Origin of the sequence: Variovorax sp. EL159 (assembly GCF_900100965.1) — a bacterium.
GTDB lineage: Bacteria > Pseudomonadota > Gammaproteobacteria > Burkholderiales > Burkholderiaceae_C > Variovorax.
Genome location: NZ_FMUJ01000012.1, coordinates 1 through 97,723, shown reverse-complemented (window position 1 = coordinate 97,723; position 97,723 = coordinate 1). Strand labels below are relative to the sequence as shown.

Annotated in this window: 100 protein-coding genes and 1 tRNA gene; 47 read left to right on the top strand and 54 right to left on the bottom strand. The window is 67.1% G+C overall.

The window, feature by feature from the left end:
- A partial coding sequence (locus BLQ28_RS32170) for a ShlB/FhaC/HecB family hemolysin secretion/activation protein (RefSeq protein ID WP_143012612.1) occupies window positions 1–677 on the top strand: 677 nt, incomplete at its 5' end.
- 192 nt (window positions 678–869) lie between these two features.
- Here the strand turns inward: BLQ28_RS32170 and BLQ28_RS32165 are convergent.
- The 3 genes from BLQ28_RS32165 to BLQ28_RS32155 form a co-directional block, all read right to left on the bottom strand.
- Complete coding sequence (locus BLQ28_RS32165) at window positions 870–1,865, bottom strand: helix-turn-helix domain-containing protein (protein WP_256327538.1); 996 nt, start codon at window positions 1,863–1,865, stop codon at window positions 870–872.
- A gap of 71 nt (window positions 1,866–1,936) precedes the next feature.
- Window positions 1,937–3,496: a gluconokinase gene (gene gntK, locus BLQ28_RS32160; RefSeq protein WP_093247399.1), complete on the bottom strand. Its 1,560-nt coding sequence runs from the start codon at window positions 3,494–3,496 to the stop codon at window positions 1,937–1,939.
- Between the two features lie 46 nt (window positions 3,497–3,542).
- Window positions 3,543–4,895 (bottom strand): GntP family permease, encoded by a 1,353-nt coding sequence (locus BLQ28_RS32155; protein WP_093247398.1) that lies wholly within the window; start codon window positions 4,893–4,895, stop codon window positions 3,543–3,545.
- 196 nt (window positions 4,896–5,091) lie between these two features.
- On the opposite strand from BLQ28_RS32155, the gene BLQ28_RS32150 reads away from it, so the two are divergent.
- The 3 genes from BLQ28_RS32150 to BLQ28_RS32140 all read left to right on the top strand — a co-directional run bounded on the left by BLQ28_RS32150 (window position 5,092) and on the right by BLQ28_RS32140 (window position 8,061).
- On the top strand, window positions 5,092–6,123 hold the full coding sequence (locus BLQ28_RS32150; protein ID WP_093247397.1) for an HTH-type transcriptional regulator GntR: 1,032 nt from the start codon (window positions 5,092–5,094) through the stop codon (window positions 6,121–6,123).
- A gap of 178 nt (window positions 6,124–6,301) precedes the next feature.
- Window positions 6,302–7,156 carry an intradiol ring-cleavage dioxygenase gene (locus BLQ28_RS32145; protein ID WP_093247396.1) on the top strand — a complete coding sequence of 285 codons (855 nt, stop codon included), beginning with the start codon at window positions 6,302–6,304 and terminating at the stop codon, window positions 7,154–7,156.
- A gap of 146 nt (window positions 7,157–7,302) precedes the next feature.
- Window positions 7,303–8,061, top strand: a complete 759-nt coding sequence (locus BLQ28_RS32140) for a sulfite exporter TauE/SafE family protein (RefSeq protein WP_093247395.1) — start codon at window positions 7,303–7,305, stop codon at window positions 8,059–8,061.
- A gap of 24 nt (window positions 8,062–8,085) precedes the next feature.
- On the opposite strand, the gene BLQ28_RS32135 is transcribed toward BLQ28_RS32140, so the two are convergent.
- The 5 genes from BLQ28_RS32135 to BLQ28_RS32115 form a co-directional block, all read right to left on the bottom strand.
- Window positions 8,086–8,445, bottom strand: coding sequence for a DUF1428 domain-containing protein (locus BLQ28_RS32135; RefSeq protein WP_093247394.1), 360 nt, complete (start codon window positions 8,443–8,445; stop codon window positions 8,086–8,088).
- 67 nt (window positions 8,446–8,512) lie between these two features.
- Window positions 8,513–9,985, bottom strand: a complete 1,473-nt coding sequence (locus BLQ28_RS32130; protein WP_093247393.1) for a DHA2 family efflux MFS transporter permease subunit — start codon at window positions 9,983–9,985, stop codon at window positions 8,513–8,515.
- A gap of 44 nt (window positions 9,986–10,029) precedes the next feature.
- Window positions 10,030–10,449: a VOC family protein gene (locus tag BLQ28_RS32125; protein WP_093247392.1), complete on the bottom strand. Its 420-nt coding sequence runs from the start codon at window positions 10,447–10,449 to the stop codon at window positions 10,030–10,032.
- 71 nt (window positions 10,450–10,520) lie between these two features.
- Window positions 10,521–11,048 (bottom strand): SRPBCC family protein, encoded by a 528-nt coding sequence (locus BLQ28_RS32120; protein WP_093247391.1) that lies wholly within the window; start codon window positions 11,046–11,048, stop codon window positions 10,521–10,523.
- Window positions 11,049–11,100: 52 nt separating this feature from the next.
- Window positions 11,101–11,538: a VOC family protein gene (locus BLQ28_RS32115; protein ID WP_093247390.1), complete on the bottom strand. Its 438-nt coding sequence runs from the start codon at window positions 11,536–11,538 to the stop codon at window positions 11,101–11,103.
- Window positions 11,539–11,668: 130 nt separating this feature from the next.
- Here BLQ28_RS32115 and BLQ28_RS32110 point away from each other — a divergent pair, with 130 nt between their 5' ends.
- A complete protein-coding gene (locus tag BLQ28_RS32110; protein ID WP_093247389.1) occupies window positions 11,669–12,322 on the top strand; it encodes a TetR/AcrR family transcriptional regulator in 654 nt (217 codons plus the stop codon).
- Between the two features lie 9 nt (window positions 12,323–12,331).
- Here the strand turns inward: BLQ28_RS32110 and BLQ28_RS32105 are convergent, their stop codons facing one another.
- From BLQ28_RS32105 to BLQ28_RS32060, 10 genes are read right to left on the bottom strand one after another with little or no spacing between them, the layout of a single operon-like run.
- Complete coding sequence (locus tag BLQ28_RS32105; RefSeq protein ID WP_093247388.1) at window positions 12,332–12,823, bottom strand: MarR family winged helix-turn-helix transcriptional regulator; 492 nt, start codon at window positions 12,821–12,823, stop codon at window positions 12,332–12,334.
- 36 nt (window positions 12,824–12,859) lie between these two features.
- Window positions 12,860–14,641: an acyl-CoA dehydrogenase family protein gene (locus tag BLQ28_RS32100; RefSeq protein ID WP_093247387.1), complete on the bottom strand. Its 1,782-nt coding sequence runs from the start codon at window positions 14,639–14,641 to the stop codon at window positions 12,860–12,862.
- A gap of 9 nt (window positions 14,642–14,650) precedes the next feature.
- Entirely contained in the window at window positions 14,651–16,393 is a 1,743-nt protein-coding gene (locus BLQ28_RS32095; RefSeq protein WP_093247386.1) for a tannase/feruloyl esterase family alpha/beta hydrolase, read from the bottom strand.
- A 41-nt stretch (window positions 16,394–16,434) separates the two neighbouring features.
- Window positions 16,435–17,178 (bottom strand): ABC transporter ATP-binding protein, encoded by a 744-nt coding sequence (locus BLQ28_RS32090; RefSeq protein ID WP_093247385.1) that lies wholly within the window; start codon window positions 17,176–17,178, stop codon window positions 16,435–16,437.
- A 1-nt stretch (window position 17,179) separates the two neighbouring features.
- Window positions 17,180–18,991 (bottom strand): branched-chain amino acid ABC transporter ATP-binding protein/permease, encoded by a 1,812-nt coding sequence (locus tag BLQ28_RS32085; RefSeq protein ID WP_093247384.1) that lies wholly within the window; start codon window positions 18,989–18,991, stop codon window positions 17,180–17,182.
- 1 nt (window position 18,992) lies between these two features.
- Entirely contained in the window at window positions 18,993–20,033 is a 1,041-nt protein-coding gene (locus tag BLQ28_RS32080) for a branched-chain amino acid ABC transporter permease (RefSeq protein ID WP_093247383.1), read from the bottom strand.
- Window positions 20,034–20,079: 46 nt separating this feature from the next.
- Window positions 20,080–21,216, bottom strand: coding sequence for an ABC transporter substrate-binding protein (locus BLQ28_RS32075; protein ID WP_093247382.1), 1,137 nt, complete (start codon window positions 21,214–21,216; stop codon window positions 20,080–20,082).
- A gap of 57 nt (window positions 21,217–21,273) precedes the next feature.
- Window positions 21,274–22,038, bottom strand: a complete 765-nt coding sequence (locus BLQ28_RS32070) for an SDR family NAD(P)-dependent oxidoreductase (protein ID WP_093247381.1) — start codon at window positions 22,036–22,038, stop codon at window positions 21,274–21,276.
- Between the two features lie 21 nt (window positions 22,039–22,059).
- Window positions 22,060–23,913 (bottom strand): feruloyl-CoA synthase, encoded by a 1,854-nt coding sequence (locus BLQ28_RS32065; protein ID WP_093247380.1) that lies wholly within the window; start codon window positions 23,911–23,913, stop codon window positions 22,060–22,062.
- Window positions 23,910–24,683: a crotonase/enoyl-CoA hydratase family protein gene (locus BLQ28_RS32060; RefSeq protein WP_093247379.1), complete on the bottom strand. Its 774-nt coding sequence runs from the start codon at window positions 24,681–24,683 to the stop codon at window positions 23,910–23,912. Before BLQ28_RS32060 ends, BLQ28_RS32065 begins: the two co-directional genes overlap by 4 nt.
- A 104-nt stretch (window positions 24,684–24,787) precedes the next feature.
- Here BLQ28_RS32060 and BLQ28_RS32055 point away from each other — a divergent pair, with 104 nt between their 5' ends.
- Window positions 24,788–25,669 carry an amidohydrolase family protein gene (locus tag BLQ28_RS32055; protein WP_093247378.1) on the top strand — a complete coding sequence of 294 codons (882 nt, stop codon included), beginning with the start codon at window positions 24,788–24,790 and terminating at the stop codon, window positions 25,667–25,669.
- A gap of 96 nt (window positions 25,670–25,765) precedes the next feature.
- On the opposite strand, the gene BLQ28_RS32050 is transcribed toward BLQ28_RS32055, so the two are convergent.
- Window positions 25,766–27,253, bottom strand: coding sequence for a DUF4832 domain-containing protein (locus BLQ28_RS32050; protein WP_093247377.1), 1,488 nt, complete (start codon window positions 27,251–27,253; stop codon window positions 25,766–25,768).
- A gap of 551 nt (window positions 27,254–27,804) precedes the next feature.
- Between BLQ28_RS32050 and BLQ28_RS32040 the strand changes: the two genes are divergently transcribed.
- Window positions 27,805–28,494, top strand: coding sequence for a response regulator transcription factor (locus BLQ28_RS32040; protein WP_093247375.1), 690 nt, complete (start codon window positions 27,805–27,807; stop codon window positions 28,492–28,494).
- Window positions 28,495–28,496: 2 nt separating this feature from the next.
- On the top strand, window positions 28,497–29,693 hold the full coding sequence (locus tag BLQ28_RS32035; protein WP_093247374.1) for an ATP-binding protein: 1,197 nt from the start codon (window positions 28,497–28,499) through the stop codon (window positions 29,691–29,693).
- Between the two features lie 54 nt (window positions 29,694–29,747).
- Here the strand turns inward: BLQ28_RS32035 and kefC are convergent, their stop codons facing one another.
- Window positions 29,748–31,613 carry a glutathione-regulated potassium-efflux system protein KefC gene (kefC, locus tag BLQ28_RS32030; protein ID WP_093247373.1) on the bottom strand — a complete coding sequence of 622 codons (1,866 nt, stop codon included), beginning with the start codon at window positions 31,611–31,613 and terminating at the stop codon, window positions 29,748–29,750.
- 2 nt (window positions 31,614–31,615) lie between these two features.
- Window positions 31,616–32,365, bottom strand: a complete 750-nt coding sequence (locus BLQ28_RS32025) for a glutathione-regulated potassium-efflux system oxidoreductase KefF (RefSeq protein WP_093247372.1) — start codon at window positions 32,363–32,365, stop codon at window positions 31,616–31,618.
- A gap of 161 nt (window positions 32,366–32,526) precedes the next feature.
- On the opposite strand from BLQ28_RS32025, the gene BLQ28_RS32020 reads away from it, so the two are divergent.
- Complete coding sequence (locus BLQ28_RS32020) at window positions 32,527–33,147, top strand: ParA family protein (RefSeq protein WP_093247371.1); 621 nt, start codon at window positions 32,527–32,529, stop codon at window positions 33,145–33,147.
- A gap of 163 nt (window positions 33,148–33,310) precedes the next feature.
- Entirely contained in the window at window positions 33,311–33,781 is a 471-nt protein-coding gene (locus BLQ28_RS32015; protein WP_093247370.1) for a MaoC family dehydratase, read from the top strand.
- 27 nt (window positions 33,782–33,808) lie between these two features.
- Here BLQ28_RS32015 and BLQ28_RS32010 read toward each other — a convergent pair whose 3' ends face one another.
- The 3 genes from BLQ28_RS32010 to BLQ28_RS32000 all read right to left on the bottom strand — a co-directional run bounded on the left by BLQ28_RS32010 (window position 33,809) and on the right by BLQ28_RS32000 (window position 35,472).
- The gene (locus BLQ28_RS32010) at window positions 33,809–34,186 is read right to left on the bottom strand and encodes a DUF4148 domain-containing protein (protein ID WP_256327537.1); all 378 of its coding nucleotides are present in this window, start codon (window positions 34,184–34,186) and stop codon (window positions 33,809–33,811) included.
- Between the two features lie 66 nt (window positions 34,187–34,252).
- Entirely contained in the window at window positions 34,253–34,714 is a 462-nt protein-coding gene (gene trmL, locus BLQ28_RS32005) for a tRNA (uridine(34)/cytosine(34)/5-carboxymethylaminomethyluridine(34)-2'-O)-methyltransferase TrmL (protein WP_093247369.1), read from the bottom strand.
- 41 nt (window positions 34,715–34,755) lie between these two features.
- Window positions 34,756–35,472 carry a ComF family protein gene (locus tag BLQ28_RS32000; protein WP_093247368.1) on the bottom strand — a complete coding sequence of 239 codons (717 nt, stop codon included), beginning with the start codon at window positions 35,470–35,472 and terminating at the stop codon, window positions 34,756–34,758.
- A 23-nt stretch (window positions 35,473–35,495) separates the two neighbouring features.
- On the opposite strand from BLQ28_RS32000, the gene BLQ28_RS31995 reads away from it, so the two are divergent.
- From BLQ28_RS31995 to BLQ28_RS31965, 8 genes are all read left to right on the top strand, one after another.
- Complete coding sequence (locus tag BLQ28_RS31995) at window positions 35,496–36,410, top strand: class I SAM-dependent methyltransferase (protein ID WP_093247367.1); 915 nt, start codon at window positions 35,496–35,498, stop codon at window positions 36,408–36,410.
- Window positions 36,411–36,647: 237 nt separating this feature from the next.
- The gene (locus BLQ28_RS31990; RefSeq protein WP_093247401.1) at window positions 36,648–37,124 is read left to right on the top strand and encodes a DUF2244 domain-containing protein; all 477 of its coding nucleotides are present in this window, start codon (window positions 36,648–36,650) and stop codon (window positions 37,122–37,124) included.
- A gap of 61 nt (window positions 37,125–37,185) precedes the next feature.
- Window positions 37,186–38,364 (top strand): cytochrome c oxidase subunit II, encoded by a 1,179-nt coding sequence (gene coxB, locus BLQ28_RS31985; protein ID WP_093247366.1) that lies wholly within the window; start codon window positions 37,186–37,188, stop codon window positions 38,362–38,364.
- A 43-nt stretch (window positions 38,365–38,407) separates the two neighbouring features.
- Window positions 38,408–40,048, top strand: a complete 1,641-nt coding sequence (gene ctaD, locus BLQ28_RS31980; protein WP_093247365.1) for a cytochrome c oxidase subunit I — start codon at window positions 38,408–38,410, stop codon at window positions 40,046–40,048.
- Between the two features lie 43 nt (window positions 40,049–40,091).
- Window positions 40,092–40,208 (top strand): cytochrome oxidase small assembly protein, encoded by a 117-nt coding sequence (locus BLQ28_RS33175; protein ID WP_218121973.1) that lies wholly within the window; start codon window positions 40,092–40,094, stop codon window positions 40,206–40,208.
- A gap of 28 nt (window positions 40,209–40,236) precedes the next feature.
- Window positions 40,237–40,863: a cytochrome c oxidase assembly protein gene (locus BLQ28_RS31975; RefSeq protein ID WP_093247364.1), complete on the top strand. Its 627-nt coding sequence runs from the start codon at window positions 40,237–40,239 to the stop codon at window positions 40,861–40,863.
- Window positions 40,860–41,072: a DUF2970 domain-containing protein gene (locus BLQ28_RS31970; protein WP_093247363.1), complete on the top strand. Its 213-nt coding sequence runs from the start codon at window positions 40,860–40,862 to the stop codon at window positions 41,070–41,072. The genes BLQ28_RS31975 and BLQ28_RS31970 overlap by 4 nt, the downstream gene beginning before the upstream one ends.
- Window positions 41,073–41,138: 66 nt before the next feature.
- Window positions 41,139–42,020: a cytochrome c oxidase subunit 3 gene (locus BLQ28_RS31965; RefSeq protein ID WP_093247362.1), complete on the top strand. Its 882-nt coding sequence runs from the start codon at window positions 41,139–41,141 to the stop codon at window positions 42,018–42,020.
- A gap of 77 nt (window positions 42,021–42,097) precedes the next feature.
- Here the strand turns inward: BLQ28_RS31965 and BLQ28_RS31960 are convergent, their stop codons facing one another.
- Window positions 42,098–42,328 carry a twin transmembrane helix small protein gene (locus BLQ28_RS31960; protein WP_093247361.1) on the bottom strand — a complete coding sequence of 77 codons (231 nt, stop codon included), beginning with the start codon at window positions 42,326–42,328 and terminating at the stop codon, window positions 42,098–42,100.
- Between the two features lie 27 nt (window positions 42,329–42,355).
- On the opposite strand from BLQ28_RS31960, the gene BLQ28_RS31955 reads away from it, so the two are divergent.
- From BLQ28_RS31955 to BLQ28_RS31930, 6 genes are read left to right on the top strand one after another with little or no spacing between them, the layout of a single operon-like run.
- Entirely contained in the window at window positions 42,356–43,198 is an 843-nt protein-coding gene (locus BLQ28_RS31955; protein ID WP_093247360.1) for an SURF1 family protein, read from the top strand.
- Entirely contained in the window at window positions 43,185–43,865 is a 681-nt protein-coding gene (locus tag BLQ28_RS31950) for a hypothetical protein (protein WP_093247359.1), read from the top strand. The genes BLQ28_RS31955 and BLQ28_RS31950 overlap by 14 nt, the downstream gene beginning before the upstream one ends.
- A 41-nt stretch (window positions 43,866–43,906) precedes the next feature.
- Window positions 43,907–45,142 carry a COX15/CtaA family protein gene (locus BLQ28_RS31945; protein WP_093247358.1) on the top strand — a complete coding sequence of 412 codons (1,236 nt, stop codon included), beginning with the start codon at window positions 43,907–43,909 and terminating at the stop codon, window positions 45,140–45,142.
- The gene (cyoE, locus tag BLQ28_RS31940; RefSeq protein ID WP_093247357.1) at window positions 45,139–46,044 is read left to right on the top strand and encodes a heme o synthase; all 906 of its coding nucleotides are present in this window, start codon (window positions 45,139–45,141) and stop codon (window positions 46,042–46,044) included. Before BLQ28_RS31945 ends, cyoE begins: the two co-directional genes overlap by 4 nt.
- A gap of 16 nt (window positions 46,045–46,060) precedes the next feature.
- Window positions 46,061–46,666, top strand: a complete 606-nt coding sequence (locus BLQ28_RS31935) for an SCO family protein (RefSeq protein ID WP_093247356.1) — start codon at window positions 46,061–46,063, stop codon at window positions 46,664–46,666.
- Window positions 46,667–46,680: 14 nt separating this feature from the next.
- Window positions 46,681–47,517, top strand: coding sequence for a DNA alkylation repair protein (locus BLQ28_RS31930; protein WP_093247355.1), 837 nt, complete (start codon window positions 46,681–46,683; stop codon window positions 47,515–47,517).
- Between the two features lie 52 nt (window positions 47,518–47,569).
- On the opposite strand, the gene rpoH is transcribed toward BLQ28_RS31930, so the two are convergent.
- Entirely contained in the window at window positions 47,570–48,511 is a 942-nt protein-coding gene (gene rpoH, locus BLQ28_RS31925) for an RNA polymerase sigma factor RpoH (RefSeq protein ID WP_093247354.1), read from the bottom strand.
- 316 nt (window positions 48,512–48,827) lie between these two features.
- Window positions 48,828–49,292, bottom strand: a complete 465-nt coding sequence (locus BLQ28_RS31920) for an Mpo1 family 2-hydroxy fatty acid dioxygenase (protein ID WP_093247353.1) — start codon at window positions 49,290–49,292, stop codon at window positions 48,828–48,830.
- Window positions 49,293–49,467: 175 nt separating this feature from the next.
- On the opposite strand from BLQ28_RS31920, the gene BLQ28_RS31915 reads away from it, so the two are divergent.
- From BLQ28_RS31915 to BLQ28_RS31905, 3 genes are all read left to right on the top strand, one after another.
- A complete protein-coding gene (locus tag BLQ28_RS31915; RefSeq protein ID WP_093247352.1) occupies window positions 49,468–50,175 on the top strand; it encodes a response regulator transcription factor in 708 nt (235 codons plus the stop codon).
- Window positions 50,172–51,965 carry a hybrid sensor histidine kinase/response regulator gene (locus BLQ28_RS31910; RefSeq protein WP_256327536.1) on the top strand — a complete coding sequence of 598 codons (1,794 nt, stop codon included), beginning with the start codon at window positions 50,172–50,174 and terminating at the stop codon, window positions 51,963–51,965. Before BLQ28_RS31915 ends, BLQ28_RS31910 begins: the two co-directional genes overlap by 4 nt.
- Window positions 51,966–52,124: 159 nt before the next feature.
- Entirely contained in the window at window positions 52,125–53,120 is a 996-nt protein-coding gene (locus tag BLQ28_RS31905; RefSeq protein WP_093247350.1) for a hypothetical protein, read from the top strand.
- 105 nt (window positions 53,121–53,225) lie between these two features.
- On the opposite strand, the gene ftsY is transcribed toward BLQ28_RS31905, so the two are convergent.
- Entirely contained in the window at window positions 53,226–54,530 is a 1,305-nt protein-coding gene (gene ftsY / locus BLQ28_RS31900) for a signal recognition particle-docking protein FtsY (RefSeq protein WP_176801288.1), read from the bottom strand.
- A gap of 29 nt (window positions 54,531–54,559) precedes the next feature.
- Between ftsY and BLQ28_RS31895 the strand changes: the two genes are divergently transcribed.
- Together BLQ28_RS31895 and BLQ28_RS31890 are read left to right on the top strand one after the other, a co-directional pair.
- Window positions 54,560–56,008: a M16 family metallopeptidase gene (locus BLQ28_RS31895; RefSeq protein WP_093247348.1), complete on the top strand. Its 1,449-nt coding sequence runs from the start codon at window positions 54,560–54,562 to the stop codon at window positions 56,006–56,008.
- A gap of 14 nt (window positions 56,009–56,022) precedes the next feature.
- Window positions 56,023–57,369 carry a M16 family metallopeptidase gene (locus BLQ28_RS31890; RefSeq protein ID WP_093247347.1) on the top strand — a complete coding sequence of 449 codons (1,347 nt, stop codon included), beginning with the start codon at window positions 56,023–56,025 and terminating at the stop codon, window positions 57,367–57,369.
- A 24-nt stretch (window positions 57,370–57,393) separates the two neighbouring features.
- On the opposite strand, the gene BLQ28_RS31885 is transcribed toward BLQ28_RS31890, so the two are convergent.
- Window positions 57,394–58,302 (bottom strand): LysR family transcriptional regulator ArgP, encoded by a 909-nt coding sequence (locus tag BLQ28_RS31885; RefSeq protein ID WP_093247346.1) that lies wholly within the window; start codon window positions 58,300–58,302, stop codon window positions 57,394–57,396.
- Between the two features lie 74 nt (window positions 58,303–58,376).
- Here BLQ28_RS31885 and BLQ28_RS31880 point away from each other — a divergent pair, with 74 nt between their 5' ends.
- From BLQ28_RS31880 to pxpA, 6 genes are all read left to right on the top strand, one after another.
- Window positions 58,377–59,012 carry a LysE/ArgO family amino acid transporter gene (locus BLQ28_RS31880; RefSeq protein ID WP_093247345.1) on the top strand — a complete coding sequence of 212 codons (636 nt, stop codon included), beginning with the start codon at window positions 58,377–58,379 and terminating at the stop codon, window positions 59,010–59,012.
- Between the two features lie 32 nt (window positions 59,013–59,044).
- A complete protein-coding gene (locus tag BLQ28_RS31875) occupies window positions 59,045–59,695 on the top strand; it encodes an RsmD family RNA methyltransferase (protein ID WP_093247344.1) in 651 nt (216 codons plus the stop codon).
- A gap of 43 nt (window positions 59,696–59,738) precedes the next feature.
- The gene (coaD, locus tag BLQ28_RS31870; protein WP_081269908.1) at window positions 59,739–60,242 is read left to right on the top strand and encodes a pantetheine-phosphate adenylyltransferase; all 504 of its coding nucleotides are present in this window, start codon (window positions 59,739–59,741) and stop codon (window positions 60,240–60,242) included.
- 6 nt (window positions 60,243–60,248) lie between these two features.
- Window positions 60,249–60,911 (top strand): 5-oxoprolinase subunit PxpB, encoded by a 663-nt coding sequence (gene pxpB, locus BLQ28_RS31865; RefSeq protein ID WP_093247343.1) that lies wholly within the window; start codon window positions 60,249–60,251, stop codon window positions 60,909–60,911.
- Entirely contained in the window at window positions 60,908–61,906 is a 999-nt protein-coding gene (locus tag BLQ28_RS31860; protein WP_093247342.1) for a 5-oxoprolinase subunit C family protein, read from the top strand. The genes pxpB and BLQ28_RS31860 overlap by 4 nt, the downstream gene beginning before the upstream one ends.
- 68 nt (window positions 61,907–61,974) lie before the next feature.
- A complete protein-coding gene (gene pxpA, locus BLQ28_RS31855) occupies window positions 61,975–62,709 on the top strand; it encodes a 5-oxoprolinase subunit PxpA (protein ID WP_093247341.1) in 735 nt (244 codons plus the stop codon).
- Between the two features lie 34 nt (window positions 62,710–62,743).
- On the opposite strand, the gene BLQ28_RS31850 is transcribed toward pxpA, so the two are convergent.
- Window positions 62,744–63,682 carry a LysR family transcriptional regulator gene (locus BLQ28_RS31850; protein ID WP_093247340.1) on the bottom strand — a complete coding sequence of 313 codons (939 nt, stop codon included), beginning with the start codon at window positions 63,680–63,682 and terminating at the stop codon, window positions 62,744–62,746.
- A 241-nt stretch (window positions 63,683–63,923) separates the two neighbouring features.
- Between BLQ28_RS31850 and BLQ28_RS31845 the strand changes: the two genes are divergently transcribed.
- The 3 genes from BLQ28_RS31845 to pcp all read left to right on the top strand — a co-directional run bounded on the left by BLQ28_RS31845 (window position 63,924) and on the right by pcp (window position 66,661).
- Window positions 63,924–65,636 (top strand): hypothetical protein, encoded by a 1,713-nt coding sequence (locus BLQ28_RS31845; protein WP_256327535.1) that lies wholly within the window; start codon window positions 63,924–63,926, stop codon window positions 65,634–65,636.
- Between the two features lie 19 nt (window positions 65,637–65,655).
- Complete coding sequence (locus tag BLQ28_RS31840) at window positions 65,656–65,910, top strand: hypothetical protein (RefSeq protein WP_256327534.1); 255 nt, start codon at window positions 65,656–65,658, stop codon at window positions 65,908–65,910.
- 67 nt (window positions 65,911–65,977) lie between these two features.
- Window positions 65,978–66,661: a pyroglutamyl-peptidase I gene (gene pcp / locus BLQ28_RS31835; protein WP_093247337.1), complete on the top strand. Its 684-nt coding sequence runs from the start codon at window positions 65,978–65,980 to the stop codon at window positions 66,659–66,661.
- Between the two features lie 9 nt (window positions 66,662–66,670).
- Here pcp and BLQ28_RS31830 read toward each other — a convergent pair whose 3' ends face one another.
- Window positions 66,671–67,387 (bottom strand): alpha/beta fold hydrolase, encoded by a 717-nt coding sequence (locus BLQ28_RS31830; protein ID WP_093247336.1) that lies wholly within the window; start codon window positions 67,385–67,387, stop codon window positions 66,671–66,673.
- 145 nt (window positions 67,388–67,532) lie between these two features.
- Here BLQ28_RS31830 and BLQ28_RS31825 point away from each other — a divergent pair, with 145 nt between their 5' ends.
- Both BLQ28_RS31825 and BLQ28_RS31820 read left to right on the top strand, forming a co-directional pair.
- Window positions 67,533–68,177 (top strand): Yip1 family protein, encoded by a 645-nt coding sequence (locus BLQ28_RS31825; protein ID WP_093247335.1) that lies wholly within the window; start codon window positions 67,533–67,535, stop codon window positions 68,175–68,177.
- A gap of 31 nt (window positions 68,178–68,208) precedes the next feature.
- Window positions 68,209–68,904, top strand: coding sequence for a histidine phosphatase family protein (locus tag BLQ28_RS31820; protein WP_093247334.1), 696 nt, complete (start codon window positions 68,209–68,211; stop codon window positions 68,902–68,904).
- Between the two features lie 13 nt (window positions 68,905–68,917).
- Here the strand turns inward: BLQ28_RS31820 and BLQ28_RS31815 are convergent, their stop codons facing one another.
- Window positions 68,918–70,291 carry a tetratricopeptide repeat protein gene (locus BLQ28_RS31815; RefSeq protein WP_093247333.1) on the bottom strand — a complete coding sequence of 458 codons (1,374 nt, stop codon included), beginning with the start codon at window positions 70,289–70,291 and terminating at the stop codon, window positions 68,918–68,920.
- Between the two features lie 30 nt (window positions 70,292–70,321).
- Window positions 70,322–70,720, bottom strand: coding sequence for a tautomerase family protein (locus BLQ28_RS31810; RefSeq protein WP_093247332.1), 399 nt, complete (start codon window positions 70,718–70,720; stop codon window positions 70,322–70,324).
- A 122-nt stretch (window positions 70,721–70,842) separates the two neighbouring features.
- Here BLQ28_RS31810 and BLQ28_RS31805 point away from each other — a divergent pair, with 122 nt between their 5' ends.
- Window positions 70,843–71,703 carry a LysR family transcriptional regulator gene (locus BLQ28_RS31805; RefSeq protein WP_093247331.1) on the top strand — a complete coding sequence of 287 codons (861 nt, stop codon included), beginning with the start codon at window positions 70,843–70,845 and terminating at the stop codon, window positions 71,701–71,703.
- A 27-nt stretch (window positions 71,704–71,730) separates the two neighbouring features.
- On the opposite strand, the gene BLQ28_RS31800 is transcribed toward BLQ28_RS31805, so the two are convergent.
- The 9 genes from BLQ28_RS31800 to BLQ28_RS31760 form a co-directional block, all read right to left on the bottom strand.
- A complete protein-coding gene (locus tag BLQ28_RS31800) occupies window positions 71,731–73,155 on the bottom strand; it encodes an amidase (RefSeq protein WP_093247330.1) in 1,425 nt (474 codons plus the stop codon).
- Window positions 73,152–74,639, bottom strand: coding sequence for an ABC transporter substrate-binding protein (locus BLQ28_RS31795; RefSeq protein ID WP_093247329.1), 1,488 nt, complete (start codon window positions 74,637–74,639; stop codon window positions 73,152–73,154). Before BLQ28_RS31795 ends, BLQ28_RS31800 begins: the two co-directional genes overlap by 4 nt.
- A 230-nt stretch (window positions 74,640–74,869) precedes the next feature.
- Window positions 74,870–76,360 carry an ABC transporter substrate-binding protein gene (locus BLQ28_RS31790; RefSeq protein WP_093247328.1) on the bottom strand — a complete coding sequence of 497 codons (1,491 nt, stop codon included), beginning with the start codon at window positions 76,358–76,360 and terminating at the stop codon, window positions 74,870–74,872.
- A 136-nt stretch (window positions 76,361–76,496) separates the two neighbouring features.
- Window positions 76,497–77,330: an ATP-binding cassette domain-containing protein gene (locus BLQ28_RS31785; RefSeq protein ID WP_093247327.1), complete on the bottom strand. Its 834-nt coding sequence runs from the start codon at window positions 77,328–77,330 to the stop codon at window positions 76,497–76,499.
- Window positions 77,327–78,319 (bottom strand): ABC transporter ATP-binding protein, encoded by a 993-nt coding sequence (locus BLQ28_RS31780; protein ID WP_093247326.1) that lies wholly within the window; start codon window positions 78,317–78,319, stop codon window positions 77,327–77,329. The genes BLQ28_RS31785 and BLQ28_RS31780 overlap by 4 nt, the downstream gene beginning before the upstream one ends.
- A 5-nt stretch (window positions 78,320–78,324) precedes the next feature.
- Entirely contained in the window at window positions 78,325–79,200 is an 876-nt protein-coding gene (locus tag BLQ28_RS31775) for an ABC transporter permease (protein WP_093247324.1), read from the bottom strand.
- Window positions 79,197–80,039, bottom strand: coding sequence for an ABC transporter ATP-binding protein (locus BLQ28_RS31770; RefSeq protein WP_093247325.1), 843 nt, complete (start codon window positions 80,037–80,039; stop codon window positions 79,197–79,199). The genes BLQ28_RS31775 and BLQ28_RS31770 overlap by 4 nt, the downstream gene beginning before the upstream one ends.
- A 5-nt stretch (window positions 80,040–80,044) precedes the next feature.
- Window positions 80,045–80,920, bottom strand: coding sequence for an ABC transporter permease (locus BLQ28_RS31765; protein ID WP_093247324.1), 876 nt, complete (start codon window positions 80,918–80,920; stop codon window positions 80,045–80,047).
- Complete coding sequence (locus BLQ28_RS31760; protein WP_093247323.1) at window positions 80,917–81,867, bottom strand: ABC transporter permease; 951 nt, start codon at window positions 81,865–81,867, stop codon at window positions 80,917–80,919. Before BLQ28_RS31760 ends, BLQ28_RS31765 begins: the two co-directional genes overlap by 4 nt.
- A 144-nt stretch (window positions 81,868–82,011) precedes the next feature.
- Here BLQ28_RS31760 and BLQ28_RS31755 point away from each other — a divergent pair, with 144 nt between their 5' ends.
- Window positions 82,012–82,287 (top strand): YfhL family 4Fe-4S dicluster ferredoxin, encoded by a 276-nt coding sequence (locus tag BLQ28_RS31755; protein ID WP_093247322.1) that lies wholly within the window; start codon window positions 82,012–82,014, stop codon window positions 82,285–82,287.
- On the opposite strand, the gene BLQ28_RS31750 is transcribed toward BLQ28_RS31755, so the two are convergent.
- The 8 genes from BLQ28_RS31750 to BLQ28_RS31715 all read right to left on the bottom strand — a co-directional run bounded on the left by BLQ28_RS31750 (window position 82,273) and on the right by BLQ28_RS31715 (window position 88,805).
- A complete protein-coding gene (locus BLQ28_RS31750; protein WP_256327533.1) occupies window positions 82,273–82,620 on the bottom strand; it encodes a hypothetical protein in 348 nt (115 codons plus the stop codon). The genes BLQ28_RS31755 and BLQ28_RS31750 overlap by 15 nt on opposite strands.
- A 180-nt stretch (window positions 82,621–82,800) precedes the next feature.
- Window positions 82,801–83,433 carry an aminoacyl-tRNA hydrolase gene (pth, locus tag BLQ28_RS31745; protein ID WP_093247320.1) on the bottom strand — a complete coding sequence of 211 codons (633 nt, stop codon included), beginning with the start codon at window positions 83,431–83,433 and terminating at the stop codon, window positions 82,801–82,803.
- Between the two features lie 84 nt (window positions 83,434–83,517).
- Window positions 83,518–84,204, bottom strand: a complete 687-nt coding sequence (locus BLQ28_RS31740) for a 50S ribosomal protein L25/general stress protein Ctc (protein ID WP_093247319.1) — start codon at window positions 84,202–84,204, stop codon at window positions 83,518–83,520.
- 96 nt (window positions 84,205–84,300) lie between these two features.
- A complete protein-coding gene (locus BLQ28_RS31735) occupies window positions 84,301–85,275 on the bottom strand; it encodes a ribose-phosphate pyrophosphokinase (RefSeq protein ID WP_093247318.1) in 975 nt (324 codons plus the stop codon).
- A 140-nt stretch (window positions 85,276–85,415) separates the two neighbouring features.
- Window positions 85,416–85,492 (bottom strand) — tRNA-Gln (locus BLQ28_RS31730).
- A 69-nt stretch (window positions 85,493–85,561) separates the two neighbouring features.
- A complete protein-coding gene (ispE, locus tag BLQ28_RS31725; RefSeq protein ID WP_093247317.1) occupies window positions 85,562–86,443 on the bottom strand; it encodes a 4-(cytidine 5'-diphospho)-2-C-methyl-D-erythritol kinase in 882 nt (293 codons plus the stop codon).
- Window positions 86,440–86,958 (bottom strand): lipoprotein insertase outer membrane protein LolB, encoded by a 519-nt coding sequence (locus BLQ28_RS31720; RefSeq protein WP_093247316.1) that lies wholly within the window; start codon window positions 86,956–86,958, stop codon window positions 86,440–86,442. The genes ispE and BLQ28_RS31720 overlap by 4 nt, the downstream gene beginning before the upstream one ends.
- Entirely contained in the window at window positions 86,955–88,805 is a 1,851-nt protein-coding gene (locus BLQ28_RS31715; RefSeq protein WP_093247315.1) for a tetratricopeptide repeat protein, read from the bottom strand. Before BLQ28_RS31715 ends, BLQ28_RS31720 begins: the two co-directional genes overlap by 4 nt.
- A gap of 81 nt (window positions 88,806–88,886) precedes the next feature.
- Here BLQ28_RS31715 and mutM point away from each other — a divergent pair, with 81 nt between their 5' ends.
- The 3 genes from mutM to mutY all read left to right on the top strand — a co-directional run bounded on the left by mutM (window position 88,887) and on the right by mutY (window position 92,827).
- Complete coding sequence (gene mutM, locus BLQ28_RS31710) at window positions 88,887–89,699, top strand: bifunctional DNA-formamidopyrimidine glycosylase/DNA-(apurinic or apyrimidinic site) lyase (protein WP_093247314.1); 813 nt, start codon at window positions 88,887–88,889, stop codon at window positions 89,697–89,699.
- 88 nt (window positions 89,700–89,787) lie between these two features.
- Window positions 89,788–91,755 carry a dynamin family protein gene (locus BLQ28_RS31705; protein WP_093247313.1) on the top strand — a complete coding sequence of 656 codons (1,968 nt, stop codon included), beginning with the start codon at window positions 89,788–89,790 and terminating at the stop codon, window positions 91,753–91,755.
- Window positions 91,756–91,792: 37 nt separating this feature from the next.
- On the top strand, window positions 91,793–92,827 hold the full coding sequence (gene mutY, locus BLQ28_RS31700; protein WP_093247400.1) for an A/G-specific adenine glycosylase: 1,035 nt from the start codon (window positions 91,793–91,795) through the stop codon (window positions 92,825–92,827).
- A 4-nt stretch (window positions 92,828–92,831) separates the two neighbouring features.
- Here the strand turns inward: mutY and rapZ are convergent, their stop codons facing one another.
- The 4 genes from rapZ to BLQ28_RS31680 are packed head-to-tail and all read right to left on the bottom strand — an operon-like array spanning window position 92,832 to window position 96,579.
- Window positions 92,832–93,707, bottom strand: a complete 876-nt coding sequence (gene rapZ / locus BLQ28_RS31695) for an RNase adapter RapZ (RefSeq protein WP_093247312.1) — start codon at window positions 93,705–93,707, stop codon at window positions 92,832–92,834.
- Window positions 93,704–95,386 carry a DNA repair protein RecN gene (gene recN / locus BLQ28_RS31690; RefSeq protein ID WP_093247311.1) on the bottom strand — a complete coding sequence of 561 codons (1,683 nt, stop codon included), beginning with the start codon at window positions 95,384–95,386 and terminating at the stop codon, window positions 93,704–93,706. The genes rapZ and recN overlap by 4 nt, the downstream gene beginning before the upstream one ends.
- A gap of 1 nt (window position 95,387) precedes the next feature.
- Window positions 95,388–96,302 (bottom strand): NAD kinase, encoded by a 915-nt coding sequence (locus tag BLQ28_RS31685; RefSeq protein ID WP_093247310.1) that lies wholly within the window; start codon window positions 96,300–96,302, stop codon window positions 95,388–95,390.
- A gap of 10 nt (window positions 96,303–96,312) precedes the next feature.
- Window positions 96,313–96,579 (bottom strand): hypothetical protein, encoded by a 267-nt coding sequence (locus BLQ28_RS31680; RefSeq protein WP_093247309.1) that lies wholly within the window; start codon window positions 96,577–96,579, stop codon window positions 96,313–96,315.
- A gap of 563 nt (window positions 96,580–97,142) precedes the next feature.
- On the opposite strand from BLQ28_RS31680, the gene BLQ28_RS31675 reads away from it, so the two are divergent.
- Entirely contained in the window at window positions 97,143–97,445 is a 303-nt protein-coding gene (locus tag BLQ28_RS31675; protein WP_093246977.1) for a hypothetical protein, read from the top strand.
- Between the two features lie 11 nt (window positions 97,446–97,456).
- Window positions 97,457–97,660: a hypothetical protein gene (locus BLQ28_RS31670; protein WP_093247308.1), complete on the top strand. Its 204-nt coding sequence runs from the start codon at window positions 97,457–97,459 to the stop codon at window positions 97,658–97,660.
- Window positions 97,661–97,723 lie beyond the last annotated feature (63 nt).

The following is a 97,723-nucleotide window of genomic DNA, read 5'->3' as shown; positions in this document are numbered from 1 at the left end:
GGCGTCGCGAGTCACGCAACTTCGTGGATGACACCGAGGTCGAGGTGCAACACCGCGTGGTCGGAGGCCTGGAGTTCAGCCTGAACCACAAGGAGTTCATCGGCGATGCAACGCTCGAGGGCACGCTGGCCTACAAGCGCGGCACGGGAGGCTTCGGTGCAAAGACGGGGCCTGAAGAACTGGCCTACCGTAACGGGAACAGTCCGTTTCTGGAGGGCACCTCGCGCCTGAAGCTCTACACCGCCGACATCAGCCTGAATGCGCCGTTCAAGCTCGGCGAGCAGAAGCTGCGCTACTCCGGTCTGATCCGGGCGCAGTGGAATCGCACGCCGCTGACGCCGCAAGACCGCTTTGCCATCGGCGGGCGCTACACGGTGCGTGGCTTCGATGGCGAGACGAGCCTGTTGGGTGAGCGTGGCTGGCTGCTGCGCAATGACATCGGCTGGGCGATGGGCCAGAGCGGCGCGGAGCTTTATGTAGGCATGGACTATGGCCGCGTGGGCGGTCGCTCCACCGTCAATCTTCTGGGGCGAAGCCTGGCGGGTGCTGTCATCGGTGTGCGGGGGCAGTGGACCAAGCTGAGCTACGACTTCTTCGTCGGCGCGCCTATCAGCAAGCCCGAGGGCTATCGCACGGCGAAGGTCACGCTGGGCTTCAATCTCAACGCGAGCTTCTGAAATCCTTCTCAGACTCCTTCCTGGCAGCAATAACGGCGCAGGGAGAATTCAAGAGGAGCGCACAGCACAGCGAGCCCGCGCAAGAAGGACGGCGCCTCGTCCGTCCTTCCACCCCGCATCAAGCTGCCCAGCCAGCGTGCGGCGTTCGGCGAGCGCATCGGCCACGCATACGTTCGTGCGGTTCGCGCTCTCTCACCCAACACCCCGCAAGCACCCCGCCCGAAACTCCCCCGGCGTCATCCCCTTGATCCTTCGGAAATGTCGGTTGAAATTCGAGATGTTGTTGAACCCCACCTCGTAGCAGATGCTGCTCACCTGCTGCCGCGTCGACGCCAGCAGGCGGCAGGCCTTTGCCACGCGCAGGCCGATCACGAAATCGGTGAAGGTCTGGCCGGTGGTGCGGCGAAAGCAGCGTGAAAAGGCGTTCTCGCGCATGCCGATGATCGCGCCGACTTCGGCGAGCGAGAGTTCGTCAGCGTAGTTGTCGCGGATGTGGTCGATGGCCTTGTGGATGCGCAGCGCACGACCGCTTTCGTCGAAGGTTTCATCGGCAAGGACGGCACCAGCGAGCAGGTGATAGTCGGTCCATTGCGCAAGCTCGTTCAGCAGCGCGGTGAATTCGGCGAAGCGCGCGAGTCCGTTCAGCGTCTCGATGCGTCGCAGCCGCGCGCGCGTGTCCATGCCGAGCCCGACGAACTGCACACCTTGCCGTGCGCGGGCCAGCAGCGGCCCGACATCGCCAAGTTCCGGAAAGAGCGCCATGCCGCGGCGCAGCGGTTCGTCGCTGAAGCGCAGCACGAGGCCATCCGGGGTGCCGATGGGCGGCACGCGGTGCTCGAAGGCAAGGCTGCGGGGCAACCGGGGGCCTAGAAGAACGACGGTGCCGGGCGCGAAGCTGTACGTTTCTTCGTCCGCGCCGCTGCCCAGTCTCAGGCGCGCGGGCATGGCGCCGATCAGATGCAGCTCATGGTCGTGCAGGCAACTTGCGGGATCGTGCCTGCGGGCCGAGAACACGGCGGCCGCTTCGCAGTGGACTGTGGCGCTGGAATCGAGCGCGTCGGCCTGGACGGTCGCCGCAGGCATGGGTCCGCCGCGCCGTGCGGTCGGGTCGATGCCGTGCGGACCGCGCGGCGTGCGCAGCGCAGCCTTCGCATGCAAGCGGGAGATGGGCATGGAGGCCAGCGGCATCGTGTTCAGCAAGACCAGTTCTCCAGCGGGCATCAACTTCAATCAGTCGAAGGAAGGGGAAGGGGAGGGCATCAGCTTTGGCGGGGCGGTTGCGGCACCGCTGTCTGCTGCTGGAACGCGGCGAGCAGCCGGTATTCCTCGCCGAGCTTGCGCGGCAGCGAGAGGTACACCGGCAGCAGTTGCCGGTACAGCGCGGCGTTCTTTGCGTTGGGCGTGTGGCGGTGCGTGGCGCCGACCATGCGCGCGACCACGTCGAGCGAATCGACGTGGCCCAGCGCATAGAGCCCGAGCACGGCGGCGCCGAGGCAGGAGCTCTCGAAGCTCTCGGGCACGACCACTTCGCGGTCGAACACGTCGGCCATCATCTGGCGCCACATGCCCGAGCGCGCGAAGCCGCCGGTGGCCTTGATGTGGGCGCTGCGGCCGGCAATCGACTCGACCGCCGGCAGGATGCTGTACAGGTTGAAGATCACGCCCTCGAGCACCGCGCGGATCATGTGCTCCTTGCGGTGGTGGATGCCCAGCCCGAAGAAGGAGCCGCGCAGGTCGGCGTTCCAGTAGGGGGCGCGTTCGCCGGTGAGGAAGGGGTGGAACACCAGCCCCTCGGAGCCGGCCGACACGCGCTCGGCGATGCGCGTGAGCACCTCGTAGGTGTCGATGCCCAGGCGCTTGGCGGTCTCGGCTTCGGCCGAGGCGAACTCGTCGCGCACCCAGCGCAGGATGATGCCGCCGTTGTTCACCGGCCCGCCGACGACCCAGCGGCGCTCGGCGAGCGCGTAGCAGAAGGTGCGGCCTTCGGGGTCGGTCATCGGGTGGTCGACCACGGTGCGCATCGCGCCGCTGGTGCCGATGGTCACGGCCACTTCGCCAGGGGCCACCGCGTTCACGCCGAGGTTGGAGAGCACGCCGTCGTTGGCGCCGATCACGAAGGGCGTGTCCGTTGCAAGGCCCAGCTGTGCCGCGACGTCGCTCGGCAGGCCTTCGATGTGCCAGGTGGTCGGCACCGGGCGCGGCAGTTGCTCGGCGCGCACGCCGGCGAGCGCGAGCGCGCCTTCGTCCCAGTCGAGCCGCTCGATGTTGAAGAGCCCCGTGGCCGAGGCGATCGAATGGTCGACCTGCCATTGGCCGAAGAGGCGGAAGAACACGTACTCCTTGATGCCGACGAAGCGCGCCGCGCTTGCGAAGAGTTCGGCGCGCTCGTGGCGCAGCCACACCAACTTGGCCAGCGGCGACATCGGATGGATCGGCGTGCCGGTGCGGCGGTAGATCGCATCGCCGTCCCATTCGTCGCGAATGCGCTTGGCCCACGCCGACGCGCGGTGGTCGGCCCAGGTGATGCTGCGCGTGAGCGGCTTGCCCGCGGCGTCGATCAGGATCAGGCTGTGCATCGCCGCGCTGAACGACACGGCGAGCACGTCGGCGGGTGCCGCCTTGCTTTGCTTCACGCAGCCGGCGATGGTGGTGAGCACCGCCTGGAAGATCAGTTCCGGGTCTTGCTCGGCGGCGCCGGCTTCGGGCTGCAGCAGCGGGTATTCGACGGTGTCGTGCGCCAGCACGCGCCCGGCCGGCGTGAAAGCCACCGCCTTGGTGCTGGTGGTTCCGATATCGACCCCGATGACGATGCGGCCCATGGCTTCGGTCTCCTTCGCTTATGCGATCTTGTTCATGCGGTCACCTTCAGACGACCATGCTCAGCAGCATGATGAGCACGATGGCCACGACCGAGATCAGCGTTTCCATCACCGTCCAGGTCTTGAAGGTCTCGGCCACCGTCATGTTGAAGTATTGCTTGACCAGCCAGAAGCCCGCGTCATTGACGTGAGACAGGATCAGCGACCCCGCACCCGTGGCCAGCACCAGCAGCTCGCGGTTCACGCCCGGCACCATGGTGGCGAGCGGCGCGACGATGCCCGCGCCGGTGATGGTGGCGACCGTGGCCGAACCCGTGGCGATGCGGATCACCCCCGCCACCAGCCACGCCAGCAGGATCGGCGAGACCTGCGCATGCAGCGCCATCTGCCCGATCGCGTTGCCCACCCCGCTGGCCACCAGCATCTGCTTGAAGCCGCCGCCCGCGCCGATGATCAGCACGATGGCCGCGGTGGGCGCCAGGCTGTCGTCGACGAACTTCATGATCTGCTTGTTGCTGAAGCCACGCGCGATGCCGAAGGTGTAGAGCGACAGCAGCAGCGCCGCCAGCAGCGCGGTGATCGGATGGCCGATGAAGTCCATCCATTGGCGCACGATGTTCTTGTCGTCCAGCGCCACGTCGGCGAAGGTCTTCAGCAGCATCAGCGCCACCGGCAGCAGCACCGTGACGAGCGTGATGCCGAAGCCCGGCAGCTCGCGCGCCTCGGGTTCGCGCGCCAACTGTTCCAGCAGCTCGGGCGAGGCCTCGCCCGGCACGTACTTCGAGATGAACTTGCCGAAGATCGGACCCGCGATCATCGCGGTGGGCAGGCCGACGATGAGGCCGTAGAAGATGGTCTTGCCGATGTCGGCACCGAACACGCCGATGGCCAAGAGCGGCCCCGGGTGTGGTGGCACCAGGCCGTGCACCACCGACAGGCCGGCCAGCAGCGGGATGCCGATGCGGATCAGCGACACGCCGGTGCGCCGCGCCACGATGAACACCAGCGGAATGAGCAGCACGAAGCCGATCTCGAAGAAGAGCGGAATGCCGACCAGGAAGGCCGCGAACATCATGGCCCAGTGCACGCGCTCCTTGCCGAAGGCGTCGATCAGCGTGCGCGCGATGCGGTCGGCGCCGCCCGACTCGGCCATCATCTTGCCGAGCATGGTGCCCAGGCCCAGTACGATGCCCACGAAGCCCAGCACGCCGCCGAAGCCGTCCTGGAAGGACTTCATCACCAGCTCCACCGGCATGCCCGAGGTCAGGCCCAGGAAGCCCGCGGCCAGCGTCAGCGCGATGAAGGGGTGCACGCGCCAGCGCGTGATCAGAAGGATCAGCCCGAGGATCGCCACCAGGGCGTCGACGAGCAGAAAAACCTCTTTGCTCATTCCGAACATGTGTGTCTCCTGAATCCAGGCGCTGCGAAGGCGGCTGGTGATTGATGAATGGGATAGCGCTATCCCGCACAATCCAAAAAAACCAGCTCTTTGGCGCGCTCGGGTTTTTCCGAATCGGCCAGAGGGCTGGACAGCGCTATCCTAGGACAGCGCTGTCCAATCCAATCTTGGTACTAACCCTTAGATCTCATAGCCCATGGCCGACGCCCCCGAGCGCCCTCGCTCCCGTTCCTCCAGCCACGTTACGCTCGATGACGTGGCCCGCGTGTCAGGCGTCAGCCCGATCACGGTGTCGCGCGCCCTGCGCGGCGCGCGCAATGTGTCGCCCGAGCTGCAGGCCCGCGTGCAGGCGGCGGTCGACCAGCTCGGCTACGTGCCCAACGTGGCGGCGCGCGCGCTGGCTTCGGCCCGCAGCTCGCACGTGGCGGTGCTGATCCCGTCGCTGACCAACCAGCTCTTCGTGGAGCTGCTCGAAGCGGTGCAGGACGCGCTGGCGCCGCACGGCTTCCAGTCGCTCATCGGCGTGACCCACTACGACCCGGCGCAAGAAGAAGCGCTGCTGCGCAGCTACCTCTCGCAGCGGCCGGCGGGCGTGCTGCTCACCGGCTTCGACCGCAGCGCCGCGGCCTTGCGGATGCTCGAGCGCAGCGACGCGCCCTGCGTGTACCTGATGGAAACCTCGACCGCGCCCGGCATCCACAGCGTGGGGTTCTCGCAGCAGGACGCGGGCCGTGCCATCGTGCAGCACCTGCTGCAGCGCGGCCGCCGGCGCATTGCCTATGCCGCGGGCCAGCTCGATCCGCGCGTGATGCTGCGGCTGGAGGGCTATCGCGAGGCGCTGCGCGCGGCCGGCTGCCACGATCCGGCGCTCGAGCTGCTCGTGCCGGGGCCGACCTCCATCGCGCTGGGCGGCCGGCAGTTCGAAGACCTGCTCGCGCGCCATCCCGACGTGGACGCCATCTTCTATTGCAACGACGACCTTGCTCAGGGCGGGTTGCTCGCCGCGCTGCGCACCGGCGTGCCGGTGCCGGAGCGCGTGGCGATCGCCGGCTTCAACGACCTCGGCGGCAGCGACCAGATGCTGCCGCCGCTGACCACGGTGCGCACGCCGCGCCAGGCGATCGGCGAGCGCGCGGCCACCATGCTGCTGGCGCTGATGCGCGCGGAGGCGGTGGCCGAGCGCACGGTGGACCTGGGCTTCGAGTTGATGGTGCGGCAGAGCAGTTGAGTCGGCGGGGGCGACCTCGCGGCACGACAAGCCGTTCGTGCCCTAGCCCCTCTTTGCAGACGCGCTCATCCGCGACCGTTCCGCTGGCCGGAAAAATCATTTGCGCCCCTGGTGCTTTCAGCACAGCGAGGTGCGGCCTACAGTGCGCCGTATTGACGAGACAACCGGAGACACCACGATGCGCAACCTCAACCAGGACAACATCACGCAGGCCGTGCTCGCACGCCTTGCCGACACGCCCGATCCGCGCCTGCACGAGATCCTGACCAGCCTGGTGCAGCACCTGCACGCCTTCGCGCGCGAGGTGAAGCTCACCGAGGCCGAATGGTTCCAGGGCATCCAGTTCCTGACGGCCACCGGCCAGAAGTGCGACGACAAGCGCCAGGAGTTCATCCTGCTGTCGGACGTGCTGGGCCTGTCGATGCTCACCATCGCGATGAACAACGACAAGCCGGCCGGTTGTACCGAGGCCACCGTGTTCGGCCCGTTCTATTTCGAGGGCGCACCCGAATACGAAAACGGCGCCGACGTGGCCAACGGTGCCAGCGGAGCCCCCTGCGACGTGCATGCGACGGTGCGCGGCCTCGGTGGCGAGCCCGTGCCCGGCGCGGTGGTCGACGTGTGGCAGGCCGACGAGGGCGGCCACTACGACGTGCAGCACGAGGGGCTGGACCACGCCGAGAACCGCGGCCGCCTGCACACCGATGCCGACGGTTCGCTGCACTTTCGCAGCGTGCTGGCCGAGGCCTACCCGATCCCGGTCGACGGGCCGGTGGGCGACCTGCTGCGCGCGACCGAACGCCATCCGTGGCGGCCCGCGCACCTGCATTTCAAGATCGAGGCGCCGGGCTACGAGCGGCTCATCACCCATGTGTTTCGCGAGGGCGACCAGTGGCTCGATTCCGACGCGGTGTTCGCGGTGCGCCAGTCGCTGGTGGCGCCGTGGAAGCTGCAGGACAACGGCCGCTGGCGGCTCGATTTCGACTTCGTGCTCAACCCCGAGGCAACCGGGCACGCTGCCGGTTTGCGCTGATCAACCGGTGCGCTGAAAACGCGCGCACCGCCGGGCGTGGGCGCTGGCCCGAACGACGGCCCATCTCGCCAGCAAGATCGCGCCTGTCCTGCTACGCTCGCCAAGCCTGCCGCCACGGCGGGCTTTTTTCTGCGCTCTTCACTCCCATGGTCTTTCCCCTCATCACCGATCCGCATTTCTATGCGGTCGCCATTCCCGCCGTGCTGCTGCTCGGCATCAGCAAGAGCGGCTTCGGCGCCGGCTTCGGTTCACTCGCGGTGCCGATGATGGCGCTCGCGGTCACCGTGCCGCAGGCCGCCGCGATCCTCATGCCGCTGTTGCTGCTGATGGACCTGCTGGGCCTGGCCGCATTCCGGCGCGACTTCGACAGCACGCTGCTGAAGTTCCTGATCCCGTTCGGGCTGCTGGGCACGGTGATCGGCACGCTGCTGTTTCGCATGCTCTCGCCGCACACGGTGGCGGGCATCGTCGGTGTGTTCACGCTGCTGTTTCTTGCGCAGCGCCTGCTGTTTCCGCCCAAGCCCGATGACCCGCTGCCTTCGCGCGGCGTGGGCGCGGTGCTGACGACGGTGTCGGGCTTCACCAGCTTCATTGCCCATGCGGGTGGGCCGCCGATCAATGCCTACGTGATTCCGCTGCGGCTCACGCCGGTGGTGTTCACCGCGACGATGGCCTACTTTTTCTTCGTGGTGAATCTCAGCAAGTGGATTCCCTATGCGTGGCTCGGCTTGCTCGACTTTCGCACGCTGGCCACCTCGCTGGTGCTGATGCCGATCGCGCCCTTCGGCGTGTGGGTCGGCATTCGCATCGCACGCCGCATCGACGCGACGTGGTTCTATCGCTTCGTGTACCTGGGCATGCTGCTCACGGGCCTCAAGCTCGTGTACGACGGGTTCGTCGCCTGAGCTTGAGGCCGGTGTTGCGCAAGCTCAGAGTTCGACGATGGACTTGAAGCCGCCGAAGATCATGCGCTTGGCATCGAAAGGCATGGTCTTCGGGTCCATCGAGGCGATGCGCGGGTCGGCCATGACCTTGGCGTTCACCGTGTCGCGGTGCTTGCGCGACTTGTAGGTGATCCACGAGAAGGCCACCGTTTCGTCGGCCTTCTGCTTCACGCTCTGCGGAAACGACGTGAGCTTGCCGGGCTTCACGTCGTCGGCAATGCACTCCACGTATTCGAGTGCGCCGTACTCCATCCAGACCTTGCCGGCCTTGCGTGCCAGCTTGCGATAGGCCTCGACGTTTTTGGTGGGAATGGCAACGATGAATCCGTCCACATAACGAGCCATGGATGTTCTCCTGAACAAGGAATAGAAGCGTTGAAGAAAAAAGACGGGCGCTTGCATGGCGTCGTGTTCAAGACGACGCCGTTCCGCCTGCCGTGCCTGGGGTTGCCGTTTCTTCGTTGTTCTGCATTTGCGCCGGCGAAGCGGTGCGAAGCAGCAAGACCCCGATCAGACCCGCCGCCGCCGCGAACACGGCGCCGACAAGAAACGCAAGGTTGTAGCCACCGGTGAGCGCCAGCGGCATCTGCGCGCCGGCCGCATCCATCGCGCTGGTGCGTGCCGCCGCGGCGCTGGCCAGCACGGCCAGGCCCAGTGCGCCGCCCATCATGAAGGCGGTGTTGACCACGCCCGAGGCCAGGCCCGAATCGGCCGGGCTGACCTCGCTCATGGCCGCCAGCAGCACCGGGTTGAAGGCCATGCCGGCGCCCAGGCCGAGCAGCATCATGCCGGGCAGCACGTCGACCACGAAGTTGCCGTTGACCGGTGCGCGCGCAAACAGCGCCAGGCCGATGGCCGCGAGCCACAGCCCGGCCGCGAGCGGCTTGCGGATGCCGAAGCGCATCACCAGCCTGGCCGACAGGCCCAGCGAGAACACCGCCATGATCACGTTGGCCGGCAGGAAGGCCAGCCCGATCTGCATCGGCGTGTAGTTCAGCACCAGCTGCATGTACAGCGCCGAAATGAAGAACCACGCGAACATCGCCGCCGCCCACAGCACGCCCACCACGTTCGCCACCGACACGCTGCGCAGGCGGAACAGGCCCAGCGGCATCAGCGGATGCTGCACGCGCGCCTCGATGGTGATGAACACGGCCAGCAGCACCACGGCCGCGCCGAGCAGGCCCACCGTTTGCGTGGAACCCCAGCCGGCCTCGTTGCCATTGACCACGCCATACACAGCGAGCATGAGCGACAGCGTGACGGTGACCGCGCCGGCCACGTCGAGCTTTTCGCCGTGCGCCTGGCCGCGCGCATTGGGCAGCAGCGCCACGCACAGTGCGTACACGGCAATGCCGATGGGCAGGTTCACCAGAAAGATCCAGTGCCAGCTCAGCGAGCTGGTGAGCAGGCCGCCGAGCAGCACGCCGATGCTGCCGCCGCCCGCGCAGACGAAGCCGTAGACGCCCATGGCCTTGGCGCGCTCGGCCGGTTCGGTGAAGAGATTCATGATCAGCGAGAGCGACACGGCGGAGACCACCGCGCCGCCCAGCCCCTGCACCGCGCGCGCCGCGACCAGCAGCACCTGCGAGTTGGCGATGCCGCAGGTCAGCGAGGCGAGCGTGAAGAGAACGAGGCCGATCAGGAAGAGCTTGCGGTGGCCATAAAGGTCACCGAGCCGGCCGCCCAGCAGCAGGAAGCCGCCGAAGGTCAGCATGTAGGCGTTCACCACCCAGACCAGCGAGGTTTCGGTGAAGCCCAGGTCGGTGCGGATCGAAGGCAGTGCGACGTTCACGATGGTGGTGTCGAGCACGATCATCAGGACGCCAAGGCACAGAACCATCAATGCGAGCCAGCGCTTGCGGCTGTCGAGTGTGTCGGTCATGGGAGGTGATCTCCAGGAAACGCGGAAAAAAAGGAAGGGAAGGGTCAGAGCATCGGCTTGCCGCCGTTGATCAGCCAGGGCGTGCCGAAGCGGTCGGTGACCATGCCGAAGGCCTCGACCCAGAAGGTCTTGGCAAAGGGCATGGTGACGTGGCCGCCGTCGGCGAAGGCGTTGAACACGCGCTGTGCGTCGGCAACGGACTCGATGGTCAGCGCAACGCCGAAGCCCTTCATGCCTTCATAGGGCATGCCGGGCATGCTGTCGGAGGCCATCAGCATGCCGTCGCCGTAGGTCAGCGCCGCATGCATGATGCGATTCGCCGCGCCGGGCGGGAACTGCTCGGCACCGGGCGCTTCGCCCATGGTCATCATCATCTGCATCTTGCCGCCGAGTGTTTTCTCGTAGAAGCGCATGGCCTCTGCAGCGTTGCCGTCGAACGTGAGGTAAGCGTGAATGGGAGACATGGTGAGGTTTCCTTCGGGGTGTGGTGAGGTGAGTCGGTGTGGGTGAATGGATGCGCGTCGAATGGGCCGGTTTACTTTTCTGTCGCTGTCTTGAGGTTGGCAAGGCCGGCCTCGAAATCCTTGCCGATCATCTGGTCCATGTTGAAGAAGATGCCCATCAGCTTGGCGACGTAGGGGCTCTTGCCCTGCATCGACCAGGTGACCATGGTGGCATCGCCTTGCGGCTGCAGCGTGAACTCCGCCAGGTTGTGGCCTTCCATGGGGCTCGTGAAGTCGAGGTTGATCGCGATCTTCGAAGAAGGCGAAGACTCGGCGATTTCCATGCGGCCCGCGCCCGCCTTGCCTTTGCTGTCCCAGGCATAGGTGGCGCCCTTGCCGCTGGCGCTGCCGCCGAAGGTGCGCTTCATCTCGGGGTCGAGCTTTTCGTAGGGCGACCATGTGCCCCAGCGGTGAAAGTCGTCGATGAGCGGAAAGATCTTCTCGGCCGGTGCCTGGATGCGCGCGGTGCGTTCCACCCGGAAGGTGTCGGGGCGGGTGGCCGCGAAGATCAGCAGCGCGGCGATGGCGGCGACGACGACAAGGGCAATGGTCTTGAGCATGGGGTGTTCCTGAGTCCCGGTGTGAGTAGTGGTGGAGAAGAAGAAATGCCGGTCAGCCCGGCTGCTTGACGACCAGCAGCCAGCCCACACCGAAGCGGTCGGTGAGCATGCCGAAGCTGGAAGTGAAGAAGGTCGGGATCAGCGGCTGCATCACTTGGCCGCCGTCGGCCAGCGCGTCGAACCACTTGTGCGCGTCGGCATCGCTGTTGGCGGTGAGCGCCAGCATGACGCCCTTGAATTCGGCCTGGCCCGAGCAGCGGCCGTCGGAGGCCATCAGTTCGGTTTCGCCGATGCGCACGACCGAGTGCATCACCTTGTCGCCGGCAGGCATGGCGCCGCCGCAGCTGGCATCGGCGTTGTCCGAAGGCGCGGGTGCCGGCGCTTCGCTGTAGCGCAGCAGCTGGAGAACTTCGGCGCCGAGCGCCTTCTTGTAGAAGCCGAGGGCTTCGTCGCAACGGCCCTCGAACGAGAGGTAAGACTGGACTTTCATGACAGTTCCTTTGGCGAAAAGGTGTGTGGGTGGGCCTCCGGTGTCTCAGGCCGCAAACGATTGGATTAGTTTGTGTACACCGTCCACAAAGAATAGCAGAGATAATGGACAGTGTCCACATGGAGAAGCAATGAAGCTCAACAACGTCCCCGCCGGCCTGCCCGCCGCCCGCAGCACCTATCGCCATGGCGATCTGCGCCGCGCGCTGCTGGACGCGGGCATCGAGCTGGCCCGCGATGGCGGCCCCGATGCGGTGGTGTTGCGCGAGGCCACGCGGCGCGTGGGCGTGGTGCCGAATGCGGCCTACCGCCACTTCGGCAGCCGGCAGGAGTTGCTGCTGGCGGTGCGCGAAGCGGCCCTGTCGGCGGCGGCCAGCGCGATGGAGAAAGAACTGGCCGTGCTGCCCTGCGACCAGCCGCCCGCCGACTTCGCGCGGGCGCAGGTGCGTGCCATCGGCACCGCCTATCTGCGGTTCGCGCAGGCCGAGCCCGGCCTGTTCCGCACTGCGTTCGTGATTTCCGACGAGGGCAACGGCGAGCTGGGTCCGGCAAGGGCCGGTGCCAGCGGGCTCGATTCCTTCCAGTTGCTCAGCGCGGCCATCGACCGGCTGGTGGAGGCGGGCGTGCTCGATCCGGCACGTCGCCCCGACGCCGAATACTTCGCGTGGTCGGCCGTGCACGGCCTGGCATTGCTCGTCATCGACGGGCCCTTGCGCGGCACCGATGCCGCCGCCGTCCATTCGCTCGGGCAGCGCCTGATCGACATGGTCGAGCGCGGCCTCTGAGCGGGCGGGCTACAGGTAGATCTTCTGCAGCAGCTTGATGAGCGCTTCGCGCTCGCGTGCCGTGAGCTTGGCGCTGGCGTCGGCCTCGAGCTGCACCACAGCCTGCTCGGCCTCGCGCACCAGCGTCTCGCCGGCCGCCGTCAGGTGCAGTCCCACGGCGCGGCCGTCATGCGGATGCGGCCTGCGCTCGATCAGGCCCCGGCTGTCCAGCGTGGCCACCAGGCTCACGAGGTTCGGCGGCAATATGTCGAGCGTGTTGCACAGCTGCCGCGACGTCGCGCCCGGGTTGTGCGCCAGCAGTGACAGCACCGAAAAATCGATCTGCTTGAGCCCGTAGGGCGCCATGCGCTCCGCAAAAAGATCGCTGACGACCAGCCATGCACGGCGGGCGTTGTAGCCGACCAGGGTTTCGAGCATGCGCGCGTCGAGCCGGTCGGACTTGCCTTGCGGCGCCGCGGTCAGCTCGCCTTTCGCGGGGACGGGTTTCGGTGAAGGGCGCATGGCAAGAGCGTAACCGCCCGCGCGGCTGCCGTATGCCTACTGCGCGACATCCGTGGCCTTCGTTGCCGTTGTCCCCGCCGAGTGCGCGAGCGCCACCGTCTCGCAGGCCCGCTTGACGATGCCGAGCCGCATCTCGAATTCGGGCAGCACCCAGCGCCGGAAGGCGGCAGCCGCCCGGACGCGCGCGATGCGGCCCGGGTCGCTTGAGGCGACCGTCTCATCCGCCGCCTCGATGCGCGCCCACGCCCAGGCCATCATCGTGAGCGCCACCACGCGCAGGTAGTCGTCGGCCACCTCGTGCGGCAGCACGGGGTTGGCATGCGCGGCCATCGCGACGGTGGTGCCCAGGTAGCGCAACTGCGCCAGCCGTCGCTGCACGTCGGCGTCGGCCTCGCGCGACGCATCCAGCGTGTCGCGCAACTCGAGCAGCACCGCCGACATGGCGGCGCCGCCATCGGGCAGCACCTTGCGCACCAGCAGGTCGATGGCCTGGATCTCGTTGGTGCCCTCGTAGATCATCGTCACGCGCGCATCGCGCACCACCTGCTCGATGCCCCATTCGCGCACGTAGCCGTGGCCGCCGAGCACCTGCAGGCATTCGCTCGCGCCCTGAAAGGCCTGCTGCGTGCAGGCCGCCTTCAGCACTGGCGTGACCAGCGAGCACCACCGCTGCGCGCGCTCGCGGGCCTTGGGGTCGGCATCGTGCGCGGCAACGTCGAGCATCAGCGCACTGCGGTAGGCGAGGATGCGCGCGCCGTCGATCCAGGCGCGCTGCGTGTCGAGGATGCGGCGGATCGCCGGATGCTCGGCGATCAGGTCGGCAGGCTCGCTGCCCCGGCTCGCGGGCACGGGGCCGGGCGCGCGCATCTGGCGGCGCTCGGCCGCATAGGCATCGGCCTTCTGCCAGGCGGCATCGAGCAGCCCGATGCCCTGCAGCGCCACATGCAGGCGCGCCGAATTCATCATCACGAACATCGCGGCCAGGCCCCGGCCCGGTTCGCCGACCAGCCAGCCGGTGGCTTCGTCGAAGCGCATCGTGCAGGTCGGGCTGCCGTGCAGGCCCATCTTTTCTTCGATGCGTTCGCAGTGCACCGCATTGCGTGTGCCGTCGGGCAGCAGCTTGGGCACGAGCGCCAGCGACAGGCCCTTGGGCCCGGCCGGCGCATCCGGCAACCGGCACAGCACGAGGTGCACGATGTTCGGCGTCAGGTCGTGCTCGCCGCCCGAAATGAAGATCTTGCCGCCGCTCACGTGCAGGCTGCCGTCGGCCTGCGGCACGGCGCGCGTGCGCACCTGCCCCAGGTCGCTGCCCGCGTGCGCTTCCGTCAGGCACATCGTGGCCAGCCATTCGCCGGTCGCGATCTTCTGCAGATAGCGCTGCTTCAGTTCCTCGCTGCCGTGGTGCTTGAGGCAGGCGTACGCACCATGCAGCAGGCCCGGCGCCATCGTGAGGCCATGGTTGGCCGCAGCGAGCCATTCGTAGAGCACCGCTTCGAGCACGGCGGGCAGGCCCTGTCCGCCGTCTTCGGTGGCCGCCGAAAGCGCCGGCCAGCCGCCATCGACAAAGGCCTGGTAGGCCGCGCGAAAGCCCGGTGGCGAAACCACTTCGCCATCGGCGAAGCGGCAGCCGGTTTCATCGCCCTCGCGGTTGATCGGCGCCACCACCTCGCCGACGAAGCGCGCGGCCTCTTCGAGCACCTGAGACTGCAGGGCTTCGTCGACCTCGGCAAAGGGCGCGAGCGCACCGAGGCGCGCTGGCGCATCGAGCACGGCGTTCAGCAGAAAGCGGACGTCTTCGGGGCGGGGCTTGTAGTCCATCGGGGCTTTTCAAAAAATCCAGGGTGCGGGGCTCTGGCAGGCGAAGCTGCTGGCGCGTTCGGTGTCGCCGCCGGTGTAGATGGCGACCTGTGGATACGGGCACAACGGCCGCGTGCGTTGCGGTGACCAGTTGGCCGGCACCTCGGCATTGGGCACCGGTGAGCCCGCGCCGCGTGCGGACGCGGTGATGGACGCGGGCGCCTTGCCCTGCTCGACCCAGTCGACCAGCGCGCTCAGCATGTCGAACTGGTCGGTGGCCGGGCCGCCCGCGCAGTGGTTCATGCCCGGCACCGGAAAGTAGCGCGCGAACGAAGAGGCATCGCCGCCATTCGCCGCTTGCAGGCGCCCGTACCAGGCGGCCGTGTCGTCCGAAGAGAACACCGGGTCGCTGGTGCCGTGGTACACGATCATCCGGCCGCCACGGTCGCGCAGCGCGCTGAGGTTCGCGGCATCGGGCGGCGTCATGAAAGACAGCGCCGATTCGCGGAACACGCCATCGGTCGCCGCGATGCGCGGCGCGTCGCGGTCCATGTCGAAGCCCAGCGCGAAGGGCAGGCCCTGCGGCCGGTCGGCCAGCGGCGGCGTGCTGAAGATGAAAGCCACCGCGCCGGCATCGCGCGTCGGCGGGCTCGCGAACTTCCATTCGCGCCAGTTGCTGCCGCTGATGCCTGCATCGAACGGAAAGCTGCTGTAGATCGGCTGGCCCGCGCTGTTGCGTGCGCCCTTGAATACGTTGGCCAGCGCATTCTTCTGTGGTGCGCTGAGGCATTGGCCGTTGCGCGTACCGGCAGCGCATGTCGGCACGGCGGTCTGGATGTCGAAGCGCGCCCTGCAGGCGTTGACGTCCGACACGATGCCGTCGGCCAGGCCGTCGAGCGCATCGCACTTCTCCAGCACCTTGTCGGCCACGAGCTTCAGCTCGGCCGGGGTGAAGGCGCTCTGCAGGTCGGGCTGGCCGGCGGACGTCTTCGCGCTCGCGACGGCCGCGTACTGCTGCGCGCCATAGAGCTGCGCCACCGCCGCCTTCGGCAGATTGAAGCCGGGGTCGCCCGCGAGGATGCCGTCGTACTGGCCCGCCGAGCGCACCGCCGCCACCATCGCATGCCGGCCGCCGTTGGAGCAGCCACCGAAGTACGAGCGGTCGGGTTCGCGGCCGTAGGCCTTGGCGATCAGGTTCTTCGCCATCGGCGTGAGCTGGGCCACCGCGTTGTAGCCGTAGTCGAGACGCGCCTGCGGGTCGAGCCCGAAGCGCGGACCCATCGAACCCGCGTGGCCCGCGTCGGCGCTGATGACGGCAAAGCCCATCTGCAATGCGCTGCTGCGCGGCCCCCCGCCTCCGATGCCGCCCAGTGCGGGCAACACCACGCCGTCGAGCCCGCCGTTGGCCTGGTAGAAGAAGCGGCCGTTCCATGCGATGGGCAGGCGCATCTCGAAGCCGATGGCGTAGCGCTGGTTGTCGACGGGGCTCGTGCGTTCGTTCATGCGGCCCTGCACGAGGCAATGCGCGGGCGCGGCCATCGCGATGCCGCCGACCGTGACGGTGCCGGCAGGCACCTCGGTGACGGAGGTGTAGACGGTGCCCGGTAACGCGGCACGTGCGGCAAGATTGGTGCAGCTTTGCAGCGTGCCAGGGCGCGCGGCGGCAAGGGGCGCGTGCGGCGCGGGCGCGCGACTGGCGCACGCTGCAAGCAATGCGGCAACGCCGAGCGCGGTCGCGCACAGGCCGAGGTGAAGGTGGCGCTGTCGGGTCATGTCGTCTCGTCTCCTTGCCGCGGCTGCTGCGGCTTCTTTCTTCAGGCCGCCTTGCGTGTCGCACCCAGGTAGGTGTCGATCACGCGCGAATCGACGGCCAGCTTCTTCGCTTCGCCTTCGAGGCTCACGCTGCCCATCTCGAGCACATAGCCGTGGTCCGCCACTTCGAGCGCGGCGCGCGCGTTCTGCTCCACCAGCAGGATGGTCACGCCGGTGGCGCGCAGTGCATCGACGGTGCGGAAGATCTCCTGCACCACCAGCGGCGCAAGGCCAAGGCTGGGCTCGTCGAGCATCAGCAGCGTGGGGCGCGACATCAGCGCGCGGCCCACCGCGAGCATCTGCCGCTCGCCGCCCGACAGCGTGCCGGCCAGTTGCGCGCGGCGTTCCTTCAAACGCGGGAACAGCGTGTAGACCTCGTCGATGCGGTCGCGCCATTGCTTGTTGCGAAGCCGAACCTGGCGGAACGCGCCGAGCACGAGGTTGTCTTCGACCGGCATGGTGGCGAACAGCTCGCGCTTCTCGGGCACCAGCGCAATGCCGAGCATCACGCGTTCTTCGAGCGTCATCGCCGAGGTGGGCTGGCCCTTGAACTCGATGACGCCCTTGGCGGGCAGCACACCCATCAGCGCATTGAGCAGCGTGGACTTGCCCGCGCCGTTCGGGCCGATCACGGTGACGACGCTGCCCTGGTCGGCCTTCAGGTCGATGCCATGCAGCACTTCGGCGCGGCCGTAGCCGGCATGCAGGTCGCGGATGCGGAGCAATGGCGTGTTGTTGTTCGTCATGTCAATGCTCCGTGCCCAGGTACGCGGCGCGCACCTTGTCGCTGTTCTGCACCTCGGCGGGCGTGCCCTCCATCAGGTGCGTGCCGAATTCCATCACCACGATGTGGTCGCAGATGTCCATCACCAACCCCATGTCGTGCTCGACCAGCAGGATGCTCATGCCCTCGCCGCGCAGTTGCCGCAGCACCTGACCCAGCGCTTCCTTCTCCTTGTGGCGCAGGCCGGCCGCGGGCTCGTCGAGCAGCAGCAGGGCCGGGTCGGCGCACAGCGCACGTGCAATTTCCAGCAGGCGCTGCTGGCCCATCGCGAGGTTGCCCGCCAGCTCGTGCAGGTAATCGCCCATGCCCACGCGCTGCAACTGGCGCTCGGCTTCGCGGAACAGCGCGCGCTCTTCGGTGCGGTCGATGCGCAGCATCGCGGCGATGGCGCCCTTGTGGCCGCGCAGGTGCGCGCCCAGCGCCACGTTCTCCAGCACCGTCATGTCGGCCACCATCTTCACGTGCTGGAAGGTGCGCGACACGCCGCGCTGCGCGATCTGCCGTGCGCCCAGTCCACCGATGGCCTCGCCCCGAAAGCGCACCGCGCCGCCCGACAGGCCGAGCACACCGGTCACGAGGTTGAAGGTGGTCGACTTGCCCGCGCCGTTCGGACCGATCAGGCCGACGATCTGGCCGGCGCGTGTCTGGAAGCTGATGTCGTTCACCGCCACCAGCCCGCCGAAGGTCTTGCGGATGGCCTGCACGTCGAGCACCACCTCGCCGGCGGCCGGCTTGGCGCGCGCGGGCAGGTCCTTCGCACCTTGCCAATCGACGCTGCGGCGCGGACGCGGCAGGCGGCGATCGATGAAGGCCCACAGGCCCTCGGGCAGGTACTTGAGCACCAGCACGATCATGATGCCGAACACGATCAGCTCGTAGCTGCCGCTGGTGCCGATGAGCTTGGGCAGCAGCACCTGCAACTGGTCTTCGAGCAGCTTGACCACGCCCGCGCCAGCAATCGCACCCCACACGTGGGCCGCGCCGCCGAGCACCGCCATGAACAGGTACTCGATGCCCATCTTCAGCCCGAAGGGCGAGGGGTTCACCGTGCGCTGGAAGTGCGCGAAAAGCCAGCCCGAGACCGAAGCCAGCAGGGCGGCCAGCACGAAGATGCCGACCTTGAAGCGCAACGTGTTCACACCCATGGCCTCGGCCATCTGCGAGCCGCCCGCCAGCGAGCGGATGGCGCGGCCGCTGCGCGAGTCGAGCAGGCGTATCACCGCAAAGGCCGCAAGAATCGCAAAGGCCCAGACCACGCCGTAGAACAGGCGTTGCTGGCCGAACTCGAAGCCGAACAGCGACAGACCCTTCACGCCCAGGATGCCGTCGTACTTGCCCAGCGCATCGAGGTTGCCCATCAGGTAGTACAGCGACAGCGCCCACGCGATGGTGGCCAGCGGCAGGTAGTGGCCCGACATGCGCAGCGTGATCGCGCCGATGATCGCGGCGCTGATGCCGGTGAGCCCGAGCCCGATGAACAGCGTGACCCACGGCGACAGGCCGGTGTTCACCGTCAGGTAGGCCGTGGTGTAGGCACCGATGCCCACGAAGGCCGCCTGCCCGAAGGAGGTGAGGCCGCCCACGCCGGTGAGCAGCACGAGGCCCAGCACCGGCAGCGTGTAGATGCCGATGTAGTTGAGCTGGATGATCCAGAAGTCGGGCAGCGGAAGAAACGGCAGCGCGACCAGCAGCAGGATCAGTGCAAGCGGGCCCCAGGTGCGCAGCGCGCTCTTGTCGGGGGCGGGAGCGACGGCGGGGTCGAGAAGGGCTTCCATCTCAGTGCTCCTCGTCCGAATGGCCGCTGCGCAGCGAGCGCCACAGCAGCACCGGCAGGATGATGGTGAACACGATCACTTCCTTGAATGAACTGGCCCAGAACGAGCCGAAGGCTTCGATCACACCCACGGCCAGTGCGCCCAGCAGCGCGCCCGGGTAGCTGGCGAGCCCGCCGATCACGCCGGCCACGAAGCCCTTCAGGCCGATGAGAAAACCCGAGTCGTAGAAGATCGTGGTCGTCGGCCCGATCAGCAGGCCCGACAGCGCACCGATGAGCGCGGTCATTGCAAACGTGAGCTGCCCGGCCGCCTGCGTCGAGATGCCCATGAGCCGCGCACCCAGCCGGTTCACGGCCGTGGCACGCAGCGCCTTGCCGTACAGGCTGCGCTCGAAGAACAGCCACAGCAGCACGATCAGCGCCGCCGAGATCGCGAAGATGATCAGCGCCTGCCCGCTCACGTTGAGCGGCCCCAGCGCCATGCGTTCGTCCCAGAACGGCGGGTTGCGAAAGCCTTCAGCACCAAAGAACAGCAGGCCGAGCCCCGTCATCGCGAAGTGCACGCCGACCGAGACGATCAACAACACCAGCGAACTGGCCCCGGCCAGTGATTGATAAGCCACCCGGTACACCAGCGGCCCGAAGGCCGTGACGATGAACACCGTCAGCAGCGCCTGCACGCCCAACGGCAGATTGCGCGGCCCGGCCCAGGCCGACACTGCGCAGATCACGGCGGGCGCCGCGAAGGTGCGCAGCGCTGCCATCAACCCCGCCGCCGCGCTGCCGCGATGGCGCCAGACCGTGACCAGGTCCATCAGCGCGGCAACGCTGGCCAATATCAGCAGCAGCCACACCGTGCCCGGCGTCTTGCCGGTCTGGAAGATCGCCAGCGTCAGCGCGCCGTACGCCACGAATTCGCCCTGCGGAATGAAGATGACGCGGGTCACCGTGAAGACGAGCACGATGCCCATGCCCAGCAGGGCATAGATCGCGCCATTGGTGAGTCCGTCCAGCGTGAGGATGCTGGCGATTGAAAGATCCATGGCGTGGGTTCGCGGCGCGGGGGCTTGTGGTGGTGGGGCGTGGGGATTACTGCTCGACCTTGAAGGCGCCGTTGACGACCTTGAGCATCACGCCCGTCTCGGTCGTGTAGCCCCAGTGGTCTTGCGCGGTCCAGTTCAGCACGCCGTGCGCGAGCACCGTGCGGCCCATGCCTTCGAGCGCGTCGCGCAGCGCGGCGCGGAACTCGGGCGTGCCCGGCTTTGCCTTCTTGAGCGCGACCGGCACGGCCTTCTCGAGCACCGTGAGCGCATCGGCCGCGTGGCCGGCGAACTGATTGCGCGAGCCGGGGCCGTAGGCCTTTTCATAGCCCTGCACGAAGGCCACGGCCGCCGCCTTCGACGGATGGCTGTCGGGCAGTTGCTCGGCCACGGTGGCGGGGCCCGACACGACGAAGGTGCCCTCGGCGTCCTTGCCGGCGGTGCGCATCAGGTCTTGCGTGGCGGCGGCATGCGTCTGGTAGACCTTGCCTTTGTAGCCGCGCTCCATCACGGCCTTTTGCGGCATGCCCGCGCCGCTGCCCGAGGCCACGATCAGGATCGCGTCGGGGTTGGCCGACGTGAGCTTGAGCACCTGGCCGGTCACGCTGGTGTCGGCGCGTGCAAAGCGTTCGGTGGCCACGATCTTGATGCCGTTCTTGGCGGCCTCGGCGGTCAGTGCCTTGAGCCACAGTTCGCCATACGCATCGGTGTAGCCGAGGAAGCCGACCGTCTTCACGTTCTGCTTCTTCATGTGCGCGACCACCGCGTAGGCCATCACGTCGTTCGACTGCGGCAGACGGAAGAACCACTTGTCCTTGCCCGGCGGCAGGCCGGCCGGTGCGGTCGACAACTGCGGCGTGCCCGACTCGGCGGTCACGTCGGCCATCGGGATGGCGACCGGCGTGGCGCTGGAGCCGACGATCACGTCGACCTTGTCTTCGGTGACCAGGCGCTGCGCGTCCTTCACGCCGGTGGTCGGGTCGGTGGCATCGTCGAGCACGACGACCTTCAGTGTTTCACCCGCGATGGTCTTGGGCCAGATCGCGATGCCGTTCTTCACCGGAATGCCCAGCCCCGAGGCCGGGCCGGTGAGCGGCTGCACCACGCCCACGGTGATGTCGGCGTGGGCCATGCCCATGGCCATGAGCGCCAGCACGGCGGCGAGGGTGGTCTTCTTGAAGGTCATCGGTGTCTCCTGATGTGTAGGTAGTGAAGCGAAGCGGACGGGCGGACTGACGAAAGCTCAGCGCGGCGCCATGCGCAGGGCGCCGTCGAGGCGGATCACCTCGCCGTTGAGGTGGCCGTTGGTGACGATGTGGCAGGCCAGCTCGGCGAATTCCGAAGGCTTGCCCAGGCGCGGCGGGAAGGGAATCGATGCGGCCAGCGAGTGCTGCACCGCCTCGGGCAGCTCCAGCAGCAGCGGCGTGGCGAACAGGCCCGGCGCCACGGTGCACACGCGGATGGCGTGCTGCGCGAGGTCGCGCGCCATCGGCAGCGTCATGCCGACGAGGCCGCCCTTCGAGGCGCTGTAGGCCTGCTGGCCGACCTGCCCGTCAAAGGCCGCGACCGAGGCGGTGAAGAGCATCACACCCTTCTCGCCGTTGTCGAGCGCTTCGAGCTTCGCGCAGCGGGCCGCGAACAAGCGCGCCATGTTGTAGCCGCCGATCAGGTTGATGTTGACCACGCGCACGAAGTCTTCGAGCGGTGCCGGGTTGCCGTCCTTGCCGACGATGCGCTTGGCGCTGCCGATGCCGGCCACGTTCATCAGGATGCGCGCGGGGCCGTGCGCGGCGGCGGCCTTGTCGAGCGCGGCGTTCACGCTGTCGGTGTCGGTGATGTCGCAGACGCATGCAACGCCGCCGATCTCCGCCGCCACCTTCTCCGCCAATGCGGCATTGCGGTCGAGCACCGCAACCTTGGCGCCCAGGCGCGCGAGTTCGCGTGCGGTGGCTTCGCCGAGGCCCGATGCGCCGCCGGTGACGAGTGCGGCTTGTCCTTCGATCTTCATTCTTGTGTCTCCTGGATGGGGTTAGCGGGGCGTGAGGGTGAAGGGCAGGGTGCCGGCGTGCATCGCATCGGCCAGTGCCGCGCGGTGCTTGAGCACGGCGCGCTGGTTGATGGAGCCCTTGTCGGTCACCTCGCCCTTGTCGATCGAAGGCGGCTCGGCCATCAGGTGCAGCCGCACGATGCGGTTGGCGCTGCCGGTGCCGGCGGCAGCCAGCGCGTTGGCCACCTGCTGGAAGTGCGCTTGCACGGGTGCGCTTTCGAGCACCTGCTGCATCGTTGCGGTGGCATCGAGCCCGGCGAGCTGCCGCACCTTCTGCGTGGGGAAGATCAGCGCGCCGACTTCCTTCAGGTTGATGCCGGTCAGCACCGCGTCTTGCACATAGGGCGCGCCGGCCGCGATGATCTTCGCGCGCAACGGGCCCACGCTCACGAAGGTGCCGGTCGCAAGCTTGAAGTCTTCGGCGATGCGGCCGTCGAAACGCAGGCCGCGATGGATGTTGCCCTCGTCGATCCACTTCACCGCATCGCCGGTCGAGAAGAAGCCTTCGTCGTCGAAGGCCTCGGCCGTGGCTTCGGTCGCGCGCCAGTAGCCGGGCGTGATGTTGGGGCCGCGGTAGCGCACCTCGGTCTTGCCGTCGACCTCGATCAGCTTGAGCTCGATGCCGGGCGCGGGCAGGCCCACGTCGCCCGACTTCACCTCGGGGCCGGTCACATACAGCGCGAAGGGGCCCGACTCGGTCATGCCCAGGCCCGTGCCCATGACGATGCGCTCGCCGACTTCGGCCTCCTGCGTCTTGTGCAGGCTGTCCCACACCGGCTGCGACAGCGCGGCGCCCGAGTAGAAGAACATCTTCACGCGCGACAGCAGGTTGCGGCGCAGCACCGCATCGGTTTCCATCGCCTGCGCGATGGCCTCGAAGCCGGTGGGCACGTTGAAGTAGATGGTGGGCGCGATCTCGCGCAGGTTGCGCAGCGTCTCGGCCATGCCGGCGGGCGTGGGCTTGCCGTCGTCGATGTAGAGCGTGCCGCCGTTGTCCAGCACGATGCCCACGTTGTGGTTGCCGCCGAAGGTGTGGTTCCAGGGCAGCCAGTCGACCAGCACCGGCGGTTCGTCGCCCAGCGCGGGAATCGACTGGCGCAGCTGCTGCTGGTTGGCGCACCACATGCGGTGCGTGTTGATCACCGCCTTGGGCATCTTGGTCGAGCCCGAGGTGAAGAGAAACTTGGTGATGGTGTCGGGCCCGGTCGCGCGCATCGCGGCGTCGATGGCGGGCGTGGCCGGCGTGGCGGCGAAGGCGTTGAACGCGGTGGTGGCGCGGCCTTCGAGCGTGCCTTCGGCCAGCACGACCTCGGTGCCGGCTGGCACGGTCGCCTGGATGGCACGGCCGTAGCGCGCGGCGTCGGCCGCGAACACGAGGCCAGGCGTCAGCGTGTCGAAGACGTGGCGCAGTTTCTCGAAGTCCTGGCTCACGAGCGAGTAGGGCGGCGACACCGGGCAATAGGGCACGCCGGCGTAGAGGCAGCCCAGGGCGAGCAATGCGTGCTCGATGCCGTTCTCGCTGAGGATCGCGACCGGTCGTTCCGCGTTCAGGCCGCGCTCGAGCAACGCCTGTCCGATACCGCGCGCCTCCTGCAGCGCCTGCGCATAGCTCACGCGCAGCCAGTCGCCGGTGCTGCCGTCGGCCAGCCGTTCGCGGCGGGCGATGAAGGTGCGCTCGGGCGTGGCTTCGGCCCAGTGCTGGAGCCGGTCGGTCATGCGCTCGCGGTAGGCCCCGAGTTGCGTCTCGGCTTGCAGGTACTGCGTGCCCGGCGCGCCGTCGCGCAGGATCGCGCGGGTGACGCCGAAGGCCAGCGGGCGGTATCGGATGGCGGTCATTCCTTGCTCACCTTGGCGCCCCGGCCTTCGAGGAAGTCGCGCACGCGCGCCTTGGCTTCGGGTGCGGCCTGCACGATGCCGGAGATCAGCGCCTCGGTGAAGAAGCCGTGGTCGGCCGACTGTTCGGCGATGCGCGGCAGCGCGTGCATGAGCGCGTAGTTGGTCAGCGGTGCGTTGGTGGCCACGCGCTTCGCGAGTTCGAAGGCCTTGTCGAAGGCCGTGCCTTCGTCGACGAGGTACTGCGCGAAGTTGGCGCGCTCGCCGTCTTCGGCGTTGTAGACGCGGCCGGTCATCATCATGTCGGTCATGCGGGCCACGCCGATCAGCTTGGGGATGCGCACCGAGCCGCCGCCACCCACGAAGATGCCGCGCGAGCCTTCGGGCAGTGCGTAGAAGGTGCTTCGGTCGGCCACGCGGATGTGGCAGGCGCTGGCCAGTTCGAGCCCGCCGCCGACCACCGCGCCGTGCAGCGCCGCGATCACCGGCACCGGGCCGTGCTGGATCAGGTCGAGCGCCGCATGCCACATGCGCGAGTGCTGCAGGCCCTGGCCGGCGTCGCGCTCTTTCAGTTCGCTCAGGTCGAGGCCGGCGCAGAAGTGCGGGCCTTCGCCGTCGATCACGGCGGCGCGCACGGTGGACGGCAATTGCTCGAAGGTGTCGCGCAGCGCGAGGATGAGGCCGTCCGACAGCGCGTTGCGCTTGGCGCCGCGCGTCAGGCGAACGATGGCGACTTCGTCGCGGATGTCGAGGTGCAGGTCTGGATGGGTCATGGTGATGTTCGGGGTTGCGTTGGATTATGGTTATGAGAAATAATCAATTCAAGGCGCTTGAGCCTCCAGAATCCTAGGGACTTACCCGTACCGGAGACAACGACATGGACCACCAGAACCTGATCGCCATCGACATCCACACCCACGCCGAAGTGAGCTGCTGGAACCCGTTCGACAACTACGGCGAGGAATACGACCGCGCCGCCGACAAGTACTTCGGGTCGAGCGGCCGCCCGACCATCGCCGAGAGCGTGGCGTACTACCGCGAGAGAAAGATCGGCCTGGTGATGTTCATGGTCGATGCCGAATCGAACATGGGCCGCCGCCGCATCCCGAACGAAGAGATCGCCGAGGCCGCGCAGCAGAACAGCGACATGATGATTGCCTTCGCCAGCATCGATCCGCACAAGGGAAAGATGGGCGCGCGCGAGGCGCGGCGGCTCATTGAGTCGCACGGCGTGAAGGGCTTCAAGTTCCACCCGACGGTGCAGGCCTTCCACCCCTACGACAAGATGGCCTGGCCGCTCTACGAGGTGATTGCCGAGTACAAGCTGCCGGCCATCTTCCACACCGGCCACAGCGGCATCGGCTCGGGCATGCGCTGCGGCGGCGGCCTGCGGCTCGAATACAGCAACCCGATGCACCTGGACGACGTGGCCATCGACTTCCCCGACATGCAGATCGTCATGGCCCACCCCAGCTTTCCGTGGCAGGACGAGGCACTGAGCGTGGCCACGCACAAGCCCAACGTGTGGATCGACCTGTCGGGCTGGAGCCCCAAGTACTTTCCGAAGCAGCTGGTGCAGTACGCCAACACGCTGCTGAAAGACCGCGTGCTGTTCGGCAGCGACTACCCGCTGATCACGCCCGACCGCTGGATGAAGGACTTCGAGGCGGCGGGCTTCAAGCCCGAGGTGATGCCCGGCATCCTGAAGGGCAACGCGGTGCGGCTGCTGAAGCTCGACGCGGCGGCTTCAGGAGACTGACGGCTTCTTGTTGGCGGGCGAATGGCGCCGGGAGGTGACGGCCAAGCCGTAAAACCTGCGGACCAGCCTCAACCTGGCCAGCGGCCTTGTCGCGAGTCACTTCACCTCGACGATGGAGCCAAGGGCAAAAGCGCCCAGTTGTGCATCCCAACGCTGGCCGGCTGCCGTGTTGTCCGCATTGGCCCAGCGGATTGCGAAGCGGGCATCGGCGGCCAGACGCGCGTCGGCATCGGGCAGTGCGAGCCACAGCTGATAGCTGCCGGTAGGAAGATCGGCCGGCAGCGTGGCAGTGAGTGTCGCGGCTTGATCGTCGGCGCCGGGCATCCACGTGCGCGGATCGGCGCCGGTCGCGTCCAGGCGGCGGACGTCGCTGGTCACGGCATGCTTGAGCACCAACTGCACTCCGCGCGGATTGAAGATACGCGCCCAGCCCCCGTTGCGCAGTGAAAGCTGGACGCTCAGCGTCTGGCCACGCACGACAGCGCTGGCATGGGAGGCTTTCGACAGCACCAGCCGGTAACCCATCCTGCGGCGCACCTCGGCCATGCAGCCGTTTTCCTTCCACTTGTCATGGAAGTCGGTACGGTTGTACTCGTCGTTGAGGTAGGTCAGTTTGTACCTTGCGCCCTCGCCAAGAATGTCGGCGCATTGGGTGCGAAGCACGGCGTTCTTCTCGTCAACCGGGTCGCAAGTCTCGCCGCCGAAGGGCGCGAAGTTTCCCAGAAGCTCAACGTACTTGCGTTGATTCCCCGCGATCGTGGCGTCGTCGTCGTAGGTGCCGACATCGGTCTTGCTCGCGAGGAAGCAGTCGTTGTGCACGCCGATGCGCTGCGTGCCGGTGTGCGCGGCACTCCATGTCGGCAACTGCGGCGTGCCTTCCATGACGTACGAGGGATAGCGAAGCTGGATGAAACGGCTCGTCGGCAGCGCGGCGAGCAAGGCATCGCGGATCTTGTTGCGAGGGGCCGCTTCGGTCAGGTTGTTGGATGAGGTATGCCACTCGCCCCAGGCGCCGATGAAGCCGGCCTGCATGAACGCGATGACGTCGGCGTTGCGCTGCAGTATTGGTTTGAGCTGCTCGATGTGGGCAAGCACGCGAGCCAGCGGCGCGTCCTGTGCGTTGCGGTAGTCGACTTCCGTTTTCGGATAGTTGTAGACGACGCGCACGACCAGTTTCATCCCGGCGGCGCGTGAGCGGCCCAGGGCGGCTTCCACCTGCGCGAGCAGTGTCGGGGGCAGCTCTGCATCGCGGTAGGCCGACAGGTTCAGCTTGGAGAACAGCAGGCGGTACCCGTTCTTGTAGGCATCGTCCGCGTCGTCGCGGGTGACCGTGTCCAGGTCGGTCCAGCTCCAGCGGTAGAAGCCGCGCTCGGGATTGGGGAGATCGGCGTCGGTTGCGGTGAATGTGACGGCGGTCTGTGGTGCGTCATTCATGGAAGGCGCGGAGATGGGACGTGGTGGCGGGAGTGCGCCCGAATCCGAACCGCCGCCACCGCCGCAGGCGGTGAGGATCACCATCGAGAGGACGGTTGCGAGGCGGCGCATGCCAGGGAATGGACGGCGAAGAAAGTGTTGCTTCTGCATGGTTGTGACTCGGTTGTAGGTTGATCCGCGCGCATGAAGTCCCGGTGCGCGTGATTCAGGGGCCGAACCAATAAAAGAGCCATATGGCAAGGACCCCGAGGGTCGTGAGTAGAAGGATGGTGTGGGGCCTGCAGCGCAGCCGCGCAGCGCCAGGAAAAGGCAGCAAGAAGAAGCGCTCAACGTGCGACAGGGAGCGGGGCGCAACAGCGAAGGGCTGGAGGGCTGTGGGATCTGAAGCGGTGTTTGCTGGCGGGAACAACATTCGAAGATGCCCGGGTCCGGTTGGACTCCTGGGAAAGATGGTCAGAGACCTGATGCTCGCGCGCTCATGTTCAGAAGCTCTGCAACTTTCATCAAGATTGAGTCAAGCGGCATGTGCTGCCGTGTGTCTTGCCTTGCTCGCGGAAAATTCTGGCGCGTTAAGATTCCGCGGGTGCGACGGATATGGCTTGCGCGCCGCGCGAGAGCAGTGGCACACGCGGGGCTTTGGCGATGTTCTGGCGGCGCGAGCGCCGGGGAGTCGATGTGTCGGTTCCGCACATGACAGTTCTATGACCGACGAACGCATCCTGATTGTCGAAGACGATCCTCAGATCGCCGATGTGCTCTCCGCCTATCTGCGGCACGAGGGCTACCAGACGGCGCATTGCCTCGATGGAGAAGAGGCGTTGCGTGTGTTCAGGCAATGGCAACCAGCCTTGGTGCTCCTGGACTACATGTTGCCGCGGCTGAGCGGCAGCGACGTGCTTGCCGCCATCCGGCGCGCGGGCGATGTCCCAGTCATCATGGTCACGGCTGTCAATGAGGAAGCCGAAAAGCTTGGCGCGCTTCGCTATGGAGCGGACGACTACGTGGTCAAGCCCTTCAATCCGAAGGAAGTCGTTGCGCGCGTGCGGGTTGTCCTGCGACGTACCCGGACGCCTCCCGTCGCGCCGCCGGCTCGGCTGTCCTGGGGTGCGCTCGAACTCGATCTCGACGCCGTGACCGTGCAAGCTGCGGGCGATGCGGCCCCGCTCGATCTGACGATCACCGAGTTCAAGCTTCTGTCGGTCATGATGCAAAACCCACGCAAGGCCTTCAGCCGGTTCGAACTGCTGCAGGCATCGCTGCCCGAGAGCGATGCGCTCGAGCGTGTTGTCGATACGCATGTGAATAACCTGCGCCGCAAGCTGGAGGAGCGGGGTGTCACCGGCATTCCCCTGGCGGTTCGAGGTGTCGGCTATCGCCTGAGCAGCGCCTAGCCATGCCGTCGAGAAGATCGCTGTGGGCGTGGCTCACTTTGCGCATGGTCGCCCTGGCCGTCGCCGCGACGGCCGCCGTGCAGGTCGGGATGTGGATTCGCTACGAAATCTGGTCGGACAGAATCAACTCCCAGTTGCCTCCGGAGATCGCGGCAGAGTTGGGGCGGCTTGAAGATGCGCCGAAAGAGAATACGAAGCGACTCCACGAGATCTACACACAGTATTCCGATCTCTTCGTTTCCCCCACCGATACCGAGGATCTGCTCGTCCAGGCGCTGTTGAGCCTGGCCATCATCCCGTTCGTGGTGGTGTTTGCTCTCATCCTGGCGCGCCGCATCGCGCAGCCGCTCTCCCATGTGGTCGTGGCCGCCGAGTCGGTGTCGGTCGGGCAGTTTTCGACCCGTGCACCCGTTCCAAAGACCGCTCCCGCCGAGCTTCAACGTCTTGCCACCCATTTCAACAAGATGGCTCAGCAGCTGGAGTCGTACGACAGGGAGCTGCACGATTCAAGCGCTGCCATCGCGCATGAGCTTCGGACACCCTTGACCGCGGCGATGGGGCGGTTGCAGGGCATCATGGACCAGGTATTTCCATTGGAAGAGGCGCAGATCGCCACGGTGCTGGACCAGCTCGTGCAGATCCAGCACATCATCGGCGACCTGCAGGTCCTGTCGCTCGCGCAGGGCGACAGGCTTCAGCTGGAGATCACCGAGTTCGCCGTGCGCGAGTTCGTCGATGAACGGATCTCGTGGGCCGGCCCCGCCCTGCGCAAGTGCGGCTTGCAGGCCGTCAATCACGTCGATTCAGTGCAGACGCTGCGCGGGGACAGGAGCCGGCTCGGTCAGGTCCTGTCGGCGCTCATCGACAACGTGGTGCGCCATGCAAGCGACGGAGGCATCGTGGAGGTCGACTTCGAGGCGGGAGACCTGAGCGTCGAACTGATCGTGAGGGACCGAGGCGCGAGCATCCTGCCCGATGACAAAGACCTCTCGCGTTTCTTCGAGCGCTTCTGGCGCGGCGAGAAATCCCGCTCGCGGCACGCAGGCGGAACGGGTCTTGGCTTGTCGGTCGTCCATGCGATCTGCAAGGCGCATGGCGGGCACGCGACTGCCGCGGCACGTGCCGGTGGCGGCACGGAGATCCGGGTCCGCCTGCCGCGTGCAGGGATGGCGGCCAGCACTGGCAAGCAGACGATCTAGAGGTCTTGTCCACGAACTTCCAGCTCGCGGCGCCATGAAGGCGGCGCAGGCGCTTCAGGGGGCCTGCTCGGCCCGCGCTTCTTCTTGCTCTTCCTCCAGCCGGTCCCAGTCGCGACCCGACCGTCGCTGCCGCTCTTCGCGCTCGCGTGCCATCTGTTCCTCGAACTGCTGGCGGCCCGCCTTGTTGGCCGCGATCAGTTTTGCGCGGTCCTTGTAGTGCGGATAGATCTCGTCGCTGAGCTTGATGTTCCGGCGGCGAAAACGCATGCTCGACTCGCGCGCCTCGTGCGCGGGCCAGCCCAGCGCTTCGAGCGTGGAGCGCGCGCTGCGCAGCGACGATTCGAACACCTCGCGCTCGACATCCGTCACGCCGCGGTCGCGCAACTGGAACAGGTGGGTCACGTTGCGGGCACGCGCGATGATGCGGGCCTTCGGAAAGTTCTCCTTCACGAGGTCGACGATTTCCAGCGACTGCTCGATGTCGTCCACTGCCACCACGATGGCCTTGGCCGAGCCGGCACCGGCGGTGCGCAGCAGGTCGAGCCGCGTCGCGTCGCCGTAGAACACGCGAAAGCCGAACTGGCGCAAGCCTTCGACGGTGTCGGCGTCGTGGTCGAGCACGGTCACGCGCAGGCCTTGCGACATCAGCATGCGCCCGACGATCTGGCCGTAGCGGCCGAAGCCGCAGATCAGCACCTTGGCGTCTTGCTGCTCCGAGATCTCTTCGAGCTGCGGACCCTGGTTGCGGCTGTAGCGCGGCAGCACGAACTTGTCGAGCAGCACCAGCAGCAGCGGCGACAGCAGCATCGACAGCGCGACCGCGCCGATCAGCAGCGAGGTGACTTCGGGCGGCAGCACGTCGGGCCCGGCGGCCTGGAACACCACGAACGCGAATTCGCCGCCCTGCGCCAGCAGCAGCGTGAACACCGGCCGCTCCTGGTAGGCCAGGCCCATCGCCTTGGCGAGCGCATAGATCACGACCAGCTTGATGACCATGAAGCCGACCACCAGCGCGGCCATCAGCCAGGGGCTCGCGATCAGCACGCCGAAGTTGATCGACATGCCCACGGCGATGAAGAACAGGCCGAGCAGCAGCCCCTTGAAGGGCTCGATGTCGGTTTCGAGTTCGCGCCGGTATTCGCTTTCCGCCAGCAGCACGCCGGCAAGGAAGGCGCCGAGCGCCATCGACAGGCCCACCAGCTGCATCAACGCCGCGATGGCCACCACCAGCAGCAGCGCCGCGGCGGTGAAGATCTCGGGCGTGTCGCTGCGCGCGATCCAGCGCAGGATCGGCCGCAGCAGCAGGCGGCCGCCGAGGATGATGCCGGCGATCACGCCGACGATCTTCAGCGCCTCGAATGCGCGGTCGAGCCCGCTGATCGACTGCTCGGCGGCCGTGGCGCCAGCCAGCAGCGGCAGCAGCGCAAGAATGGGAATGGCCGCCACGTCCTGGAACAGCAGGATCGAAAAGCCGGCCTGCCCGCTGGGCGTCTTGAGCAGGTTGCGTTCGCCGAACACCTGCAGCGCGATGGCGGTGGACGACAGCGCCAGGCCGAGCGAGGCCACCAGCGCCACGCGCCATTCGGCGCCCAGTGCCCAGCCGATGGCAAAGAGCACGACGGCGCAACTGAGCACCTGCGCGGCGCCCCAGCCGAAGATGGGCCGGCGCAGGTTCCACAGGCGCTTGGGTTCGAGTTCGAGGCCGACGAGGAACAGCATCAGCACCACGCCGAACTCGGCGAAATGCAGCACGTCTTCGACGCTGGACACCAGGCCCAGCCCCCAGGGCCCGATGGCGATGCCGGCCACGAGGTAGCCGATGATCGAGCCCAGGCCCAGGGCCTTGGAAAGCGGCACCACCAGCACGGCGGCGCTCAGGTAGATCAGGCTGTTGATCAGCCAGGCGGGTGCGTGTTCCATGCTCAGGCCGCGCCTTCCTTGGGGTTCTTCGCCTCGTTGGCGGCGATGACCGAGGCCAGGCCCTGGCTCATCGCGGAATGGAAGGCGCCGGCCACCACCTTGCCGATGTCGTCGGTGTCGGCGGGGCGGTCGGCTTCGGGCACGGGGCAGGCGATGCAGGTTTCGAGCTCGTCCAGTTCGGGCCACGCGGGGTAGCTGCCGAGCCGCTGCGCGAACACCTCGACATGCGCCTGCACGTCGGCTTCGCTGGCGCTGCGCGCGCCGTAGAAGACCAGCGGTGGCAGGAAGCGCATGCCGCACAGCGCGGCGGTCTGTTCGTAGGGCGGCAGGAAGGCGTCGAAGAAGTAGCGGTGATAGCTCTGCGGGTGATAGCTGGGCTCGGGGCTGCCGGTGGTGGCGACCAGCCAGAAGTCCTTGCCCTGCAAGGCGGTGCCGCCGGGGCCGTAGGCCCAGCCGTAGGCGAGCACGTCGTCGAGCCAGAGCTTCTGCAACGCCGGCATCGAATACCACTGGATCGGGTGCAGCAGCACGACCAGGCTGGCCCGGGCGAGCCGGGCCTGCTCGGCCTCGATGTCGATGGCGAAGTCGGGGTAGCTGCCATAGAGGTCGTTGACATCGACCCCCGGCACGCCGCGTGCGGCAGCCAGCATTCGCCGGTTGACGCGTGAATCGCGCCAGTGCGGGTGGGCCGCCAGCACGTAGATGCCGCCGGCGTCGCCGGCGGGGTTTCCCATGGATATTGTTGTCGTCATGCCGCGAACATAACGTAGTCTGGAGGCGGTCGCAGCCCCTTTGCACAACACCGTGCCGCCGTCTTTGCGGGGTTGCCGACTCGGGAGGAGAAAGCGGCGAAAAGTGCGCAAAACCCGGGGCGGCTAACATGCCGGCAGTCCCAGCTCTGGAGGAGATCCCCATGCCGGTGGTTCTGGTCGCCAACCCCAAGGGTGGCGTTGGCAAGTCGACGATCGCGACGAACATCGCGGGTTACTTTGCAAGCCGCGGCCATGCCGTGATGCTGGGCGACGTGGATCGCCAGCAGTCTTCGCGGCTCTGGCTGGGCCTGCGCCCGCCGATGGCGCGGCCCATTTCCACCTGGGAGGCGACGGGCGAAAGCACCGTGGTGCGACCGCCGCGCGGTACCACCCACGCAGTGCTCGACACGCCGGCCGGCCTGCATGGCTGGCGCTTCAAGGAAGTGCTGGCGCTGGCCGACCGGGTGATCGTGCCGCTGCAGCCGAGCATCTTCGACATCTATGCCACCCGCGATTTTCTCGACCGCCTGCTGGAGCAGCGCAAGGCCGAGAAAACGAAGATCGGCCTCGTGGGCATGCGCGTGAATGCGCGCACCCTGGCGGCCGACCGGCTGAACGAATTCATCGCCGGACTCGGCGTGCCGGTGCTGGGCGAGCTGCGCGACACCCAGAACTACGTGCAGCTGGCGGCGCGCGGGCTCACGCTGTTCGACATCGCGCCGGGCCGCGTCCAGCGCGACCTGGAGCAGTGGCAGCCGATCTGCGACTGGCTCGAGAACTGAGGCCCCCCGGCTTTTCACTCCGCTTCGCTGCGTGTAATTCGCCACCCTCCGTGGGGGAGGCGCGGTCGTCTTGGGGCGGCCCGGCGGCGCCCGCAAGCTTGCTGTTTTCCCTGACCCCGGTTGTCGCAAGTCCGACAGCCGGCCGGACACCCTTGGCACCAGAATGCCCCGCATGACAAAAAAGACATTCCAGACCCTTCAGGATCTCTCCGCCTGCGTCGGCCAGGAAGTCGCCGTGAGCGACTGGATCACCATCACGCAGGAGCAGGTCAATCAGTTCGCCGAGGCGACGGGCGACCACCAGTGGATCCATGTCGATGTCGAGCGGGCCAAGGCCGGCCCCTTCGGCGCACCGATCGCCCATGGCTTTCTGACGCTGTCGCTGCTGCCGCGCTTCTTCGAGGCCGCCATCGAGGTGGTCGAGTCGCGCATGGGCGTGAACTACGGCATGAACCGGGTGCGCTTCATGTCGCCGGTGCCGGTGGGCAAGCGGCTGCGGGCGCGCATGAAGCTGCTGAGTTCTGAACCGATTGCCGACGATGGCTTCCAGATGACCTGGGAAACCACCATCGAGCTCGAAGGTGCCACCAAGCCGGCCTGCGTGGCCGAGTCGGTGGCGCGGCGCTACCCCTGAGGCGGCGAGCGCTTTCTCCGAACGTTCCTACATCCGGCGATCGGTCACGTCGCCGTAGGTGGCTGCGCCGGCACGCGTGATGCCGAGCGCCCCGGTGCGCACGGCGGCGCGATCGACATTACCTGCGGTCGCGCGGGCCACGCCGGTGCCGCCATTGCTGATCTGCAGCGGTTGGCGCGCATCGGCCTCCACTTGGGCACGCGAGAGCGTCGACTGGAAGGGCGCGGGCGGCAGCGGATTCTGTTCACCCTGGAAGGCCTGGGCGCCCGTGCTGAGGGCGAGGGTGGTGAAGGTTGCGAGGGCAATCGACTTGGCGTTCATGTGGAACTCCTTGGGCTGAAGCGTTGAGAGGCCGGATGCCGGACCCGATGCGCTGATCGCATCGTGTGCCTGCATGTCTTCCATACGGCGTGCCTTGTCGATCGGATGTGCCCCGGTCGCCGCAAGGGGCGGCTTCTTTGTTTCTTTGTGTCAGCCGAAGCCGTTCTGGCGCCAGGCTTCGAACACCGTCACCGCCACGGCGTTCGAGAGATTCAGGCTGCGCTGGCCCTCGCGCATCGGCAGCCGCAGGCGCTGCGGTTCGGCGAAACCATCGCGTACCGCCGGAGGCAGGCCGCTGGTCTCCGAGCCGAAGACCAACCAGTCGCCGGGCTGGAAGCGCACATCGTGCACGGCGCGCGTGCCCCGCGTGGTGAGGGCGAACATGCGGTCGGCGGGCGGTGCTTCGGTGTCGCACAGTGCCTGCCAGTCTGCGTGGCGCTTGACCTCGGCGTATTCGTGATAGTCGAGCCCGGCGCGGCGCAGCAGGCGGTCGTCCATCGAAAAGCCGAGTGGTTCGACCAGGTGCAGGGTGCAACCGGTGTTGGCGGCCAGCCGGATCACGTTGCCGGTGTTCGGCGGAATTTCGGGGTGGACCAGGACGATATGGAACATGCGCCGATTGTCGGTGGGCCGAGGCCGTGATCCACGGCTTGTCAGTGCGGCGGGTCGGTGCGGGCCAGCGCGATGGCCGTGATGTGGGCCGCACCGGCCAGCCGCAGGGCTTCGGCGGCCGAGAAGAGCGATGCGCCGCTGGTCATCACGTCGTCGACCAGCACGATGCGCCGGCCGCGTACCTTGTCCGCGCGCAGGGGCTCCACGGCAAAGGCGCCGCGCAGGTTGCGCAGGCGCTCGGCGCGCGCCAGGCCGCTCTGGGCCAGCGTCTCGCGCGTGCGCAGCAGCAGGGTCGCATCGGTCTTGGCGGGCGACAGGCGCCGCGCCAGCTCGTGGGCCTGGTTGAAGCCGCGCTCGCGCAGCCGGCCGGGTGCCAGCGGCATCGGCAGGACGATGTCGCATTGCTCCAGCGCGGGCTCCACCCAGGGCGCGCTGCGCAGCAGCGTGGCGAGCGGACCGGCCCAGCCCGCGTCGCCGTTGAACTTGAAGCGGGCGATGCAGTCGGGCCAGGGCCACGCGTAGGTGCAGGCGGCCAGGCAGGCGTCCAGCGGCGGCGGGTGACGCAGACATTCGCCGCATCGGGCCACGCCCTCGGGCACCGGCAGGGCGCAGGCGCCGCAACGCGCCACCGGCGGGGCGAAGCGCGCCACGCAGGCATCGCAGACGGGCTGCGAGGGCCAGGCGTGGCAGACCTCGCACTGGCTGGGCAGCCGGGCGAGCAGCGAGGTGAAAGGCCTCAGGGTTCGATGGCTGAGCATGGGCTCAATATACTCACGGCCCCATGGCCACCGACCCCGCAAGAAGACCGCCGACCATCGACCCCACGGCGGCTGCGCGCTGGCGTCGGCTGCCGCCCGCCGAGGGCTCGCCCTGGCTGCACGAGGAAATCGGCCGCCGGATGGAAGACCGGCTGCAATGGATCAAGGCCCAGCCCCGCACCTGGGCCGACTGGGCGCCGTTGCGCGGCGGGCTCGAGGCGCATGAACTGGTCGCCAAGCGTTATCGCGATGCCGCCTCTTTCGTGATCGAGCCCGAGCCGGCGTTGGCCACCGCGACCAGCGAGGCGCTGGCCGCGCCCTGGTGGAGCGCGCGCCGCTGGCAAGGCGGCAAGGCGCGCTTCGATGCGCCGCCGGAAGACGGCGTCGATCTGCTCTGGGCCAACATGTCGCTGCACATGGCGGCCGACCCCGAGGCGCTGATCTCGCAGTGGCACCGGCTGGTCGCAACCGACGGCTTCCTGATGTTTTCCTGCCTCGGGCCCGACACGGTCCGCGAGCTGCGCGCGCTGCATGCCCGGCTGGGCTGGCCCGCCGCCGGCCACGAATACACCGACATGCACGACTGGGGCGACATGCTGGTGCACGCCGGCTTTGCCGAGCCGGTGATGGACATGGAGCGCATCGTGCTGACCTGGGCCACGCCCGAGGCGGCACTGGCCGAGCTGCGCACGCTGGGGCGCAACCTGCATCCGGCGCGTTTCGGTGCGGTGCGCGGCAAGGCCTGGCACCAGTCGCTGAAGAAGGCGCTGCCTGAACTGGCGCCCGCCGAGGGCAACGACGGCCACATCGCGCTGACCTTCGAGGTCATCTATGGCCATGCCTTCAAGCCGACGCCGCGCGTGTCGTTGTCGGCCGAAAGCGCGGTGTCGTTGCGTGAGATGCGATCGATGCTGCAACGAGGCCGTCCGGGCGCGTGATCGTCTGTTGATTTGTGCGGCAAAAACGCCTGACGCACAGGCTGTTTCTTGCCTACTAGTAGTGACCCGTAGGCGTCCCACAGGGCACTCGGGCGCAGGTATCTACCCGCTACAATCCGCCGTTGCGTGAAACTCGCGGGTATTGTCCCGCGATCGAGGGGTGTCGGATCCTGTTTGTACGAGGGTTGTACGAGAGGTTTTGGCAGCCATCGACGCACCGATTTGCTGAACTCGCCCGTGTCGAATTCCGTGTTTCGATTTGCCACCGTTTCAGGCCAGAGCATCCACTGGTTCCTGAAGCGGAACTGCTCGGTGACGCCGAGCCAGCTGGGCTGGCTCTACGCCTCGCTGTGCGTGGTATCGCTCGGCATCGGCACCCTGTTCTGGCTGCACGGTGCGCCGCTGGTGCTGCCATTTGCCTGGCTCGAACTGGCCGCGGTCGGGTTTGCGTTCATGGTCTACGCACGGCACGCGACCGACGGCGAAAAGATCGCGTTGCAGGGTGGACGACTCGTCGTGGAGCTCGAGAACGGAGGGCACTACGAACGCACGGAATTTCTTCCGCACCAGGTGCGGATCGAACCGCAGACCGGCGATCGCTCGCTGATCGAGGTCTCGGGACAGGGTCGATCAGTCAGGGTGGGGCGCTATGTACGCCCGGAGTTGCGTGCCGCGTTGGCCCGCGAGATTCGCATGGCGTTGCGTGGCGCCTGAGGGGGCTCGCGCAGTGCTGCACGGTTGGGTTTGTCGAAAAAATTGAAGAAACGTGAACACGATGAAGAGCATTTGGCGCAATAAGTACAGGCCGGCGAATCTGTTGCTGGCGGCCGGCGCGGCTTTCAGCAGCGCGGCGCACGCAGTCAACGATCTGCCCGGCGGCCCTTCGGTGCGCCAGTTGAATCTTCCGGTCGGTGTGACCAAGATCGCGCAGGAGCAGCATCTGCTCCACACGATCATGATGATTCTGTGCACGGTCATCTTCGTCGCCGTGTTCGCGGTCATGTTCTATTCGATCTGGAAGCACCGCAAGTCGGTCGGCCACAAGGCGGCCAACTTCCATGAGTCGGTGGTGGTCGAGGTCATCTGGACCATCGTGCCCTTCCTCATCGTGATCGTCATGGCGCTGCCCGCCACCAAGGTGCTGGTGGCCCAGAAGGACACCACCAACGCCGACCTCACGATCAAGACCACGGGCTACCAGTGGAAGTGGGGCTACGACTACCTGAACGGCGAAGGCGAGGGCCTGGCCTTCATCTCCACGCTCGACAGCTCGCAGCGCGCCATGTCCGATGCCGGCGCCAAGGGCGCGATGCCCGACGACTACCTGCTCAAGGTCGACTACCCGCTGGTCGTGCCGGTCAACAAGAAGATCCGCATCATCACCACCGCCAACGACGTGATCCACGCGTTCGCCGTGCCGCAGCTGGGCCTCAAGCAAGACGCGATTCCCGGCTTCGTGCGCGACACCTGGTTCCGTGCCGAGACCATCGGCACCTACTACGGCCAGTGCCAGGAGCTGTGCGGCAAGGAACACGCCTTCATGCCGATCCAGGTGAAGGTGGTCTCGGCCGCCGACTACACCGCCTGGGTGGCCGACCAGCGCAAGATCGCCGCCGCCAAGCTCGACGACCCGACCAAGGTCTGGACGCTGCCCGACATGCTGGTTCGCGGCGAGAAGGTCTACGCCGCCAACTGCGCCGCCTGCCACCAGGCCAACGGCAAGGGCGCGGGCCCGATCAAGGCACTCGACGGCGATCCGAAGGTGCTCGACGCCGATCACTCGGTGCAGCTGCATGTGCTGCTCAACGGCCAGAACAACGGCGCGATGCCTTCCTGGAAACAACTGAGCGACACCGACCTCGCGGCAGTGGCCACCTACACCAAGAACAGCTGGTCGAACAAGACGGGCCAGCTGGTGCAGCCGGCCGAAGTGCTGGCCCTGCGTGGCAAGTGACCCGGCAGCGCCCCGCGAAGAAGAAATTGCAAGGAACAACGAAATGAGTGCAGTCCTCGACCCCCACGGTCACGCAGTCCCCGGCGACCACGCACACGACGAGCATCACGATCACCACGCGCCCACCGGCTGGCGCCGCTGGGTGTTCGCGACCAACCACAAGGACATCGGCACGCTCTACCTGCTGTTCAGCTTCACGATGCTGATGGTGGGCGGCATCCTGGCCCTGCTGATCCGCGCCGAGCTGTTCCAGCCCGGCCTGCAATTGGTGAACCCCGAGCTGTTCAACCAGTTCACCACCATGCACGGCCTGATCATGGTGTTCGGCGCCATCATGCCGGCCTTCGTGGGCTTCGCGAACTGGATGATCCCGTTGCAGGTGGGTGCCTCCGACATGGCCTTCGCGCGCATGAACAACTTCAGCTTCTGGCTGCTGATTCCCGCGGCGCTGATGCTGGTCGGTTCGTTCTTCATGCCCGGTGGCGCACCCGCCGCGGGCTGGACGCTCTACGCGCCGCTCACGCTGCAGATGGGCCCCTCGATGGACGCCGGCATCTTCGCGATGCACATCATGGGCGCTTCGTCGATCATGGGCTCGATCAACATCATCGTGACCATCCTCAACATGCGCGCCCCCGGCATGACGCTGATGAAGATGCCGATGTTCTGCTGGACCTGGCTCATCACCGCCTACCTGCTGATCGCCGTGATGCCCGTGCTCGCAGGCGCCATCACGATGACGCTGACCGACCGCCATTTCGGCACCAGCTTCTTCAACCCCGCCGGCGGCGGCGACCCGGTGATGTACCAGCACATCTTCTGGTTCTTCGGCCACCCCGAGGTGTACATCATGATCTTGCCGGCCTTCGGCATCATCAGCCAGGTGGTGCCGGCCTTCGCCCGCAAGAAGCTCTTCGGCTATGCCTCGATGGTGTACGCCACCTCGTCGATTGCCATCCTGTCGTTCATCGTGTGGGCTCACCACATGTTCACGACCGGCATGCCGCTCACCGGCCAGCTGTTCTTCATGTACGCGACCATGCTGATCGCGGTGCCCACGGCCGTGAAGATCTTCAACTGGATCGCGACCATGTGGCAGGGCTCGATGACCTTCGAGACGCCCATGCTGTTCGCGGTCGGCTTCATCTTCGTGTTCACGATGGGCGGTTTCACCGGCCTGATCCTCGCGGTCGCTCCCATCGACACGCAGCTGCAGGACACGTATTACGTGGTGGCCCACTTCCACTACGTGCTGGTGGCCGGCTCGCTGTTCGCCATGTTCTCGGGCTTCTACTACTGGGTGCCCAAGTGGACCGGCGTGATGTACAACGAAACGCGCGGCAAGGTGCACTTCTGGTGGTCGCTGATCTCGTTCAACGTCACCTTCTTCCCGATGCACTTCCTGGGCCTGGCCGGCATGCCGCGACGCTATGCCGACTACCCGATGCAGTTTGCCGACTTCAACGCCGTGGCGTCGGTCGGTGCCTTCTTCTTCGGTTTCGCGCAGGTCTACTTCTTCCTGTTCGTCGTGCTGCCGACCATGCGCGGCAAGGGCGAGAAGGCTCCACAAAAGCCATGGGAAGGCGCCGAAGGCCTCGAATGGGAAGTGCCTTCGCCCGCACCGTTCCATACCTTCGAGAACCCGCCCAAGCTCGACATCACCGCCACCAAGGTGATCGGTTGATCGATCGGCAGCCAGCAACAAGCCACGCGACCGCACGACAACGATGACCACGCCTGAGCAAAGAAAGAACAATCGGCGCATGGGGCTCACGCTGGCCTCCATCGCGGTGATCTTCTTCATCGGTTTCATTGTCCGCATGGCCTTCTTCGGCGGTCGCTGACCGCCGGCAACCGAACGGGAGCAGCAGCATGAGTCTCGGTCAACGCATCCGGCGCGCCAATGTCCGCATGGTCGGCAAGCTGGCCGTCGTGGCCTGCGGCATGTTCGCCTTCGGTTATGCGCTGGTGCCGATGTACCGCGCCATCTGCGAGATGACGGGCATCAACATCCTCGCGCTCTCCGAGCTCGAGGTGCCCGGCGGCGCCAGCGGCGGCAAGAACGTGCGCCTGCCCGACAACACGCAGGTCGACATGAGCCGCACCATCACGGTCGAATTCGACTCGAACGTGCGCGGCGGCCTCTGGGACTTCAAGCCCGCGGAGCGGACCATCGAAGTGCATCCGGGCCAGCTCAACACAGTGATGTACGAGTTCCAGAACGTGCAGAACCGCCGCATGGCCGCGCAGGCCATCCCGAGCTACGCGCCGCAGCAAGCCGCGCCGTACTTCAACAAGCTCGAGTGCTTCTGCTTCAACCAGTACACGCTCGATCCGGGCGAGAAGAAGCAGTGGCCGGTCGCGTTCGTGATCGACCCCAAGATTTCCAAGGACGTGAAGACCATCACCCTGTCGTACACCTTCTTCGAGGTGGGCGGCAAGACGCCGCCAGCGCCGGTGGCGGCTGTTTCGAATGCAGCGAATGAGCCGCGCTCGTGACGGCCGATCCTTCGCGCAAGCCGAAGGCTTCGCTGTGGGACACGGTGAAGGCAGTGGGTTGGTCGTTCTTCGGCGTTCGCAAGAACAGCGCCTACCAGGAAGACTTGGGCAAGCTGAATCCGCTGCACATCATTGCGGTGGCATTCGCGGCCGTGATCGTCTTCGTGGTGGGGCTGGTGCTGCTGGTGCGCTATGTGGTGGCGGCCTGATGACGAAGATGCCCACGACAACCAGAATCCATTGAATCGAGAGAAGAAAGAAAGCCAGGAGCTGATATGAGTTCAACCACCCACGGCACCACGCCCTACTACTTCGTGCCCGGACCATCGGCCTATCCGGTCATGGCCGCGACCGGCCTGTTCTTCGTCATCCTCGGCGCCGCGCAATGGATCAACGGGCACGCATGGGGCTCGTGGTCCCTGCTGGCCGGCATGGTGATCTGGCTCGGCACGCTCTTCGTGTGGTTCCGCGCTGCCATTGGCGAGAGCGAAGGCGGGCAGTACGGCCACAAGGTCGACCTCTCGTTCCGCTGGAGCATGAGCTGGTTCATCTTCTCCGAAGTGATGTTCTTCGGCGCCTTCTTCACGGCGCTGTGGTGGGCACGCACCCACGCGCTGCCGACGCTCGGCAGCCTGGACAACGCGATCCTCTGGCCCGACTTCAAGGCCGTGTGGCCCAGCGTGGCCGCCGGCGCTACCGGCTCGCCCGCCGGCATCGTCGAGCCCTTCCAGACGGTCGGCCCGTTCTGGCTGCCCACGATCAACACCGCGCTGTTGCTCAGCTCGGGCGTGACGCTCACCATTGCCCACCACGCATTGCGTGCGGGCCATCGTGCACAGACGATCCGCTTCATGTGGCTCACCGTGCTGCTGGGTATCCTCTTCCTGGGCGTGCAGGGTTATGAATACCACCACCTGTACACCGAGCTGAACCTCAAGCTCAGCTCGGGCACCTACGGCTCGACCTTCTTCATGCTGACCGGCTTCCACGGCCTGCACGTGTTCATCGGCATGCTGATGCTGCTGTTCATCACGCTGCGGCTGCAGAAGGGCCACTTCACGCCCGAGCGCCACTTCGGCTTCGAGGGCGCGGCCTGGTACTGGCACTTCGTGGACGTGGTCTGGCTCGGCCTTTACATGCTGGTCTATTGGCTTTGAGCGACGAACCTCTCGGCATTCCACAAAAAAGGCGCCGCAAGGCGCCTTTTTCATGGTTCTCCTGGAACGAGCACCACCTACTTGCCGAGCGGGAGCCCGGTGGGCTGGATGTAGCCGAGTTTCCAGGCGAGCAGCATGCAGAGGAACAAAAACACCGAGAGGCCGATCCGAACGGTGAGCGCGCGCGCCATGCCGCCGCTCTTGGCGCGCCCGTTGCGACCGTCCTTCAGCATGAAGAACAGTGCAAAAGCGAGGCTCGCGAAGATGCCCACGAACACGAGGGCGACGAAATATTTCATGACCCGCATTATCGGCCGCACGCCCCTTTCTCTCCAGTGACTCCTGAACCCCTGTACCCCGAAGAACGCCGCCGCCCTGGCCGTTTCTGGCTCATCACCATCGCGGCCGTGCTGACGCTGGCCGCTACTGTTTCGCTCGGCCGCTGGCAGCTGTCGCGCGCCGCGCAAAAAGAAGCGCTGCAGGCCGACATCGACGCCCAGAAGCAGAAGCCTGCGCTGGCCCAGGCCGAATTCCTCGCGCTCGAAAAGGCTTCCGACGCGCTGCACCGACCGGTGCGCCTGCGCGGCCTGTGGCTGCCGACGCAGACCGTCTACCTGGACAACCGCCAGATGCACGGCGTGCCCGGCTTCTATGTGCTGACGCCGTTCGCCCTCGAAGGCAGCGAACAGGCGGTGATGGTGCAGCGCGGCTGGGTGCAGCGCAATTTCGTCGACCGCACGAAGCTGGGCGAGGTCGAGACGCCGGCGGGCATCGTCGAGGTCACCGGCCTGATCGAGCCGCCGCCGAGCCATCTGCTCGAACTGGGAACGCCGGCATCGGCACCGGCACCAGCGACCGCTGCGTCGGCACCCGCCGGGGCAGCCTCGGCACCAGCCGCCGAAGGGGCTTCGTCCATCCGGCAAAATCTCGACTTGGAGGCCTTCCGTGCCGAGACCAAGCTGCCGCTGCGAACCGATGTGTCGCTGCAGCAGACCGGGCCGGCCTCCGAGGGCCTGCAGCGCGACTGGCCGGCCCCGGCGCTGGGCTTGGAGAGGCACTACGGTTATGCATTCCAGTGGTTCGGCCTCTCGGCCCTCGTCGTCATCCTCTATGTCTGGTTCCAATTCATCACCCCCTTCCGCCGTTCAAGGCGCCGCGCACGCGATGGCCGCTTCTGACGAGCCGCTGGGCCTGACGGTGCATTCGATGCCGTCGCCCAGCCAGGCGCTCGACGGTGCGGAGGGGCGCCGCACGGTGAGCGGGCGCTGTAAGATGGTCGCCGTGATGCTGATGTGCGCGGCACCCGTCATCGCCTCGTACTTCACCTACTACGTGATCCGGCCCGAAGGCCGCAGCGTGTACGGCGAGCTGATCGACCCGCAGCGCGAACTGCCGAAGCTGATCGCCACCGATCGCAACGGCGCGCCGGTCGACATCGCCACGCTCAAGGGCCAGTGGCTGCTGGTCGCGGTGGCCGATGCGGCCTGCGATGCGCTGTGCGAGCAGCAGCTGTACCTGCAGCGGCAGCTGCGCGAAAGCCTGGGCCGCGAAAAAGACCGCATGGACCGCGTCTGGCTCGTGAGCGACACCGCGCCCGTGCCCGAGCGCCTGAACAACGGCCTGCATGGCGCGACCGTGCTGCGCGTGCCGGCCGACCAGCTGGCCAAGTGGCTGGCACCGGCGTCCGGCCACAGCCTTGCCGAGCACCTCTTCGTGATCGACCCGATGGGCAACTGGATGATGCGTTTCCCGGCCCGCATGGACGCCGCGGGCGCGAGCCGCGCCAAGCGCGACATCGACCGCCTGCTGCGCGCCTCGGCCTCGTGGGACAAGCCGGACCGCTGACAGGCCGGCAGACAGATAGACAGGCACGCAAGCAGCACCGCATGGACACGACGAGCTCGCTCTACGACCTCACGCCGATCGCGTGGCTCATGGCCGCGGGCGTGCTGATCGCGCTCGGCCCGTTGCTGTGGGTCTGGCGGCGCAACGCGGGTGCGGGCCCGGCGCGGCGGCTGCATGCGCTGACTGTGCTCACGCTGTTCCTCACCTTCGACCTCACGCTGTTCGGCGCCTTCACCCGGCTCACCGACTCCGGTCTGGGCTGCCCCGACTGGCCCGGCTGCTATGGCAATGCCAGCCCGCACGGGGCGCGGCACGAGATCGCGATGGCGCAGAGCGCGCAGCCGACCGGCCCTGTCACGCACGGCAAGGCGTGGGTCGAGATGGTTCATCGCTACCTGGCGACGGGTGTCGGCGTCTTGATCCTTGTGCTGGCCGTGGCCACGTGGCTGGTGCGCTGGTGGCCTTCGATCGGGCCCAAGGCCGGAAACGCACCGCAGCCTCCACCTTCCATCGCACAAGCCGTGTTGAACCCCTGGTGGCCGACGGCGACGCTTGTGGGCGTGAGCCTGCAGGGCGCATTCGGCGCGCTGACCGTCACCTGGAAACTGTTCCCGGCCATCGTCACCACGCATTTGATGGGCGCCATCGTGTTGCTGGCCCTGCTGTGCATCCAGGCGGTGCGCTACAAGCAGAGCGCAATGCAGCGGCTGCCCACGGCCGTGTCGCCCGCGCTGTGCAACGGATTGATTGCAACCACCGTCCTGCTCGTACTGCAGATCGCCCTGGGCGGCTGGGTCAGCACCAACTATGCGGTGCTCGCTTGCACGCAATTCCCGACCTGCCAGAACAGCTGGTGGCCGCCGATGAATTTCGCGCAGGGCTTCGAGATCTGGCGCCACCTGGGCGTGACCGGCGATGGCCAGCCGCTCGACTTTTCCGCGCTCACGGCCATTCACTATGCGCACCGGCTGATGGCCTATGCGGTGTTCGTGGCGCTCGGCGTGCTGGCGTGGCGCATGCGCCGCATCGAGCCGCTGCGCCCGCAGGCGCGCTGGCTCGCCGGGCTCGCACTCCTGCAACTCGCCACGGGCCTGGGCAACGTGCTGCTCGGCTGGCCACTGGCCGCCGCCGTGCTGCACACCGGCGGCGCCGCGGCGCTCGCCGTGGTGCTGACCTGGGCGCTGTGCGAAAGCCGCCGTGAAGCGGCATCCACCGTGGCCCTGCGTGCCGACGACAATGCACGCGCGACCCCCAACCCGAAGAAAGCCACCGCGTGAGCACCCCGATCCCCGTTCAGCACACCAGCACCGTGAACGTGCTGCGCCAGTTCTACGCGCTGACCAAGCCGCGCGTGGTGCAGCTGATCGTGTTCTGCGCGCTGATCGGCATGGTGCTGGCCGTCCCCGGGCTGCCTTCGTGGGCCGATGTGCAGCGCGGCGTGCTGGCCTGCATCGGCATCTGGCTGGTAGCGGGTGCGGCGGCGGCGTTCAACTGCCTGGTCGAAAAGGGCATCGACGCGAAGATGAAGCGCACCGCCTGGCGCCCCACGGCGCGCGGCCAGCTCAGCGACATGCAGGCGCTGCTGTTCTCGGCGCTGCTGTGTGCGGTCGGCTCGGCGCTGCTGTGGTTCACGGTCAATCCGCTCACCATGTGGCTCACGTTCGCCACCTTCGTCGGCTACGCGGTGATCTACACGGTGATCCTCAAGCCGCTGACGCCGCAGAACATCGTGATCGGCGGTGCTTCTGGCGCGATGCCGCCGGTGCTTGGCTGGGCCGCGATGACGGGCGATGTCGGCCCCGAGGCGCTGATTCTGTTTCTCATCATCTTCCTGTGGACGCCGCCGCACTTCTGGGCACTGGCGCTCTACCGCGTCGAGGACTACCGCAAGGCCGGCCTGCCGATGCTGCCCGTCACGCACGGCAACGAGTTCACGCGGCTGCAGGTGCTGCTGTACACCTTCATTTTGTTCGCGGCCTGCCTCATGCCCTTCATCTACGGCATGAGCGGCTGGCTGTACCTTGCGGTCGCCGTCGTCGTCAGCGTGGGCTTTACCGGCTATGCCTTCGCGCTCTGGCGCAACTACTCCGACACGCTGGCGCGCAAGACCTTCCGGTTTTCGCTGATCCACCTGAGCGTGCTGTTCCTCGCGCTGCTCGTCGACCATTACCTCCACTGAATTGAACACTGCTCCCATGAACAAGCGAAACGCTCTCAAACTGATTGCCGCCAGCGTGGGCGTGGCGGCTGTGGGCGTGGGGCTCTCGGCCTGTGGCGAGACCAAGCAGAACTTCAATGCCGTCGACATCACCGGGGCCGACTACGCCAAGGGCTTCTCGCTGAAGGATGCCGACGGCAAGGTCCGCACCCTGGCCGACTTCAAGGGCAAGGTCGTCGTGCTGTTCTTCGGCTACGCGCAATGCCCCGACGTGTGCCCGACCACCATGACCGAGATGGCGCAGGTCAAGCAGCAGCTCGGCAAGGACGGCGACAAGCTGCAGGTGCTGTTTCTCACCGTCGATCCGGCGCGCGACACGCCCGAGGTGCTGAAGGCCTACATGGGCGCGTTCGACCCGAGCTTCGTGGCGCTCATTCCCACGCCCGAGGAACTCGCCGCAGTCGCGAAGGACTTCAAGGTCTATTACAAGAAGGTCGACGGCAAGACGCCGACCAGCTACTCGATGGACCACTCGGCCGCCAGCTACGTCTACGACACACAGGGCCGGCTGCGGCTGTATGCGCGCTATGGCGCGGGCGTGCCGACCATGGTGGCGGACGTGAAGGCATTGCTCGCGTCCTGAAAGGCCCGTTGCACATGGACGCCGCAGTGGCCGTGGCCGGTTCGGTCGATCATCTGAAAGGGCGCAAGGGCGCCTTCCGCATCGCGCTCATTCCGCCCGAGGTGCTGCGTGCCCTCAACGACGGCCTGCTCGAAACCGTCAACCTCAACGAATTTTTGGCGCTGGAGCTGCCGCAGCTCGCGCGCAGCGTGGCGGGGCACATCGGCCTCGACGCAGCGAGCGAGCGGCTGGTCGACACGCTGGCCATGCTCGGTGCCTTCAAGCCGATGCAGCGGCACAGCCATATCGCACGCGCGCTCTATGACCTGACGGCCCTGCACGCCGAGCGTGACGCCGTTGCCCACAGGCTGGCCACGCATGCGAGCGATGTCGCGCGCTGCTGGGCTGCGCAGTGGGTCACGCTCTCGGGCCTGTCGTTGCCGGCGCAACTGGAGGCGGTGCGCCGCTTTGCCGCCGACCCGCACTTCGGCGTGCGCGAAATCGCCTGGATGGCGGTGCGCGATGCGGTCATCACCTCGCTGGACGAGGCGCTGGCGCTGCTGCAGCCATGGGTCTTCGATACCGATCCGAACATCCGCCGCTTCGCCAGCGAACTCACGCGGCCGCGCGGCGTGTGGTGCGCGCAGATCGAGGCACTCAAGATTGAGCCTTGGCGCGCGTTGCCGCTGATCGAGCCGTTGCGCGCCGACCCGAGCCGCTACGTGCAGAACTCGGTCGCCAACTGGCTCAACGACGCCAGCAAGACCCAGGGCGAGTGGGTCGACAGGCTGTGCGTGCGCTGGGTCGCGGAATCAGACACGGCCGAGACCCGCTACATCGCCAAGCGTGCCCTGCGCACGCTCTCCAAATGAAAAAGCCCGGCTTGCGGCCGGGCTCGTTCAGGAAGAGGGCAAAAGCAGTTGCTTATGCGTAGTCGGCGAGTGCCTTCTTCATCTTCTTCATGGCAGCGACTTCGATCTGGCGAATGCGCTCGGCGCTCACGCCGTACACGGCGGCCAAGTCGTGCAGCGTCATGCCGCCCGAACCGTCGTCGTTGACCTTGAGCCAGCGTTCTTCCACGATGCGGCGGCTGCGGTCGTCCAGCGCTTCGAGCGCGGTGGCGATGCCGTCGCTCGACAGGCGATCACGCTGCTGCGATTCGAGCAGGGCGGTCGGCTCCTGCGTGGCGTCGGCCAGGTAGGCGATCGGGCCGAAGCCTTCGTCGCCGTCGTCCGACGGACCCGGATCGAGCAGCACGTCGCCGCCCGACAGGCGGGTTTCCATCTCGAGCACTTCTTCAGGCTTGACGTTGAGCCGGGTCGCCATCTGCGACACCTCGTCGGGGCTCAGCGTCTCGCGGTGCGTGCCGTTGTCGGCCGCGGCCGAGTCGGCCTTGAAACCCTGCTTCATGGACCGCAGGTTGAAGAACAGCTTGCGCTGGGCCTTGGTCGTCGCGACCTTGACCATGCGCCAGTTCTTCAGGATGTACTCGTGGATCTCGGCCTTGATCCAGTGCATGGCGTAGCTCACCAGCCGCACGCCCTGGTCGGGGTCGAAACGCTTCACGGCCTTCATCAGGCCCACGTTGCCTTCCTGGATCAGGTCGCCGTGCGGCAGCCCGTAGCCCAGGTACTGGCGGGAAATGGAGACCACGAGGCGCAGGTGCGACAGGATCAGCGCACCGGCGGCGTCGAGGTCGTTCTGGTCGCGCAACTTGCGTGCGAAGCCCTGCTCTTCTTCGAGCGTGAGCAGCGGCAGGCGGTTGGCGGCCGAAATGTAGGCATCCAGGTTACCCAGCGGGGGGACCATCGACCATGGATTGGCGACGGCCAGCTGGTTGGCAGAGACTCCAGACAGCGTTGTCATCAGGGGAAACTCCTTAGTGTTGGCCATATTAGCACTCGGTTAGAGGGAGTGCTAAACCAAGGGTTCCCTTGAGTTTCTATCGCGGCGATAGCCTCAGGCTTGGGAGGCGCTTGGCCGCCTTTTCCCTAGGACCCCGCTCGGCCGTTTCAGTTGCCGGCGGGCGGCAGGCAGTGCTTGATTTTGCATTAAGTCACATTTTTGTGGTGCATCGCCGACGCATCAGGCCCGGCCTGCCTGCACCGTCAAGCGCCATCGGGTGACCGATGCATTTCCCCGTGATCGAGCGAATTGCACGTCTCGGGCCGGCCGGCGCAAGCTACCAGCGGATGCCGAGCTTCAGGAACAGCTTCGACAGCACGAAGAGCGGGCCGACCCAGAGGTACTGCAGGTCCTCGAAGAACGACGGCTTCTTGCCTTCGAGCTTGTGCCCGATGAACTGGAAGATCCACGCCACCACGAAGATGGCCGCCGACACGGGCAGCACCAGCCCGCCCATCGCATGCACCACCACCAGGGCCAGCGCAGTCAGCACCAGCATGGTCACGAGGAACGCCGGCGCGCGCAGCAGCGCGTAGTAGACAAGGCTGGCCGCCACGAAAACGTAGGCCACCCACGGGTGGATCGCGAACAGTAGGCCGACGATGCTCAGCATGATCGCCGGGATGGCGATGAAGTGAATCAGCTCGTTGCTCGGGTTGCGGTGGCTCTCCTCGTAGTGGGCGAGCAGGCGGTCGACCTTGCGGTCGCTCGAAGCCAGCGGGGCGGCGGCGGTGTGCGTCATGACAGGTCTCCGGTTCACCGTTCGATGCGGCGCGATGCATGTGACGGTGGCGATGGTGCCCATTGCAAGGCGCCGTGGCAAGCGCTGCCCGAGAGCGCCAAAGGGCGGTACCACCGCCGCACCGTCGTGACTTAGGGCACTGTCGCCCGCCCGTCGCGCCGCTAAGATCAAACGCGTGGCTCCCTACGACTCTTCCCCCACGCCCGTCCCTCCCGCTGCCGGGAGCGGCACGCCCACCCGCGCGGCGAACGCGATCCTCGTCGTCGACGACCACGACCTGCTGCGCCTTGGCGTCTGCGCGCTGGTGCAGGCGCAGGCCACGTCCTCCGGTGCCCGGATCGAGGTCTTCGAGGCCGGCAACGTCGCCGACGCGCTGGCCCTGTACGAAATCCACCAGGCCAGTATCGGCCTCGTGCTGCTCGACCTGGCGCTGCCCGACACGCACGGCCTGAGCGGCGTGGCCGAGTTCCGCCGGCGCTTTCCGGCGGCGCGCATCGTGGTGCTTTCGGGCACCGGCAGCAGCACGCTGGCGCAGGGCGTGCTCGCGCTCGGGGCCGCCGCGTTCCTGCCCAAGTCGGCCGACCTGAAGGAAGTGGTGAGCTTCATCCGCGCCTGCGGCCTGCTCGATCCCGACACGGCGGAACTGCCGCCGGCGCTGCCCAAGTCGCTCAGCGGCTATGCGGAATTCGCCCACGCCAGCGCCTGGCAGGAGCTCACGCCGCGCCAGATGCAGGTGCTGCAGTGGGTGCTCGAAGGCAAGGCCAACAAGGAAATCGCCCAGCTTGCCAACCTGAGCGAAGGCACCGTGAAGAACCATGTCTCGACCATCCTGCTGCTGTTCGGCATGCGCTCGCGCGCCCAGTTGATCAGCACCCTGCATTGAGCGGACCGGTCGTGACGCCGAACGATCCGTCCGCCGACGCCGTGCTCGGCCAGCGGGTGCTGCGCGAGCACGTTGCCTCGGTCTACAGCACCTACGGCATCTCGACGCTGACCCACATGGCTTTCGTGGTGGTGTTCGGCTCCATCATCTATTCGCAGCTGAAAGAGCCGAGCCTGCTGTTCTGGATGGCGGGCCTGCTGATGGCCGACATCTACGTGTTCTTCACGCCGCGCTGGAACCCTTCCAGGCCCGCGCGCGAAAGCGCGTACTGGGCGCGGAAGATCTCGCGCATGGTCACGCTGGTCAGCATGGTCTCGGCCGTGGTGCCGTGGCTCATCGTGCCGCACGACAACCTGCCCATGACCTCGCTGCTGATGGCCGTCATCGTGGGCAGCTGCGCGCGGGCCGCGCAGTCGCTGTGGCCGCTGAAGGCGGCGCTGTTCGGCTACACGATGCCCATGTCGCTGGGCATGATCACCGCGCTGGCCTGGCAGGGCGACGGCCTGCATCTCTTTCTGGCGGTCGCCAGCGCGGCCTACCTGTTGCTGACCCTGCACGCGGGCGTCGGCCAGCACAGGCTGTTGACCGAATCGCTCCTGCTGCGCTTCGAGAACGAGGCGCTTGCCGCGCGGCTGGGCGAACAGATCGCCGCCACCGAGCGCGCAAGCGAAGAAAAGACGCGCTTTCTCGGCACTGCCAGCCACGACCTGCGCCAGCCGCTGCATGCCATCGCGCTGTTCGGCGCCGCGCTCGAGAACGAGCTGCGCGACCGCCCCGAGAGCCGCAACGCCGAGCGCCTGATGCGCGCGGTGAATGCGCTGGGTGCGTCGCTCGACACCATGCTCGACGTGTCGCGCCTGGACGCCGGTGTGATCACGCCGGCGCCGCAGCCCGTGCAACTCGACGCGCTCTTCCTGCCGCTCAACCACACCTTCGCGGCCCGCGCCGAACAGAAGCAGCTGCAGCTGCGCGTGCGCGCCAGCGGCCTGTGGGTGCGCAGCGACCCGCAACTACTGCACCGCATGCTGTCCAACCTGATGGACAACGCGCTCAAGTACACCGCGCGCGGGGGCGTGACGGTGACGGCGCGCGACCGCGGCGACGCGGTGTGGATCGAGGTGCGCGACAGCGGCATCGGCATCGCGCCCGAGCAGTCGAGCCGCATCTTCGAGGAGTTCTATCAGATCGACAATCCGGGCCGCGACCGTTCGAGGGGCCTGGGCATTGGCCTGTCGATCGTGCAGCGGCTCTCGCGCCTGCTCGGGCATCCGGTGCAGATGCATTCGCGGCCGGGGCGGGGCACGCACTTTCGCGTCGTGCTGCCGGCCGTCGATGTGCAGGCCCGCAGGCTGGCCGGATCGCTTTCGCAGACGGCCGCCGACACGCCATGGCGTCGCCGCCCCGCACTGCCGGGCCGCGTGCTGTTGCTCGACGACGAACTGGAAATCCGCGAGGCCATGACCGGCCTGCTGCGCTCGCATGCCATCGACGCGCACGCCGTGGCCGACGAAGCTGCCGCCGTCGCGGCCCTGCGGCAGGCGGGCAGCGAAGGGCGTCCCTTCGACCTGCTGGTGTGCGACTACCGGCTGGCCGACGGCGCCGATGGCCTCGATACGGGCCTGCGCCTCAGCCAGTGGCGGGGCACTACCACGCCCTTGCTGCTGATCACCGGCGAAACCGCGCCCGAACGCCTGCAGCGTGTGCGCGAATCGAAGGTGCCGGTGCTCTTCAAGCCGGTCGTTGCCGATGTGCTGCTGCAGGCCATGGCCGAGGTGGCCGGCGCCCGCTAGCCATTGCGCAGCCGATGCCTGAAGGCATTGGTATTCACTGCGCGCCCATCTTCGATGCAGCCTGCAGGTGTCGTGACTTTCGACACTGGCGAGCATCTTTCCCGCGTCTTACCTTCGCCCGCGTTGTCCTCAAACAAAACGACCCGGAGGTTTCTCTCGATGAAGTTCAAACTCGCAGCCGTGGCTGCCGCAGTGGCGGCGACCATGGCTCTGGCGGCTTGTGGTGGCGGTGGTGGCAACAGTGGCTTCATCCCGCCCGTCGCCGTGGCGCCGCCGCCGCCTGCACCCCCGCCGCCACCACCCGCACCGCCGGCGCCCGCGCCTGCTCCCGCGCCGGCCACCAGCACGTTCATGTACGAGCAGCTGCCGCCAGCCGGCGATCGCGCGGGCTTCCTCGCGGACCTCAACGCCGAGGGCGCGCGCGGCTTCCGCTTTCTGGCGCCGCTGTCGAACAACCAGCCACCGGGAAGCGCCAACGTCTACGTGAAGCCCGGCGATGCGACCTATGTCTACGAACTGACGCCGGCACCCACCGATGCGAACACGTTCCTGAACGACGCCAACGCAGCCGGCGCCAGGGGATTCCGCTGGGTCGGCACGATGAGCGCCGGCGGCAGCAACCTCTTCATGTACCGCAAGGACAGCGACACCTCGGCCACGTTCACCTACAGGCTCGAAGCGGCTGCAGCCGATCGGGCCGGCTACATCGCGCGCGGCAATGCGCAGGGGTCGGAAGGCTTCTACAACGTCGCGCCTGCCTACTCCTTCGGCACGGCGTTGCAGGCCATCTTCGAGAAGAGTTCGCTCGGCAATTCGACCTTCACCTACGAAGTGGCGGATGCCGCCAGCGACGAGCCCGGGTTCCTGGCCCAGCTCGACGAAAAGGGCGGCCGCGGCTTCCGCTTCCGCGGGCCGTACAGCTACGGGAACATCTATGCCCGGGACGCCTCGCAGTCGTCCACCTTCAGCTACGAGGCGCTGGCGCCGCAGCCCGCCATCGCGGACCTTCTTCAACAGGCCAATGCCCAGGGTGCCAACGGCTATGGCTTCGTCGGGCAGCTCGGCGCGGGTGGCGTCTCGAAGATCTACTACTACAAGCCGGTCAACTGCACGGGTCCGGCACTGTGCATGCCCACGGGGCCATTCGGCCCCTGACGGGTTCATCAGGTTTCAGGCGCCCGGTACCTGTGACGCCTGGGAACAGGGAGCGATAAAAAAGCAAGGAACGGCCCCGGCGCAAGCAGGGGCCGTTTTCTTTTCTTATCCAAGCAGGGCCTGCGCGAATTCGCGTGCGTTGAAGGTCTCGAGGTCTTCGAGTTTTTCGCCCACGCCGATGAAGTACACCGGAATCGGCCGCTCGCGTGCGATGGCGCACAGCACGCCGCCCTTGGCCGTGCCGTCGAGTTTGGTCACGATCAGGCCCGTGAGGCCCAGCGTTTCGTCGAAGGCCTTGACCTGCGCGAGCGCGTTCTGCCCGGTGTTGCCGTCGATCACCAGCAGCACTTCGTGCGGTGCGGTGGCGTCGGCCTTGGTGACGACGCGCTTGATCTTCTTCAGCTCGTCCATCAGGTGCAGCTGCGTGGGCAGGCGGCCGGCGGTGTCGACCAGCACCACGTCCTTGCCGCGCGCCTTGCCGGCGTTCACCGCATCGAAGCTCACGGCGGAAGGGTCGCCGCCTTCGTTGCTCACGATCTCGACCGTGTTGCGGTCGGCCCAGACCAGCAGCTGCTCGCGCGCCGCCGCCCGGAAGGTGTCGGCCGCGGCCAGCAGCACCGAGGCGCCTTCGGTGGCCAGGTGCTTGGTGAGCTTGCCGATGGAGGTGGTCTTGCCCGCGCCGTTGACGCCGGCCACCATGATCACGGTCGGCGTGAACTCGCCGATGACGAGCGGCTTTTCGAGCGGCTTGAGCAGGTCGGCGACGGCATCGGCCAGCAGCAGCTTGACCTGTGCGGCATCGGTGGCCATCTGGCGCTTGACGCGAACCTTCAGGTCGTCGAGCAGGTACTCGGTGGCCTTGACGCCGGTGTCGGCCATCAGCAGGGCCGATTCGAGTTCTTCGTACAGCGCGTCGTCGATCTGCGCGTTGACGAAGACGGCCTGGATGCCGGTGCCGGTCTTGCGCAGGCCGGTCTTGAGCTTGTCGAGCCAGCTCTTGCGTTCGGGTGCGGCAGGCGCCTGGACGGCAACGGGTGCCGGAACGGGCGCCGGCGCAGGTGCGGGCACCGGGGCTGGCGCGGGGGGAGGGGGCGGAACGAAGGTGGGGGCAGGCGCCGGAACGGGGGCCGGTGCCGGAGTAGGTGCCGGGGAGGCGACGGGCGCGGGTGCCGGCGGTGCAGCCACCACCGGAGGCGGCGATGCCGGCTCGACAGGTGCCGGGGCAGGCGTGGGCGCGGGCGACGGCGCTGCTTCAGCCGCCGGCTTCGTGCCGAACCAGCTCGAAGGCGAGAACACCGAGCGCGCGGGCGCAGGCTCGGCGGCAGGTGCAGGTGCAGGGGCGGCTGGCGGTGGGGGCGCCGGCGCGACCGGGGTTTCGGCAGGCGGTTTTTTCTTGAAGAAACTGAACATCAGGAGCTTTTTACAATCCGACCCATTCTATGAAACACCTCTCGCCACGCAGTGCTGCGTCTGGTGCGGTGCTGGCAGTGGCGCTTTCGGCGTCCTGGGCCATGCCTGCGCAGGCCCAGTCCACACCGGCTCCCGCCGCATCATCCGCCGCCACGGCGGCCGCGCCGGGCCCTCAGCAATTCACGCTTGCGAACGGCATGACGCTGATCGTCCAGCCCGACCGGCGCGCGCCGACCGCGGTGCAGATGGTCTGGGTCCGCGTCGGTTCCATGGACGAAGTCGACGGCACCTCCGGCGTGGCACATGCGCTCGAACACATGATGTTCAAGGGCACCAAGGACATCAAGCCCGGCGAGTTCTCGCGCCGCGTGGCGCAGCTCGGTGGCCAGGAAAACGCCTTCACCACGCGCGACTACACCGGCTACTACCAGCAGATCCCGGTCGGCAGCCTCGAGGCGGTGATGAAGCTCGAATCGGACCGCTTCGCCAACAACCAGTGGCCCGACGACGAGTTCAAGCGCGAGATCGAGGTCGTCAAGGAAGAGCGCCGCCTGCGCACCGAAGACCAGCCGCGCGCGCTGCTCGGCGAGCAGCAGAACGCCGCCGTCTTCACCGCCTCGCCCTACCACCGCCCGGTGGTCGGCTGGATGAGCGACCTGGACGCCATGACGCCCGACGATGCGCGCGAGTTCTTCAAGCGCTGGTACGTGCCCGCCAACGCCGTGCTGGTGGTGGCCGGCGACGTCGACGTGGCCCAGGTGCGTGCGATGGCCGAGAAGTACTACGGCCACATTCCCTCGCGCGCGGTGCCCACGCGCAAGCCGCGCATCGAGCCCGCGCAGCGCGGCATCCGCCGCATCGAGTTCAAGGCGCCGGCCGAGCAGGCGTATGTGTCGCTGGCCTACCGCGTGCCGCAGCTCGCGAACATCGACGACACCAACAGCGACGCCTGGGCGCTGGTGGTGCTGTCCGCCGTGCTCGACGGCTACGCCGGTGCGCGCCTGGACCGCGCGCTCACCCAGGGCCCCGACCGCGTCGCCGACTCGGCCGGTGCCTATTCGGGCTTCATCGGCCGCGGGCCGCAGCTCTTCATGCTCGAAGGCGTGCCCGCCGCCGGCAAGACCGTCGAAGCGGTCGAAGCCGCGCTGCGCGCCCAGGTGGCGCGCGTCGCCAAGGACGGCGTGGGCGAAGCCGAACTGGCCCGCGTCAAGACCCAATGGGTGGCGAGCGAAACCTACAAGCGCGACTCGGTCATGGCGCAGGCGCGCGAACTCGGCAGCAACTGGATTCAGGGCCTGCCGCTCGACGCCAGCGAGCGCATCGTCGCCCGGCTGCAATCCGTCACGGCCGCCCAGGTGCAGGCCGTGGCCGCCAAGTATTTCGGCGACGACCAGCTCACGGTCGCCACGCTGCGTCCCCTGCCACCCGAACCCAAGCGGGGCCGTGGCTTCGCGGCGCCCGCAGGCGAGCTGCGCTGAAAGGTCCCGATCTCATGAAAATTCTTAAAAAGATAGCGCAGTGCGCCCTGTTCACGGGCGTGACGGCCATCGTCGGCATGACCAGCGCGCAGGCCGCGCTGCCCATCCAGCACTGGACGCTGGCCAACGGCGCCAAGATCTACCTGGTGTCGACCAACGCGCTGCCGATCGTCGACGTGCAGGTCGACTTCGACGCCGGCAGCCGCCGCGACCCCGCGCCGCAGGCGGGCCTGGCCAGCACCACGGCGGCCATGGTCGAGAAGGGCGTGCGCGCCGGCAAGAACGGCGAGCCCGCGCTCGACCAGAACGCTCTGGGCGAAGCCTGGGCCGATCTGGGCGCCAGCTTCGACGTGAGCGCCGGCACCGACCGCACCAGCTATTCGCTGCGCACGCTGTCCGACCCGGCACTGCTGAACAAGGCGGTGGCGCTGGCCTCGCGCGAGATCGGTGAGCCGGCCTTTCCCGACGACGTGTGGCAGCGCGAGCGTGAGCGCATCAACGCCGCCATCAAGGAAGCCAACACCAAGCCCGCGACCGTCGCGGGCCGCGCGTTCGGCCAGGCGGTGTACGGCGTGCACCCCTATGGCCAGGAGGTCACCGAGGCCACGCTCGCGCGCATCGACACGGCCACCATGCGCCAGCGCTACCAGCAGTTGATGCTGCCGTGCCGCGCCAAGCTCAGCATCGTGGGCGCGGTCACCCGTGCCGAGGCCGAGACCATGGCCACCGCGCTGCTGTCGCGCCTGCCCAGCGCCGAGAGCTGCCCGGCGCTGCCGGTGATCGCGCCGGTGGCCGAGCTGACGGCACCGAAGGACGAGCGCATTCCGTTCGATTCGGCGCAGGCCCATGTTTTCATCGGCCAGCCCGGTTACCCGCGCAAGGACCCGGACCACTTCGCGCTCACGCTCGGCAACTACGTGCTCGGCGGCGGCGGTTTCGTCTCGCGCCTGACCAACGAAGTGCGCGAGAAGCGCGGCCTGACCTACAGCATCTACAGCGGCTTTGCGCCGGGGCTCGATGCGGGCGCGTTCCGCATCGGCTTCCAGACCCGGCCCGACCAGGCCGAGCAGGCGATCAAGGTGTCGCGCGAGGTGCTGGCGAAGTTCGTCGCCGAAGGCCCGACCGCCAGCGAGCTGAAGGCCGCGAAGGACAACCTGATCGGCGGTTTCCCGCTGCTGCTCGACAGCAACCGCAAGCTGATCGGCAATGTCGCCAACATCGCCTGGCACGACCTGCCGCTGGACTACCTCGACACCTGGACCGCGCGCATGAACGCGGTCACGGCGGCCGAAGTCAAGGCCGCGTTCGAGCGCAAGCTGCAGCCTGCACGCATGGTGACGGTGGTGGTGGGCGGCAAGTAAGCAGGTAGGCCCGCCGGCTGGCCGTCAGGCCAGTGCGTGCGGCCCGCTGGTGGCGGCGGCACGCACCGCCGCTCCCAGCTTCTTGAGCAACTGCGGCGCCGCGCGCGCCTGCTGCCAGTAGAGCGGCACCGGCAGCGTCGAGCCGGGCACCAGCTCCACCAGCCTTCCTTCCCGTATCGCGTCGGCCACCATGCTGGCCGGATGCATGCCCCAGCCCATGCCCGCGCACGCCGCGTCGACGAACGCCGTCGACGAGGGTACCCAGTGCCGGGGCGTCTCGACATTGCGATGGCAGATGCGGCGCACCCAGCGCGTCTGCAGGCGGTCCTTGCGGTCGAACACGAGGCTGGGCGCGTTCGCCAGCGTGCGGGCGCCCACGCCTTTTTCGAAATACCGCCGCACGAAGCCGGGGCTCGCGGCCGCCACGTAGTGCGTCGTGCCCAACGCCTCGCTGTTGCAGCCGGCCACCGGCTGGGCCAGCGCGGTCACGGCAGCGAGCACTGCGCCGCTGCGCAGCCGCTCGGCCGTGTGGTCCTGGTCGTCGACGGTGAGGTCGAGCAGGGCGCCTTCTTCCTGCGACGCAAAGGCTGCTGCGGCGGCGATGAACCACGTCGCGAGGCTGTCGGCATTGACCGCCACCCGCACCGTGACGCGTTCGCCCGCCTCGCCGCCCATGCCGAGAGCGGGCAAGGCCTCGTGCAGTTCGTGTTCCAGCATGCCCACGCGCTCGACGTGCCGGCACAGCTGCAGCCCCGCCTCGGTCGCGACGCAGGGCTGGCCGCGCACCAGCAGCGCGCCGCCGGTGCGTTCTTCGAGCGCCTTCACGCGCTGCGACACCGCCGAGGGCGTGACGTGCAGCGCGCGGGCTGCGCGCTCGAAGCTGCCTTCGCGCACCACGGCGGCCAGGGCGTTGAGGGCGGCGTAGTCGAGCATGGGATGAAGCCAAACTGAATTGAAGTTAGAAAGTTTAGTTTGATTGAATCGGATGCAGGCGGCAAGCTCGCGCCATGCCTGCCGAAATCGTCTCCGCCGCCTTCCTCAACGGACTCTTCATGAGCCTGGTGCTCATCGTCGCCATCGGCGCCCAGAACGCCTATGTGCTGCGCCAGGGGTTGCGGCGCGAGCACGTCAGCGCCGTGGTGCTGTTCTGCGCGGCCAGCGACGCCGTGCTGATCGGCGCCGGCGTGGCTGGCATGGCGCAGGCGCTCAAGGGCCGGCCGATGCTCGCCACGGTGCTTGCCGGGTTCGGGGCCGCGTTCCTGTGCGCCTACGGCCTGAAGGCGCTGTGGCGCTCGCGCCAGCCCGGCGCGTTGCAGACGACGGCGCAGGGCACATCGCTTTCGCGCGCGGCCGTCGTGGCGCAGGCCGCCGGTTTCACGCTGCTGAATCCGCATGTCTACCTCGACACGGTGCTGCTGGTGGGCAGCGCGGGGGCGCAGTACGCGGGCTCGCTCAAGGTCTGGTTCGTGGCGGGTGCGTCGCTGGCGAGTGCGCTGTGGTTCACCGCGCTGGGCTACGGCGCACGGCTGCTGGCGCCGGTGTTCGCCCGTCCGCGGGCCTGGCAGATGCTCGACGCGCTGATCGGCGGGACCATGCTCGTGCTGGCCGCCATGCTGGCCCGGCGCGCCTTCACGGGGCTTTGAAGGCCGGCGCACGGCGGCGTTAAGCTCGCCGCATGCCCCAGAAGAAAGCCGCAGTTCCCTCCCGCCCCTCGCCCGTCCGGCGTCCGTCGAAGCCGCCCAGCGAGGTGCGCATCATCGGCGGCCAATGGAAGCGCACCCGCCTCGCGGTGGCCGACAAGCCCGGCCTGCGCCCCACGCCCGACCGCGTGCGCGAAACCCTGTTCAACTGGCTGGCGAGCCTGGCCGGTGCGGGTGGCGGCGAGTTGCCCGGCTGGCATTGCCTCGACGCTTTCGCGGGCACCGGTGCGCTCGGGCTGGAAGCCGCGTCGCGCGGCGCCGCCAGCGTGGTGCTGTGCGAGCAGGACGCCGCACTGGTCGCGCAACTGCAGGCCGCAAAGACCAAGCTGTCGGCCGAGGCCGTGCGCGTCGAGCGCGGCAATGGCGTGACGGCGCTCGAACGCGTCACGGCCGGCAGCCTGCATGCGGTTTTTCTCGACCCGCCCTTCGAGAGCACCGCGCTCTATGAACCGGCCCTGCGCGCAGCGGTGCGCGCATTGCGTGCCGGTGGTGCCGTGTACCTCGAAGCGCCCCGCCGCTGGACCGACGAAGAACTCGCGCCTTTGGGCCTCGTCGGTTTCCGCTACCTGAAGGCCGGCGCCGTGCATGCCCACCTGCTGCGGCTTGCAGCGGACGTGACTGCATAATCCGCCGAACAAGCCGCATCGGCTGCATGAGGAAGAAGCAACCATGGCCAGCAACGTGATCGCGGTTTATCCCGGCACATTCGACCCCATCACCCTCGGTCACGAGGACGTGGTGCGGCGCGCAACCCAGCTTTTCTCCAAGGTGATCGTCGCCGTCGCGGCGGGCCACCACAAGAAGGCGCTCTTCACGCTGTCCGAACGCATGGACATGGCACGCGAGGCGGTCAAGCCGTACAGCGACCAGGTCACGGTCGAGAGCTTTTCCGGCCTGCTGCGCGACTTCGTCGTGGCGCGCGGCGGCAAGGCCATGGTGCGCGGCCTGCGCGCCGTGACCGACTTCGACTACGAGTTCCAGCTCGCGGGCATGAACCGTTCGCTGATGCCCGATGTCGAGACCGTGTTTCTCACGCCGAGCGACAAGTACCAGTTCATCTCCAGCACCTTCGTGCGCGAGATCGCGATGCTTGGCGGCGAGGTCCACAAGTTCGTCTCGCCGAACGTGGAGCAGCAGCTCGCGGCCAAGGTCCGCAGCCTCGGCCGTGAATAAGCCGCGATGAGCGGCTCGCCCCCGCCCCGACTGCATCTTCTGGGCGATGCAGCGCTGTTGTGCGAGCTGCCCGCGCCCGCCACGCTGGCGCAACAGCAGAAGATCTGGGCCCTGGCCATGCAGGTGCAACACTGGCCGGGCGTCGGCGAAGTGCTGCCGGGCATGAACAACCTCACGCTGACCTTCGACCCGACCGCGATCGATCTCGACACGCTCACGGCACAGGTGCTCGATGCCTGGCCGAGGCTTGGCGAGGGCGCGGTGGAAGGCCGGCGAATCGAAATTCCCGTGGCCTACGGCGGCGAGTACGGCCCCGACCTGGCCGACGTCGCGGCCCACACCGGTCTCACACCAGAAGAAGTCGTGCGACGCCACAGCGCGGGCGAGTACGTGGTCTACCTGCTGGGCTTCCTGCCCGGCTTTGCCTTCATGGGCGGCCTGGCGCCCGAACTTGCCACGCCGCGACGTGCCGAACCGCGCACGGCTGTGCCCGCAAGCTCGGTCGGCATCGGCGGCGAGCAGACTGGCATCTACCCGCTGGTGTCGCCGGGTGGATGGCAACTGATCGGCCGCACGCCGCTGGCGCTGTTCGACCCGACGGCCGAGTCGCCCACCCTGCTGCGGCCCGGCGACCGGGTGCGCTTCGTTGTCGAGAGCGTAGAGACATGATCGTCATCCAGAAACCCGGCGTGCTCGCGTCGGTGCAAGACCTGGGGCGGCACGGTCACCGGCAGCTCGGCATCTGCCCGGGCGGCGCGCTCGACGTGCTCTCCCTCACCTTGGCCAACCGGCTTGTGGGCAACGCGGACAGCGCGGCCGGCCTCGAACTCACGATGGGCGGCTGCGAACTGCGCTTCGAAGCCGACACGCGCATCGCGCTGACCGGCGACGACTTCAGTGCCACGCTCGACGGCGTGCCGCTCTGGCCCTGCTGGAGCGTGTCCGTGGCCGCCGGGCAGACGCTCAAGCTCGGCGGCGCCAATGCGGCGGGCCGCAAGAAAGCCGGTCTTCGCAGCTGGCTCGCGGTGGCGGGCGGCATCGACGTGCCCCCGATCCTCGGCTCGCGCAGCACCGACCTGAAAGCCAGCTTCGGCGGCCATCAAGGCCGTGCGCTGCGCAAGGGCGACCGGCTCGCGCTGGGCCCGTCGCGGCTCGACGAAGCGCAGCGCACCCGCCGGCCCCTGGGCCTGCGCGGACCCGACTGGGGCCCCGAAGAAGACGACGCGGCCATCACCTTGCGCGTGCTGCCCGGCCCCGAGTTCGAACAGTTCACGCTCGCCGCGCGCGAGCTGCTCTGGGGCGAACGCTGGCGCATCACACCGCAAAGCAACCGCATGGGCAGCCGCCTTGCCGGTGCAGAACTCAAGCGCAGGCGCGGCGGCGACATGCTCTCGTCGGGCGTGATCCCCGGCACGATCCAGGTGCCGCCCTCGGGCCTGCCGATCATCCTGATGGGCGATGCGCAGACCACCGGCGGCTATCCGCGCATCGGCGTGGTGATCCGCGCCGATCTCTGGAAGCTGGCGCAGGCGCCGCTCAACGGCAAGCTGCGGCTGGTGCAGGTCGACATGGCGCAATCGCTGGCCGCATGGGCCGACCAGCAACGCTACCTGCGGCAGGTGGCGCAAGGGTTGGTGGCTGCAGGCTGGCCGGTCGCGGCATAGACTGTGCGAGCAGACGGCGCGAGGGCCGGCGCAGCGCCGATCCCCGCCGCAGAAGAAGGAACCTCCCCATGCACATCGACCTCAACGCCGACCTCGGCGAAGGCGCCGGCAGCGACGAAGCATTGCTCGGCCTCGTGAGCTCCGCCAACATCGCCTGCGGCTGGCACGCGGGCGACGCCAGGACCATGCAGCAATGCGTGCGCTGGGCCATTCAGCACGGCGTGGCCATCGGCGCGCACCCGAGCTTTCCGGACCGCGAGAACTTCGGCCGCAGCACCATGCACCTGCCACCCGAAGAGATCGTGGCCAACGTGCTCTACCAGGTCGGCGCGCTGGCCGCGATCGTCAAGGCCGAAGGCGGCACGCTCTCGCACGTGAAGGCGCATGGCCAGCTCTACAACCAGGCGGTGAAAGAGCCCGAACTCGCCGATGCGCTGTGCGAGGCGGTGCGCCGCTTCGATTCCTCGCTCAAGTTCTTCGGCCTGGCCGGCAGCCACATGATCGACGCCGCGCGCCGCGCCGGCCTCACGCCCATCGAGGAAGTGTTCGCCGACCGCGGCTACATGCCCGACGGCAGCCTGGTGCCGCGCAGCCAGCCCGGTGCGCTCATCGAGAGCGAAGAGCAGTCGATAGCGCAGACGATTTCGCTCGTGCGCGACCACCGCGTGACCGCCATCGATGGCAGCACCGTGGCCGTCAATGCGCAGACCGTGTGCCTGCATGGCGACGGTGCCCATGCACTGGCCTTTGCGCGCCGCATCCGCGAGCGACTGCAGGCCGAGGGCATCGCGGTTCGTGCCTGAACGGTTGTGCCGTCGGCGCCGCTCATGCGTTCGCTCATGACAGCGGCGCGGGCGACAGCGCACTGACCCATTCTTCTCCCGCTTCGGCGCAGTAGTCGGCCACGATGGCCCGCGTGAGCTTGGCGACCGCATGCACGGCAGGCGCCGTGTCGCGCGCATGGGCCACCGTGATCACCATCGGTGGCAGCGCAGGCCCTTCGCGGATTTCGAGATAGCCCTCGGCCAGCTCCTCGCGCACGAAGATCGGCGGAATCGCCGCCACGCCGAAGCCGCCTTTCGTGAGCTGGATGATCGACTGCACAGACGGAAAGCTGCACACGCGCGGCTCCGTGGCGCGGCCCGCGAACAGCGCCCTGACATGCGCGCGCGGCCCCGAGGTGCGGGAGAAGGTGAGCACCGGCACCCGCTCCAGGTCTTCGAGCCGCAGGGTCCGGGCCTTCGGCAGCACCGCGGGGCGCGCGATCCACAGCATCGGAAAGCGGCACAGCGGCGTGACGGTCGCGCCTTCGTTGCAGGCCACATCCGCGATGTCGTCGTTCTGGATCAGCATGTCGAACTTGCGGTGCCTGAACTGCTCGCGCAGGTTGTAGGCCGTGTCTACCGTGATGTCGGGCTCGATGGCCGGCAGCCGCTCGCTCAGCGTGTGGATCAGCGGCGTGAGCCAGGTGTGCACCACCGTTTCGATCACGCCGATGCGCACCCGGCCCGAAGGCGGCGCGTCGGGGTGGACGGACAGCTTGAGCTGCTTCTCCAACGCGAGCATTTGCTCGGCCTGGCACACCACCTGCTCTCCGATGATCGTGAGCTTGAGCGCACGCTGCGTGCGGTCGACAAGCTGCACGCCCAACTCTTCTTCCAGCGCTTCGATGCGCTTGGACACGGCGGCCTGGGTGGTGCACAGCATCTGTGCCGTCTCGCGAAAGCTCTTGAGCCGATCGAGCATGACGAGCGTCTCGAGGAATCGTGTGTTCACTGGTGAAGTTCTCCCTGCGTTCAGGCGTCTGGCGAATTTTTGTTATCGGCTCATCAACAAAAACTCGTTCGACAGCACCCGAGGCGACATGTTTTCATAAAGCCGTCACACAGACACAGAGGTGCAACCCGCCCCCTTGCGAAGCCGGTTTCTGCAGACGTCGATTGGCTTCGACGCCTGCAGAAGTCGTGCCAGGGACGCTGCACGGCCTTCACACGATCCATCAGAGGGAATGGAAAAGATGAAACGTACGATCATTGCCAGGCGGCTGAAAACAGCGGTCGCGCTCGGCGTCGGCGCGCTGGTCCTTGCGAGCTGCGGAGGGGGAGGCGGGAACGGGAACGACGCGGCCGCGCTCGCTGCCATCGCGGCGGCGAATGCGGCAGCCGCTGCGGCAGCAGGGGGGGCGACGCCGCCACCGCCACCTGCGCCGCCGCCGGTCGTGAACCCGCCTGCACCGCCCGCGATCCAGGCCAAGTGCGCGATGGACACGACAGTGGCGCCGTCCTATGAAGAGCAACGGCTGCCCAACAAGCTCTCGCGCAGCGACGCACTGAGCTTCTCGCAACAACTGCTGCAGGCCAGCGGCTTCGACAAGTTCGGTCCCGACTTCGCCAACAAACTGTGCAGCAACGGCCTGGCGGGAGCCTCGACGTACGACGACGCCGTGACGCTGCTTCATGCCGAAGGACTGAAGCTCTGGCAGGCGGCACTCGACCGCGTGCAGGGGCGCGCCGTGCAAGGCACCCTGCCGAAGAGCGACGACCGCATGCTGTACTGGGCCCGCCTCACGATGACGCTGGCGCTGCGCCAGTGGAAGCCCGACTTCCCGTTGACGGACGACCAGCGCGCGGCGTTGCAGGTCGAGTTCGAGAAGGCCTCGCGCGGACAGTACGCCATCGACTTTCCTGAAGGGCCGAAATACAAGCGCGTCCTCGTGAGCGGCTTCGATCCGTTCACCCTGGGCGACGCGGGTACGGACGGCGATCTTTCGATCCGCATCGGCAACCCCTCGGGTGCGACCATCCTGTCGCTCGACGGCAATACCGTGGCACTGCCCGACGGCACCACGGCCGTCATCCGAACATTCATCTTGCCCGTCAATTACGGCCCCTTCATCGCCGGCATGCAGGAGGATGCGCTGGGGCCGTGGTTCAAGCCCGGTGCCAAGCGGGTCGATGCGTCCGTCAGCATGAGCCAGGGCGGTGGCGAATTCGATCTGGAGCACTACAACGGCCGTTATCACTACGCGGCCTTCCCGGGCAACGACAACCTGAATCCGCCGTGCGCCGATGGCGGAGGATTCCCGTCCGCGCTGGAGTGCGACATCTTCCCGCCCGAGCGCTGGCTGGGCTATGCATCCAAGCCCTGGCAACGGGATGCATCGCCGCAATTCACGGTCGCGACACTGCCGTTCCAGAAGCTGATCGACGCAAAGACCGGCGCGGGCATCATCAACAGGGACACCAACCAGACCGGTGGCTGGGCGGTCGTGCGCCACGACCCCTACACCGTGGGCCCCTGCACAAAAGCGGCCGGAGACGCTGCCACAGCCTATGACGCGGCCCAGGCTGCCGTGAAGGCCGCGCTCGCCGCATTCAGCGCACCGGGTGTGGATTGGACGGTGGCGTACAAGAACTACACGGACGCGGTCGCCGCCGCGGCCCTCGTGACCCCGCCGAACCCGCTGGAAACCAATTGCGCACTGACGGGCGGTGGCGGCAACTACCTGTCCAATGCCAGCGCCTATCGCAATACCTTGATGCGGGACACCTTCAAGCTCAACATCCCGGCAGGGCACATCCACACGCCGGTCATGACCGCCTTCGGGAGCGGCAGCGACGGAAAGATCACCGACGCAACTTTCGAAGGCCGCCGCGACTCCATCGTGGCGCAGGCCCGTAACCTCGTGATGGCGCTGGCAAGCAGCCTTGCGACGCCGCCCACACCCTGATTTCACCCGGAGCATGACCATGAAATACGCATTTCACGCTGCCATCCTCGGACTGGCCATGTGCAGCGCCGTGCTGGCCCAGCCCAGTGGTGGCTTCTACCTGCTGAAGAACAAGGACAGTGGCAAGGTCCTGTGTTCGCAGAACCCGATAAGCCCGGACTGGGTTCGGCAGTTGGGTCCGTTCAAGGACAAGGACTGCAAGATCGAGCAGAAACCCGAGCCCGTGCGCACCGACCTGCCGGCGAGCCCGCTCGACCTCGCACCCAAGAAGTAGGGGCAGTAGGGGCTGCCGGCGCGGGCCTCATTGCGGTACCTTCGGCACATCCCGCCGAAGGTTGCCCATGACCCAGCCCAAGTCGTCGTCTTCTTCTCCACCCGCACACGTCCTGCTCACCGGCTTCGACCCGTTCGAGCAGGAGGCCGTCAACCCGTCATGGGAGGCGGTTCGCGCGCTCGATGGCTGGAAGGTCGGCCGCGCCGTTGTGCACGCGCGGCAGGTGCCCTGTGTATTCGGCGATGCCATCGACACGCTGCTGCGCGCCATGGACGAACTGAAGCCGCGCCTCGTGCTGTGCATCGGCCAGGCCGGTGGGCGCGCGGAGGTCGGGGTCGAGCGCATCGCCATCAACATCGACGACGGCCGCGTGGCCGACAACGCGGGTCGCCAGCCGATCGATGTGCCCGTGGTGCCGGGCGCGCCCGCTGCATATTTTTCGACGCTGCCCATCAAGGCCATCGTGCGCGACCTGCGCGCCGCCGGCGTGCCGGCCTCGGTGTCGAACACCGCGGGCACCTTCGTGTGCAACCACATCTTCTACGGCCTGATGCATCGCATCGCCACGCACCCGGTGGCGGGGTTGCGCGGCGGCTTCATCCACATCCCCTACCTGCCCGATCAGGCGGCCCGCTTCCCTGGCGCGCCGAGCATGTCGCTCGACACCATGGTGCATGCACTGCGGATCGCGGTGACCACCGCGCTCAAGATCAGGCAGGACATCGCCGAGACCGGCGGCCAGCTGCACTGATGAGCCGTATCAGGCGACCGAAGAAGGAAACTGCTTCGCCAGCCAGCCATTCAGTGCCGCATTGACGAGGTCGGGCTTTTCCATCGTCAGCATGTGGCCGCATTGCGGCACCCACACGACCTCGGCCTGCGGCAGCAGCGCGGCCATTTCGCGCGTGCATTCGGGCGGGGCCAAGCGGTCGTCGTCACCGCACATCAGCAGCACCGGCGCGCGCAGCGAGGGCAGGTGCAGGCGCGCGTCGGGCCGCCGCGTCACCGCACGGTTCTGGCTGATGAGCTGGGCCGCGCCGGCACCGAGCACGATGTCCAGGTAGCGCTGCACGAGCACCGGGTCGGCCGCCTGCGTGGGGTGAAAGGCGAAGTACACGTTCGGCTCGATCACGTCGCGCAGCTCGCCGCGCTCGAAGTATTCGATGGCGCCTTCGCGCAGCGCGAACATGTCGGGCGTCTCGGGCCGCGCGCTGGTGCCCAGCAGTGCCAGGCCGGCGATGCGTTCGGGCGCCTGCCGGGCCGCTTCCATCGCGACCATGCCGCCCATCGACGCGCCGCACAGCACCAGCGGACCGTCGTGCTCGCGCAGCACGGCGGCGGCCATGCCTTCGATGCTGTCGTTGCGCGTCTGGGCGTTGCTCACGCGGGGCTGGAAGACGGAGGGAAGGGCGGGGAGCTGGGCTTCCCAGAGGCGCTCGTCGCAGGCGAGGCCGGGCAGCAGGACAAGATTTGGCATGGAGACGGATTCTGCGCGATCGTGGCCATCGGCGTAACGGCATAGGCTTCATGACCAGCAGCCAGCGCGGGTCGCCATCGACATACTTTCGGGCGCTGCGCGGCCTGTCGCGCGAGCCTTTGCGATCCATGTCGAGGACAAGAACATGAACCTGGTTGAACGCGTGCAGGCGATCCTGCTCAAGCCCAAGGCCACCTGGCCCGAGATCGATGCCGAGCCGGCCGACGCCGCCTCGCTCTACAAGAACTACGTGATGATCCTTGCGCTGATCCCTGCGGTGGCGGGCTTCATCGGCCTGTCGCTGATCGGCATCGGCGCCTTCGGCGTGAGCTTCCGGGTGCCGCTCGGCGCGGGGCTCGCGAACATGGTCGTGGGCTATGTGCTGTCGCTGGTGATGGTGTTCGTGCTCGCGCTGATCATCGACGCGATGGCGCCGACCTTCGATGGCACCAAGAGCCAGATCGGCGCGCTCAAGCTTTCGGCCTACGCGAGCACCGCGGCCTTCGTGGGCGGCGTCTTCAGCCTGCTGCCTTCGCTGGCGATCATCGGTGCGCTGGTGGCGCTGTATGGCGTCTACCTGCTCTACACCGGGCTGCCGGTGCTGATGAAGTGCCCGCCCGACAAGGCCATCGCATACACGGCCGTGGTCGTGGTCTGCGCCATCGTCGGCGGCTTCATCATTTCTTGGGTGCTGGCGCTGCTCACGCCTTCGCCAGTGCGCCTGGGCGTGGGCCTGCTGCCGGTCGATGCGGTGGTGGCCATGCAACAAAGCGTGAGTGCCACCGCCTGAGCGTCATGTGCAGGGTGGAAAATGGGCGGCAATGCCAACGCCCAAACCCGACACCACCACCGACATCATCCTCATCCGCCACGGCGAGACCGCCTGGAACCGCGAACTGCGCTTCCAGGGCCATGCCGATGTACCGCTCAACGACATCGGCCACGAGCAGGCACGCCGCATCGGCTTGCGGCTCGCCAGCGAAACCGCAGTACAGCACCTCATCAGCAGCGACCTGATGCGCGCGCAGCAGACCGCCGCGCCCGCCGCGCTGCAGCTGTCGCTGCCGGTGGTGACCTCGGCCGCCCTGCGCGAGCAGTTCTTCGGCGTTGTCGAAGGCATGCGCTCCGACGAAATCCAGAGCCTGCATCCACGCGCCTGGGAAGAGTGGCTGGAGTTCCGCGAAGACCACGCCATGCCCGAGGGCGAGACGCCGCGCGAGTTCCATGCGCGCATCATCGCGGCGCTGGGTGGCATCGCCGCCGCGCACACGGGGCAGCACCTGATCGTGGTCACCCACGGCGGCGTGCTCGACATGGTGTGGCGTACCGCCAAGGGGCTGAGCCTGAGCGGGCCGCGCCGGAGCGACATTCCCAATGCGGGCTTCAACCGCATCCGCATCGCCGACCCGGCCAAGCCGGAGGCGATCGAGATCGTCGACTGGGCCGACACCCGGCACCTGGCCGACCTGCCGCCCCAGCCGACCTACGACCAGACGCGGCACCTGAAGAACAAGTGAGCGGCGTGCTTCCTCAGCCTCGAGGAAGCTGGCCGAGCCCCAGCCGTGCATAGACCGCACCCGCCTGCCGGCGCAGGCGCAGCGACTCGGGCTGGCCGTTGAGCTGCTGCTGCAGGATGCCCTGCGCCGCAGCGAGCGTCGATTCGGTGCCGATGCGCACCAGCGCATCGAGGTACAGCTGCTCGAACAGGTCGCGTTGCGCATGGCTGCCGCCGATCTCGATCAGCCGCGGCAAGGCCACGCCCAGGCCTTCGATGGCCCCCGCGAAATCGCCACGTGCGTGCGCCACGAGCCCATGCGCCGCAGGCACGCAGACGCGTTGCCATGCCGCCCGCGTCGAAGGCGGTGCGCCGGGCGCGAAGGCTTCGATGTTGCGCAGCAGCGTGCCGGCCTCGGGCCGACCGGCGCGCGCGAGCCCGTAGAGGTATTGCAGATCGAGAAAAGGCAGCACGTGGTCGGCCTGGCGCTGCAGCAGGTAGCCCGCCACGTCGTTCCAGCGCGTGCCCACGTCGATGCCCGCCAGCTCCAGGCGCGCCAGCAGCGATACGGCGCCGATCTGGTCCTGCGAATAGTCCTTGACCACGCCCCAGGCATGTTCGTCGTACACCGCGAGCGCTTCGGCATCGCGGCCCAGGTCGATGAGGAACAACGCCACATGCCACCAGTTGTGCGTGACCATGAAGGAGTTGAGCCCGGTCCAGGTGTCGCTCACGCTTTGCATGAACGCCAACCCTTCGGCGAGCCGGCCCTCGGTGAGCATCACGTGCGCCAATGCGTGGTGCGCCCATGGCTCCTTGCGGCACATTGAGATCGCGCGGCGGGCGCTGGCTTCGGCCTCGCGCATCAGGTGGCATTGCTCGTAGCCGAAGGCCGTCATGCCGTGCACGTAGGGCACGTCGGCCGCCGAAGGCAGCACGGCCAGCGCGAGCCGCAGCATGCCCGGACAGTCGCCGGTGTTGAAGCAGTGGTACTGGCCGAGCTTGACCGACACCAGGTCGCGCGGATGCTCGCGGGCCTGCTCGGCATGCAGCGCGATCGCACGTGCGATGTCGCCATCGGCCCAGGCCTCGATGGCTGCGATGTAGCGCTGCTCGCGCGGTGTGGCGCGCGCGGCGCCGGCCCTGGCCTTGTCGAGAAACGGCCGTGCGTTGGCGACGGCTTCGCGCGACTCGGCGAACAGGTGCAGCGTGGCGCAGTAGGCCTGCACGATCGGGCTGGCATCGGCTTGCGCCACCGCCAGCAGGTTGACGGCGCGCGCCTCGGTCGAGATGAAGCCCATGACGAAGTCGTCGACCAGCGGCAGGCTGGCGATGTCGTCGAGGGTGAGTGGATTGCCGAGGCTGTCGGCGGCTGGCACAGCGATGTTCGTGGGGTTTCCGGAGGGCATGGCGCATGGTGCCATGCCCTTGGCGATGCTTCAAACCCCGGCTTGCTGATGGCGGTACTCCTGCGTCTTGCCGCCGTAGCCGTAGGCCGCGCCGCGCGCGTCGATCACGTGGATGTACGACACCTCGTGCAGGTTCGGCCGCAGCTTCACCATGGCCGCATGCACTTCGCGCAGGTAACGCGCCTTCTCGGCCTTGGTGTTGGTTTCGTCGGTGATGCTGATGTCCAGGTGAAACGCCGACTTGCCGAGCGAGGCCAGCGACTGGCCGCCGATGAACCAGGCGTCGGCGGAGATGTACTGCACCGTGGTGGCGATCACCGGCAGCTGCTTGCCGAGCACGCTCTGGGTGAGTTCCCCGACCGCGTCAACGGCCTTGCGGGTGAGGTCGGCATCGGGTTCGCCGGAAAGGTGGATGACGATGTGAGGCATGGTGAGCTCCTTCGGTGGCAGTGAGGAAATGAATGAACGATGGGGTGATTGTGGGAATTCCATTACCATCGGAAAAGCGGGAAGATATGATCGAATCCATCGGACAAACGGATGGATGGCGTATGCAAGGATTCGATCTGGAGCAGCTTCGCACCCTGGCCGCCGTCGTCGATGCGGGCAGCCTCACGGCGGCCGCGCCACGCGTGTTCCTGTCGCAGTCGTCGGTCAGCGAGCAGATCCGCAAGCTCGAAGAGCGGGCGGGGCAGTCGCTGCTCACGCGCAGCAAGGCGGGCGTGGCGCCGACCGAGGCGGGCACGCGGCTGCTGGCGTATGCGCGGCGCATCCTCGCGCTCAGCGACGAAGCATTTCGCGATCTGCATGGCGAGACGCTGCAGGGCGAACTGCGGCTCGCGGTGACCGACTACTTCCGCCCTGGCGATCTCACGCGGCTGCTAGGCCGCCTCGGAGAGAGCTATCCGCAGGTCCGGCTGCACGTGAGCATCCTGAAGAGCGACGAACTGCGGGCGGCGTATGCGCGAGGAGATTTCGATGTGGGGCTGGCGATGGACATCGCCGGTGCTTCCCCGGCGCAGGCGCGTGCCGCCGTGATCCGTCGCGAATCGCTGGTGTGGCTGGCGGCGACCGGCGTGCGGCCGACGCGCGGCGAGCCTGTGCGGCTGCTGGTGCTGCCCGACACCTGTTCGCTGCACCAGTTCACCGTGGCGCTGTTGCGGCGGCGGCATGTGCCCTATGTGCTGGCGCATGTGGCCTCCGGCGTGGCGGGGTTGCAGTCGGCGCTGGCTGCGGGCTTGGGGGTGGCGTGCCTCAACGAATCCGCCATCTCCGAGGGGGTGGCACGGTTGACGCCACCGCACGGGCTGCCCGCGTTGCCGCGTGTGGCCTTCCAGTTTCTGCCGGCGCGGCGAGGGGAGACCGCATTCGTCACGCGGGCCCGAGAGCTGTTGGCCTCGCACCTGGTGTGAGGCCGCGCCCGAGGGCCCGGTGTTCTTTCAGCGCCCGGGCACTTGTGGCCAGGGGCGTTGCACTTCCCGGATCTGCTCGAACGCACGCGACACACGCAGCACGCCGAGATCGTCGAAGCGCTGCCCCGCGATCTGCAGGCCGATGGGCAGACCGCCTGCCGAGTAGCCGCAGTTGACCGAAGACGCCGGCTGCTCCGACATGTTGAACGGCACCGTGAAGCCGATGTGCTCCAGCGGCCGCAACGGATCATTCGTCGGCGAAGGCGCCTCTGCCGCGGCGGGCATGTTGGGTGACACCGGCGAGATCACGTAGTCGAAGCGTGCGCATGCCTGGACGGCCGCCACGCGCGTGGCGTGGAACTGGCTGAACCCACGGAACACATGCTCGCCGCTGAACTCGGCCGCGCTCTCGGCCCACTCGCGGATGTAGGGCAGCACCTTCGCGCACTGGTCGGGGCGCAGGGCCTTCATGTCCACCAGCGAGCGCATGCGCCACAGGTGGTCCATGCCGTCGAGCATGGCCTGCGACATGAAGGGCTGCATCGTCTCGACGATGGCGCCGGCCTTCTCGAACAGGCGCGCCGCGTGTTCGACGGCCGTCTGTATCTCGGGCTCGACCGCAAGGCCGCAACCCGCGTCGAGCAGCAGCCCGATGCGCAGGCCGCGCAGGTGATCGGGCGATACGTCGAAGCCGGCCCAGTCGATGTCTTGCGCCGGCAGGCTCATGCTGTCCCGCGCGTCGGGCTTGGCCAGCGCCTGCATCATCAGCGCGGCATCGCCGACGCTGCGCGTCATCGGACCCGCCGCGCGGCCCATGTACGGCGGATCGATCGGAATGCGCCCCAGGCTCGGCTTGAGCGTGAAGATGCCGCACCAGCTTGCAGGCAGCCGCAGCGAGCCGCCGATGTCGGTGCCCAGGTGCAGCGGACCGTAGCCCGCGGCAGCCGCCGCACCGGCACCCGCGCTGGAGCCGCCCGGTGTTCGGCTCAGGTCCCACGGGTTGCGCGCCAGCGTGTGAAAGCTCGACAGGCCCGACGACAACATGCCGTAGTCGGGCATGGTGGTCTTGCTCACGATCACCGCGCCGGCTTCCTTCAGGCGCGCGGCAGGCGGTGCGTCGGATGCGGCGGGCTTCAGGTCGACGGCGGCCGTGCCGGCGGGCAGCGGGTCGCCGCGCGTGGCGATGTTTTCCTTGATGGTGGTCGGCACGCCGTCGAGCGGGCCGAGCGCATCGCCGCGCTGCCAGCGCGCTTCCGACGCGCGTGCCTGCGCGAGCGCTGCCTCGGGCCGAAAGAGCCACGTGGCCTGCAGGTGTGGCTCCCAGCGTTCGATCTGCGCGATCACGGCCTGTGTGACCTCGACCGGCGAGAGCTTCTTTTCGCGATAGGCGGCGGCGAGTTCCTGCGCGGACAGGTCGCTCAGCAGATGTGCATCGGACACTGCGGCGTTCATCCCCAGGACAGCGCCGACAGGTCGTTCACGAAGATCGGGTTCTCTTTCCAGAGGCCCTTGACGTTCTTCTTCGCGATGGTCGGGAACTGCGGCTGGTACAGGAAGCCGTTGGCTGCGTCGGTGGCCAGCATCTTCTGCGCATCGCCCAGCAGCTTGTTGCGCTCGGCGGCGTTGCCCGTGGTCTTGATCTTGTCGAACAGCGTGTTGAACGCCTTCGACTGGTAGCCCCAGTAGTAGTCCGACTTGGCGTAGTTGCCGAGGTCGAAGGGTTCGACGTGCGACACGATCGACAGGTCGTAGTCCTTGTTGCCATACGTGCCGCTGAGCCACTGCGCCCATTCGACGTTCTGCACCTTCACGACGATGCCGATCTTGGCAAGCTCGGCCACGATCACTTCGCCGCCCTGGCGTGCGTAAGGTGGCGGCGGCAGCGTCATCGTGAGCTCGAGCGGTGTCTTCACGCCGGCTTCGGCGAGCAGCTTCTTGGCCTTCTCGACGTCGAAGGGGTTGATGCCGGTGGTGTCGACATAGCCCGCCGCGCCCGGCACGTAGTGGCTGCCGATGGGCACGCCGAAGCCGTCGGCTGCGCCTTCGATCACGGCCTTGCGATCGATGGCCGCAAGGATGGCGCGGCGCACGCGCACGTCGTCCAGCGGCTTCTTGCGGTTGTTGATCGACAGGATGGTCTTGGCGCGCGAGCCCGCCAGGATCACCTGGAACTGCGGGTTCATCTTGAACTGCGGCACCACGCGCGTGCCGATGCGCGTGAACACGTCCACGTCGCCCGCCATCAGCGCGGCGGCCTGAGCGGCCGTGTCGGAGATGAAGCGGAAGGTGACCTTGTTGATCTTCGCGGTGGCGGGGCTGCGGAAGCCATCCCACTTGCTCAGCGTGAGCGATGAGCCCTTGGCCCAGCTGTCGAGCTTGTAGGGGCCGGTGCCGATCGGCTTGTTGGCGTTGGTCTCGGCGCTCTTGGGCTCCACGATGACCGCGGTGGCCTGGCCCAGCACGAAGGGCAGGTCGGGGTCGATCTCCTTGTTGATGATGACGACGGTGTAGTCGTCGATCACCTGCGTGGCGAGGTTCGCGAAGGTGCGCTTGTCCTTGTTTGTGCTCTTCTCGCCGCCGGCGCGGTCGAACGAGAACTTGACGGCCGCCGCGTTGAAGGGCTCGCCGTTCTGGAACTTCACGCCGCGCTTGAGCTTGAAGGTGTAGGTCTTGAGGTCGGGCGAGACTTCCCAGCTCTCGGCCAAAAGCGGCGTGACGTTGCCGTCGGCGTTGATCTTGGTGAGCGTCTCCAGGATGTTGTACTGCACGACCTCGGCGATCGCGGCCGCTGCGCCCGTGGTCGGGTCGAGCCCCGGCGGTTCGAGCGCCATGCCGATCACGATGGCGTCCTTCCTGCCCTGCGCCATGCCGGCGAGCGGAGTGGCCAGCGCGACGGTGGCGCCAGCGGTGGTAAGGAGGGTGCGGCGGTTCAACATACGTGTGATCTCCGGAAAAACAAGCCAGGGTCGAATGACTGCTTCGGCGTGCGCTGTGCCCCGAAGGGAGGCGCGACACCGCGAAAGAACGGACACGCAGCACGAAAGATGCCACGTGCGCAGCCGGTCATTCTCTCGCAGCAGGCACGCTGGCGTGCGCTTGCGAAGGCGGTTTTTCCTCGGGACGTTCCCGTAGGGCGCGGTCGGGTCCGGCCCTGCCCGGAGCCCTGTCAGGCCCAGGACAACGCGGCGATGTCGTTCACGAAGATCGGTGCGTCTTTCCAGAGGCCGCGCAGGTTGCGCGCCGCCACCGTGATGAACTGCGGCTGGAACAGGAAGACGTTGGCCGCGTCCTCGGCCAGGATGCGCTGCGCATCGCCGAGGTAGCGCAGGCGGTCCGCGCTGCGTGCGCTGTTGCGTGCCTTGTTGAACGCGTCGTTGAACTTCGCCGACTGGTAGCCCCAGTAGTACTCGGGCTTGGTGTAGTTCACGAGGTCGAAGGGCTCGACGTGCAGGATCAGCGAGAGGTCGTAGTTCTTGTTGCCATAGGTGCCGCTCATCCATTGCGCCCATTCGACGTTCTGGATCTTCGCGACGATGCCCACCTTGGCCAGTTGCGCGGCGATGAGCTCGCCGCCTTGCCGCGCGTAGGGCGGGGGCGGCAGCACGAGCTCGAGTTCGAGCGGTGTCTTCACGCCGGCTTCGGCCAGCAGCTGCTTCGCCTTCTCGACGTTGTAGGGGTTGATGCCGGTGGTGTCGATGTAGCCCGGCGCACCCGGCACATAGTGGCTGCCGATGGCCACGCCACGGCCGTCCATGGCGGCTTCGATCACGGCCTTGCGGTCGATGGCCGCGGAGATGGCGCGGCGCACGCGCACGTCGTCGAGCGGCTTGCGCTTGTTGTTGATCGCAAGGATGGCCTTGCCGCGCGAGGCATTGAACACCACCTGGAAGCGCTTGTCGTTCTGGAACTGCACAAGGCTGCGCGAGACCGAGGCATGCGGAAACAGGTCGATGTCGCCGGACAGCAGCGCGGTGGTCTGCGCGGCAGGCTCCGAGATGAAGCGGAAGCTGGCCTTGCGGATCTGAACCGCCTCGGCGTTGCGAAAGCCGTCCCACTTGGCAAGCACGATGCCCGAGCCCTTGGACCAGCTGTCGAGCCGGTAGGGGCCGGTGCCGATCGGCTTGGTGGCGTTGGTCTCGACCGTCTTGGGGTCGACCAGGATGGCGGAAGACTGGCCGAGCAGGAACAGCAGGTCGGGCTCGATCTCCTTGCTGATCAGCACCACCGTGTGCTCGTCGACCACCTGCGTCGCGATGTTGGTGAAGGTGCGCTTGTCCTTGTTGGTGCTGTCGGCCGCGGCCGCGCGATCGAACGAGAACTTGACGGTGCTGGCACTGAAGGGCTCGCCGTTCTGGAACTTCACGCCGCGCTTGAGCTTGAAGGTATAGGTCTTGAGGTCGGGCGAGACTTCCCAGCTCTCGGCCAGCAGCGGCGTGACGTTGCCGTCGGAGTTGATCTTGGTGAGTGTCTCGAAGACGTTGTAGAGCACCACTTCGGAAATCTCGGCGCCAGCCTTGGCCGTGGGGTCGAGGCCCGTGGGCTCCAGCGTGAGCCCGAGCACCAGCGCGTCTTTTTTTCTTTGTGCCAGCGCCAGGGTGGGCAGCACGAGCGGTGTCAGGGCGGCGGCGGTGGCAAGCAGGGTGCGTCGTTTGAGCATGATGAAGCGGTGTCCTCCAAACAAGGGGCAAGCATCATCCGCGAGGCGGGGGGCTTTGCGCAACCAGATGCTTATGACCCACTCATCCTAGGCGAGGCGGGCGACGCCCCGGTGTCAGGCCGGCTTCATGCCGCGTTCATGCCGCGAGCAAGGCGCCGCCCGTGGGCGTGTGTGGCACCGCATCGAGCAGTGTGCGCGTGTAGGGATGCTGCGCGTGCCGGAACAACTCGCCGGGCGGGCCCTGCTCGACGATTTTGCCTTGCCACACCACACACACGTCGTCGCACAGGTGGTTGACCACCGCGAGGTCGTGGCTGATGAGCAGGTAGCTGATGCCGAACTGCTGCTGCAGGTCCTGCATGAGGTTGAGCACCTGGGCCTGCACGGACACGTCGAGTGCGCTCACGGGTTCGTCGGCCACGATGAGTTTGGGCCGCGTGATGAGCGCGCGTGCGATGGCGATGCGCTGGCGCTGCCCGCCCGAGAACTCGTGCGGGTACTTGTCCATGTCGGTGGTGCGCAGGCCCACGGCGGCGAGTGCTTCTGCAGCGCGCTCGCGTTGAACCGCGCGGCTGGTTTCGGCCAGCGCTTCGAGCGGCTCAGCGACGATGCGTGCCACGGTCTGGCGCGGATCAAGAGAGCCGTACGGGTCTTGGAACACCATCTGGAAGTCGCGCCGCGCGGTGCGCAGCTCGGCCTTCGACAGCGCATGCAGGTCGCGGCCTTCGAGCGAGACGGTGCCCGAGGTCGGTGTGTCGAGCGCCATCACGAGGCGTGCGATGGTCGACTTGCCGGAGCCCGATTCTCCGACGATGCCGACGCTCTTGCCGGCCTCGACCTTGAAGCTCACGCCGTTGAGCGCCTTCACGGTCGGCGGTGGGCCGAAGAGCTTTTCACGCGGCATCGCGTAGTGCCGAACGAGGTCGGTCACGGCCAGCAGTGGCGTGGAAGAAGAAATGGATTCGCTCATGGTGCGAGGGCAAGGCCTTTGGCCGCGATTTCTTCGAGGCGGATGCAGCGCACTGCGTGGTCCTGCGGCAGCATCGTGGCAGGTGGCCGCGTGGTCTGGCAGGCGTCGATGGTGTAGCTGCAACGGCCCGCGAACGGGCAGCCCGGTGGCAGATCGACCAGCTCGGGCACGCTGCCCTTGATGGTGGCCAAGCGCAGGCCGCGCGGCGCGCCGAGGGCGGGGCGCGCGGCGAACAGGCCTTGGGTGTAGGGATGGGCGCGACGCGCGAACACGGCCTCGGTCGGGCCGCTCTCGACCACGCTGCCGCCGTACATCACGAGCATCTTCGAGACGCTCTGCGCGATCACGCCGAGGTCGTGCGAGATCAGGATCAGCGCCATGCCGCGCTCCGCGACCAGGCTCTGGATGAGTTCGAGGATCTGCTTCTGGATCGTGACGTCGAGCGCGGTGGTCGGCTCGTCGGCGATCAGCAGGTCGGGTCCGCAGGCGAGCGCCATCGCGATGCCGATGCGCTGGCGCTGGCCGCCCGAGAACTGGTGCGGGTAAGCGTCCAGGCGCGAGGCTGCATCGGGAATGCCCACGCGGTCGAGCAGCGCGAGCACTTCCTTGCGTGCTTCCGCCTTCGAGAGGCCGCGATGCAGCCGCAGCGGCTCGCCGACCTGGCGTGCGATGGTGTGCACCGGGTTCAGCGCCGTCATGGGCTCCTGGAAGATCATGCCGATGCGGTTGCCGCGGATCTGGCACATGGACTTTTCGTCACGGCCGACAAGCTCGGTGCCGTCGAACCTGATGCTGCCGGTGACGTCGGCGGTGGAGGGCAGCAAGCCCATCAGCGACATCACGGTGATCGACTTGCCGCAGCCCGATTCGCCGACGATGCCCAGCGTTTCGCCGCGCTCCAGCGAGAACGAAACGCCGCGCACGGCCTGCGCCGGGCCGCGCTGCGTCTGCAGGCCGATGTGGAGGTTGTTGACTTCGAGAAGAGGCATGGCGCTCAGCGGGCGCGGGCGAGGCGAGGGTCGAGCAGATCGCGCAAGCCATCGCCCAGCAGGTTCAGGCCCAGCACGGCCATTGCGATGGCCATGCCAGGGAACACGGCGAGCAAGGGCGCCTGGAACATCATGGTCTGCGCCTCGCTGAGCATGCGGCCCCACGAGGGTTGCGGCGGCTGCGTGCCCAGGCCCAGATAGGAGAGGGCGGCCTCGGCCAGGATGGCGATGGCGAAGCGGATCGTGATCTGCACGATCAGCACCGCCGAGATGTTGGGCAGCACGTGCTGCATCGTGATCGCGAACGGGCCCTTGCCGCAGGCGCGCGATGCGGCGACGTACTCGCGCGACCAGATGGCATTGGCCGAGGCGCGCGTGATGCGCGCAAAGGTCGGGATGTTGTAGATGCCGATCGCGATGATGGCGTTGACGATGCCGGCGCCGAACACCGCCGTGAGCATGATCGCCGAGAGGATGGCGGGGAAGGCCAGCGAGAAGTCGGTGAGCCGCATGATGGCTTCTTCGACCCAGCCGCGCTTCGCGGCCGCCAGCAGGCCCAGTGCAGTACCAACGACGAGGCCGATGCCGACCGCGATCACGCCCACAAGAATCGATGCGCGTGCGCCCACGAGCAGCAGCGAGGCGACATCGCGCCCGTAGGTGTCGGTGCCAAGCCAGTGCGAACCGGTCGGTGGCTTGAGCTTGTTGGCCATGTCCATCTCGTAGGGCGACCACGGTGTCCAGACCAGCGAGATGGCCGCTGCAAGCAGCAGGAGCAACGTCAGCACGCCGCCGATGACGAAGCTGCGGTGCTGCAGCGCACGCCGCCAGAAACCGGGGACCTTGAGTGCGGCAGCGCTCGGGGCTGTTATGGCGCTCATATGTCGCTGGCCTTGATGCGTGGATCGATCACGGCATACAGCACGTCGACCACGAAGTTCACGATGACCACCAGCGCCGCGAGCAGCGCCTCGGTGTAGGGATGCTGCGGCGATGCGAAGAGGCGGTCGACGCGCTGCTGCTCCATCAGCTGCCCCGCGTACATCACGGCAATGCGCTGCGCCATCTCGCTGACCACGCCCATGTTGTGCGTGATGAGCACGAGCGCCATGCCGCGCTCTTTCTGCAGGTCACGCAGCAGGTCGAGGATCTGCGCCTGGATGGTGACGTCGAGCGCGGTGGTCGGCTCGTCGGCGATAAGCAGGTCGGGGCCGCAGGCGAGCGCCATCGCGATGCCGATGCGCTGGCGCTGGCCGCCCGAGAACTGGTGCGGGTAAGCGTCCAGGCGCGAGGCTGCATCGGGAATGCCCACGCGGTCGAGCAGCGCGAGCACTTCCTTGCGTGCTTCCGCCTTCGAGAGGCCGCGATGCAGCCGCAGCGGCTCGCCGACCTGGCGTGCGATGGTGTGCACCGGGTTCAGCGCCGTCATGGGCTCCTGGAAGATCATGCCGATGCGGTTGCCGCGGATCTGGCACATGGACTTTTCGTCACGGCCGACAAGCTCGGTGCCGTCGAACCTGATGCTGCCGGTGACGTCGGCGGTGGAGGGCAGCAAGCCCATCAGCGACATCACGGTGATCGACTTGCCGCAGCCCGATTCGCCGACGATGCCCAGCGTTTCGCCGCGCTCCAGCGAGAACGAAACGCCGCGCACGGCCTGCGCCGGGCCGCGCTGCGTCTGCAGGCCGATGTGGAGGTTGTTGACTTCGAGAAGAGGCATGGCGCTCAGCGGGCGCGGGCGAGGCGAGGGTCGAGCAGATCGCGCAAGCCATCGCCCAGCAGGTTCAGGCCCAGCACGGCCATTGCGATGGCCATGCCAGGGAACACGGCGAGCAAGGGCGCCTGGAACATCATGGTCTGCGCCTCGCTGAGCATGCGGCCCCACGAGGGTTGCGGCGGCTGCGTGCCCAGGCCCAGATAGGAGAGGGCGGCCTCGGCCAGGATGGCGATGGCGAAGCGGATCGTGATCTGCACGATCAGCACCGCCGAGATGTTGGGCAGCACGTGCTGCATCGTGATCGCGAACGGGCCCTTGCCGCAGGCGCGCGATGCGGCGACGTACTCGCGCGACCAGATGGCATTGGCCGAGGCGCGCGTGATGCGCGCAAAGGTCGGGATGTTGTAGATGCCGATCGCGATGATGGCGTTGACGATGCCGGCGCCGAACACCGCCGTGAGCATGATCGCCGAGAGGATGGCGGGGAAGGCCAGCGAGAAGTCGGTGAGCCGCATGATGGCTTCTTCGACCCAGCCGCGCTTCGCGGCCGCCAGCAGGCCCAGTGCAGTACCAACGACGAGGCCGATGCCGACCGCGATCACGCCCACAAGAATCGATGCGCGTGCGCCCACGAGCAGCAGCGAGGCGACATCGCGCCCGTAGGTGTCGGTGCCAAGCCAGTGCGAACCGGTCGGTGGCTTGAGCTTGTTGGCCATGTCCATCTCGTAGGGCGACCACGGTGTCCAGACCAGCGAGATGGCCGCTGCAAGCAGCAGGAGCAACGTCAGCACGCCGCCGATGACGAAGCTGCGGTGCTGCAGCGCACGCCGCCAGAAACCGGGGACCTTGAGTGCGGCAGCGCTCGGGGCTGTGATGGCGCTCATATGTCGCTGGCCTTGATGCGTGGATCGATCACGGCATACAGCACGTCGACCACGAAGTTCACGATGACCACCAGCGCCGCGAGCAGCATCACGCAGTTGCGCACCACGATCAGGTCGCGGTTGCTGATGGCCTGGAAGATCAGCCGGCCCAGGCCCGGCAGGTAGAACACGTTCTCCACCACGATGGTGCCGGCCAGCAGCTCGGAGAACTGCATGCCCATCACCGTGATGACCGGGATCATCGCGTTGCGCAGCACGTGCGTCCACAGCACGGCGCGCTGCGACACGCCCTTGGCGCGCGCGGTGCGAACGAAGTCTTCGCGCATCACTTCGAGCACGGCCGAGCGCGTGATGCGCGCAAGGATCGCCGCCTGCACCACGGCCAGCGACAGGGCCGGCAGCAGCAGCGACTTGATGCCCGCGAAGAAGCCTTCGCCCCAGCCCTCGAAGCCACCGGCGGAGAACCACTGCAGCTGCACCGAGAACACGAGAATCAGAAGAATCGCGAACCAGAAATTGGGAATGGCGACACCGACCTGCGCCAGCCCCATCAGGCCGACGTCGCCGAGCTTGTTGTGGCGGGCGGCAGCGGTCACGCCCACCAGCAGGGCGATCACGATGGTCAGCGTCATGGCCAGCAGCGCGAGCGGCACGGTCAGCGCCAGGCGTTCGAGGATCAGGTCGAGCACGGGCGAGCTGTAGGCGTAGCTGTCGCCCAGGTTGCCGGTGAGCAGGCCGCCGATCCAGTGCCAGTAGCGGGTCCACGCGGGTTGGTCGAGGCCGAGCTTGGTCGCCAGTGCCGCAACGGCTTCGGGCGATGCGTCCGGGCCCATGAGCATCTGCGCGGCGTTGCCGGGCAGGATCTCCAGGACCAGGAAAACGATGACGGAGGCGCCGATCAGCGTGCCGATCAACGTGGCGAGGCGCTTGAATAAAAACAGACTCATGGGGCGGGGCGCAGCATAACTGACTCCTGCAACAAGCGTGCCGCTTATGAGACCTTTGTCACTAACCGGCATGCCGCCCTGATGCGGTCGGGGGCTCCAGGCGGCCCGAAGAGGCCCGGCGCCCGACGCGTCGATAATTGGGGGATGGCCCTCATGATCACCGACGAATGCATCAACTGCGATGTCTGCGAGCCCGAGTGCCCGAACGATGCGATCTACATGGGCGCCGATTTCTATGAAATCGATCCGCACAAGTGCACCGAGTGCGTGGGTCACTTCGACGAGCCGCAGTGCGTGCAGATCTGCCCGGTGGCGTGCATTCCCCTGAACCCCGAGCACGTGGAAAGCCGCGAGACGCTGATGCAGAAGTACCAGCGCCTCACGGCGATCAAGGTGACGGCGGCTTCAGCCGGCGTCTGAGCCGGCGGACTTCCGCTTCTTTTTCTTCTTGTGCGCCGGCGCATCGCCGGCTGCCTTGGCACCCGGCGCGCCGGTGAAGCTCAGGCTGGACTTGCGTGGCTCGCTGGCCGCCTTGCTCGCGCGCTCCCGGGATTTCTGCTCGGCCAATGCCAGTCGCCTGTCGGCCATGGCCGCGCTTCTGGCTTCCCGCGCCGCTTGCTGATCGCGGTCGTGTGCTGCCTTCTCCTGGAACAACCGACTGCGTTCCAGCTGGTCGGCCTGGGTTCGGGCGCTGCGCGTGCCGGAGTCGGCCGCCCGGCGGTCCTGGTCGCTGCGGTTGTCTTCCACCTTCACCGTCTTGCCGCCTTCGCAGGGGCGATCGGAGTAGGCGTTGCCGCATCGCCATGTCTGGGCGGAAACGCCCAGGGAACAGAGGCAGGACGCTATTGAAAATATAGCGATCCAGGCCTTTCCTGTTCTTGTTCTTCTCTTCCTCATTTTTATTTCTCTCCCTCCCTGCACTCCCGTGGCCGGCTAGGTGGCGGCAGGCGTGCCCCCTTCGCCGGGCTCCCGTCGCGGCGGTTTGGGCCGCGGCGGTTTGCTCGTGTGAATCAGCAAGGTCGCTTTTTCCATCTCGCCAGCCACGAGCGCCGGCGTGGCGTGCAGCGTGCGGACGATGGCGTCCTCGATCAGTTCACGTTGTTCTTTCAGCGGCTTCTTGAGCACCCAGTTGACGACCTCCGACTTCACGCCGGGGTGGCCGATGCCCAGGCGCAGCCGCCAGTAGTCGCCGGTGCCGAGTTGCGCATGGATGTCGCGCAGGCCGTTGTGGCCCGCATGGCTGCCGCCGAACTTGAGCTTGACCTGGCCGGGCACCACGTCGAGTTCGTCGTGCACCACGAGGATTTCTTCGGGCGCGATCTTGAAGAAGCGCGCGAGCGCGGCCACCGACTTGCCCGACAGGTTCATGAAGGTCTGCGGCTCCAGCAGCCAGATGCTTTGGCCGCCGATGTTGGCGCGCGCCGCGAGGCCGTGGTAGCCGCGCTCGGGCACGAGGTTGAGTTTCCAGTCGCGCGCGAGGGCGTCGATCCACCAGAAGCCCGCGTTGTGCCGCGTGGCTTCGTACTCAGGGCCCGGGTTTCCGAGGCCGACGAACAGCTTGATCATGGCCGGGATTATCCCGCCGCGAAAAAGCAAAAGGCCCGCACGGGGCGGGCCTTTTGGCGCTTTCGCGCGCTTGCGAAGAAGAGATTACTTCTTGGCAGGCGTCTTGGCAGCGGGGGTCTTGGCTGCAGGCGCAGCCTTGCCACCCTTGCCGGCCGGCGCTGCTGCGGCGGCTGCATCGGCAGCGCCTTCAGCGGGAGCGTCGACTTCTTCAGCCGCCGGCGACACGGCCGAAGCCAGCACCGGGTTCACCTTGCCGTGGCTGACCCACTTCACGCCCTTGGGCAGCTTGATGTCCTTCAGCGTGACGGTGCCGTTCTTCTTCAGGCCCGACAGGTCGACTTCGATGAACTCGGGCAGATCGCTCGGCAGGCAGTTCAGTTCGAGTTCGGTCGTCACGTGGTTGACCAGGTTCAGGTCGATCTTGACGGCTTCGGATTCTTCTTCACCCTTGAAGTGCACGGGCACCTTCATGGTCAGGCGGGTCTTGGCATCGACGCGCTGGAAGTCGATGTGTTGCACCAGTTGGCGGAACGGGTGGTACTGCACGTCACGCAGCAGCACCTTGCTGACGTTGCCGCCGAGTTCCATTTCGAGCACGGTCGAATGGAAGGCTTCCTTCTTGAGGGCGTGCCACAGCGCGTTGTGATCGATCTCGATCAGTTGCGGCTGGGTGTCACCACCGTAGACGATGCCGGGGGTCTTGCCCGAAACGCGGAGACGGCGGCTCGCACCCGTGCCCTGCTTTGCGCGCTCAAAAGCGACGAATTTCATAACTAGCTCCTGTAAGAGTCCACCGCGACCAGTGCGACTCCGGTTCAACAAGGGCTCCTGTCCCGGAAAGGGAGAGGAGCCCGCTTTTTGCTCAGATCAGAACAGGTTGTCCTGGTCCGAGAACAAACTCATCACCGACTCGCCCTTGGCAATGCGCTGGATCGTTTCGGCGATCAGCGGTGCCACGGAGAGCTGGCGGATCTTTCCGCAGGCGAGGGCCGCATCGGAAAGAGGAATGGTGTTGGTCACGACCACTTCGTCGAGGGCCGAGCCCTGCGTGATGCGCTCGATGGCCGGACCCGAGAAGATCGGGTGCGTGCAGTAGGCGTAGACGCTCTTGGCGCCACGCTCTTTCAGCACTTCGGCCGCTTTGACCAGCGTGCCGGCCGTGTCGATCATGTCGTCCATGATCACGCAGTTGCGGCCGTCGATCTCGCCGATCACGTTCATGACTTCGCTGACGTTGGCCTTCGGGCGGCGCTTGTCGATGATGGCGAGGTCGCAGTTCAGTTGCTTGGCCAGCGCACGGGCACGAACCACGCCGCCGACGTCGGGCGAGACCACGATCAGGTCTTCGTAGTTCTTGGCGCGCAGGTCGCCCAGGAGGACTGGCGACGCATAGATGTTGTCGACCGGGATGTCGAAGAAACCCTGGATCTGGTCAGCGTGCAGGTCCATCGTGAGCACGCGCTCGACGCCGACGGTTTCCAGCAGGTTGGCCACGACCTTGGCCGAGATCGGCACGCGGCTCGAACGCGGGCGGCGGTCCTGGCGGGCATAGCCGAAGTAGGGAATCACGGCGCTGATCCGTTCGGCCGAAGCGCGCTTGAGCGCGTCGACCATGATCAGCAGTTCCATCAGGTTTTCGTTGGTCGGTGCGCAGGTCGACTGCACCACGAACACGTCGCGCGCCCGGACGTTCTGGTTGATCTCGACAGTGACTTCGCCATCGGAGAAGCGACCGACGCGTGCGGCGCCCAGCGAGGTGCCGAGGTTGTGCGCGATTTCTGCGGCAAGGCCAGGATTGGCGTTACCGGTGAAAACCATGAAATCAGGGTGATTAGCCTGCATGAGCGCGTCCCGGCAGTGCGAATTGGCTTAGGAAGCCGCCAAAAGGTTTCTGATGCGTGGCGGCCGGTGAGCCGCCGATTATTGCAGCGGGTGGGCTGCAAAAGAAGACTGCGGCCGTTGGGCCGCAGTTCTTGAAGATTTGGCAGGGGAGAAAGGATTCGAACCTTTGCATGCTGGAATCAAAATCCAGTGCCTTAACCAGCTTGGCGACTCCCCTACACGGGTCGATGGTTTTCACCACCAACCGATATATGTCGCATCGAATCGAAAACCGATCCGATTATCTTCAGGTTGCCCACCCCCAGAGAGGATGAACAGCCAAATTGCTGCATTGACGAACCTGCCAGCCCTCGGGGGCTTCGAGCAGTTCCGCGTCCTGCGGCGCTTGCGGCATCTTCGCGAACACCGAGCTTCCGGATCCGGTCATCCGGGCCTTCAATCCTTGGGCGCCGAGCCATTCGATGGCGTCGGTGACCGCGGGGCAAAGCCGCTGAGCAACCGGCTGTAGATCGTTGTGGCCGAAGTCGAAAACCTGGTTTCCCAAGTTTGGAGCTTCAAGCTGTTCGCTATCTGCAGCAAAGCCCGAGATTATAGCAACAGGAGTTGCACGTTCAAGATCGGGCGCAGAAAAAATTAATCGGGTATCGAGTCCTTCGGGCGGTTTGACCACCGCGAAGTGCGCGGGAGGGAGTGTAACCGGACGAACGTCCTCTCCGATGCCTTCGACCCACGCATTGCGGCCCGCGAGGAAGAAGGGCACGTCGGCCCCCAGCTTCAACCCGATGTGGGCCAGGCGTGCGAGCGGCAGGTTCAGGCCCCACAGCCGGTTCAATGCCAGCAGGCAGGTGGCGGCATCGGAAGAGCCTCCGCCCATGCCTGCCTGCGCCGGCACGTGCTTGGCGACCGAAATGTGCGCGCCCTGGCCGGGTGCGGCAAACGCCTGCAGTGCACGTGCGGCGCGCAGGATCAGGTCGTCGGCCGGCAATTCGGTCGTGAGGTCCTCGCGGCTCAACTGGCCGTCGCGACGAAGCTCGACATGCAGCGTGTCGCACCAGTCGATCAGCATGAAGACCGATTGCAGCAGGTGGTAGCCGTCATCCCGCCGGCCAGTGATGTGCAGGAAGAGGTTGAGCTTGGCCGGTGCGGGGAGGTCGTAGATCGCCTTCATGACCGCTCGAACACGATGCGCAGGTCGGCCCTGGGGCTCGGCGATTCACGCACGGCCTGCAGGCGCCCGTTGCCCAGTTGCGCGAGGTCGGGTTTCCAGCCGGGCACGGGTTCGTTGCGGCCTTCAAGCCAACCGAACAGCGCACCGACCGGAATGACCGCGCCGGTGGCCGCTTCGATCAGGGCATCGACGGAGTCGAAACGCCGGGTGTTGCTGCCGTCCTTGAGCAGGGCTTCGCCCGGTGCCCAATGCAGCTGCGCAAGCGTGCTGCCGATGGGTGTTGTGAGGGTGAGGTCGCCCGTCTCGGGCGAGCCGCGGAGTTCGAACAGCGCGGCGAAGGTCTGCACCGGCTCGCTCTCGATGCGCAGCGACATGCGGCCGCTCCAGCTGTCCGATGTCCTCGGGGCCGACGAGCCACCCGACAACTGGGCGCAGCCCGTCATCCAGAGCAGTGCCGCGCCCCCAAGGGACAGCGCGGCACGACGGCCGTTCAGCGCCCCGCCAGCGAAAGTCATGGCTTGACCCGCAAGCGCTTGAGCGTTTCCTGCAGGGTCTCGTTCTCGGCGTCGCTCAGCAGGGCTTCCTTCCAGATCGTGACCGCGCGGTCTTTCTGGCCGGTGCTCCACAGGACCTCACCGAAATGCGCGCCGATCTCCGGATCGGGCCGTGTCTTGTAGGCCGCCTCGAGGATGCGGATGGCCTCCGCCGTGTTGCCAAGCCGGAACTCGACCCAGCCCAGGCTGTCGGCAATGAACGGATCTTCAGGTGCGAGCTGCACCGCCTTCTGGATCAGCGTGCGCGCCTCGTCGAGCCGGATCTTGCGATCGGCGAACGAATAGCCCAGCGCGTTGTACGCGTTCTGGTTGTCGGGCTTGAGCTGGATCAGCCGGCGCAGCAGCCGCTCCATGTCGTCCAGGCGATTGAGCTTCTCCGCGATCATGGCCTGGTCGTAGACCAGATCGCCGTCATCCGGTTCGGCGGCCGACGCCCGGGCCAGCATGTCGTAGGCGGCCTGGTATTGCTTTGCGTCGCGCAGCAACTGCACTTCGGCGAGGAACTTCTGCTTCTTGTCGTCGGGCGAGCGCTCGGGCAGGTTGCGAATGACTTCGCGCGCCTGCGCCAGCTTGCCCTGGCGTGCCAGCAGGCCCGCACGGCGACTCTGCGCGGCCACCACTTCATCGGGTCCGTCGACGCGCGCCAGCCAGCGCTCGGCGGCGGCGAAATCCTTGCGCCGCTCCGCCAGCTGGGCGAGGGCAAGGTAGGCCTGCGAGACGGTGCGCTTGCGGTCGGAGGCATCGAGCCCGTCCTTGCCCGGGGTTCCCGACAGTTCGACGAAGCGCTTGATCGACGTCTCGGCTGCCGCGTCCTGCTTGGCCTGCATCTGCAGGCTGCCGAGCAGCAGCCACGGCTCGGCCAGCTCGGGCCGCGATGTGGTCACGGCCTGGAGCTGCGTGGTGGCTTCGTTGAAACGCCGGTTCTCGACCAGCACGCGGGCATAGGCAATGCGCAGGTCGGGCGAGGCCTTGGCGTTGTTGTTGAGGTAGCGCGTCACGATCGGCTCGGCGAGCGGCTGGCCGGGGTCGATCATTTCGAGCGCCAGCGTGGCCGGTGCGTCGGAGCTCGGGTCGATGTCCTGTCCCTTGCGTGCGGCGTCCAGCGCACCGGAGACATCGCCCGCGTTCAGGCGCAGTCGCCCGACGGTGGCCCACGCGAGCCCACCGGTGGTGGGGCTCTTGAGTTCATCGACCAGGGCCTGCTCGACCACCGAGGCGGCCAGCTTCTTGTCCGAGGCGCGCGAGTAGTTGCGCGCGATCACGGCCATCAGCAATGGGCGCTCGATCTGCGAGGTTGCCGCCACTTCGGCGCGCAGGGGCTCGACCGTCTCGCTGATGCGGTTCAGCGCAATCAAAATCTGCAGTTCGATGCGGCGTGCTTCGCGCGAGCTGGGCAGTGTTTCCTGCCAGGCGCGGGCCGCGGCGAGCGCTGCGTCGCCGGAGCGCGATTGCAGCGCGATCTCGACGGCGCGCTGGAACAGCTTGCCGTCGCGCAGTCGCCGGGCAGCGTCGAGCACCAGGGCATAACCGGAGCCCGGATCGCCCGAGCGAGCCGTCATCTCGCCCATCAGGATTTCGTAGAACAGGTCGGCCGTCAGTGCCGATTGTTGAGGCGTGGGGTCGGCGGCCTGCTTGGCGGTGGTCGCCTTGGCCCGCACCGCCGGCTTCGGCGGCGCAGGGCGCTCGATGACGGGCGCCGGGCTGCCCGAGGCGGCGGGATCCGAAGCAGATTGCGCATGAGTTGCGCAGGCCAGAAGAGCAAGAGACGCGGCCGCCGCAAGGCGGTGTCGGCGGAGCGATAGATTCATCTGGTCATAATAATCCAGCCATTTGAACGAGCGCCGCGTGGGGCTTCGTCAACGCTGCAGATCGGCAGAGCTTTACTTTTCATGCCCGAATTACCCGAAGTCGAAGTCACCCGGCGCGGCATTGCCGACCGCATTGCCGGCGCGCGCATCGATGCCGTGCGCATTGGCAAACCGTTGCGCTGGGCGTTGATGGTGTTGCCCGAAACGCTGGTCGGACGGCAGGTGCGCGAGGTGCGGCGTCGCGGCAAGTACCTGCTGATCGACCTGGATCGCGGCATCCTGCTGCTGCACCTGGGCATGTCGGGCAGCCTGCGTTTCGATGCGGCGCTGCCGCCGCCGGGCGCACACGACCATTTCGATCTGGTCACCGACCGCGGCACCTTGCGACTGAACGATCCGCGCCGCTTCGGCGCCGTGGTCTACGTGGAGGACGAAACCGCTCCCTGGGCCATCAAGTTGCTCGGCGGTCTCGGCATGGAGCCGCTGGGCGATGCCTTCGACCTCGATGCGTTCCACGCCGGGCTCAAGAAGCGCAAGACGGCCATCAAGCAGGTGCTGCTGGCCGGCGACGTGGTGGTGGGCGTGGGCAACATCTATGCCTCCGAGGCGCTGTTCATGGCCGGCATACGGCCGACGCTTTCGGCTGAGCGCATCAGCCGACCGCGGGCCGCGAAGCTCCATGCCGCAGTGCGCGAAATACTGGCCCGGGCGGTGGAGAAGGGCGGCAGCACCCTGCGCGACTTTTCCAACGTGGATGGGCAGAACGGTTATTTCCAACTGGAAGCAACCGTTTACGGCCGGGCTGGAGAGCCCTGTCGGGTTTGTGCAACGCCGATCCGGCAGCTGCGCCAGGGGCAGCGCTCCACCTACTACTGCCCCAATTGTCAAAAGTAGCTTCGGGCGCGCCCCACTGAATGCCCCGCAAACGTTTGCTCCACGACTTGCGATGCTATATTTGTAAGTAGTTTTTTACATATTCCCCTTGAGCCGCTCTTTCAATCAACAACTCGATCAGCACGGTGCCTGGCGAAGCAACTTCGCGCACCGGCTGCAGTGGCTGTCCCGCTGGCTGACCGAGAACGAGCTGCTCGACCAGTCCGTGGCCGAGCGATTGCGCGGGCTCGAGACGCAGATCCGCACCAGCAAGGTCATGGTTGCGTTCGTGGCCGAGTTCTCGCGCGGCAAGTCGGAGCTGATCAACGCGATCTTCTTTGCCGGCTACGGGCGGCGCATCATGCCCGCGAGCGCGGGTCGGACCACGATGTGCCCGACCGAACTGGGCTACGACGCCGCGCTCGCGCCCAAGCTGCGCCTGTTGCCCATCGAGACGCGCCTGGAGCCGCATTCGCTGGCCCATTGGCGCGAGAAGCCCACGCGCTGGACCGAAATCGCCATCGACGTCGGCAACGCCGAACAACTGGCGCAGGCCATGGGCAAGGTGGCCGAGGTGCTGTGGGTCGACAAGGAAGAAGCGCGCACGCTGGGCTTCTGGAACGACGACACGCCCGATGACAACCCAGTGCAGAACGCCCAGGGCCGTGTCGAAATCCCGCGCTGGCGCCACGCCGTGCTGAACATGCCCCATCCGCTGCTGGAGCAGGGGCTGGTGATTCTCGACACACCGGGCCTGAACGCGATCGGCGCCGAGCCCGAACTCACGGTGAGCCTGATCCCGCAGGCGCACGCCGTGGTCTTCATCCTCGGCGCCGAAACCGGCGTGACGCGCTCCGATCTGTCGATCTGGCGCGAGCACCTCATCACCGAGGACGAAGGCAACAACACGCGCTTCGTGGTGCTCAACAAGATCGACACCATGTGGGACACGCTGAGCACGCCCGCGCAGATCGAACAGCAGATCGAGCGCCAGCGCGACGGCGCGGCCCGCCTGCTCGAAGTGCCGCTCGCGCAGGTGCTGCCGGTTTCCGCGCAAAAGGGGTTGCAGGCCAAGATTCAGCGCGACGGTCCGTTGCTCGAAGCCAGCCGGCTGCCGGCGCTCGAGGCCCTGCTGGGCGAAGGCGTGCTCGGCAAGCGTGAAACCATGCTGCGGCTCGCTGTCGATGCCGGCATGACTGCGTTGCGCATCGAAGCCGAACGCATCCTCAAGGTGCGCCAGCGCGACCTGTCCGAGCAGGCGCTCGAACTGCAGGGGCTGCGTGGCAAGAACGTTTCGGTGATCCGCCACATGCGCGCGCGCATCGACCAGGAGCACGCCGAGTTCGAGGGCAGCAACACCCGCATCCTGGCGCTGCGCTCGGTGCAGGGCAAGCTGCTGCGCGAGGTGTACGCGGTGCTGGGTCGCACGGCGCTCAAGGCCGACATGGTGCGCCTGTCGACCGCGCTCAAGCGCCCCGGCGTCAAGTTCAATGTCCGCAAGGTGTATTCGGAGACCTTCGATTCGCTGCGCAACAACCTGCGCGAAGTGCAGGCGACCACGGCCGAGATCCAGTCGATGCTGCACGCCACCTTTCGCCAGCTCAATGCCGAGCAGGGCTTCACCCTGCAGGCGCCGGCCGAGCCCGACCTGACGGGTTTCGAGCAGGAGCTCAGCCAGATCGAGCGCAGCCACATCCACTACCTGGGCGTGGGCAACCTGCTGAAGCTCGCGCAGGCCGACTTCTGCGACAAGCTGGTGCGCGCGCTGGCCAGCCGGCTGCGGCTGGTCAATGAAGCTGCCATGACCGAGGTCGAGCGCTGGAGCAAGGGCGCGAGCGCGCAGATCGATGCGCAGCTAAAGGAGCGCCGCCGCAATTTCAGCAAGCGCATCGAGGCGATCGAGCGCATCCAGAGCGCGGCAGGCAATCTGGATGAACGGCTGCTCGAACTCGCCGCACAGGAAAGCAACCTGGCGGAGCTTCATCTGCGCCTGCGTGATTTCACGTCGCTGATCTCGCAGCATGGAAAGCCGCAGCAGGGTGCGTCAGCCGCTGTCGGCGAGTTGCGTGCGGCCTGAGCGTTCCGCCCTCGCGGCGGTTGCCACTTCTTCGAAGTTGCCCCCCGATTTCGCTGCCCAGATCGTGAGCTGGCAGCGCAGCCACGGGCGCAGCGAGCTGCCGTGGCAGAACACCCGCGATCCGTACCGCGTGTGGCTTTCGGAAGTGATGCTGCAGCAGACACAGGTCTCGACAGTGCTCGGTTATTTCGCGCGCTTTCTCGACCGCTTTCCGGACGTGAAGGCGCTGGCTGCAGGCACGGAAGACGAGGTGTTCGGCCTCTGGAGCGGCCTGGGCTACTACAGCCGCGCGCGCAACATGCATCGCTGCGCGCAGGACGTCGTCGAGCGATTCGGCGGCGAGTTTCCGCGCACCGCCGTCGAACTGGTGACCTTGCCTGGCATCGGCCGCTCGACCGCCGCGGCCATTGCCGCCTTCTGTTTTGGCGAGCGGGTCGCGATCCTCGACGGCAATGTGAAGCGCGTGCTGACGCGCGTGCTCGGCTTCGGCGGCGACATGTCTTCGTCGGCGCAGGAGCGTGCGCTGTGGGACCTGGCGACGCAACTGCTTCCGCCTGCCGAACAGCGCGAGGCGATCGCGCATTACACCCAGGGCCTCATGGATCTGGGCGCCACGGTCTGCCTGCCGCGCAAGCCGAGCTGCATGATCTGCCCGGTCAACAAGACCTGCGTGGCTCTGCGCGAAGGCGCGCCGGAGCGCTATCCCGTCAAGACCCGCAAGCTCAAGCGCAGTGCCCAGTCGCTCTGGGTGCTGCTGGCGCGCGATGAAGCGGGGCGCGTGTGGCTCGAGAAGCGGCCGGCGAAGGGCATCTGGGCGGGCCTGTATTGCCCGCCGGTGTTTGACAGCCGCGAAGACTTGCTCGCTGCACTGCTGCCCTCGGCGCAGCATGGCGCGCACGACCTGCCGCCCTTCGTGCACGTGCTGACTCACAAGGACCTGCACCTGCATCCCGTGCAACTCCAGGGCCACCAGCCGCAAGGCGAGGCGGCGCGTTGGGTCGATGCCGAGGAGTGGGGCCGGTTGGGCTTGCCTGCGCCGGTGCGCAAGCTGCTCGAAAACGGCGCGGGCTGATCGATCAGTTCGCGTCGAGTTCGCGGTGGCGCTTGAGCGCGCCCCAGCGTGCGCCGAAAGAACGCGCCAGCTGCTCGACCAGGAACACCGACCGGTGCTGCCCGCCAGTGCAGCCAATGGCCACTGTGACATAGCTGCGATGGTCACGCGCTAGTGCATCGAGCCAGTGCGACAGGAACTGTTCGATGTCGTCGTACATGCGCGCCACGTCGTCGTGCTCGCGCAGCCACTCGATCACCGGCTCGTCGCGGCCCGTGAGCGGGCGCAGTGCGGGCACGTAGTGCGGGTTGGGCAGCATGCGTACGTCGAACACGTAGTCCGCGTCGAGCGGCACGCCGCGCTTGAAGGCGAATGACTCGAACACCAGCGTCAGCGCACTTTGCGGTGCCGAGATCAGGGCCTTGATGTAGCTCTGCAACTGGGCCGGCCGGATCAGGCTGGTGTCGATCACGTCGGCACCGTCGCGCAGATCGGCCAGCAGCTCGCGTTCGAGCTCGATGGCCTGGATGAGCACGCGGTGCTGCTCGGGCACGTCGGTGCGGCCCTCCTGGCGCGAGAGCGGGTGGCGGCGACGGGTTTCCGAATAGCGGCGCAGCAGGGCGTCGGTGGTCGCGTCGAGGAACAGCGAGCGCAGCGAGACGCCATCGCGCCGCAACGCCTCGAGCTGCTGCGGAACGATCGGCAGCGACACGCCGCTGCGCACGTCCATCGCAATGGCCACGCGCGTGGCCTGCTGCTCGTGCTGCAGCGCGATGAACGAGGTCAGCAGCTCGGGCGGCAGGTTGTCGACGCAGTAGTAGCCCGCGTCTTCCAGCGCATGAAGGGCCACCGATTTGCCGGAGCCGGACATGCCGGTGATGAGCACGAGGTCGAGGTTCATGGCGCGGTCGCCGATGTCTTGTGGCCCAGCATTTCGCGCGCGTGTGCGAGCGAGGTCTGCGAGACCTTTTCGCCGCCCAGCATGCGGGCGATTTCCTTGGCGCGGTTGTCGTTGTCGAGCCGCGAGACGCCGCTTTCGGTGCGCGGGCCGTCCTTGCCGGCTGCGGCCGTCTGGCGTTTGGCCACCACGAGGTGATGGTCGGCGCAGGCGGCCACCTGCGGCAGGTGGGTCACGGCGAGCACTTGCCGGTCGCGGCCCAGTTGCTTCATCAGCCGGCCCACGGTTTCAGCCACGGCCCCGCCGACGCCGGCATCGACCTCGTCGAAGATCAGTGTCTGCGCGGCGCCGAGCTGGCTGGTCGTCACGGCGATGGCCAGGGCGATGCGCGAAAGCTCGCCGCCCGATGCCACCTTGCCGATGGCGCGCGGCGTGCTGCCGGTGTGGCCGGCCACGAGAAAGGCCACGTCTTCCAGGCCGGCGCGGCCGGGCTGCGCCAGCGGCTGCAGCTCGACCTCGAAGCGGCCGCCCTGCATGCCAAGGCCCTGCATGGCGTCCGTGACGGCCTGGCCGAGACGCGGGGCGGCTTGCTTGCGGGCCTTGCCGAGCGCCTTGGCTTCTTTCATGTAGGCCTGCTGCGCATTCTGCTCGGCGCGCTCCAGGCCTTCGAGGTCACTCTGCGCGTCGAGGGCCTGCAGCTCGGCCTGCCAGCCGGCCAGCAGCGCCGGCAGATCGGCGGGCGTGCGCTTGTAGCGGCGCGCGAGTGACATCCACAGGCCCATGCGCTCGTCCAGTTCGGCCAGGCTTTGCGGGTCGGCTTCGGCGTTGCGCAGGTAGCCATGCAGCGAATGGGCCGCGTCCGAGGCCTGCGCTACGCAAGAGGCGAGCACCTCGCCTAGCGCGCGGAATTCAGGCTCGATGTGTTCGCAGTTCTGCAGCAGCGTGGCCGCGCGCGTGAGCGCGGACAGGGCGCCGTTGTCGTCGTCTTCCAGCGCCTGGCTGGCACCCTGCGCCGCGTCGATGAGCGCTTGTGCATTCGAGATGCGCGAATGGTTGGTCGACAGCTCTTCCCACTCGTCGGCACCCGGCGCGAGCTTTGCGACTTCGGCGATCTGCCACTGAAGCCGCTCGCGTTCGCGCTGCAGAGAGTCTTGTGCCGAGCGTGCGTGCTCCAGGGCGGATAGCGCTTGTCGCCAGGCTTGCCAGGCGGCATCGAGCGCATCCGTGCGGACACCCGCGTAGGCGTCGAGCAGACCGCGCACGGCCTCGGGCCGCGTCAGGCTCTGCCAGGCGTGCTGGCCGTGGATGTCGAGCAGTCGGTCGCCCAGCTCACGCAGTTGGGTGGCGGTGGCGGGGCTGCCATTGATCCAGCCGCGGCTGCGGCCCTGCAGGTCGACCGTGCGGCGCAGCAGCAGAGCGTCGCCAGCTTCGAAGCCGCCTTCGTCGAGCCAGGCGGCCAGGGCCGGGTCGGCGTCGAATTCGGCGCTCACGTCGAGCCGTTCGGCACCTTCGCGCACCGCGCCTGCGTCGGCGCGGTTGCCGAGCGCCAGCTGCAGCGCGTCGATCAGGATGGATTTGCCGGCACCGGTTTCACCGGTCAATACCGTGAAGCCGGTGGACAGGTCGAGTTCGAGTGATCGCACGATCACGAAGTCGCGCAGTGCGATGCGTCGCAGCGCCATGTCAGGAGCCCCCTTCGTTCCAATGAAGTTTCTTGCGCAGCGTGTCGAAATAGCTCCAGCCGCGCGGATGCAGGAAGCGCACGCGGAAATCGGAGCGGCGCACCACCACGCGGTCGCCGATCACGAGCGAAGCCAGCGACTGCATGTCGAAATTGGCGCTGGCGTCGCGCCCGCCCACCAGCTCGATCACGATCTCGTCGGCATCGGGCAGCAGCACAGGGCGGTTCGACAGCGTGTGCGGCGCGATCGGCACCAGCACCCAGCCGGGCACCGCCGGATGAAGCAAAGGCCCGCCGGCGGACAGCGCATAAGCGGTCGAGCCCGTGGGCGTGGCGATGATCAGGCCATCGGCGCGCTGGTTGGCCACGAAGTGGCGGCCCACCGACACGCGCAGCTCGACCATGCCGGAGGTGGCGCCGCGATTGACCACCACGTCATTCATGGCGAGGGCGTCGAACACCGAGACGCCATCGCGCATCACCTGGGCGTGCATCAGGCTGCGATGGTCTTCCTCGTATTCGCCGGCCAGCATCGGGATCAGCGTGGCCTGGTAGTTGTCGAGCGGAATGTCGGTGATGAAGCCGAGCCGGCCGCGGTTGATGCCGATCAGCGGGATGCCGTAGCTGGCGAGCTGCCGGCCGATGCCGAGCATGGTGCCGTCGCCGCCGACCACCAGGCCGAGGTCGCAGCGCTGGCCGATTTCCTCGACCGACAGGGCCTCGTAGCGGGGATGGGCCGGGGCGCCGTCATCGGCTTCTTCCTCGCAGGTCGAGCGCTCGACGAATACCTTGCAGCCCTGCGATTCGAGGAAGGCGCCGATGCTCTCCATCACGCCGTCGCGCGCATCCGCCTGCGCGCGGGCGCCGGAAGCCTGGTATTTGCCGATCAGGGCGACGTGACGGAAGCGAGAGGTCATATCTCACAAATTACAACATCAAAGTCTTGCGCATTCGCGAAACCATGCGAGTTTTGCAAGCGCTCTCTCGTTCTGATTCGAGTGCGGCCACCACGATCCATTCCTTTGGGTCTTTTCCGAGCTCTTCGGCGAGTGCCCCAGCTATAGCTGGCGATAGGTGGCCTCTGTCGCGCGCGTTGTACAGGGCTTTGCCTGACAAGCCGAGTCGCTTAGTCCAGGTGGCGATGTTGTTGTCCTCTTTCAGCGCGTTCTCTAACAGGTTCAGCGTCGTCTGCATATCGTCAAAGTCCTCATGTTGTGGAAAGTACACAAGACGAGGAAATGATAGCCGCCAGTCTTGTACCCAAGGTGAGTACTTGTTAGATTCTTGCACGTACACATCTTGTGTACTTTTCAGGAGCCGCCATGCACCCGCCCCAAGTTGATTTCGCTGCCTTCGCGCAGTCGTCCGTCTGTCCTCCCCCACCTGCTTCGGCTAACGGCTCGGTGCCGAGTCTGGCGGCTCCCGCTGAGCCCGGGGTGGGGGTGGACCCCCCCCTTCGTTTCGATGGCGTTCTTGCGCCTGATACGCGTCCTTGCATCGCTGACATCGCCGGTGGGTGGCGTGGTGAGTGGTTCCTCGATTGGCAGGTCGGCGGGGCGTTGGATGCGCCTGATGAGACACCGCTTGGTGGTCACTACAGCTTGGAGATTGGCGATCACGCGCGCTCTGTAGGGCATCGCTACCCGCACTGGCTGACGGGGCGTATGTGACCCGCTAGCTCGTAGCCCTGCGGGTCAGGGCTTCCAGCTGGCACGTCGCCAGAACCTCAAGCCTGAAATAGCGGCACGAAAGAAACCATGAACCACACGTCTCTCATTCAAATCATCAAGGTCGGTCCGGTGCAGGACAAGACGTTCGAGGGCCGCTCGTATCAGGTGCAAGAGGCTGAGTGCATCCTGATGAATGACGACGGCACGCCTGAGTCGGTCGGCGTGCTCCGCCTGGACGAAAAGATGCGCGGCCAGAACGCCCCCAGCGTCGGCACCTACAGCGCGAAGTTCTCGCTGAAGCCCTCGCCCAAGGATCGCAAGATCGGCGCGGTGCTCACGGGCCTGACGCCCGTTGGCAAGGCTGCTCAACCGCAACCGCCGAAGCCGTGATGCTTGGGTGCTTGATCAACGGCTGCGTGGTGCCGGAGTCCGAACTCTGGCGCTTGATCTTCGCGGCCATCGCGGTCGGTGTTGCTGGCGGCGTCGTGTTCTCCACGGTGATCAGCAAAGCGCTCGATCTGGCGTTGCTGGTGGTCGAGCGTCGTCATCGTATCGAAGCCGCGCGCACCCGCGATCACTCGCAGGTGCCGTCGATTCATGGCTGACCCTCAGGTCATTCAGTGCGCAGCGCAGTGCGTCGTCACGGTGGTGCACCAGCTGTCGTTCCC

Coding starts and splice junctions, on each gene's coding strand:
- BLQ28_RS32165 (WP_256327538.1), bottom strand. CDS start 1,865: ATGCCGCTGGCCTCCATGCCCATCTCCCGCTTGCATGCGAAGGCTGCG.
- gntK (WP_093247399.1), bottom strand. CDS start 3,496: ATGGGCCGCATCGTCATCGGGGTCGATATCGGAACCACCAGCACCAAG.
- BLQ28_RS32155 (WP_093247398.1), bottom strand. CDS start 4,895: ATGTTCGGAATGAGCAAAGAGGTTTTTCTGCTCGTCGACGCCCTGGTG.
- BLQ28_RS32150 (WP_093247397.1), top strand. CDS start 5,092: ATGGCCGACGCCCCCGAGCGCCCTCGCTCCCGTTCCTCCAGCCACGTT.
- BLQ28_RS32145 (WP_093247396.1), top strand. CDS start 6,302: ATGCGCAACCTCAACCAGGACAACATCACGCAGGCCGTGCTCGCACGC.
- BLQ28_RS32140 (WP_093247395.1), top strand. CDS start 7,303: ATGGTCTTTCCCCTCATCACCGATCCGCATTTCTATGCGGTCGCCATT.
- BLQ28_RS32135 (WP_093247394.1), bottom strand. CDS start 8,445: ATGGCTCGTTATGTGGACGGATTCATCGTTGCCATTCCCACCAAAAAC.
- BLQ28_RS32130 (WP_093247393.1), bottom strand. CDS start 9,985: ATGACCGACACACTCGACAGCCGCAAGCGCTGGCTCGCATTGATGGTT.
- BLQ28_RS32125 (WP_093247392.1), bottom strand. CDS start 10,449: ATGTCTCCCATTCACGCTTACCTCACGTTCGACGGCAACGCTGCAGAG.
- BLQ28_RS32120 (WP_093247391.1), bottom strand. CDS start 11,048: ATGCTCAAGACCATTGCCCTTGTCGTCGTCGCCGCCATCGCCGCGCTG.
- BLQ28_RS32115 (WP_093247390.1), bottom strand. CDS start 11,538: ATGAAAGTCCAGTCTTACCTCTCGTTCGAGGGCCGTTGCGACGAAGCC.
- BLQ28_RS32110 (WP_093247389.1), top strand. CDS start 11,669: ATGAAGCTCAACAACGTCCCCGCCGGCCTGCCCGCCGCCCGCAGCACC.
- BLQ28_RS32105 (WP_093247388.1), bottom strand. CDS start 12,823: ATGCGCCCTTCACCGAAACCCGTCCCCGCGAAAGGCGAGCTGACCGCG.
- BLQ28_RS32100 (WP_093247387.1), bottom strand. CDS start 14,641: ATGGACTACAAGCCCCGCCCCGAAGACGTCCGCTTTCTGCTGAACGCC.
- BLQ28_RS32095 (WP_093247386.1), bottom strand. CDS start 16,393: ATGACCCGACAGCGCCACCTTCACCTCGGCCTGTGCGCGACCGCGCTC.
- BLQ28_RS32090 (WP_093247385.1), bottom strand. CDS start 17,178: ATGACGAACAACAACACGCCATTGCTCCGCATCCGCGACCTGCATGCC.
- BLQ28_RS32085 (WP_093247384.1), bottom strand. CDS start 18,991: ATGGAAGCCCTTCTCGACCCCGCCGTCGCTCCCGCCCCCGACAAGAGC.
- BLQ28_RS32080 (WP_093247383.1), bottom strand. CDS start 20,033: ATGGATCTTTCAATCGCCAGCATCCTCACGCTGGACGGACTCACCAAT.
- BLQ28_RS32075 (WP_093247382.1), bottom strand. CDS start 21,216: ATGACCTTCAAGAAGACCACCCTCGCCGCCGTGCTGGCGCTCATGGCC.
- BLQ28_RS32070 (WP_093247381.1), bottom strand. CDS start 22,038: ATGAAGATCGAAGGACAAGCCGCACTCGTCACCGGCGGCGCATCGGGC.
- BLQ28_RS32065 (WP_093247380.1), bottom strand. CDS start 23,913: ATGACCGCCATCCGATACCGCCCGCTGGCCTTCGGCGTCACCCGCGCG.
- BLQ28_RS32060 (WP_093247379.1), bottom strand. CDS start 24,683: ATGACCCATCCAGACCTGCACCTCGACATCCGCGACGAAGTCGCCATC.
- BLQ28_RS32055 (WP_093247378.1), top strand. CDS start 24,788: ATGGACCACCAGAACCTGATCGCCATCGACATCCACACCCACGCCGAA.
- BLQ28_RS32050 (WP_093247377.1), bottom strand. CDS start 27,253: ATGCAGAAGCAACACTTTCTTCGCCGTCCATTCCCTGGCATGCGCCGC.
- BLQ28_RS32040 (WP_093247375.1), top strand. CDS start 27,805: ATGACCGACGAACGCATCCTGATTGTCGAAGACGATCCTCAGATCGCC.
- BLQ28_RS32035 (WP_093247374.1), top strand. CDS start 28,497: ATGCCGTCGAGAAGATCGCTGTGGGCGTGGCTCACTTTGCGCATGGTC.
- kefC (WP_093247373.1), bottom strand. CDS start 31,613: ATGGAACACGCACCCGCCTGGCTGATCAACAGCCTGATCTACCTGAGC.
- BLQ28_RS32025 (WP_093247372.1), bottom strand. CDS start 32,365: ATGACGACAACAATATCCATGGGAAACCCCGCCGGCGACGCCGGCGGC.
- BLQ28_RS32020 (WP_093247371.1), top strand. CDS start 32,527: ATGCCGGTGGTTCTGGTCGCCAACCCCAAGGGTGGCGTTGGCAAGTCG.
- BLQ28_RS32015 (WP_093247370.1), top strand. CDS start 33,311: ATGCCCCGCATGACAAAAAAGACATTCCAGACCCTTCAGGATCTCTCC.
- BLQ28_RS32010 (WP_256327537.1), bottom strand. CDS start 34,186: ATGGAAGACATGCAGGCACACGATGCGATCAGCGCATCGGGTCCGGCA.
- trmL (WP_093247369.1), bottom strand. CDS start 34,714: ATGTTCCATATCGTCCTGGTCCACCCCGAAATTCCGCCGAACACCGGC.
- BLQ28_RS32000 (WP_093247368.1), bottom strand. CDS start 35,472: ATGCTCAGCCATCGAACCCTGAGGCCTTTCACCTCGCTGCTCGCCCGG.
- BLQ28_RS31995 (WP_093247367.1), top strand. CDS start 35,496: ATGGCCACCGACCCCGCAAGAAGACCGCCGACCATCGACCCCACGGCG.
- coxB (WP_093247366.1), top strand. CDS start 37,186: ATGAAGAGCATTTGGCGCAATAAGTACAGGCCGGCGAATCTGTTGCTG.
- ctaD (WP_093247365.1), top strand. CDS start 38,408: ATGAGTGCAGTCCTCGACCCCCACGGTCACGCAGTCCCCGGCGACCAC.
- BLQ28_RS33175 (WP_218121973.1), top strand. CDS start 40,092: ATGACCACGCCTGAGCAAAGAAAGAACAATCGGCGCATGGGGCTCACG.
- BLQ28_RS31975 (WP_093247364.1), top strand. CDS start 40,237: ATGAGTCTCGGTCAACGCATCCGGCGCGCCAATGTCCGCATGGTCGGC.
- BLQ28_RS31965 (WP_093247362.1), top strand. CDS start 41,139: ATGAGTTCAACCACCCACGGCACCACGCCCTACTACTTCGTGCCCGGA.
- BLQ28_RS31960 (WP_093247361.1), bottom strand. CDS start 42,328: ATGCGGGTCATGAAATATTTCGTCGCCCTCGTGTTCGTGGGCATCTTC.
- BLQ28_RS31950 (WP_093247359.1), top strand. CDS start 43,185: ATGGCCGCTTCTGACGAGCCGCTGGGCCTGACGGTGCATTCGATGCCG.
- BLQ28_RS31945 (WP_093247358.1), top strand. CDS start 43,907: ATGGACACGACGAGCTCGCTCTACGACCTCACGCCGATCGCGTGGCTC.
- BLQ28_RS31935 (WP_093247356.1), top strand. CDS start 46,061: ATGAACAAGCGAAACGCTCTCAAACTGATTGCCGCCAGCGTGGGCGTG.
- BLQ28_RS31930 (WP_093247355.1), top strand. CDS start 46,681: ATGGACGCCGCAGTGGCCGTGGCCGGTTCGGTCGATCATCTGAAAGGG.
- rpoH (WP_093247354.1), bottom strand. CDS start 48,511: ATGACAACGCTGTCTGGAGTCTCTGCCAACCAGCTGGCCGTCGCCAAT.
- BLQ28_RS31920 (WP_093247353.1), bottom strand. CDS start 49,292: ATGACGCACACCGCCGCCGCCCCGCTGGCTTCGAGCGACCGCAAGGTC.
- BLQ28_RS31905 (WP_093247350.1), top strand. CDS start 52,125: ATGAAGTTCAAACTCGCAGCCGTGGCTGCCGCAGTGGCGGCGACCATG.
- ftsY (WP_176801288.1), bottom strand. CDS start 54,530: ATGTTCAGTTTCTTCAAGAAAAAACCGCCTGCCGAAACCCCGGTCGCG.
- BLQ28_RS31895 (WP_093247348.1), top strand. CDS start 54,560: ATGAAACACCTCTCGCCACGCAGTGCTGCGTCTGGTGCGGTGCTGGCA.
- BLQ28_RS31890 (WP_093247347.1), top strand. CDS start 56,023: ATGAAAATTCTTAAAAAGATAGCGCAGTGCGCCCTGTTCACGGGCGTG.
- BLQ28_RS31885 (WP_093247346.1), bottom strand. CDS start 58,302: ATGCTCGACTACGCCGCCCTCAACGCCCTGGCCGCCGTGGTGCGCGAA.
- BLQ28_RS31880 (WP_093247345.1), top strand. CDS start 58,377: ATGCCTGCCGAAATCGTCTCCGCCGCCTTCCTCAACGGACTCTTCATG.
- BLQ28_RS31875 (WP_093247344.1), top strand. CDS start 59,045: ATGCCCCAGAAGAAAGCCGCAGTTCCCTCCCGCCCCTCGCCCGTCCGG.
- coaD (WP_081269908.1), top strand. CDS start 59,739: ATGGCCAGCAACGTGATCGCGGTTTATCCCGGCACATTCGACCCCATC.
- pxpB (WP_093247343.1), top strand. CDS start 60,249: ATGAGCGGCTCGCCCCCGCCCCGACTGCATCTTCTGGGCGATGCAGCG.
- BLQ28_RS31860 (WP_093247342.1), top strand. CDS start 60,908: ATGATCGTCATCCAGAAACCCGGCGTGCTCGCGTCGGTGCAAGACCTG.
- pxpA (WP_093247341.1), top strand. CDS start 61,975: ATGCACATCGACCTCAACGCCGACCTCGGCGAAGGCGCCGGCAGCGAC.
- BLQ28_RS31845 (WP_256327535.1), top strand. CDS start 63,924: ATGAAACGTACGATCATTGCCAGGCGGCTGAAAACAGCGGTCGCGCTC.
- BLQ28_RS31840 (WP_256327534.1), top strand. CDS start 65,656: ATGAAATACGCATTTCACGCTGCCATCCTCGGACTGGCCATGTGCAGC.
- pcp (WP_093247337.1), top strand. CDS start 65,978: ATGACCCAGCCCAAGTCGTCGTCTTCTTCTCCACCCGCACACGTCCTG.
- BLQ28_RS31830 (WP_093247336.1), bottom strand. CDS start 67,387: ATGCCAAATCTTGTCCTGCTGCCCGGCCTCGCCTGCGACGAGCGCCTC.
- BLQ28_RS31825 (WP_093247335.1), top strand. CDS start 67,533: ATGAACCTGGTTGAACGCGTGCAGGCGATCCTGCTCAAGCCCAAGGCC.
- BLQ28_RS31820 (WP_093247334.1), top strand. CDS start 68,209: ATGCCAACGCCCAAACCCGACACCACCACCGACATCATCCTCATCCGC.
- BLQ28_RS31815 (WP_093247333.1), bottom strand. CDS start 70,291: ATGCCCTCCGGAAACCCCACGAACATCGCTGTGCCAGCCGCCGACAGC.
- BLQ28_RS31810 (WP_093247332.1), bottom strand. CDS start 70,720: ATGCCTCACATCGTCATCCACCTTTCCGGCGAACCCGATGCCGACCTC.
- BLQ28_RS31805 (WP_093247331.1), top strand. CDS start 70,843: ATGCAAGGATTCGATCTGGAGCAGCTTCGCACCCTGGCCGCCGTCGTC.
- BLQ28_RS31800 (WP_093247330.1), bottom strand. CDS start 73,155: ATGAACGCCGCAGTGTCCGATGCACATCTGCTGAGCGACCTGTCCGCG.
- BLQ28_RS31795 (WP_093247329.1), bottom strand. CDS start 74,639: ATGTTGAACCGCCGCACCCTCCTTACCACCGCTGGCGCCACCGTCGCG.
- BLQ28_RS31790 (WP_093247328.1), bottom strand. CDS start 76,360: ATGCTCAAACGACGCACCCTGCTTGCCACCGCCGCCGCCCTGACACCG.
- BLQ28_RS31785 (WP_093247327.1), bottom strand. CDS start 77,330: ATGAGCGAATCCATTTCTTCTTCCACGCCACTGCTGGCCGTGACCGAC.
- BLQ28_RS31780 (WP_093247326.1), bottom strand. CDS start 78,319: ATGCCTCTTCTCGAAGTCAACAACCTCCACATCGGCCTGCAGACGCAG.
- BLQ28_RS31775 (WP_093247324.1), bottom strand. CDS start 79,200: ATGAGCGCCATAACAGCCCCGAGCGCTGCCGCACTCAAGGTCCCCGGT.
- BLQ28_RS31770 (WP_093247325.1), bottom strand. CDS start 80,039: ATGCCTCTTCTCGAAGTCAACAACCTCCACATCGGCCTGCAGACGCAG.
- BLQ28_RS31765 (WP_093247324.1), bottom strand. CDS start 80,920: ATGAGCGCCATCACAGCCCCGAGCGCTGCCGCACTCAAGGTCCCCGGT.
- BLQ28_RS31760 (WP_093247323.1), bottom strand. CDS start 81,867: ATGAGTCTGTTTTTATTCAAGCGCCTCGCCACGTTGATCGGCACGCTG.
- BLQ28_RS31755 (WP_093247322.1), top strand. CDS start 82,012: ATGGCCCTCATGATCACCGACGAATGCATCAACTGCGATGTCTGCGAG.
- pth (WP_093247320.1), bottom strand. CDS start 83,433: ATGATCAAGCTGTTCGTCGGCCTCGGAAACCCGGGCCCTGAGTACGAA.
- BLQ28_RS31740 (WP_093247319.1), bottom strand. CDS start 84,204: ATGAAATTCGTCGCTTTTGAGCGCGCAAAGCAGGGCACGGGTGCGAGC.
- BLQ28_RS31735 (WP_093247318.1), bottom strand. CDS start 85,275: ATGCAGGCTAATCACCCTGATTTCATGGTTTTCACCGGTAACGCCAAT.
- ispE (WP_093247317.1), bottom strand. CDS start 86,443: ATGAAGGCGATCTACGACCTCCCCGCACCGGCCAAGCTCAACCTCTTC.
- BLQ28_RS31720 (WP_093247316.1), bottom strand. CDS start 86,958: ATGACTTTCGCTGGCGGGGCGCTGAACGGCCGTCGTGCCGCGCTGTCC.
- BLQ28_RS31715 (WP_093247315.1), bottom strand. CDS start 88,805: ATGAATCTATCGCTCCGCCGACACCGCCTTGCGGCGGCCGCGTCTCTT.
- mutM (WP_093247314.1), top strand. CDS start 88,887: ATGCCCGAATTACCCGAAGTCGAAGTCACCCGGCGCGGCATTGCCGAC.
- rapZ (WP_093247312.1), bottom strand. CDS start 93,707: ATGAACCTCGACCTCGTGCTCATCACCGGCATGTCCGGCTCCGGCAAA.
- recN (WP_093247311.1), bottom strand. CDS start 95,386: ATGGCGCTGCGACGCATCGCACTGCGCGACTTCGTGATCGTGCGATCA.
- BLQ28_RS31685 (WP_093247310.1), bottom strand. CDS start 96,302: ATGACCTCTCGCTTCCGTCACGTCGCCCTGATCGGCAAATACCAGGCT.
- BLQ28_RS31680 (WP_093247309.1), bottom strand. CDS start 96,579: ATGCAGACGACGCTGAACCTGTTAGAGAACGCGCTGAAAGAGGACAAC.
- BLQ28_RS31675 (WP_093246977.1), top strand. CDS start 97,143: ATGAACCACACGTCTCTCATTCAAATCATCAAGGTCGGTCCGGTGCAG.